Source organism: uncultured Methanobrevibacter sp., from assembly GCF_934746965.1.
Classification (GTDB): Archaea; Methanobacteriota; Methanobacteria; order Methanobacteriales; family Methanobacteriaceae; genus Methanocatella.
This window is the reverse complement of the sequence record NZ_CAKVFS010000001.1, coordinates 173,014-257,987: the sequence shown is the minus strand read 5'-3', so window position 1 is coordinate 257,987 and position 84,974 is coordinate 173,014. Positions and strand designations below refer to the sequence as shown.

The following is an 84,974-nucleotide window of genomic DNA, read 5'->3' as shown; positions in this document are numbered from 1 at the left end:
TTTTATCAAAACGAAATTTCGTCTGTAAAAAAATTCAAAATCAAATAAGCCTATAAAATTTTACAGACTCAAAAAAAAGAAAAAAGATTAGAATTAACTAATCTATAATAAATTGTTGAATGGGTGAGATTCAACTGGTTCAATACCAAAGTCAGCAGCTGCTTCTGCAATAAACATGTCAGTTTGTGCAACAGCAGGGAATGCTATTTTAGCGTTATCAATAGGTCCAAAGAGAACAAAGTCCCCACCAGTCATAACTTGAACAATGTTTGCACCAATATCACAAACAGTGTAAGCATTTTTATTACCGTCTTTTTTGTAGTCTCTTAACCAGTCCCATGCAGAAGGCACATTGTGAATACCAGAACCAACTGGGTATCCCCATTTAGCTTTTTCCGCAAAAGTGGTTTTTGCAGCAATACCTGCACCTTGTCCTAATGGAGTTACAGCAGTATCCATCATAAATTTATCAATACCACAATCTGCAGCCACTTCAAGTAAACCTTTTTCGTAAGCACCATCATCTCCATTTTCCCACATTGCCATTTTACCATCAACAGTAGCATTCATTGGGTTGAAACCTAAAATGATGGAAGCAGAAATATCAGTAGCAGCAAGAGCTTCTAATTCAGATTTATCTGCAGCCATGTTAATTGAGTTATAAATAGCTCTGTCAGTTAAACCAACTTCATCAGCATAATTTGCACCAGCTACCCTAGCATCTCCAGAAGTAGAGTCTATAAGGAACGGTTGATCACAGATGTCACCAATATATTCTATGTATTTTACAATAGCTTCTTCAGTTTGACCGAAAACTTGTACAATACATGGATTACCTGTAACATCAGATACATTAATCATATCGTTAACTAAAGCTTCTGCTCTACTTTTATCAAAATCACCTGTTAATTCATCATTAATAATATTATGTCCACCGTAGAAAATAGTACCACATAAAACTGTTGGGTATTCTCCAGGTTGACCTCCCATCTTTACACCAGCAAAGTCAAATACTACTTGCTCTTTATCAAATCTAAACATTTTATTAAACCCCCTATAACAATATAGAAACTAAATCATACTTCATGACAATTACTAAAATCATTAAACCAATTATCATACCGTATAAAATACCAACGTCCCTACCAGTTTGTTGACCTAAACGTTGATAATATTCACCTAAAGTAAAATCTACTTTTTCCTCAGCATCATCTAATTTTGCAACGATGCCTTTAAGATCATCAGATGAAACCATTACTTGAGGTATTGAATTATTTTCTTCTTCACTCATAAATAAACACCTCTACATTCCACATAATTTAGCAATAGCTGGAATAACAACTAATAATGCTACAGCTACTACAACACCAATAGCAAAACCTTGGAACCTAGTTGTTGTTAATCCTGCAAAAAGTTTGCCTTCCCTTGCAATAAGTTTTGAACTGTAATCAGCATCTTCTGCAACATCTTTAATACCATTAATAGTAGGTTTATTAGAAATTTGTACCATAAATTATTCCTCCTATAATACTAAGAATAAAGCTCCGATTACTAAAGAGAATACTAAACCTAACATGATACCTTGAACTTTACCAGCATAATTACCTGCAAAGTTTCTATTAATTGCCCCAACCATATCTATTTTAGTATTAATGTCTCTCATCCTTGCTTCAATGAGAGCAGTTTCTGCAGAAACTACTTTCATTTCTTCACCATCATCTTCTTCTCCGTCGTCACCTTCAACGGAAATAACCATAGCTTCTTCTTCAAAAGCACCAGGGTCTTTTTCAACACATTCATTGATTTTAGATTGAATAGCACCAACATCTTCAGTGTCAATTAAATCAATAATTTCTAATTGTTGTTGGAATCTTTCAACCCCTTCTAATGGTACATTTTCAACGAAAGGAATAGCACCAGTTGCTCCAATAATTTTCTTTTTATCTGGATCCGCACCGTTTTCATGTAATGCTTTGAAACATTGACCAGTAATATGTCCTTGTACTTCAGCACCAGCTAAAATTAAGAAACGGATGTTTGGATTAGAAATAATGTTTGCAACAACTTTTTCTACACCTAAATTTTCTGTTTTACATGGGCCTGCAATTGCAGCACCAGAAAGTTCAGCTTCAATGTGAGAAGCTAAAGTAGTTACAGCAACAGGACTTTCTGGATCCCCTACAATATAATCTCCACTAATAACCGGCCAGGTATCTGCTGGAGCTTTTTTATCTGCCATCTATAAAACCCCCACTGATTGTAAGAATGGTAATGCTGCAAATATAATAAATGATGCTAATAAAAATCCATAAACTACATTTGTTAACATTCCTGCAGTAATATAAGAACCATCCCTTCCAGGATAAGCACCTGCAGGACTAGTATAAGGATCTAAAGAGCTTACTAACTCATCAGCAGCACTTTGAAGTTTTGCTACTTCTTCATTTACCTCATCCATAGATAAAAGGATAACTCCCCCACCTAAAGATGCACCAATAACTCCTGTGACAGGATCTAAAGCTAGATTCATGTCAGGTACAATTTGAACCATAGGTAACATTTGAGCCATAATTAAACCTCCTTATTTACTCCTCTACTTTTGGCCATAAACCAGCCCATCTAACTGAAGCTGCAGCATCATATGAAGCTTTAACAAATGATCTAAATGAAATAATCCAACCAATTAAACCAACAAGGAATACTGCTAACCATCCAAAGGTATCTCCAGCAACACAAGATAATAAACCAGTAACTGCCATAGATAAGAATGCAGTAGATGCTGCACATTTAAGAGTCCTTATTTGATCTTCATTTGGTCCTAAACATGCATTGAATGGATGTTGAATTGCCATAGTACATAATATAAAGAATAATGCAATAAATCCAGGAGCAACAACATGTTCAAATATGTCAGTTGCTGCAAAACTACCAGTAATAGCTGAAGATAAAGCTAATACAGTTAAAGCACCTGCACCTGCAATTTCAACAGTACATCTTACCATAATTGGGATTTTCATTCCAACAATTTTTGTAGCGATTAAAGCAACAACTAAACCAATAATCATAGAAAAGATTAATCCTAAAATTGGTCCAAATATACTTAAATCAGGGAAAATAAGTCCCATAGCAAGACCTGCTAAAACACCAATAATACTGATAGATAAACACATATAACCAATAGATGGTACACCAGTACCTAAACCATAACTAGCTACACTACGTATAGCATCAGATCCCCATACACTAGCACATACAGCACCAAGACCTGCTAAAACAGGACCTATAATACCATTAATATTACATAAGTATATACCTAATAAACCACCGATAACACCCATAGCTAATAAATAATTAGAATTTAATGCACTATGTGCACCATCAGCACTTCCACCAGCAGACATCTTAGATTCCTCCTGTTAATAATACACAAAATATTCCAACTACAACAGATGCAATAGCACAAGATAATGCTCCAGTACCAATCCTTTTAAACTTAGGATCATGCATACCTTCAATAGTACCTCCAATATTATAAGATGCAATAACGGAGTTAATGAAGAAAACACCAGTACCTAATATAGCAGCTAAACCTATACTAATTGCTGGATCAGTGAAGTAAGTAGAAGCTTGAACAGCATTATAAATAGCATAGTATATTAAACCTCCACCAAAACCACCGAAAGCAGCACCTATAAGACCACTAATGAAACAAACACATGGTACACCATGTCCTTCAGTACCAGGAGTTTTATATTTTTCTTGGTTACGTTTAGTAATAGGGTCAACTGGAGTTTTAGATGCAGCAGGTACAATACCTACACCATACACATATATGTAATTAGCAATGAGCATAGTGATAGCTAACATTATCATAGCACCTACAGCACCACCAATACCTACAATAATCCATGATTGACCAGTCATAGTTGCAGCACCAATAAGTCCTGTTAAACCTGCACCAGCAGCTAACATTGCAGTACCAGTACCTACACCAGTAGCTGTTGCCATAGCTGCAGGAGCTCCACCTACAGGAATAAAATGCACACCAGCACCAATTAATACTCCACCAATAGCAACAAATAAAATAACAAAAATTGGATCCATAATCGAAACCTCCTTATTCTTCCTCATATGGTCCATATTGTTTTCTTGCGAATCTTTCTAATTTATCATTCATAAAGATTAAAATTAGAACAATAATGAAACCAACAATTAATCCACCATATAATCCAAATACAACTGAGTTCCAGAAACTGAAAAATACAACAAGACCAAAACAGAAACCAGTTAAAGGTCCACCGAATTTTACACAGAAGTTTCCTACATCAATTGAATTTTTAGCACCTAAAGGAGCTTTAGTAACAATATCTCCTTGAATAGCTACAGGAGTTCCTCCTCCAAACTCGAACTTTTGGTACTCACTTTCAGCACCGTAATGAACATCCCCAGTTGAAGAACCGATAGCTCCAAGAGTAATACCCCAAAGTACAGCTAAAAGTGGTAATGGGAACTCATGTAATGGAGTACCATTTAATGGAATAGTCATTAAATATGAAACTCCAACAAGACAAAATGTAGTTATAAATCCATGACCAACAATTGGTCCTAAAGATTGAGTTAATACATCCATAAATAATGGTTGTTCAAATTGAGATTGACCAACAATCCTACCCATATGAGCAGTAATAGTATAAATAGCGTGAACAAAAGCAGCGACACAAGAACCTATTGCAAGAGATATAATTGGATAAAAGTTAAAATGTGACATTAATACAAATGCAATAGATCCAGCAACACCACACCAAACACCATAAGCGACTGGTTCACCAGAAGCCGCTTTGTTTATCATACGGTGTAAATGTCCCATTTGTGGAGCAAGTTGAACTTGAGAGTTAGGGTTACTTTGAGAACCGAGGTCAGATTCGATATCTTCTGCAGCTCCCCCAATAGTTGCAACTGCACCCATTAATGCAACAACACCTAATGTTACAGGGTCCATAATTTTTTTCCTCCATATTTTTTATTAAATTGATCATTTAATAAACATGATATATATTCACTAATGAATATACGTAATAAATTGCGATTTTTATTCCATATAAAAATCAATTAAATGATACCAATAGAATTTTTCTATTGATACTTATCTTTCTCTCAATATTAATATAAATGTTTTACTAAAAAATTTTAAGGCATACTTAAATTTAAGGAAATAAATAGGTGAAAAATCACCTATTCAACCTATATATTTTTAAATTTATTTTGCTGGGGTGATGACAGTTCTTTCACCAGATGGTTCGAACTCTCTTAATGCACCTTTAGCAAATTCTTCACGAGGTTTACTGAAGTCAAATACTAAGTTTTTATCAGCAAATGCGATTTTGATTAATGGGTTGAAAGCCCATGCGTCTCCACGAGCTGCGTGAGGAGCTTGGGAAATACCAGCATATTCACCTTGGTGACCTACGTTCATAGCGTAGTTAGGGTAGTTTGGTCCTCTCATTTCGAGTGGTAAACCTTCATCATTTCTGATGGAGAATACGTTAGCTGCACCACATTGATCTTGTAAATCGTATCCGTAGAAACCTAATCTGGAATGTTGTTCTTTGTGTAAGTACATACCTAAGTACCATGCACTTAAACCAGTTTGAGCATTACCAGTAGCGAATGCAGTAGAACAACCAGCTGCTGCTGAAATTACAGAAGCCCTTTGAGATCCACCGAAGTGAGTTTCAAGTAAAGCTGGGTATTCTTCATATTGTTCTAATGCGTAGAAAGATACTTCAGAACCTACATCAAGAACAGTGTCCATGTTGTTAGGTGCTTCAGTTAATCCACCGTATTTGTCTTCTACGTAATCTTTACCATAGTAAGTGAAGTCATCTAATACATCATCAGTATATGCTGCAGTAGCATATTGAGTGAATCCTACACCACCAGACATGTAAGAACCTAACCAAATTTGGTCGTATAATGCAGCACCTAAAGCTACTACATCTAAGGTTGAACGTACTGGGTCATCAGTGTTAACTCTGGAAGATTGACAGATATCTGCCATGAAACCAAATGGAACTCCACCTAATTCGTTTTCTGCTCTTGCTCTTCTTACAGGTAAGTAAGTACCCATGTGAATAACTTCTGCATGTTTTGATGCGTATGCGAAGTCACCAGTAGCTCCTTCACCAGCACATTGGTTGTATGCAGAAATCATGGACATACCAATTTGCATAGCAGACCATCTTGAGGTAGTACCTCCATCACAAACTCTTCCTACGATAGCAGGAATTCTTACAGCTTGCCATACACTATTACCAACTTCTTCTTTTAAAGCTGCAGCTTGTTCTTCATTGAATTCTTTGTTGATGTCTAAAACAAATGCTGAATCAATTTCATCAGCTAATTCATCGTCACCAGTGAAAACTTTTACGTAACTGTCTTGAACTACTAATGGGTCAGTTTCTACCATGTGTTCTTGAACTACTGCTGCACCAGGCATTGCGTGGTTTACAGTTTCTAAGTATTCAGTAATAGTTTCAGGAGTTACTTCAATACCTAACCTTTTTTCAAGAACATTGTGAGCAGTGTTTAAACCTACAATAACAGTTCTTCTAATATCATCCCAAGCTTGTTGGATAGCTGCGTTGTTAATAAAGTGTAAATCATCACCTTCTACATAAGTATCAGTAGTAGATAATTGGTAAGACATTAAAGCCCTTTGACCTAAAGGAGTACCAATGTCTGGGTTGTACATTGGAATTCCTCTTTTTTCAGCGATTTCTTTACCTTCTTTTACAAATGCGCTTTTTCTTTCAGATTGTTTCCAACCGCCCATGTTATAGAAAGTGGTTCTTTTATCAGTTGGATCTTCACTGAATTTGTTTTTCATTGCATCTAAGAATTTTTTATCTGCCATACTTAATCCCATCCTTTAATTGGATTGTATGCACCAAATGATCTGGATACGTGAATGTTTTTTAACACTTCAACAGCATCTTTATCGTCTTTGTATGCGTCACCATCAATTCTGTAAATTGTGGTTTTTGATTTTAAGGTTTCTTCATCTAATGGTTCACCTAATACAACTGGTTCATCTAAGTCTACACCGATTTGGTCTCTTACCATTTCAACATTACCAGTTTCTTTGTTGAATACTTGTCTTCTAAGCATATCAAACATTAAACCATTTTCATCTAACCTTAAAGAGTGACCGTGTACACCTGCACCTCTAATACCAGTTCTTGCAGTATCGAAGTATTCTGTTTCTAAGAGGTATTTGGAAATACGTTCAATATCTCTTTCCCTAGCTTCGATAACTTGTCTTCCGGATAAAGTACCAGTATCGATTCCTCTGAATCTGTTTAAATAAGACCTTGCTCTTAAGTAAGGTTGAGCTGGTGCGAAATACATTGAGTCTACAAATTGGATGTATCTAATCCTATCCCCTGCTTTTGCACCTGCAATAGGGGTAACTAATTCTCTTACAATGTCATCAGGCTCATCCATTTCATCTAATGGTGGGTGAACACTTTTATATTCTTCACCTGGAGCTCTGTGACCTAATATTTTTACTACGTCTTCATCAGAGATTTCTCTTAACTTTTCTAATTCGTAATCTGGATCACAAAAGTTTCTTCTATTTTGAGCAACCTGAGAAGTACCTGGATAAATTTGTGCCATAATTATGCATCTCCTAATGCTAATTTAACTTTTCTAATAATTTCATCTAATTTTTCTTGTGAGATTGTTTCTCCACGAATAACTTCATTAACAATATCAACAATGCATCCTTCTGTTTTAATATTTTCTTCAGATGGCATGACTTTAGAAGTTTTTACACCAATTTTAGCAAAATCTTCACAGTCAACTGGAGATTCACAAATGATAATACAAGGTTTATTAACATTCCTTAAAATCAATCTAGCTTTATAAATTAAATGATTTTTAACTCCACCTAAATGAATAACAAGCAATTTAAAATTACTCATTTGTTCTACTTCTTTATCAGTAAGACCAAATAAAGTTCCACCAGAAGCAGGAGCATCATGAGGAACACCAGCACCTGCATTTAAAACCATTGTGCTAGTTAAAACATTGGATTCACGTAATCCAAAAGTGATTTCACAGACAGGTTTAGTAATATGTCTACGTCCTGGAGACATAGCAACAGCTAAAACTTCAGCCCCACATTCAGCAAATGTGCCTCTTTGTGCAAGACCTCCACCTTTACCCATACCACCTGTTGCTCTACAATCAACTACGTGAGTACATCTTCCAATCATTTAAAAGTCATCCTTTCTAACAATATTTACGTGATCTTCAAAACTTGAATATTGGTCAGTCATTCCAACTAATTCATCAGGCAAATCTGCTTCACCATATTTAATCCTATCAGAAACTGTTCTTTCCTTTCTAATATAATTTGATTTATCTTGATTAATATCAAAACCAAAAGGAATATGTTTTTTGCAGATTTCCTCGATTTCATTAACTGTAGATTCCATTGTTAACTCAACAAAAATTCTACCAGTTTTAACTTTAAGAACAACATCTTCGCCATTAATATTAATTACTCTACGTTCCCTATATTGTGGAGGTAAAGATTCTTCAGTTTTTGGAAATCTTGGACCATGAATTACAGTTCTTTTAACATCTTCAAGTGATTCAATGTCATTCAACAACTTTTCTGTTGTATCGCTTCCAAGCACCCTATATGGGAATATTTCAATATCCATTTTTTAACATCCATGAAAAATTAGATTTAATATTAAATTAATTAGATGTCACCTTTAATTTCATCAGCTGCTAAAGCAACATATTTGAGAGGTTCTCTAAATTCATCAACTTGACTGTATACTTCTTTAATTAAACCAGAAGTTGCTTCTGGTGAAAAGAGTTGTGTTCCTGCGTCTAAGGACATAGCAGCAGCTACACAAGGGATACAGAATCCTTTACTGTGTCTAGTTACAACGTGGTTACCGTTGAAGAGACCTGGGCCTCCTCCACCATAGATAGAGTGACTGAAGAAAGAGAATCCTACAGCTACACCTTCTGCTCTACCGTAGTCAATACTTGGTAAACCAGTAGCAAATTCAATGTTATCATTGAAGTATAATAAAGTAGATGGAATACCTTGAGCAGCACGAGCAGCACCAACGTTTACCATAACAGCAGCAGTAGCACCAGCAGCAGCATATGCATTCCATAAAGCTGCATCATCAGTGTTATAAATTGAGAAATCAGTTAAATCTTTTTGAGGAGCAATAACTCCGTCAGCTTCAGCTCTAGCGATAGTTCCGTTTACAACACTACCAACAGTGCCTTCTTTTGCATTATCTTTAACTAAATCTAAAACCATATTGTTAGCATTCATACCTTGGTAAGCTAAACCTAATAAGTGTAATCTTTCGTATGCACCTACAGCATCACCCATTTCAAACATAGCAGTTTGTTCGAAAATAGATGCTAAAGCAGTTGCTTGGAAAGTGTTTTTTAAGGTAGCAGCAGCGAAATCGTTTGCTTTAACTCCTCTTAAAGCATAACCTGCACCTTCGAGTTTTTGTGGAATGTCTAACATAGTAGCAATGTTTGATCCTTTGTAATCTACAGATTGTGGGTATCTACCTAATACTGCAGCTTTTACGAAGTTTGCATCGTAAATACTTACGTCACATACATCAATAATAGCTTGTACTAAGGAAGTTGCGGTAGATAATGGAGCAACAGAGTATTCTGCAGCTACATCAATTCTTTTAGATGGAACTTGTACTAATAATCTTTTACCTCCGGAAATAGGTTCAACTTTAGTATCATCATCTTCAGAAATTTGTATCATTTCTTTCATTTTTTCTGCAATTGCACCAGCATTTGCTACAATATCAAGATCTAATTCCCTTCCTAATATTTTAGATTTGTCTCCACCGACTGAACCAGTTTTGACAGATTTTTCAAGTCCTTCTAAGTTTACTGCAACAGTTCTTTTAACACCTTTAACGATGTTTTGAATAGCACTGTTTCTGAGTGGACTTAAAGCTTCGATTGGGACATCAGATACGACTAATGATCCTCTATCGTCGTATAAATCGACTTTATCATCATACTTTGCCATTTTTTCCCTCCTAATTAAATAGAGTATTTAATATACCACTTATATTTGAGTAAGTTTTTATCTCAAAATAAGGTAAAGCCATACACAATAATTTTTGCATTATAGCTAGCCATATGGTATACAAGTCTTATTTTAATTAAGATATAATATAAACATTACCCCTTAGATAATTTAGAAAAGTTTATAAAGCATAAGAAATCCCAAAAAAATAGGAAAAAGAAGATTAAAAGTAATACTTTTAAAATAAATTTATCCATTCTTAATTACTATAAAACATTATTAAAACTATTATTTAATTAAAACAACAGTTACTAACTACTATAAACATAATATATAAATAAATAAAAAATTAATAAACTAAATTCAGTTTTAAATTAAATATTGAACCAATTTTTAAAAGAAAATTTAAAATAATAACAAAAATAATGTGATTTAATATAATAAAAAAATTATTCTTTAAACAAAGTATAAATTATTATATATAATACTATTAAAATAATCATTATTTAGGAAAATCAAAATTAATATGAAAAATAGCTAAAGTAATACTAAATTAATTTATATAATACTAAAAACATAATTAAAAATATTATGCAAGTTGTAGCAGATGTAGGAGGCATTCCTGGAAAAGATTGTAATGGTTTTTGTAAATACTGTTACTTTAGAAAAGTAAAAGATGTTAAATCATTTGGTTGTGCACACTGTTTACCTAACAAAATTGGCTGTGAAAGATGTAGTAAAGGAATAGCTGATGCACAAAGTGAGTTTAAATCTCCTTTTGAAGTAATTACAGAAGTCCAAAATGCTTTGATGATGCAACCTAATCTTAGAGGAAATAATATTAAAGCAAATATTAGTGGAGGAGGTGATGTTAGCTGTTATCCCCATCTTGAAAATTTAACAGCAAACTTAAACCAGTTTTCACTTAATTCTCATTTAGGATATACATGTGGAAAAGGTATTACTGATAGTGAAATAGCTTCAAGATTAATTAACAATGGTGTTGATGAAGTTACTTTTACTGTTTTTTCAACAGATCCCAAACTTAGAAAACAATGGGTAAAAGATCAAAAACCTGAAGAAGCATTAGAAGCCTGTAAAATTTTTTGTGAAAATATTAATTTAACTGGTGCTGGAGTAATAATTCCTGGAGTTAATGATGGTGATGTACTTAGACAAACTTGTAATACTTTAGAAGAATGGGGTGCTAAAGGATTTATATTAATGAGATTTGCAAACACATTTAATGAAGGATTAATTTTAGGTAATGAACCTATCATTAAAGGAATTGAATCTCAACCTGTTGAAGAATTTGAACAACTAGTTAAAGATATTAATAAAGAATATAATTTTAGAGTAACTGGTACTCCACTATGTGATCCAGAAACTGGAGGGCCATTTGCAATAGCTAAAGATGAAAATGAAATATTTTTACAATTTATCAAGAAAGTAACTGGAGAAGCTACATTAATTACATCTAAAATAGCTGCACCATACATAAGCAAAATATTTGATAAAATAGGTGCTGAAAATGTAAATATAATTGGTGTTCCAAAAGAAATAGCTTGCCTAATTACAAAAGAAGATTTAGAACAAATTGATTTAAGTGAAGTAAAACAAGCAGTTATTATTCCAGGCCGTGCTTTTGTTCATCAGTTAGATGCTGAAAGAATTTTAAGTTCAGATGGTTTAGAACGTATTGTAGGTAGAGGACCTGATACTTTAACAATAGATGGAGAACTTAGTTTTGATAAAACTGATGAAAATGTTATTGAAGAAGAATTAACTCAATTTAACGATTTAGTTGATGCTATTAACTTCTTTGGTATGAAAATATAAAAAAGAGAGATTAATTAAGAATCATCTATAATAAAGCTTTCAGTGTGGATTTTTACCAAAATATAATCATACATAAAAGATTTTTTAATTTCAGCTAATTCACTTAATTCTTTACCATCAATTATCACATTCTCAATTAATTCATGATATTTATCATAATTTAATTTTACTCTAACTCCATCAAGTTGTGCAGTAATAGGTGCTGGAGATATAATGTCTTTAATAACATCTACTTGATTTTCAATAGCATTTTTAACTACAATAGATGGCACTAATGGTGAATCCAATGCCATTTCCTTTTTTTTATTATTTAAAATTGTTTCAATTGTTTCAACTAACTTATCTAGCGCCCTAATATCATGACCTCTTTTAAGTCTTCTTGGAATTCTACCAAGTCCTCCAACATAAGCATCAGCACCTGGAAGTTCTTCAATAGGAATCTCTGGAGCTCCTGTTACAATAACTGGAATATTAATATCATCATATAAAAAGGATTTTTCCTGAATACAATTCTTAAAACTACCTAATGCAAAAACAGCAACATCATGCTCTTCAATTAAGCTTTTTTCTTCTTCAGTAATACCAGAAGTTCCTTTTCCATCACCCCGAGCTAAACCAATCATATTATCTTTAGCACCAAATTCACGTAAATATTCTGAAATATCACATGCTGCATGAGGGAGATGATGTCTTGCAAGTGTTGGAGATACAATAGCTATTTCAGAACCTGCCATTGGAGCGATTGTTACTTTAGCAAGTAGTTCTTTAGCCTTATTTTTAATAATATCCACATCTTCCATAGGAACAGCTAAATTTAAAACAAGTTCCATTTGTTGAATATTTTCTTGAAGAATAAAGCCACCTAAATCTTCAATAAGTTCTTTAATTTCTTCACTTTTATGAACCCCACCAGTAAATGTTAATGTTTCATACATTTCTCAAAACCCTCACCATATTATTTATTACATAATTTTTTTACACATCAATTATATTAATTTTTCCAAAATTTCATATCTTTTTTCAATCCTTTCAAAAGGATTTTTAGACACTTTACCATGAGATGGAATTTTAATTAATGTTTTTGATTCTTTTTGAACATTTTCTTTTAAATAATCTGGATAAATCACATAATCATAATTTTTATCATCAATGACAAAACCCATACTTTCAACAGTATCTTTTAAAAAATTAGAATAAACTTTAACTCGAATATTCTTATTATTAATATTATTAAGGTATTTTTTAGAAAGTGGATAATTATCAAAAAAGGAAATTATTTCATCATCATTTAAGCTATTATTAAAATCTAATTTTTTAATACTTTCAAAAATTTGAGTTGAAGAATTAAGTTTGATTGGAATAGCATCTATTTCAACCTTACTCTCAGATAGTAAAATAGCTAAATCTCCATCTTTTTTAGATGGATGTTTATTAACATTATAATTTTTTATCCCTGCTAATTTTACAATTTCCTCACACATTGGTGTTGTGACAATTTTCATAATAATAATTATTATAAAAAGTAAAATTTAAAATTAATTAATTTTTATAAATATGGATTATGAAAGTCACATTAAGTTTTGAGAAAACACAAACAAAAGATACATCAATAATGGTCGATGCACTTAGGGCAAGTACTACAATTACATTAGCTTTGAATAATTTTAATAAAATCATCCCTTGTTTCACTCCAGAAGAAGCTTTTGAGTTAAAAAACAAGACTGGCGGAATATTAGCTGGAGAACGTAATGGAAAACGTGTTGATGGTTTTGATATTGGAAATTCTCCAAAAGATGTTGAAAATTACAAAACTGATGTTGAAACATTAATATTAACTACAAGCAATGGAACTAGAATTCTTGAAAAAATGGATTCTACAGTCCTTGTTGGATCTATGGTAAATGCAAAAGCTGTAGGGTACAAAAGTGTTGAAATAGCTAAAAATGAAATTGATGTTGTAATGGCTGGTTATAAAGGAAATTTTGCTCTTGAAGATTTTTTAGCTTCCGGTGAGATTCTTTATTGGATTTATAAAAAATTAAAAGATAAATGTGAATTAAGTGATTATGCAAAAGCTGCAATACTAGCTAGTAGAGACTACGATTCCTTAAAAAAGGGATTTTATAACTGTAATTCTGGAAAAAAGTTAACTAGACTTAATTCCAAGAAAGATATTGATTGTTGTGTACTTAAAAACATAAGCTCAAATGTAGCTATTTACGAAGATACTATTTTAAAATTAATTAAAGATTAGATTTATATACAAATTGTTAAAATATATACTATAACATAATATAACAGATGTGTTTTTTTTGAAAAGAGAATGTTTAACTATAATAGGAACTGCTCATGTATCTGCAAATAGTGTAGAAGAAGTTAAAAATACAATTTATGAGCAACATCCAGAAGTAGTGGCTATTGAATTAGATAGAGGTCGATATACTCGATTGAAAAATGAAATGATGGGTATTGAAGAAGATGACACTATTTCTGTTTCAAAAATTATTAAAGAAGAGAAAGTAGGATTATTTTTAGCTACTACAATTCTTTCATATTTCCAATCTAAAATTGGAGAAGATGTTGATGTAAAACCCGGATCAGAAATGATAGGTGCAATTGAAGCTGCTGAAGATTTAGAAATCCCTATTGCATTAATTGACAGAGATATAAACACAACATTACAAAGAGCACTTAATAAAATGGGATTTGTAGAAAAACTTAAATTTGCATTTAGTTTACTTACATCTATTTTTTCAAGTAATGAAGAAGCGGAAATTGATATCGAAGAATTAAAAAATCCTGAAAATCTTGATGAAGTAATGGAATTCTTTAAAGAGGAATCTCCAAAAGTATATGAAGTTCTTGTAAAAGAAAGAGATGCATATCTTGCAGGAAATATTTTAAGAATACCTCAAGACCATGTAATAGCTGTTGTAGGTGCAGGACATAAACCAGGAATTAACAGATACCTCGATAATCCTGAAACAATTCCACCTTTAAGAAAATTAGAAGTAGTTAAAGAGAAAAATGGAATTCCATGGTTTAAAGTTATTCTTGCTTTAATTCCAATATTATTTGTTGTGATATTTTTTCTGGCCTACATTAGTGGGATTAATATAACCTGGAACATCTACGAATTCATTGTTATAAGTATGATAATGGGATTTATTGGTTCAATTCTTTCTGGATCAAAAATTCAATCAGCTATTGTTGGAGGAGTAGTAGCTCCATTAACTATAATCCACCCATTACTTGCTGCAGGATGGTTTTCAGGACTAGTTGAAGCAAAATATAGAAAAGTTAGAAAAAGAGACATAGCTAATCTTAGCAAAGTCAAAAGTTTAAAAGAATTATGGCACAACAATATAGTTAGAATTTTACTTGTAGTAGTTGGAACTAATTTAGGTGTTAGTATAGCTACACTCGTTATATTGCCATCACAAGTATTTATTCCATTATTTATGAAAATATTTGGTGGATAAAAAAATAATAATTTTTATTAAAGTATACTTACATAATTATTAAATAAAAAAAATGGAATTAATTACTATGTATTTCATATTTCGATGTGACTGTGGAAGAGTATTATATACCAAAGAAGGAGTAGCTACTCGTAAATGTGTTTGTGGAAAAACTCTCAAAGTAAAACAACGCAGAATATTTAAGAAAGTAGAAACTCGTGAAGAAGCATCATTAGCAGTTCAAGAAATGCAAGACGAAATATATGGAAACACTGGTTTTCAACGAGCTAGTGAATTATAATTTCAACAAAAGGTCTGTTCAAAAATGGCTAACGTAATATTTGAAATAGTATTAATAATCATATTAATTATCCTTACAGGGATTTTATCAATGGCTGAATTAGCCGTTGTTTCGACAAAGAAAGCAAAATTAGAAAAATTATTAAATGAAGGGCATAAAAGTGCTCAAATAATCATAGACTTCGCAGAAGATCCAAATCAATTTTTATCCACTGTACAAATTGGTATTACACTCATAGGTATTTTAACTGGTGCATATGGAGGAGCTACATTAGCTGAACCATTATCCCAATTAATTGGACCTTATGTACCATACAGTTCCACAATAAGTATTTTGGTTGTTGTTATTATTACAACATATTTAACTTTAGTAATTGGGGAAATTGTACCAAAAGTTATTGCATTAAATAACCCTGAAAAAGTTTCTTTAAAATTAGCTAAAAGCATGGTTATTTTATCAAAAGTTTGTAAACCTATTAGTATAATTCTTGCTAAATCAACTGATTTCGTTTTATGGACTATAGGTATGAAAAGTTCATCTGAATCAATAGTAACTGAGGAAGAAATTGAATTATTAATTGAAGAAGGAAGAGAAGACGGGACTATTGAAAAAGAAGAAGAAGACATTATTAAAAGAGTATTCAAGCTTGATGATAAAAAAGTCGAAAGTATAATGACCCCTAGAAATGAAATTATTTGGGTGGATTTAGAAGATGATAGAAGAGTTAATGAAATTAAAATCATGGAAAGTAAAAGATCCATTTTCCCAATATCTAACGGAGAATTAGATGATTTTATTGGAGTAGTTCAAGCAAAAGATATTCTTTCACTTTTATTTAGTGAAGATGAATTTGATATAAACACAATTATTAAAAAACCTTTAGTCGTTTCTGAAAATCTTGAAACATTAGAATTATTGAAAGAATTTAAAGAAAATCAAGAGTATGTTCACATGGCACTTGCTGTTGATGAATTTGGTAGTGTTGAAGGTTTAATAACTTTAAATGATTTACTTGAAGGAATTGTTGGAGATATTCCAGGTATAGACGAAACAGATGACCCATTAGCTACACAAAGAATAGACGGTAGTTGGTTAATTGATGGAAGATTCCAAATTGATAAATTTAAAGAACTCTTTGATTATGAAAAAGAGTTTCCAGATGAAAAAGAAGATCAATACACAACATTAGCTGGATTTATCTTAAGTTTAAGTGGTAAAATCCCTGAAGAAAATGAAGAGTTTGAATGGGATAGATTTAACTTTGAAATATTAGACATTGATGGACATCAAATTGATAAAGTTCTTGTAACTGATTTAGGTCCTCAAGAAGAAACATCCGAAGAGGTGGAAGAATGATTGAGTTATTAATTCAAATTATTTTACTTGTAGTTGGATTTGGAATTTTAATAAAAGGATCAGATGTCTTTGTAAGTGGATCCAGTAATATAGCAACTATTTTAAAAATTCCAACATTAGTTGTTGGATTAACTATTGTAGCTTTTGGTACAAGTGCACCAGAAGCTGCAGTATCCATATCTGCATCTCTACAAGGAAGTAATGCATTAGCAGTCAGTAATGTAGTTGGAAGTAATATTTTTAATATTTTAGGAATTATAGGTATATGTGCACTACTTAAAGAATTAAAACTTGGAGAAAATGTACTTAAAAAAGATATTCCATTCTTATTAATTATCACTTTATTATTAGTAGGATTCATATTATTAAACTGGGATTTAACAAGAATTGAAGGAATCATATTATTAATCCTTATAATAATCTATACAGCACATTTAGTATATACCTCTAAAAAATCAAAAGGAGCAGACTTTGTTGAAAAACCTAAATTTGGTATTGGAAAAAGTATTCTCTATGTCATCATAGGACTTATTGCAATTATTCTTGGTGCTCAATTAGTTGTTAATTCATCATCATATTTAGCAATAGCTTGTGGAATGAGTGAAACATTAGTAGGATTAACAATTGTAGCTATTGGAACATCATTACCTGAACTTGTAACTTCATTAACCGCTTTAAAAAGAAATGAAAATCAGTTAGTTATTGGAAATGTAATCGGATCAAATATTTTTAATATTTTATTTGTGCTAGGTTTAAGCAGTGCTATAAATCCAATTACCGTAAGTTCAAATATGATTATCGACTTAGCTTTAATGATATTCATTACAATTTTATGTTTCATATTTGGTAAAAGTCAAAATAAATTTGATAGAAAAGAAGGAATAATCTTAATTGGATTATTCATATTATATATGGCTTTTGTGATTATTAGAAATTAATTTTTTTAATTCACAGGCTTTACATATATCTGAAGATGTAGGTTCACCACATAACTTACATTCATTTAAATTACTTGGAATATCACTTTCAAAAGTTAAAATCTTTTGAAATGATTCCATAATATTATTTTTTATTCCAGGATAAATATCCTCATTATTATTTAAAAATTCTTTTATTTTAGCTCTTAAAGACAAATGAGAATAAGGACATTCATCTAAATGAATATTAATATCATTTAAAACTGCCCAAGTTCCAACTTCTTTTTCTGGAGTATTCCATAACGGTTTGATACGTGGAATTAACTTAGGATGAATAACATCAAGTTGAGGTCCAAATTTTGAAAATTTAATTAAATCACCACGGGCAAAACTCATTAAAAAAGATTGAATTTCATCATCAAGATTATGTCCAGTAGCTATCTTCTTTGCTCCACATTCAAAAGCAGTTTTATTTAAAATATTCCTTCTAAAAACTCCACATGGAATACATGCACTTTTAAAACCACTATAAACATCATCTAAAGTAAAACCTTCTTCATCTTTAAATGATTTTTGAATTAATTTAATATCCAATTTTTCCGCATTATCAATAGCTGCATCAATACCATGTTGACGATAACCTTCAATACCCTCATCAACACTAATAGCTATTAAATCAAAATCTAAATAATCCTGATAATTTTTTAAAGCATGTAATGTTAAAACACTATCTTTACCACCAGATAATGCAACAGCTATTAATTCATGTTCTTCTATTAAATTATAATCCTTAATTAAATTATTAATTCTTGTAAATATTTTTTCATTAAATTCTTTTTTGTTTAATTGAACCATTACTAAATAAATTTATAATAAGATAAATAAATAATTTTACTAGGTGAATTAAAAATGATAACAGCAGATTTCGCAATATTACCTGTTGGAACTAAAGATACAGAATGTAAAGAGTATGTTACTGCAGCAGTTCAAGCTATTAAAGATTCCGGACTTAATTATCAATTAACTGGAATGGGAACTCAAATAGAAGCTCAAAATCTTAAAGAATTATATGAAGCAATAGCTAATGCTCAAGAAGCAGTATTTAAAACTGGAATTGGTAGAGTTTATACTGTGATTAAAGTTGATGATAGACGTGATTTAGAAAATAGAACTTTAGATGCTAAAGTTGATACTGTAAATAAAATGTTAAAATAAAAAAAAGATTAATTAAAGCTATCACTAGCTTTTTTAACAGCTTCGATAACTAAATCTAAATCTTTTTGTGTTAATGAAGGATGTACTGGCAATGAAATTACATGATTTGCTGCAAGCTCTGCATTTGGAGCGCTTCCTTCAAATCCTAATTTTTCATAAATTGGTTGATCATATAATGGAATAGGATAATGAACACCAGTTCCAATTCCTTTTTCATTTAAAAATTTAACCCAATCATCTCTTTTTCCTTTTTCAATAAGAATAGTGTATTGATGATAGACATGTTTCAAATCATCAGTAGAATATGGAGTAATTACACCATCAACATCTTTTAAACCTTCATTTAAATATTTTGCATTTGCTATTCTTTTATCATTAAATCCATCAATGACATTTAATTGTGCAAGACCTATAGCTGCAGAAATATCAGTCATTCTAAAGTTATAACCAATTTCATCATGAGTGTATTTTATACTGGATCCATGAGCTCTAAACATCCGTGCTCTTTTAGCTAATTCCTCATCATCAGTAGTTATAATTCCTCCTTCACTAGTAGTCATGTTTTTAGTAGGATAAAAACTAAAACATCCTGCATCTCCTAATGAACCTACATTTTTACCTTTATACATTGCTCCATGAGCTTGTGCTGCATCTTCAATGACTTTTAAGTCGTGTTTTTTGGCAATTTCATTAATTTTGTCCATGTCTGCAGATTGACCATACAATTGAACTGGTAAAATAGCTTTTGTTTTATCAGTAATTAATGCTTCAATACTATCTGGATCAATAGTATATGTTTTTAAATCAATATCTGCAAAAACAGGAGTCGCTCCTGTGTAAACAATTGAATTTCCAGTAGCAATAAATGTAAATGGAGTAGTAATTACTTCATCACCCTTACCAATTCCTGCTGCAAGTAAAGCTACATGTAATGCAGAAGTTCCAGAATTAGTTGCAATTGCATATTTAGTTCCAATCCAAGCAGCAAATTTTTCTTCAAATTCAGCTACTTTTGGACCTTGAGCAATCATACCAGATTTTAAAACTTCTACAACATTTTTAATTTCTTCATCTCCAATTATTGGTTTTGCAATTGGAACTTTAATATCCGCCATTTTATCACCAAATTCTATAAAAATAGATTAATTTAAACTTACAATAATATTTAAATCTAATAATATTTAAAATATTACTTGATTATTTTAAAAAGTGATAAATTATGGATGAATATAATATTAAAACAGTTAAAGAGGGATTAACAAAAATTCAATTTCCTGAATTTGATAAAATTTCATCTGAAGCACCTGTTTTTTATAACCCTCATATGGAATTAAATAGAGATATTTCTATTTTAGCACTACAGACCTTTCAAAAACAAGAAAATAGAGATATAAATATTTGTGATTTATTTGGAGGTAGTGGAATACGCGGTGTTCGTTATAAAAATGAAATTAACGGCGTGGATCAAGTATTTATAAATGACATTAGTGAAACTGCAAATGAATATGAAAGACATAATGTTAAATTAAATAATTTAAATGATATTGAAATATTTCAACATGATGCAAGTATGTTCTTAAGAATGCATCGGGGAGAATTTGATGTTATAGATATTGATCCATTTGGAACTCCTTCACCATTTTTAGATTCTGCAGGGTACTGTTTACGTAGAAATTCATTGTTATGTGTCACTGCTACTGATACCTCTGCATTATGTGGAACATACAAAGAACCATGCATCCGAAAATATAATTCAAAACCTTACAAAAGTGAATACTGTCATGAAACAGGTATTCGGATATTAGCAGGATTTGTTGCACTTACATTAGCTAAATATAGTAAATCTATAGAAGTTAAATTATCCCACAGTACTGAACATTATATGCGTTTATATATAGAAATTAAAAAAGGTTCTAAAAAAAGTGATGAATGTTTAAAAAATATCGGATATATCAGCCATTGTAAACATTGTTTATACAGAGAACAAAACAAAGGATTAGCTACATCTACACCAAATATTTGTCCAGAATGTGGTGAAAAATTGATTCAAGCAGGCCCATTATGGCTGGGTCCAATTCAAAACGAAGAATTTATATCTAAAATGATTGAAGAATCAGAAAATAAAACATTAAACACAAAAAATGAATTATTAAAACTATTAACTGCATGTCGTGATGAATCAAACAGCCCTGCTACATTTTATGATGTTCATAAAATTTGTAAATCATTGAAAATTAGTGCACCGAAACTTGATTTAGTATTTGATAATCTTGAAAAAGAAGGTATTGGAGCTACAAAAACCCATTTTAATCCATTAGGGATAAAAACCGATGCATCAATAAACAAGCTCAAAGAAGTAATAACCAAATTATCTTCTTCAAATTAAACAAATATTCAAATTACCCAAATAGTGAAAAAATTAAATATCATCCAAAATTTATAAAAAATATTAAATGAATATAAATTCATTAATATTTATTTTTTCAAACAAAATATAATATAATTATAATATTAATTAGGAAAACTATTTTTAATACCAATATTATTCAGATAATAAAATAAATTAATATATATTATTTAGTGCAACACCAATAGGTTACTAACTTAATAACCATGATTGAAACATATATGTATCCGAATAATATTCAAAGATTCATGAAAAATAATATATAAAATAAAATCAATTTTTTAGAACTACATTTAAAATAATATTAAAAATTCTAAAAAATGTACGAATAATTTATATAATATAAACACATAACAATTAAACATAAACATATTCTTGTTTATTATTTAACAAGTATTATGATTACAGAGAGGTTATGAATATGGCTAATACAAATAATTTTATCCAACTGGATGACACTGATGTCAACATTTTAAAAATAATCAATGAAGATGTTAGAACATCCTACAGACAAATATCACGTAGTTTGGATGTTTCTGTTGGAACTGTCCACAATCGTATTGATAAAATGGTTAAAACTGGTGTGATTAAAAAATTTTCACCGATAATTGACCATGAAATATTAGGATATGTACTTACAACTATTATTGGTGTACGAGTTAGAGGTGGAAAACTCAAAAGCTGGGAAGAAAAAATTTACCACAATAAAAATATAGTAGGAATTTATGATGTAACTGGAGAATATGATGCATTTTTAGTAGCTAAATTCAGAGATACAAATGAATTAAATATTTTTATTAAAGACCTAGTTAAAGACCCAAATATAGAAAGAACATACACCCAAACAGTATTAGATGTTATAAAAGAAGATATGGGATCTTCAAATATTTTATAAAACATGTAATTAACTTATAAAACCAAACCATCACATATATTCTTTTAACATTAATCTATCATACATACAAACCAAATAACCTATTTTTACTTAAAAAATTGCCAAAAAATAAGCTTAAAATATATAAGTTTCAAAAAACATAATATTACAAAATAATTATTAGAGGTTATTAAATGGCAGTTTGTTTACCTGACACCCAAGATGATACTCCTAGTATACCTATTAAATTAACAAGAGTAGGAGTAACTGGAGTTAAAAAATTATTGCAACTCGAAAGAAATAACAAAAGACCTATAATTTTAGTACCTACATTTGATGCATTTGTAGACTTACCAAATGATCAAAAAGGAGTGCACATGTCTAGAAATCCTGAAGCTATCAGTGAAGTACTAGAAGAAGTAGCTAAAGACAGCTCAGTAGAAGTAGAAACATTATGTGCTAAAATAGTAAGTAAAATGATGTCTAAACACGAATATGCTAAACGTGTTGAAATATCAATGACTACTGATTACATGTTTATGAGAGAATCACCAGTAACTAAAAATAAAACACAAGAAATGGCTAAACTTAAAGCTAAAGCTATTGGTTATAGAGAAAATGGTGAAATCAAAATTAGGAAAAGTATCGGTGCAGAAGTTATTGGAATGACTGTCTGTCCATGTGCACAAGAATCTGTAAAAGAATCCAACAAAAATAAATTATTAGAATTCTTAGATGAAGAAACTACTCAAAAAGTATTAGATACTGTAACTTTCGCATCACACAACCAAAGAGGTGTTGGAACATTATTAATTGAAGTTCCAGAAGGTAGAGAAGTTAAAGGAGAAGATATAATTCAAATAATTGAAGAATCTATGAGTTCTCCAGTTTGTGAATTATTAAAAAGACCTGATGAAAATGCTACAGTTTTAAATGCACATGAAAAACCTGTTTTTGTTGAAGACTGTGTAAGAAACATGATGAAAAAAATAGCTAAAAAGTATTCTGACTTCCCAGAAGACACTTTAATTACTTCACGTCAAGAAAATCATGAAAGTATCCATAGACACAATGCTTTTGCAGAAAAAGTAACAACAATGGGCGAATTAAAAGAAGAATTAAGGATATGATTTAATGCAAAAATTCTATGAAATCGCAGGAGAAGTAATGGGATTTTTTGATGCTTTTAAAGGATCAAGACCTGCTATTGACAATAAAAGAATATTAATCGTAAGAGGCAGATCAAGAAAAACACTACCTATTGATGAATTAAGTTCCAAACTTGATGAAATTGGAGTTAAAATAAATGGTCAGGAAATTGAACCTCATTCAAAAAAGATTTCTGAAATTCTACAAATTGGAGATAAAAACATACAAAAGAGTGAAGGTCAAACAAACAATATAGATAAACATGGCTTAGAAAGAATGCGTGAAGAACTTGAAGCTATGGGACTTGTAATTGAATATAAAGCCTTTGAAATACCTTGTTGTTATGTTGTAATCGCAATTTGGGAAGATAAACATGGATTCCCACCATTATACGTTGAAGTAACTGTCTCAGAAAAAGAAGAATAAACCATGCAAACAAAAGAAAAAATTCTCAAGATATTAAATTCAACAGATAGTGAAATAATTGAATTTATGAAAGAAACTTCAAAATATCGGGAGAATAATATTATTACATATTCTAAAAATGTTTTCATACCATTAACTGAAATTTGTAAAAATGACTGCGGATATTGTAATTTTAAAAAAAGTCCAAATGATTCTAGTGCAATTATCTTAAAAACAAAAAAAGAAATATTAGCTAGTTTAAAGGAAGCTGAAAAATATGGGTGTAGTGAAGCTTTATTTACATTTGGAGAAGATGCTGATGAAGAGGAATCAGTAAAAGAAAAATTATCCCAGTATGGTTATGAAAACATGATTGATTATGTTTTTGATATTTGTAAAATGACTTTGGATGAAACAAAACTACTTCCCCACACTAATGGTGGTAATTTTAGTTATGATAATCTAAAAAAGTTAAAAGAAGTAAATGCTTCAATGGGAATGATGCTCGAAAGTAGTTCTGAACGATTAATGACTACAATAGCACATAATAAAAGTCCAGGTAAAAATCCTAAAATCAGATTAGAAACAATAGCTAATGCAGGGAAACTTAAAATACCATACACAACAGGGATTTTAATTGGAATCGGTGAAACAAAAGAAGAAATAGCTGATTCTTTAATAGCAATTAAAAAACTGTATGATACATATGGTCACATCCAGGAAGTAATTATTCAAAATTTTACAAGTAGTCCTGGAATTGAAATGGAAAATTGGATAGAACCAACATTTTTAGATATGGTTAGAACTGTAATAGCTGGAAAATTATTATTTAAAAATACAGATGTTAGTATTCAAGTTCCACCTAATCTAAATCGTGACACTGCACAGATATTCTTATTATGTGGTGCAGATGACTGGGGTGGTGTTTCTCCAGTGAGTCCAGATTATGTAAATCCAACATCTCCTTGGCCAACATTAGATGAACTAAAAAGATTAACTAATGATGCGGGATTCAGATTAACTGAAAGATTATGTGTTTATGAAAAATATATTAATGAAACATGGTTAAATGAACTTCTACTTGAAAGAATATCTAATTTATCCTAGCATCACACACTACATGAAATACTCCAGGAGAGTATTTCTTAACCGTATTTAATTTTAAAAATTCTACATCACGATTTTCAGATGCTTCACGAATTCTATTTATCGGACGAACATCCATTAATTTTTCAGGGACTGTTTCATGATAATGAATAATTCCTCCTTTATTTAAACTATCTACAGCTATTTTTAAATAATGATGTGTTGTTTTCACATAGCCCATGATAATTCTATCTGCTTTATAATTAGGAGTTAAACCTTTACAATCTCCAAGTAAAGGAGTTATATTTTTTATTTTATTTAATTTAATATTTTCATTTAAATAATAAAATGAATTAGGGTTTATTTCCATGGAATAAATCTGTTTTGCATTACTATGAACTCCAATAGGAATTGAAAAATAACCAATTCCGGCAAACATATCAATTATTGTTTCGTTATCTTCAACAAGTCGAGCAATTCTTATTCTTTCATTATTATTTCCTTTAGACCACATGACTTTTTTTAAATCTAATTTAAAAAGACAATTATTCTCTTTATTAATTGTTTCAGTTTCTGTACCATATAATAATTTAATGACAGGTTCTCTTTTTGTACCATAAATATGATCAACTTTCATAATAGTTTTAACATTGTGTTTATTTGCAATTTCATCTAGATTCATATTAGATTGTACATCAAATTTGTTATCCAATATTAAAATGTCCCCTATCTTTTTCCATTTCATTAACAAAACTCCATTAAAGTATCTTAAAAAGAAAACTTTATATATGTAAATACATAATGTAATATTAGTTAGTTTATACTAATTAATTGATTCTGATTTTATAAATATTAATATAGAAAATTACATGTTTATATAATAAATTTTATGTATAACCTACAATATAGTTGAAAAATACAAATATTTTAAATACTTACATGAGGTGTTTAACATGGATGATAAAATATTAGAAGGTACAACAACTGTAGGAATAACCTGTAAAGATGGTGTTGTATTCGCTAGCGAAAGGAGAGCTAGTATGGGAAACCTTGTAGCTCACAAAGTCGCTGAAAAAATATTTAAAATAAATGATCATATCGTAACAACCATTGCTGGTAGTGTTGGAGATGCTCAAAATTTAATGAAAATAATTGAAGCAGAAGTTTCACTTTATCAAATGAGAAATAATGATAATATGAGTGTTAAAGCTGCTGCATCAGTAACTGCAAACATTTTACGTTCAGGTCCAATGTATGTTCAAACATTACTTGGAGGAATGGATGGAGATAAACCTTCATTATATTCTCTTGACCCAGCAGGAGGTATGATTAAAGATACATACATATCCACAGGATCAGGTTCTATTGTAGCATATGGTGTTCTCGAAGACAGATACCATGAAGAAATTACAACTGACGAAGGATTAGAAATAGCTATAAGAGCTATCAAAGCTGCTAGCGAACGTGATACATTTTCAGGAAATGGATACTTAGTAGCTAAAGTAACAGAAGACGGCTTTGAAATGTTAGATAATGAAAAGGTTAATGATATTGTAGCAAAGATATAGAAACTATTTTTCATAACTAACTACTTTTTATATAAATGTGTAAATAGTTTATGAAGTTTAAACTAATTATAGCATCAAGCTTTTTCATAAACTATATTTACACAATACTTTTTTTTGAAGGGATTATATGACTTCAGAGATTTTAGAAGATATCAAAAAAGAAATAATGCAAAAGTTACCAAAAAATGCACAGGTTGCTAAAGTAGAGTTTGAAGGACCTGAAGTGGTACTTTACACTAAAAACCCAGAAATCATAACTGACAATGGGGATCTTATACGATCATTAGCTAAAGAACTTAGAAAAAGAATTATTATTAGATCAGATAAAAGTGCATTATTAGCTCCAGAAGAAACTATTAAAAAAGTTCATGAAATAGTTCCAGAAGGAGCAGAAATTACTGACATCTACTTTGACACAGTAACTTGTGAAGTAGTTATAACTGCAAAAAAACCTGGGCTTGTTATTGGAAAATATGGTGTAACATCTAGAGAAATTGTTAAAAATACTGGATGGGCACCTAAAATTTTAAGAACACCACCAATAAGTTCAGATGTGATTGGAAAAATTAGAACAACCTTAAAAAGCAGCAGTAAAGACAGGAAAAAAATGTTACAACGTCTTGGTAAACAAATCCACCAAGGAACCAAACATCCAAATGATTGGGCTAGAGTAACATCTATGGGTGGTTTTAAAGAAGTTGGACGTTCATCTATGCTTTTACAAACACCAAACAGTAGAGTATTATTAGATTGTGGTGTTAACGTGGCTGCATCAGATAATAAAAATGCATTTCCTTATTTGAATGTGCCAGAATTTTCAATTGAAGAATTAGATGCAGTTATTATTTCTCATGCTCACTTAGACCATTGTGGATTCGTACCTTACCTTTACCATTATGGATATGAAGGGCCTATTTATTGTACTACTCCAACAAGAGATTTAACAACACTTTTACAGTTAGATCATCTTGACATAGCTCACAGAGAAGGAAATCCACTACCATTTAATGTAAAACATGTGCAAAAAGCTATTAAACATACTATAACTTTAGATTATGGTGAAGTAACTGATATTTCTCCAGACATTAGATTAACATTACATAATGCAGGACATATCTTAGGTTCAGCTATTTCACATATGCATATTGGTGACGGAGCTCATAATTTAGTTTATACTGGAGATTTCAAATATGAAAGAAGCAGATTACTTGAACCTGCAACATTCAGATTCCCACGTGCTGAAACAGTAATTATGGAAAGTACTTATGGAGGTCGTGAAGACATACAACCTTCAAGAAATTCTGCAGAAAAAGAAATGATGAAAACCATCTACAAAACTTTAAAACGTGGTGGAAAAGTTTTAGTACCTGTATTTGCTGTAGGAAGAGCGCAGGAACTTATGGTAGTACTTGAAGAATATATGAGACATGGAATGATTGAAGAAGTCCCAATTTACATTGATGGAATGATTTGGGAAGCTACAGCTATTCATACTGCAAGACCAGAATATTTAAGTAAAGATTTAAGAGACCAAATATTCCACATGGGCAGGAATCCATTTATCTCAGATATGTTTAATAAAGTTCAAAATCTGGATCAAAGAAAAGATATTGTTGAAAGTAATAGTCCTGCGATTATTTTATCAACCTCAGGTATGTTAACTGGAGGTAATTCAGTAGAATACTTCAAATGGTTATGTGAAGATGATAGAAACACATTAATCTTTGTAGGATATCAATCAGAAGGATCATTAGGTAGAAGAATCCAAAAAGGATGGAAAGAAGTACCTCTTGAAGAAGATAATAAAACAAAAGTATTTAATGTCAAGATGGAAATTAAAACCATTAATGGATTCAGTGGACACTCTAATAGACGCCAATTAATGGATTATGTAAAAAGACTTAATCCAAGACCTGATAAAGTTATTACTTGTCATGGAGATCCTTATAAAACAACAGACTTGGCTTCATCAATACATAGAAGTTATAAAATTGAAACTAAAAGTCCTATAAATTTAGATAGTGTAAGAATACACTAAAAATAAATACTAATTGAAATAAATATAATAATATAATTTAATATTTTTATTGATTTAAAAAAATAAAAATACCACTAGGTGTTAAAAAAATGGTTACTTATTCAGAATCTGGTGTTGATATTGATCTTGAAGCAGTTACTGTTTCAAAACTCGCATCAAAACTTAAATCAACATTAGAATATAGAGATATAATAACTGATAGCGGTCATTATGCTGCATTAGTTAAATTAGGTGACAAAGCTATTGCAATGAGTACTGATGGAGTAGGTAGTAAAATATTAATTGCTGAAATGATGAATAAATACGATACTGTCGGTATAGACTGCATAGCTATGGTTGTAAATGATATTCTTTGTGTTGGTGCAGAACCAATAGCATTAGTAGATTATCTTGCAGTAGAACATCCAGACCCCGAAAGAGCTGAAAAAATAGCTGAAGGTCTTGTAACAGGAGCAAAAGAATCTAAAATTTCAATAATTGGTGGAGAAACTGCATCACTTCCAGGAATAATAAAAGATTTTGATTTAGCAGGAACTGGAATTGGTTTTGTAGATATTGATAAAATCATTACTGGCGAAAATATCGAAGCAGGAGATGTTTTAATAGGTATTGAAAGTAATGGTATTCATTCAAATGGATATAGTTTAGCTAGAAAAGCATTATTTGATGATGCTGGATTTTCAATTGATGACAAAATGCCTAACTGCAATACTACAATTGGAGAAGAATTATTAAGACCAACTGAATTATATGTTAAACCTATTGTTGCATTATTTAATAAAGAATATGAAATCCATGGATTAGCACATATAACTGGTGGAGGCTTTACTAATCTTAGACGTTTGAAAAAAGGTGTTGGATACAATATAAATAATCTTCCAGAGACTCCTGAAATATTCAAACTTATATATCAACAAAATGTTCCTCTTGAAGAAATGTATAAAGTTTTCAATATGGGAATTGGTTTTGTTGTAATTACTAATAAAGATGAAGCTGAAAAAATAATAAACACCTTAAAAGAATACTGTAACTGCCAAATCATCGGAGAAGTCACAGATGATGAAAAAATTACAGTTAAAACTTTTGAAGGTAGCGAAGTTACATACTGATTCAATAACTAGAAAGGAGAGTGAAAAGAAATGAAAATAATGAAAGATAATGAAATAGCTCTTGTAAAAGAGATATTGAAAAAATTAGGGGCAAGTGAAGAAGATAGTCAATTAGTAGCAGAAGCTACAATTGATGCAGATTTAAAAGGATTTACCTCACATGGACTTGGTAGATTCCCACAATACATAATTAGTATTGAATCAGGAACTATAAACTTAAAAGATAATATAACTATTGAAAAAGAAACTCCAGCTATTGCATTAATAAATGGTAATAGTGGATTTGGACAAGCTGTTGCATATAAAGCTATGAATTTAGCAGTGCAAAAAGCTAAAGAAGTAGGTATTGGTTGTGTTGGTGTCCATAATTCAAATCATTTTGGAGTAACTGGATTTTATTCAGATATTGCTATTAAAAATGGAGTTATAGGAACTGTAATTGCAAACACTGACCCTGCTATTGCTCCATTTGGTGCAAGTGAAGCTCTTATTGGAACTAACCCAATAGCTATTGGTATTCCAAGTGATTCATACATCTCTGTAGATATGGCTACTTCAGTAACTGCTCGTGGAAAAATATTAGAATCTAAAAGAAAAGGATTAGAATTACCTGAAGGTTGGGCATTAGATAAAGATGGAAACCCAACAACTGACCCTGATGAAGCACTTGAAGGATCCATTTTAGCATTTGGTGGATTTAAAGGATATGCTTTAGCATTTATGATTGAAATATTAACTGGACCTTTAGTAAATGCAGGATATGGAAAAGGAGTTACAGGTACTGCTTCACCAACAAAAGACTGTACCAAAGGTGATTTATACATAGCTATTGACCCAAGCAAATTTGGTTCAATGGAAGACTTCAAAGCAAAAACTGAAGATTTCTGTTCTCAAGCTAGAGCTGCAGGAGAAAATGTTTCCCTTCCAGGAGATTTAGAAGTTAAAAAAATAGCTAACGCTGAAGCTAATGGAATGGAAATTGATGAAAAATTATACGAACAATTAAAAGAAATCTGTGACAATCTAGACATTGATTTCAATTCATATTTAGAAGAATAAATTTATTCTTCCTTCTTTTTATATTTAGCATAAAAACCATCAGTATCCGCATATATAGCATAAAAACCATAATCTTCTGCTTTTTTCATGGCTTTTTTAATATATTGCCTACCCCAAGATGTAATAGCTTTTGCACATTCATAAGAATACCATCTAAATCTTGGAAAACCATAAATACCATACATAGTATTAGCTAATCGTTTTATAGCCTGTTGTTGTACATCTAAAGTCTTTTTTTCAGTTGGATCCACAGATGCTTTCATAGCTCTTTTAATCTTAAATCTTTCAGCAAGAATTTTAGATATAACTGATGGGATAAATCCTTTTGGTGATTTTTTAAATTTCAAATCATGTTCAGGAGAAATATTATACTCTTCCCTATTTTCAACCTCACCAATAACCAATACATCTGGAGAAATATTTTTTGAAATAATTATACTAGGATATAGACTTCTAAAATCAAATTGGACTAAATTTTCATGAAGACCTATTTCAGGTTCTTTAACATAACCCCCCTCATTATCTTCTTCAGCTGCTCTAATTGCAAAGTTTGATCCTCCAGGCTTATTTGGTACAACTTCATTATCAAAATATGCTTCTTTAACTAAAAACCATTCAGCTTGTTGACCTGTAGCCATACGACTTAAGTCAAAAAGAGGTTGTCCTACAATACGAGTAAGTTCTAAGTTAAGTGGAAGTGTTTGTTGAGCAATTTTTAATGTGGCAATCACATCATCTAATGAATAATCAAACAAATCATCTAATTGTGTTGAATCACTATCCCAATATTCCCAAATATGCTCTCCAGGAACATCAATCTTTTCTTCACCAAACAATTCATAATAAACTCGTTCTAAGGTGTATCTCTCTAAAGTCATGTATCTTCTCATAACAAGATATAAATCAACATGAATTAAACCTTTAAATGAAGCAGAATTAGCATAACCCCTTCTAATAAACTTAATATTAGAATCATCCATTCCCAAATCCAAATCCAATCCATAAACTTTAGCTCTATCTTTAAGATAAGGGAAATCAAAGTTATCTGAATTATATCCTACAATAATATCCACATTGTTTTTCTTAACAACATCAATAAATGTTTCAATCATCTCCTTTTCAGAACTTACCTGATTAACAAAATCATCCCTATCCTTAGAATTTGTTTTAGTTGAAATAACTTGATTTATTCCAAAATTACTAGCCACACCAATCATGATTATTTCATCAACTTCTGAGTTAGGCATACCATGAGGGTTTCTAACTTCCAAATCAAAACTTAAAATCCTAAAATCCTGTAAATCATCCCTTATACATTCAAGAGGTTTATTAAGTTTAATAATTTCCAAATCATGTTTTTTAGAATCCAAATTTAAAAAAGAATCAATTTTTTCACCGCAAGCTTTAACTTCAGTCATTGGAACAACATTACGATCAATTAAATATCTTCTATAAAATGGAATATCATATTCCCTTATATGTGCCACCTGATCTAAATCACTCAAATTATCCCTATTTTTAGCTAAATCCTGAGGATTTAAAAAAGTTAATTTCAAGAAAGTTTTTTCTATTTGGAAATCTTTTTTAATAACTTTTTGGATTTTAACATCCTCTAAATTATCCAAGATTTGTTTTTGACATTCTTCAAAGTCATTTTCAGGAATAACATATAAATATGGTTCAAAAGTGTCATCTAACAAAACAATGTTTTTATCTCCTTCCTTTGAAAATAAACGAATTATAGATTTATCTTCATACATAACATAATCAATATCCAAAATAACAACATTTTTTTCCATATTTAATCCTCTTTATTCTTATTAAGTTCTATTCTAAAATTATCTAAAACAGCATAAGTTATTCCCAATATTAACGGACCTAAAATAAATCCTACAATCCCATAAACTAAAGGACCTGCTAAAAATCCTATAAGTAAAATTAAAGGATGGATATCTGCATAATGACTTGATAATGCCGGTCTGATATACATATCACTTAAACTAAGGAAAAATCCAAATAAAAGAACAATTACAACCCTAACATAATTTCCAGAAATTAAATCCACAATAGCTAATGTCCAATAAATCGGCCAAGGTCCAAATACAGGAATTAATTGAAAAATACCTGTAAGTACTCCTAAAAACACTCCCTGAGGATATCCTAATAATGAATATCCAATAGCCCCAATAATACCAATTATCAAAGATGTTAAAAAATGTCCATAAAATATGCTTTTTAAAACATCTTTAACAGACTCCACAGTTCGTGTGAAGAAATCTTTACTGCTTTCAGGAATAAATGACTCAACAAATTTATAACAATTACCTCCATCTCTAATAAAGTAATATATTGATGCAAACAATATAAACAAATCTACTGAAATTGAAAAAAGTTTACCTGCTAAACTTACAAAATAATTCAATACAACACTACCAATGCCTTTTATAGCATTTAATATAGATGATTTAAGTGTTACAACATCAATATTTGAACTTATATTAGGTGGCAAACTATTAACTAACTGATTAATAAGAGTATCTAAATTTAAATTAAAACCATTTGGATTAACTATTAATACATTAGACAAAACTCCTGAAATTACTGAAATAATATATACAATCAGAAGAACCAATGGAATCATAACTAAAATTATTGCTACAAAAATAGAAATTGATTTGAATTTAATTTTTAGATTTATTTTTCTAGCTAATGGACGGATTGCATAAGCTAATATAGCTCCTAATATAACCATATTTAAAACTGGAGACACAATCATTACTGAAATCACCAATAAAAATAGGATTAACATTACTGGAGGAGATATATATTCTTTCAAATTTTTTTCCATTAGAATCACATTAATTTTATTGTTTTATCCCTGATGCAGTTCTACGATACTTTCCAAACTCTGAAATTTTATTTATTTTATCATTTTTGAAAACAGGACCTTCTACGCAAATTCTCCATCCAGTATTATCAACACAACACTGACCACATATTCCTAGAGCACATTTCATATATCTTTCCAAAGAATATTCTGCATTTATTTTAGACTCTTCCAGAATATTATAAATTCCTGCCATCATTATCTCAGGACCGCAAACAAATGCAAAATCATAAGACCTATCTTCAAGTAAACCTATAGTACAATCTGTTGCAAATCCTTCAAATCCAAAACTTCCATCATCAGTACATGGGAAAACATTTGCTCCAGATTTCTTTAATGAATCTGCAAAAAGCAATTCCTCTTTTGTAACTGCTGCTGGAACTACATCAACAGTATTGCCTTTTTTAAGCAAATTAGTAGATATTGCATTAATAGGAGCCATTCCAACTCCACCACCAATAGCTAATATCTTTTTATCACGGATATCATTTGAAAATCCATTTCCATAGCTACCTCTAATTCCTATTTTTTCTCCAACATTCAAATTATGAAGTTGAGATGAAAATTCACCAACATTTTTAACACTAATAGCTAATCTAGAATTTTCTTCATCAATTAAAGAAATAGACATTGGTTTTTCATTATGGAAATTCCAAACCATCACAAATTCTCCAGGAGATGGAACACCAAATTTATCCATATCCCAATCAAAAATAAAAGTTTTAATTGATGGAGTTTCTTTAATAATTTCATTAATTTCAACTATCTGTGGAACATTATTCATAAATTACAACTCCTCATGAGCAAGGCCAACCATTTCATCAATAGAACCATAATCTTTTTTATTCATAAATTCTTCTAAATCATTGTTAATTTTACTAAATACATCTACACCTTCATCCATAATAGCAGTACCAATTTGAACTGCTTTTGCTCCAGCAAATAAGAATTCCACAACATCTTCAAAGTTAGAAATACCTCCAACACCAATAATCGGAATTTCAACATTTTCATAAACCGTATAGACATTACGAAGAGCAATAGGTTTTATAGCTTTACCACTCATTCCCCCAAACTTATTTGACAATACCGGTTTTGCAACATCAATATTAATTTTCATCCCAGGACCTAATGAATTAATTAAAGTTAAAGCATCAGCCCCAGCATTTTCTGCAGATTTAGCTATTTCAACAATGTCTGTGACATTAGGAGTTAATTTAGCAATTATTGGCTTATTAGCCACTTCTTTAGCAGCACTAACTATTTTATAAGTTAAATCAGCATCCTGACCAATAGATGCACCATAACCTTCCATAGCATGAGGGCAGGATATATTTAATTCAATCATATCAACATAATCTTCAATTTCCAAAACTAATTTACTAAATTCTTCAGGAGTTGCACCATAAATAGAAGCTATTGAAACAGCCTCATCCCTATCAATTCTTTTAAGTTCTTCTTTAAAATTATCTACTCCCGGATTTGAAAGACCAATAGCATTAATAATACCACAATCAACACCTACTGTTGTAGGATTTACATATCCAGGATTAGGTTCTAATGAAAAAGATTTAGAAACAACCCCTGCAGCTCCAGACCTTATAATCCAATTCATAGAAGAAGCATTACTTCCCATGACTCCTGCAGCCAACATTAAAGGGTTTTTAAATTCAACTCCACAAACATTTGTCCTCAACATGATTACACCAAATTTTATTATATAAATTAAATATGTAATATAAAACATTTATACATTTTTAATCAAACTTTTCTTCATATTTCTTAATTAAATCCCTATACTTATCATTTTGTAATTTTAAACTTATTACATTAGTCTTATTTGATTTAACAATTTCTTCATTGGATTTTAATAAAGATTTGATGTTTTCATCCTGTTTTTCAATTATCAAATCTTTTTGAGCTAACAATCCCTCATAAGTTTTTGAAATTTTTCTTAATTGAATTTCTAAATTTTGTGTATTGTCATGAACCTGCTGTTTATAATCATCAATTAAAGTTCTTAAGTATTTTATTTGATCTTGTTTATCATCAATTATTTCCTGTTTTTCTTTAACTTTTTGTTGAAGATCATCCAATTCTTTAAATTTTGCCTTTTCATTATTAATTTCACTGTCAATTTTAAGTTCTAATGTTTTAATTTCATATCTTTGTTTAGAAATGTAATTTTTAAATTTGTTAATTTCTTTATCCTTATTAGCTAATTCCATATTAAGTTCATCAAGTTCTGCATTTTTTAGCTCAATTGTTTCTTTAAGGTCTTGAAATTTCTTTTTATTATAGTTTGGTTTAGTCATACTCCCAATTCCACAAAATATTCAATTAAACTATATTTTTTAAATCAATTAAATGTTTGTAATTCTGTATATTAATATATCAGTTACAATAAATTTAGTATTAAATTAATAAATGCCTTTGAGTGAAAATATGGAATGTTATATAACCTATTGCATTAAGGGATTTTTAGCGTTTAATGAAGATTTAGAATTAATAACTCAAAAATCATTTCCAAAAGAAAGTATTGCAACTACATTAATGGAAATTGAAAATAAAAAAATAGTTTCACAAGAAAAAGAAATTATTGAAGAAGTTTCACAAGATTATGATACAATTATAATTGAATCAAATAAAAGAATCTCAGATTATTCCAGCTTAAATTCCTTTGAAAAAATAGAAATTAAAACACCAAATCCCGGTGGAGAATATTTAAGAAGTAATTTAAGCGAATTTGTTGAAAATGATTATTTGGAAGTTTATCAACAATTAGCTATTGCTAAAATGAAAGAATTATCTAAATCAGAAGACAAACATCTTATTCAAGCAATAAACTCAATTGATGAAATTGATGAAACAATTAGCAAATTAATTGAAAGAATTAGAGAATGGTACGCATTATACTTCCCAGAAATGGACGTTATAAAAAATAATGAAACATACATTCGTTTAATTGCTGAAAATAAAACTAAAGAGAAAATTATTGAAGCCAAACCAGAAGTATTTTTAATAGATTTAGATTATGATGAAGATATAAACCAATCAGATTTAGATATAATGAATAATTATGCCAATTCAATTTATGAACTACAAAAAAGTAGAAAATCTATTGAAACATACATCGAAGACAAAATGGAATCAATAGCTCCAAATTTAAAGTTATTAGTTGGAGCATCTCTTGGTGCAAAATTAATATCTCATGCTGGAGGACTTAAAAGATTAGCAACATATCCTTCAAGTACTGTTCAAATAATGGGTGCTGAAAAAGCATTGTTTAGACATTTAAAAAGTGGAGACAGGCCTCCAAAATACGGTTTAATCTACCAGCACCCACAAATCAGAAGTGCAAACTGGTGGAATCGTGGGAAAATAGCTAGAATGCTTGCGTCCAAAATATCACTCGCATGTAGAAAAGATATTTTTACTAAAGACTTTGATCCAAATATTTACGAAGAATTCCTTAAAAAAGCTGAAGAAATAGAAAAAGAAAATCCATTCCCAACAAAAACCCGTAAAAAACGTGAAGAAGAACATTCTAAATCCAAAAATAAACATAAGAAATCTAAAAAAAGAAGAAAAAATAAAAGGAGGAAATAATCCATGAAAGTTTATTTAAAGGATGGTCAAATTGCTACTAAAAATCTAACCCCTGGAATTTCAGTTTATGGTGAAGAGCTAATTCAAGAAAAAGAAGAATACAGAATATGGAATCCTAGAAGGTCTAAATTAGCTGCTGCATTATTAAATGGATTAGAAAATCTAGACATTCCCCATGACGCAAAAGTTTTATACTTAGGTGCATCAACTGGAACAACCGTTTCACACATTTCTGATTTAGTAACCCAAGGAAAAATATATGCTGTTGAATTTTCACCAACTACAGCAAAAAAATTAGTGAGATTAGCCAGACAAAGGACTAATATTGCTCCGATTTTAGGAGATGCAACCAAACCCAAAAATTATCTTAATATAGTTGAAAAGGCAGACATTATATACTGTGATGTAGCTCAACCAACCCAAAGTCAATTATTTATGAAAAATATGAACTTAATTGGAAAAGATACTGCAACAGGAGTATTAATGATAAAAGCTAGAAGTATTGACGTTGTACAAAAACCAAAAAAGATTTTTAAGGAAGAAGAAAGAAAATTAAGAGAAAAAGGTTTTAAAATTATTGAAAAAGTAAAATTAGAACCTTACGAAAAAGACCATATTGCATTTGTAATAGAGAAAAATTTTTAATAAAAAATATCTCATTTACACAAGCAAAAGCTTAAAAAAAAGACATAGATAAAATTAAAAAATTAAGTCAAAATACCCCAAAAAGTATTACTTCGATAGCTATTTATAACATAAAAGTATATATAAGATATGCTAATGCAAATAAAAAAAGTTCATTTTATAAGCCTTTAGGGAAAAAATCACTCTATTAATCACTCAAAATTGGTAATTCCTAAAGGAATGAACTTATTTTTTAAAAAGACTTATTTTCCACAGATATCAAATAAATATTAAAAAAAGACCATTTTAACTAAAAAAGTATTACTTTTAAGATGTGTCTAACTTAAAATTTTTTCAAAATAACATCAAAAATTATTCTAGCTACCTCTTTTTTTGAAGTTAAAGGAACATTTATAATATTCTCATTATCTACAATCCAAACTTTATTATTATCTGAGCCAAAATGACAATTTTCATCACTAACATCATTAGCTATTACCAAATCAGTTCCAGCATCCTTAATTTGTTGTTTTGCACTAGCTATTATATCTTGTTTAGAAAGATTAAATTCAGCTTTAAATCCCACTAAAAAAATATTAGGATTTAATTTTTTAATTTGGCGAATAATTTTAATTGTAGGTTTCAAATTTATAGATAATGCTTTTGAAGAATCAATTTTATGACTTTCTTTGTCTTCAAATTTAAAATCAGAAACAGCTGCTGTTGAAATAAAAATATCCTGAGTAGCAATTAATTCACTAATTGCATCATTCATCTCACCAGCTGTTTCAACCTCAATAACATTAAAAACAGAAGGTATTTTTACACTAACATTCGCCACAATTAATGTAACATCAAATCCACGAATATAAGCTTGTTTAGCTAACTCCAAACCCATTTTACCAGAAGATTTATTCGTTATGCCCCTAATTGGATCAATAGGTTCAAAAGTTCCACCAATACTTATTAAAACTTTTTCGTGAATAATATCCCCTCATTTATTTAAATTAATTGTTCTTAATGCTTCTAAAACTATATCTTCTTTATCAGGGAATTTTGCTTTACCTTCATCCATTTTAGGTTTAATAAATGAAGCAGATCCTTCTTTTTTAATTTTATCAATATTTTCCTTAATAGCATCAAACATTGAATCATGCATTGATGGAACGAATAAAATTGGAGTATTATGTCCATATGCAGTAATCAAAAGTGTTGAAATTGGATCATCTGCTAATTTATATGCAAACTTGCTTATAGTATTTGCAGTAGCTGGAGCAACTAATATCAAATCCTCTTGAGAATATTTAACATGCTCAATTTTACCAGTCAATTTAGTTACTACTTCATTACCAGTTGCAAATTCCATTGCATTTGGAGATATCAAATCACAAGCTGCATCACTCATAAAACATTTAACTTCAATATCATTACGTCTGAGTTCCCTAGCTAATTTAATAGATTCACTAGCAGCTATACTGCCAGTAACACATAATACAATCATAAAAAATACTCCTAAAAAAATAAAAAGAATTATGCACCAATTTGCATATTCTCTAAAATATAATCAAATGACTTAAGATTTTTATCAAACTCATTAATCGGCGCACTATACAATACAACATAAGCTTGATCTCCTTTATCAAACCATAATGCTTTATGCTCTTTAACTACCCCATTTACATTAGAAGTATATACATACTCGGTAGCATTCTTGTCACCAATTAAAACTTGACCAGAAGAGCTTAAGTTAAAAGAGGAATCATGTTGCATCGCAGTGTAAGTTTTATTAACAAAAGTATCAAAACTTCCCTCAATCGGCTGTTTTTCAACATTAACAGTAACTGCACCAACATTTGATGCTCCAATAGAATCTGATTTTGCAAGAGCAATTACCGAAGAATTTGAAGTTGATTCAGAAAGCACCCAATCAGAAGGATATTGAACCATAACCCCACCTTTAGAAGAACTCAACATTGTAGTCGTATTATCATTTCCAGTAATTTGAGATGTAGATATATTATTCATGATTAAATATCCAAATGCACAAATAATTATTATAATTAATATAATTCCACATATAACATTCTTTTTCATAAATCCACCTTAATATGATGATTGTCCTGTTTCAACACTTCCAGATTCCTCTGGTTGTCCAGTATCCACACTTCCAGAATCAGTTGGTTCAGACCATCCAGAATCATAACTGCTTTGACTAGAATAAGAATCACTACTGCTTTGTGAACTATCTGAAGTATATGTATCTCCAACCTGAACAGAATCATTAGTTGTATTATTTACTGGAACTTCTTTAACTTCAGGAAATGCTGTATCCTCCACAATAGCCTGTGCATCAGATACTGAAATATTTCCAAAGTCAAAAGTTAAAACTCCATAAGCAATACCTGCAGTAAACCCAATTACTAAAACCAAAACAGCAACCAATTTAAAAGTACTATTATCCATCTGAGAGTTTTTTTCTTCATCTAAAGATTTATCTCCTTTTTTTGGATTAATAATATATTTTTGAACTAAATCCTGCTCTTCATTCTTTTTCTTATTACGTTTAGAATATTTAGGATTATTTTTTCTTTTACCAGATGGTTTACCCTGCATAGACCTAATCCTATTAGTAGCATCACGAGCATCCAATGTATTAAGTTTATCTTCATATTTAGAGCGGAAATATCTGTATTTTTCTTCAGAAATTTTGCCATGTTGGTAGTCCATGTCTAAACTACGCATAACTCTTAGAAGTTTTTCCTTATCATTTGGCATGTATACCATCCCTGAATTTTATCATAATATTAATTTATTTAAACACTAATTTAAAGTTTTTCTAAAACTCAGGATATGAACCTAAAACCTTCAAAAAGTATGTGAGATTATCAAGTTCATTTAAGATATTTTGAACAATCTTATCCTTCCTATGACCATAAAAATCAACAAAAAATAAATATTTCCCCAAACCTTTTTTAGAAGGCCTAGACTCAATTTTAGTTAAGTTAACATGAGCTTTTTCAAAAACTCCCAAAATTTTATAAAGCATACCAGGTTTATCTTCATAAATTGAGAAAATTATTGAAGTTTTATCGTTATTTGTAGGTTCATGATCATTATTTGACAAAACAACAAAACGTGTTTCATTATTATCTACATCCTGAATATTATATTTAAGAATATCCAGATTATAAATTTCAGCAGCTTTAGAATTCCCAATAGCTGCTTTTGTTTTATCCCCCAATATACTTTTAGCAGCACTAGCTGTACTGATAGCATAATGAGGTTGTATTTCATTATCACTAATAAATCCCTGACACTGAGCTATTGCTTGAGAATGTGAATAAACATCAGATATATCTCCCATAGATGTTCCAGGATTAACTATTAAATTTTGATTAATTGGGATTATTATCTCACTAAATATTTTTAAATCGAATTTATGAGCTAAGGAATCTAAAGTAATTCCAACTGGCCCTTCAATAGAATTTTCAATTGGTACAACTCCAAATTGACAAGAACCATTAGAAACACTTTCCATTACTGCAGGTATATTACAGTAGGAAACTAAATTTTCACCAACCATGTGTGCTGCTTCATGAGTAAAAGTTCCTTTCGGGCCTAAAAATGAAATATTATTACACATAATTCATTCATATATTCATTAATAGTTAAAAAGTTTATTGAAAAAAAATAAAAAAAAGAAAAATAGCTAAATAATTAGCTATAAAATTTGATTAAGACTCCAATTTAGCTATAAGTCTTAAAATATCTGTTTGAGTTATAATACCAATCACCACATCATCTTCAACAACAGGCAATCCATTATAACCAGTATCCATCATTATATTTGATACTTCTGAAATAGATGTATCTTTTGAAATAGACAATGGATTATCAGACATGACCTCTTCAACTAAGATTTCTTTAATTTGAGTTTTTTGGTATTTATCTGGAACATTTTTTCTAAAGTCAATAAAAGCATTCATAACATCTTTTGAGGTCATCATACCAACAAGCTCATCTCCATCAATAACTGGTAATCTTCCAACACGAGAATCAATCATGACTCTTCTTGCATGAACTAACCTTTCTTGTGAAGATACAGATTTAATAGTTTCTGACATGACTTCTTTAGCAGTTATTTTATCAAATGCTTTACCAACTGCAAGAGTTACAAAATCTGCTTTTGAAACTATTCCTACCATCATATTATCATCAGAAACAACAGGAACAGAGCCAATACCATTTTCTAACATTATATTTGCAACATCTGCCAAATCCATTGTTTCAATAACAGAAATTACATCTTTAACCATAACAGATGAAATATGAAGTCTTGATGCAGGCATACTTTCATATTTTGAAGAACCTAATTTATCTGCCACATCTCTTTCAGAGATAATTCCAACCAATTCTTTTTGTTTATCTTTATTAGTATTAATTACTGGCAATCTTGATATATCATTTTTAGCCAACAATTTTAAACCATCAGAAAGTTTTTGATCTTTATCAACAGTGATTAAATCTTCAGACATCAAGTTTTTTATTTGCATATTATCATCTCCTTTTAATTAGCAATTACTTAAACAACATTGTTTAATAAAAAATAGAAATAAAAAGATATTTCTATTTAAACTTAAGCTTTTTTAATTACATGCAATATGTCTTTTTCAGTGATAATACCTATGATTTCACCATCTTTAGTTACTGGAACCCCACCAATATTTTTATCAGCAAATAATGCACAAATATCTCCAATTCTTTCTGTTTGAGATATAGTAACTGGATTTTCAGTCATGATATTAGAAACTACATTTTTTAAGACTTCTGAAGCAGCATTAGAATTTAAATTATCAAATAATTCTTTTGCATTAAGATGTCTGATAATATCAGTAGAAGTTACTACACCTAATAATTTTTTATTTGCTTTAGATATATCTGCTTCACCACCAACAACAGGTATTCTTCTTAAACCATTTCTAACCATTATTTTACAAGCACTTTCTATTGGAGTTCCAGGAGTGGTTGTAAATACTTTAGTAGACATATAATCCTGTGCAACTTCATCAGTTACCACCCCAGCTAATGATAATGCAATATCTCTTTCAGTTACAATACCTACAAGTTTATCATCAGCATCAACAAGAGGAATTGCACCAATTTGATTAGATAACATTGTTTCAATTGTATCATTAATTGAAGACTTATTAGAAAGGCAAATTACATCACGAGTCATAATTTCCCTAATTGGTTCATTAATAGCTGCTAAGAAGTTATCCTCATATTTATTTTCAATAATGTTGAATTTTTTTCCTCCACCAAAGAAATCCAAAATATCCATTACTGTAACAATACCTAAAACTTTACCAGAACCTGGATCAGTTATTGGTAACCTCCTAAACGCATGTTCCATCATTACTTTAGCAGTATCCTTGATACTTTTAGTTGGAGGAATAGAAATCACTTCATTAGTAGCAATAGCCATGATTTCTCCTTCTTTATCAGGAACTTTTGTTTCATGTTCAACTGAACCCCTTTTCATAGATTTTCTTAAATTAATGGATGATTTATCTTTCATTTTATCACACCTCAGCAGTGAATGTAATGCCTAAAAAAATAATTTAATAAAAAATCAAAACAAAATTATTCCACATTTACTCAATATTTAATATTTTATGCACCTGTGGAATGGTGGATACCTCAAAATATCGCCCAACAATTTCTGAAAATTCAAATAATTTAGAATTAGAATTATTCCAGTCCTTTAAAGGACTAGACGGTTGGATAATTATTTGAAGTTTATTTTTGTTTGAAATATTATTAGATAATTTTTCCATTACCTCTTGAATTAAATTTATTTTTGTTGAAGGCAATACAACTACTTTACAATATAACATTATAGACCTTGCCATTAATAAATTTACTGATTTGATTTCGTTAAAAAAAACCTCTTCATCAAAATCATTATTAAAATGTTCAGGTAATTTAATATCTAATGACACAATGTCCAATTTTTTAATATCGCTGATTTTTTCAGGTAAAGTACCATTTGTTTCTAAAAGAATTTTTAAATCAGTTTTACTAGCAACTTCATTAATAAATTCAGGATATAAACTTGGTTCACCACCAGTAAAAGAAATCACATGACAATCAGGAGTCCTAATATTTTCAATAGCTGTTACAACTTCTTCAACAGTCATTAATTTGCCAGAATTTTCAGATTTACTATTTTGAGTATCGCAATAGTTGCAATTTAAATTACAACCTGCAAATCTAACAAATATCTGCCTTTGTCCAATGAAAAGACCTTCACCTTGGAAGCTTGAAAAAATTTCAATTATCGGAGCCCTCATAATTAATCATCAAATACCTTTTTATAAATTGCTCCTTGACCAATTCCTTCATTAACTCCAACTGCAACATAATCTAAATTATCATATTTTTCACCTAATTTTTTAGCTAATGTTTCAGCAAAGAATTTGGATAATTCTTCAGCAGAAGAATAAGGAAGAGGTAAAAATACACAATCTTCACTAGGAATAGAATATCCTTTTCCATTAATTTTAAAGTAAATTGTTTTTTCTTCTTTTAAATCAAAAATAGAATCTGATTTTTTATTAAAGTTCTTTATATCTATTAACTCATTATAAACCGGAATTAATAATCTGTGATCCAATTCATTACAAATTGCTTTAGTATATGATTTAACATCTTTAAAATCAACTACAAATTTAAATTCCCCTGCACGTTCCCCCTCAATTTCCACATCAACAAAATAAGAATGTCCATGAATATGGCCACAAGATTCATGACCTGGAATAACATGAGCTGAAGAAAACCTTAAATTAGATTGTATACCATTAATCATAATTTTCATAAAATCACCACATTATAATAAATTTGTTTTACTAATATCATTTTCTATTGTTTCCAATTCGTTAATAAACCTATTAACAACATCATTAACTAAATCAACTAAATTATCATTATTAAATATTTGATTACCATCAGTATCTTTAATATCAAAAAGACCAATAGTTTCTACATCATCAGGAGTTCCTTTATCTTCCAAATTAAGAGCAAAATGGATTTTCATAGAACTTAAAGATGCGCTAGCTATTGAAATACTTAATTTTCTATTTTCCACAAAAATATCATCTCCCTCCCTTTTAGAGACAATTCCTTTTTCAAATAAAACTTCTCTAAAAATCATAACTAATAATCTTTGACGAAGATAAGCTATTCTCATATTTGCAGGTTGACAATCAAAAAACTCACAAATAAAATTAATCATATAATTAGATTTAATTTCAAGTCCAACATCTGCAAAATCCTTTAAATTATCAGGAGTAATATATACCGGACCCACCCATGTAATAATAGATGATCCATATATTCCAAATTCATTAAAAGCCCAGGAAGGATTAATTTGACTTCCATCATACTCAAAAATATCATCAATATGCTTGTGAATAATAGTCATAGTTAAATGTTAGATATTATTTTTATATAAAAATATTGTGAAAGAAATAAAAAAATTAATTTTGACCAACAATATCCTGAATTCAAAATTAAATAGAAAAACAAGTTTAATATTAATTTCATAATATTAAAACAAGGAAGTTATTTTTATGAAACAAGTAAGAACAAGAGATTTTATTTATTCAACTGATGGACTATATTTTGCATCTACAAACTACATCCATCCTAGTGACAGATTTATCTCATTTTTAAGATATATTCCAGATCCTAATGGAGATAGACAAAAAAATGGTAAAAAATACAGAAAAGTTACTTCAAAAGAAGCATATGATTATTTAAGAGAAAATCATCCAGATTATCTGTACTTTTGTGATGTTACAAATGTCGAAATGATGGGTGTTCCTAAAGAAAAAGTAGCTAAAATTATTAAACCTGAAGAAAGATTAGCTGAACTTAGAACTGCTTTTAATAATGGAGAAAAATTAAAAAATCCTGAAATAATGGCTAAATTAATGGATGTTGCAGATTTTTTCCATTATATTGCAGATATTCCTTATGAAAATTTAGGAATTTCCGGATCAATTTTACCTGGGCTTCACAAAGAAGATGTCTCAGATATTGATTTTGTAGTTTTCGGATTAGAAAATCATAGAAAAGCTATGAAAGCATTTAGAGAAAATAAAGGTAAAAATGTCCATATTGATGAAGTAAATAAAGATATAACTGTAAAAGGAATTGTAGATGAATTCTGGGAAAAAGTTTACAACAAACGTATGAAAGACTCTAGTTTAACCATGGACGAATTCAAATGGTATGAAAATAGAAAAGGAAATAGAGGAACAATAAATGGAACTTTATTTGACATTTTATGTACTAAAAATTATGATGAGATTAGTGGTGAATGGGGAGATACTGTTTATGAACCATTAGGAATAGCTCAAATTGAATGTGATATTGTAAGTGCACTTGGTGCGTTTGATAATCCTTCATTATACACTATTGAAAATTTAGAAATAGTTGATGGTGTTGAAGCTCCAATATCTGAAGTTGTTTCATTTACACACACCTATGCTGGAGAAGTTATTGATAAAGAACATGTTATAGCTAAAGGAAAAGTTGAAAAAGTCATTACTGATGGAAAAGAAGACACTTATAGGCTTGTTGTTGGAACTACCAGAGAATCCATGGACGAATATATCAAGCTCAAAGAAAGTCCAGCATGATAAAATTGTAATAATAGCTAAATATTATTAGCTATTCTCTTTTTTTATTTGATTTTAAAAGATTTAATTAATTTAAAACCTCTCATTATTTATATTAACTAATTCTAATCAATAATATCGATTTTGAAGAGGTTAAAAAATGATAAATATATCATCTATAAAAATGTATATGTATTGTCCGATGAAATTATACCTACAAACACATGTAGACATTTCTAAAAATGAAGATTATCAAGTATATACTGAACTTAAAAACATTAAAATAGATATTCAAGATTTATTACAAAAAAATATGCGCAAATTAAAGAAAGATATGGAATTAAAGGAAATAGAAACGGCATTATCTCAAAATATATCTAGTTACAGTGAAAATAATTTAGAAACTATAGAAAAATTAGGTTATGAAATTACACAAGAACAAAAATACGAAATAACCAATGAAAGTTATTTTAATATAAAAATATTAGCTCTCAAAGCTAAAAAAGCAATGAAAATATTAAATAAAGATGGTTTTGAAATCACAGAAATGTTTTTCCCAAATTGTATATATTCTTACTTGATAAAAGACAATCAAATTGATTTAATTGGGATTTGTGACAAAATAGAAATTATTGATGGGAAATATTATCCCATACTTTTTAAAAGTTCCAATCCCCCAATTAAAGGTGTTTGGGATGGAGATGCAATTGAAGTTGCAGCTACTGCTCTTCTAATTGAAGAAGAATTTGACAGTGAAGTTTTTGTAGGATTTGTAGAATATTCAAAAATAAAGGATAAAAGACCAGTAGTTATAGATATGAACCTTAGAAAAAGTTTATTTGGCATTTTAAATGAAACAAAAGAAATCATAATAAATAAAAAGATACCAAAAGTGAAAATAAGTGAAAAAAAGTGTAAAAATTGCGAATATTATGCAATTTGTACAAAAGATTAATATTCAATATCTCCATGAAGTTTTTCAATATCAAAAACTGCAGTATCAGCTATTGCCATTACTGCAAGAACTCCTGCTTGTACCGGATCAGTTATAATTAAATCAGCATAATCTTTAACACTTCCAGGCATATTTAAAGAAATAATAATTACTCCTTTTTCTTTTTTTATTTTTTTAACTGCTTCAGTTATTTTTCCACCCATCAAAGAACCAGCCAATACTAAAACATGCGCTCTTGGAAGTCTAGATACTGCATCAGTAGCTTCAGCTATGTTTTCTTCCCCAACAATCGGAAGAGTATCTACACTTATACGTTCACCACGAATATTATGCCTATCAGCTTCAGTGATTGCACCTAATGCAACTTGAGATACCTGTGCACCACCACCGACAATAATAATGCGCTTTCCATAAACATTTGATTGAGATGAATGTATTTCCACAGATTTAACTTCATCAAGAGCTTCTAAATCAACAATCAAATCTTTAATATTATTTACATTTTCAAGTTCCAAATCAATTGTGCCTACATTATTTTTTTCAATGAAAAGATGAGTATAACTAATATTAACCTCATGTTGAACTATAATTGAAGTAATATCATCCAATACTCCTTTTTTTTCATCAGATTTAATAGTTAAACTATAATTTCCCATATTAATTCCTTATTTTATCTAATTGTGCATGTGCTCTTTTCCACATTTTTAAAAAATTATCCTCTTTTGATACAGGAATCACTTCCAGTCCTAAATCCCTATGTTCATCAATCCAACTTTCATCAAAAACTGGAATTTCAATCTTAATAGGTTCAGAAGTTTTATTTACAACTATAAGATTCCTATAAGGAAACTGTGTTTCTACAATATATCCTCCAAGACTTATTATATGTTTTGGTTGCATAACAAATTTCAAATAATCACCTCATAATACACCAATTACAATAGATAACACTCCAAGTAAAGATATTCCAACAATAGTAGGTAATAATTGTCTATTTGTAAACACTGGAGTAAATGCTGAGAAAATACCCATCATAACTACAAATACCAATGCTACAATTATATTAACTAAAATTCCCCATGAAAATATACTTGGTGGAATACCAATAAACAATACTGAAAACAATGCACCAAGAACAAACATAAAAAATCCTCTTGTAATAAATACAACTGCCCGATATTTAGCAGCATATTCCATATAAGGACCTTCAATTACATCAGATTTTGCTTTGATGATTGAAAACGGATATTCATTTAATAAAATCATATAACCAATGAAAAATACAATAGCTGCAATAGCTCCAGATACTGTAAATAAAAATGGTCCATTAGCTTGTTGATATTGAATTATATCTTGAAGATAAATGCTTCCAGCATAAGTTATAGGTGCAAATACTGATAAATATAATGGGAATGAACCATAAGTAATCATTCTTAAAGATCTTCTTGCACTTATATCTTCCATGAAAGACCTAGTAGCATTTTTATGAACTGCTCCTTTTACTAAATCTGGAAAGGGCATTCCAACAGACATGATTGATTTAGATAATGCTCCCATTAACACATAACATATTTCTTCAACTTTTAACAAACCAACAACAGCTATTAAACTAGCTAATGCCGGAATATGAAATGCTTGAGGAGTTAAAGCTATTAATATACACAACACTACTATGAAACATATAATAGGTAATGCTTTATATAAATTTGGAAGCGGAGAAGATACTCTAACATTTTCCTTAAATACAAATTTAATTGGAGCCATAATTCCTGGAGAAGTTACTGGTGGACCAATTCTTTGTTGAATTCTAGCATGAACATATTTTCTTTCAATACCAGGTAAAAATGTACTTACAACAAAACATACCACTACTGTAACAATTACTGCTAAAATAGAGAAAATAATAGTATTTTGCATCATAATTTTATCTCCTAATTATCTCAATTACTCTATCAGTACAAGTAAAACATGGATCACACTGAACAATACACAATTGCGCATCAGTTATTTGATCACCAATACAGGCATATTGCATTGCACCAATATTTGCCATAGATGGAGTTCTAATAATAGAATGCCTAACTCTTCCACTTTCTAAAGCATAAGAATGATACAATGTTCCCCTTGGAACTTCAATACGACTTTCAATAATATCAGTATCTTTCATTTCCCAATTTCTAGTTACAACTGGCCCTTCAGGCAAATTAGCAATAGCTTGACGAATTATTTTAATTGATTCAAAGGATTCTAATGCCCTCATCATCAAATTAGCTTTAACATCACCATCTTCCTGAGTTATAATATTAAAATCAAAATCATCATATTCTTTCATCGTTGTTCTCAAATCCTGCACAACACCAGTAGCTCTTAAAGTTGGGCCAGTAACATCTAATTTAATAGCTTGTTTTTGAGGAAGTACACCAACACCAGTAACCCTAGACATCAATATTGAGTCTGCAGTGAACCTATTTACAAAATCTGTTAAACCTTCTTCTAACTTATCAATATCAACAATTAATCTTTCAATTCTTTTAGAATCTAAGTCACATCTTGGACGGATTCCACCAATAACAGAACAACCATATTGAACACGATTTCCACCAATCATGTTTAAAAGTTCCATTACGATTTCTCTAAGGTAAAATACCCTCATTGAAAATGTTTCATGAGCTAAAACTTCACATCCATGAGCCAAATAAAGAAAATGACTATGCAATCTTTCTAATTCACCAACAATAATTCTAATATAACTAGCTCTTTTTGGAATTTCAATATCCAAACCTAATTCTGCAGTTCTTACAGAATTCCAAACATGAGCATTAGAACAAATTCCACATATTTTTTCAGTTAATGCATTAGCTTTTTCAACAGGAAGTCCTTCCATGATTCTTTCTATTCCCCTATGGTTAACCCCAATAGTTATTTCAGCTTCCTGAACAATTTCATCTTCTACAAAAAGTCTGACCCTATACGGTTCTAATGCAGCTGGGTGAACTGTACCCATAGGAATTTCAGTTTCTATAATTTTACTATTTGGTATTTTTTCATCCATTTTTAAACTCCTTTTATTAATCTGCATCTAATAATTTTGGTAAAATTGATACAACTCCTGATAAAATATCCTGAGGCCTTACAGCACAACCCGGAACCTTTGCATCAACAGGTATTATATTTTCAACAGGTCCTTCAATTTCTTCAGATGGAATATCTCCATGAATATTTTTATAAACTCCACCCATCAAAGCACAACTTCCTGCAGCCACCACCAATTTAGGTTCAGGTATAGCATTATAAATTTCTTCTAATGGTTTTCTATTTAGTTTAGTTACAGGACCTGTGACAACCAAAACATCAGCTTCACGAGGATTCCATGTTAAAAACACTTTATATTGTTCAGCATCAAATTTAGGTGATAATACAGAGTTAACAATCTCAATATCGCACCCATTACATCCACCAGTATAAACTAACATTAGATGTATTGCTCTTGCTCTTGAAAATGATTTAATTCCCATATAATCCCCCTTAATCTTCCTTATTTTTTAATATTGTTTTATCTGAAAGATACTGTGAAATAACTTTTAATTTATCATCAGATATTTTAACTGGTTGGTTAATAAGTTTTGAAACATCCACTTCTTGATTTCCAACAGTATTTGGATGAACTGTTCCTTTTTCACCATACAATAAAAATACTGGACAAAAATCATGACAATAATAACATACAACACATTTAAGTGGGTTTAACTCTGGAACTTCTGTTTTTGTCCAATTATCAGTTAACTTTACTGGAGATGCTAATTTTTTCATTTCAATAGCATTTGTTGGGCAAACATTAGCACAACCTCCACAACCAATACAAGCATCTTCATCAACTTTTTTAGTTGGTTCCACTGTAAGTGTAGATACCTGTTTTCTTATTTCCATGTCAGTAACCCTATCTGCTGCAAAGAATATTCTTTTAAAGTTAGTGAATGCTCCTTCCAAAGCTATTTTAAGCATGTTTATCATTTAGATCCCCTCTATAGAATCTCTAAAAGTTCTTTCAAACATAAATGCATTTGCCGGACAAGCATTTTTACATGCCCCACAATATTTACATTTTTCTTCATTTACTTCAAATTTATCCTCTTTTTTGTTAATTGCATCATATGGACAAATATCATAACATAATCCACAATGCATGCATAATTTTTGTTCAATGAAACAAAAACCATCAATAATCTCTTTTTTATGCATTGTAGTTTTTGGAATTGCATTAACTGGACAATGCACACCACAGTTTTCACATAATATACATTTATCCAAATCAACAGAAATACTTCCTCTATGTAAAGTAATGGCATTTTCCTGACAAACTTCACAGCATATTCCACAAGAAATACAATCATCAGTTATTGAACCGTCCCATGTAGCTATTTTAAATAATCTTGCATTATTATCACAGACTTTAACACAATTTCCACAGGATACACAAAATCCAGAAAGTGTTTTTTGTTCTTCCCCATTTATTTCATTAACAAGAAGCATTTCTTCATCTTCTCTAAGAGTACCTGTTGGACAAGAATCAATAGCTATTTTATGTGATTTTGAAATATTTTCTCCAATATCTTCTGTTGGATCATACCTTAATTTTGAATCATCATAACGTAATGATTCATTTTCAGACAATGTTGCGCATAATCCACAATTAATACAAGATATAATAGAACCTTCTGGTTTTTGATTAATATGATTTACATTTATCTTAAAATTCTCAATAGATACTGCATTATGAGGACATGCTTTTAAACAATTCAAACAAAGTGTACAGATGTTTTTATTAACTATATGATTTTTATTCATTGCACCATTTGGACAAACATCAACACAAAGTCCACAATCACTACAAATACCTTCATCCCTATCTAAAGTTACATGAATAGTAGATGTTGGACAATATTCCTCACACCTTCCACAGAATATACAGTTATCATAATCCGTTGCAAAATACCTTCTAGATACTTGAGTTACTTCATTAGTCTTATGTGGAACTCCTTTATATGTTGGTAATGCAGTACTTAACGATTTTATAAATTCCAACTGTTTTTCTTCAGTTAACTTAAAACTATCTATTCTTGAATGTGATGGACAGGCATCTTCACAAACCCCACAACGTGAGCAAATACCATAAACTACCCCATCTTCAATTTTAATATTGTTTATAGGACAGTTATACATACACATTCCACAGCCACTACATTTAGCTCTGTCTACAACATAACCTCCATAATTATTAACAAATATTGCATTACTTGGACAATTTTTATAACATAAACCACAAGTAAGACAGCTTAAAGCCTTTCCATTAATTAAACGAATAGCTTTAGTAGGGCATTGTTTAATACAGTCCCCTATTCCTTCACATGTATTAGTCGATACAAACATTATAAAAACTCCTTACTCTCCTCTACCAAATAATAGTTTACCTACAAAAATACCGAGCAATCCAAAGAAAAATCCGGAAGCTATTGGCATATCTGTGTAAAATGGAAACGGCCCTAATTGCCATGCAGATACCAATCCAACTATGAAAATTATTACAAATGATGCTAAGGTGAACTGTGTATCCATACGTTTACTTTTAATTTGAGATCCTACAAGAACACCTAATAAAAATCCAAATATTATTGCACCTAAATTTAACATATGTTCACCTCAGTTCTCCTCTTCAAACTTTTTAAAACCCATAAAAGCTATGACAATTGCGCTTAATCCAACAAATACTTTTAAACCTACTACAATATTCAAATATGGAAGTATACCTGCATTTGTTACATCAGGATAATGGAAAATTGTCCTTACAAAATCTGGAACAACACCAGAAATATCAGTTCCTACATTGTACAAGAAAGATCCTGCAAAGAACAAACCTACAAGACCAAGCCCAATATAAACTAAAATTCCAAATCCTTCAACTGCACTAACAAAATCATGAGATAAATTTATTGGAGATTTATCCAAACCATAAACTAAAAGACATATAATCACTCCTGCAGTAATCATAGCTCCCCCTTGGAAACCTCCACCAGGAGTTATATGACCTCCTAAAATAGTCATTATCCCCATACATGATACAAAAATAGCAATTGGTAAAGCTATTAACTTTAAAATTACACTATTTTGACTCATTCTTCTTTACCTCCTAATCTTCCTCTACCAAATACAAGTAAAACAACTAAACCTGCAGTTAATAATATAATAGATTCTCCCAAAGTATCATAACCTCTGAAATCAAAAATTACAACAGTAATTAAATTTGGAGATATTTGAGTACCTAACTCATTATAAATATTACTTACACCAGGAACAATAACCTTATTTAAATTAAATAATGCATCAAATAAAGATACAGAAAATAATACTGTAACTATTGATGCAATTATAGTTTTAATACTATTAGACAAAGTTACCACCCCAATAAACAAACACAACAATTATTCCTAAAACCATAACCGTGTAAAATATCATTTTATCTAATGAATCATCCTGTTCTATTTTAAATTTAGGAATTAATGGCATGTTTTTTACTAAAACAACAAGAATAATTAAAGTAACAATACCTGCAAGTAATAAATGAACATGTCTTAATAATAAACATACCATTACTAATGAAACAATTAACAATATTTCAGATGTAATACTTCCAGAAACATCAGCATTAGTTACAGGACCTGGAGAAAAGAATTTTCTAAAATCTTTTACAACATTGAATATCTGGTCATAAAGTTTCATAAAATACCTCCTACAAATTCAGAAATTCCATTTGTAACAATACCGGGACAAATACCTAATACAATAATTAATATTAATAAAACACCCATTGCAAATACTGCAGATTTAGGTACATCATTATCAGGTACTTCCAATGTAGCTGGTTTTGGTCTTAAAAACATTCCATAGAATGTTTTAACAAATACAACAAATGTAGCTATACTTACAATAACTGCAAGAATAGATAATTCTGGATATCCGCAACTTAATGAAGCTTGAACAAGCATTAATTTACTTTGGAATCCACTAAATGGAGGAACACCTGCCATAGCCAAACCACCAAACAGAAGCATTAAACCAACTTTTGGATGGTAAGCTAATAGTCCACCTAATTTACGAGTATCCTCTTCTTTAGTTACATAAGCTATAAGTCCAAATCCTATAAATAATAATGCAGTAGTTATTATTTCATTAAGTGCTTGGAAAAGACCTGCAGTAATAGAAAACTGAGTTCCAAGACCAATACCCAATCCAATAAAACCAAGTTCCCCTACTGCTAAATAACCTATCATTCTTCTGAAATCTGTTTGAGTTAAAGCTAGAGAAACACCTAGAATCATTGCTAAAATTGAAAACAATATTAATAACAGTTCAAAGATTGGTAATTCATGGAATATTCTAAACATTATTAAAACAATGGAAATCATTGAAATAACTGTAAATGCCTGGAGTAATGCTGCACCATGAGGTTCTGCTTTACTATATATTCCAGATTTTATAACATGGAATGGAGGTAATCCTGAAGCATATAACCATCCGAAGAATATTAAAGCAAATGCCATTAATAAAACAGGAGAAGTCATACTTAAAGTTCCATTATGAAGTGCTACAACAATATCAGAAATATTAATATTACCTGTACTTGCAAGTAAAAATCCAATTCCTAAAAGCATTATTGGACTTCCAATAGATCCTAAAACCATGTATTTTAAAGCCATTTCATAACTATAATCCATAGGTGATGCAATCACAATACCTACTTGAACTAATGCAAGTATTTCAAAAAATACAAACATGTTAAATATATCATCAGTAAGTAATAATGCTGTTACAGATGCAGTACCCATAAATAACAAGAATAAATAATGTCCAGAAGCTTTTTTATATTTTGATAAATAAATAAACGCAACTAAGAAAGTTATTAATCCTATTACTGCAATAAATATCTGTTGCAACATATCAAATGAATATGTAATAGCAGGGTGATAAACAACTCCAGTTACATTATCAACCATTGGAGTATAACCTCCAAAGAAATGCAATCCATAATTAGAAAGTAACGGAATTATTGGTAAGCAGATAGCTACTACAAATGATAATATTTTAACAGACTTATTAAATTTAGAAAATACATTTACAAGTATTGCACAAAGCATAGGAACTATTACCATAAGTGGAATTAAATAATTACTCATTATATTCCTCCTGTTTAGATGTATCTGCCAACAATACTTTTGTACTTAAAGTTCCATATTTCTTATAGATAACCATTACAATAGCTAACATTACTGCTAAAGTACTTGCTCCAATTACAATACTAGTTAATACTAACCCAAATGGTAAAGGATATGCTGAATTTGCAGCATACCAAGATGAATTCATTCCAGGCATCAAAATTGGAACCACTCCACCAGGTTTATACCCAATAGCAATAATAAATAAATTTGCACCTTCTTCAATAAAACTAATACCAATTATCTTTTTTATGATATTATCAATGAAAATAGCTGCAAAAAGACCTACAACAACCAAAGCTCCTGCAGTAATTAACGCTGCTAATTGCATATATGCCATTATGAATCATCCCTTTGTGTTTTTTTAATAGCTAATGCCAAAAATACAGGAACAATAGCTGCACCAACAATAGCCTGTGTTAAAGCAACATCAGGAGCTAGTAAAATTTGGAAAAGTACTGCAAGAGCCCCTCCAGAAAATCCTGTTAACATTGCTGCTTTCAACAAATCTTTTTGAATAAGAGCAAGAATCGCACTTACAACTGTAATAATCATTAATATAATACTTAACATCTTACTCATCCTCACTAATTTCTAATGTAGAAATAGAAAATTTAATATTATCCTTTCTACCATCATTTGATTCATTTTCCATTTTTTTAACATCATTTATATTATGAACAAATGGATTTTCATCTTTTGAACTTTCAACTTCCACATTTTTATTCTGTAGATTATTTACTTTATCTTCAGAATTATAAAAAGCATTAGCTATTGCATGTGCTGTAAATGGTGCTATAACTAAATAAATACCTGCTAAAAGATATTGTTGCAATCCAAGCATTGCTAAAATAAATGCTATATCAAAAACACCTGCAACATGAATTCTAGCATAAATTAGATTATCCATATTTTTATCTAAAGTTACAAATCCAATAGCAGATATTATTATTAAAATAGCTGAAATAATAAGGAAAATAGACTGAATTAATTCAATTATAAACATTAGTCATCTCCTCCCTGAGTAACAGCAAAAGCAACAGTCCCTATAAATCCAAATAACACTAAAGCCATAGATATGTCTTTAAAGAAAGTTATACCATACATATCCCCAACAACAAGTAAAGATAATGCAAAGGCTACAACCACAACAGAACTACTTAAAAGTCCCATTGATGTGGATTTATAAGCACCTGCCCTTAAAGCAGCAAACATCATTATCATTGATGCAATAACCACAAAATATTTTGAAATAAATAATATGTCCATTACTATCCCACTCAACAATTAATAAATATAAAGAAAATTACTCCAACATCTTCTTTATATATGATTCAAAAGGAATAATATCTTCCTTACTTCTTGGAGAAATAGCAGCTACTTTAATAATGTTATTTTCAGAATCCAAATCAACAGACAAAGTTCCTGGAGTTAAAGAAATACTATTTGCTAAAATTGTTTGAGAAACAGGCCTCTCTAAAACTGTTTCAATTTCTACAACAACAGGATTAATATTTTGTCTCATAATTCCATTAACAGCAACATCATATGTTGCTTTAATTATTTCATAAATAAGGTCTAAGAAATATAATATTCCATAACCTAGTCTAGTTAAAAACATTAAATAAGCTCCATTTCGTAGATTAAAAAGTCAACATAATTAAAATTAAAAAATTGACCATATAAACATTATTATTTATCATGATTATTTATTATAAATGTATGCATTTAATCTGAGATGAAAAAATCACCTAAAATTAGAATCAAGACAACTACTTAAAAAAATTATTTATATTAATACTAATAAAATTTAGATGTACCTAAAAAAGTGATTTAAATGGAAATTCTAGAAAAAACAGAACCTATAATAATATTCATTGCAATAATAACCGGCCTTGAATTAAGTGATATTTCAATTTTAAACAACAACAGTGAATCATTAATAACTTTATTCCTCTGTTTAATGTTATATGGGCTGTTTTTAGAAGTTCCAATTAAAGATTTAAAAAACAGTTTTAAAAATGTTAAATTTACCTCAACAAGCTTAATAATAAATTTTATCTGGACACCACTTTTAGGATACTTCCTGGGATCATTATTTTTAAAAGGAAATATAGATATATTCATTGGATTTTTCATGCTCATTTTAACCCCTTGTACCGACTGGTACCTCGTATTTACAAAAATGGCAAAAGGAAATGTAAATTTAAGCCTTTCAATACTCCCAATAAATTTAATACTTCAAATTATATTATTACCAATATATCTAATTTTATTCTTTGCAAGTAACAATTCTATGAATTACTATGAATTAGGATACTCCATATTAATTGTTGTTATAATCCCCTTTGTTTTAGCGCAACTAACCAAATTTATACTAAAAAATAAAGAAAAACTTAATGAAAAAATAACCAATTTCTTTTCAAACTGCCAAATAATATTTTTAGCTATTGCAATATTCGGAATATTTAACAGTAAAGGAGAAATTGTATTTGATAATTTAAATTCAATTTTATTAATATTCATCCCTTTAATCTTATTTTTCATTATAAATCTTATTTTAGACTTTACAATATCTAAAAAAATAGAATTTACATATGAAGATTATGTAAGCTTAACTATGACTACATTAGCACGTAATTCACCTTTAGCACTAGCTATTGCTGTAAACTCATTTCCAGGAAGAGAATTAATATTAATCGGACTAGTAATTGGACCACTAATAGAATTACCAGTATTATATTGCATATCAAAGATTCTAACAAGTATTAAAAAAAGATATTAAGGAGTAGTTAATTTTAATCCAATGATTCCTGCTATAACTACCCCTATAAAAAAGATTCTTAAAAGGTTTGCAGATTCCCCTAAAAAGAAAATTCCAAAAATTATAACTCCAATTGCACCAATAGCTGTCCAACAAGCATATGCAGTTCCCATAGGAATTGTTTTAAATGAAAAAGATAAGAAAATTAAACTTAAAATCATGAATATAACTGTTAAAATAGAAAATAACAATCTTGTGAAATTTTCAGAAAATTTTAAAGCCAATACCCATCCCATTTCAAAAATACCTGCAATAATTAAATAAATCCATGAATTCATACATCATAGTTTTAAAAAATAGTATTAATAAATATTTGGAAAAAAGCATTGCATTAACTCAATTATTTCAAATCTCCTTAAATAAATAGCCAATACAAATAATATTACAATAACAACAATTCCAAATTTTTTATGATATTTTTTAGAAGATAATGGTGCAAATAATTTTATTCCTGCAGGACTAAATGAATCCAATACAATATGGCTCAATAATCCTAAAAATAATCCGATAGCCACTTCCACATAATTTATAGTTAATGTTCCAAAGAAAAATAAACTGATAAAAAATAACGGTAAGAATATTAATATTAATTTTTTATTTAAAAATAAAAAACTTAAAAGAGCTATTAAAATAGCCATGAATAAGTAAGATGTGGAAATCACAGTTATATTCATGAGTATTTCATATGCCCAAATAAGTATTAATGAAACTGCCGCAGTTAATGTGAGTACACCGAAAATAGAGTGAGTAAAACTTCTGTGTTGGGAAAAATAAAAGACAGTTCCTAGAAATACTATTATTAAACCTAAATAATAAGGTAATTTTAAGATATAAAGAGATATAAATACAATCAATCCTAAAATAATCATTCTATAAACATTGTCTTTTTTAAATTTATGATCAAAATCAGGAATATTAGCACCAATTATACTTAAAGCTATAATTAAAGGATTGTTAAAAAACATGATCCCTAAAATCAATGCAAATAATGTATGTCCCTTATATGAAGACAAAAAATCACCTTAATTTTATAATTATAATTTATATTAAAAATTAATAGTGATAGCATTTGAAAAGTATTTCAGCAATATTATAATTAAAAAAAGACAGTCCACTATAAACTAATACTCAATTAGAATTTTAAAAATAGGAAATAATTGATTTTTTTAAAAATAATCTAAAAAACTTTTCATTTGACGAAAAGACTTTTCAACACTTCCTTTTCCAACAGTTGCAAATGGAGATAAAACTTCACCAGTAATTGCAGGAATTCCTTTTAAATTACAAACATCTTCAACAGCTCCTTTATAAATTTTACCGGCAGTTTCAAAAGTAATTACTTTACTTCCCATTTGTGTTGAAATATGATTAGCTATTAAACAACTTTCAGGAGATGGATTTCTACTTGAAAAAACTGATTCAAAACCAGGATTGCTATTTTTAGCTGTTGAATGAAAATCTCCAACAAAACTTATGTTTAACTCATCAATAGCTTGAATGATTAAATTACTTAATGAATTTTTAATATGAGCTGATCTATTTAAATCTCTTGAATTGAATGTTCTTTCATTATTCATAGTAGCATTTGGAGCAGCAAAAGGAATAATATAAATTGTGTTTTCTAATGTAGAATTAAGTAATTCATTTAATAATTTCAAACTAGCTATCTGAGATGGCAACTCATTACCATGAATTCCAGAAATCATTAAAATATTAAATCCACCAGTTCCTAATTTAAACATAGGTGTTCCATACACCGATTGTTCTAGAATAAACTGATTTAAAGGATTTAACTCTATTTTATCAAAAATATACTTATTTTTTGAAATATATCCTCCAGAGCTTTTTGAAATAAAAGTCATCTTTAAATCATTGAAATCATCAATTTTCTTAAAAGTTATCATTATTTAATATTAATTTAAAACTTTTATTTATAGTATAACATAATTATAATCTAGGGATAAAATTGAAAAAATATATTAAACAACTAATAAAGCTTATAAATTATGAGAGAGATGCTGAAATTGAATTAATGACTAATGAAATAAAAAATTTATCTCCCAAGAAAAGAGAAGACTTAGGAAGAGCTATTAATAAAGTAAAAGGAAAATATTTAGGAAAACAGTTAGGTTCTCAGATTGTACAATTTGGAAGATCTCAAAAAATAGAAACTGAAATCAGTATTGGAGATATGGTTCTAATTAGTACTGGATATCCCCTTAGAAGTGATTTAACTGGAACTGTAGTTGAAAAAGGTGCTAGATTCCTTAAAGTAGCTTTTGAAAAATCAATCCCAAAATGGGCTCTTAAAAAGAAAGTTAGGATAGATTTATATGCAAATGACATTACTTTTAAAAGAATGGAAGATAATTTATTGCATTTAAGCACAAAAGGTAAAAACGCACTTGAATATTCTTTAAAAAAAAGAGACCCTAAGGAAAGTAAAAAAGAAAAATATGTTGATTTTATAGACACTTCTCTTAATCAGTCACAGAAAAATGCGGTTAAAAATGCTATAAATACTGAAAACTTTTTTTTAATACATGGTCCATTTGGAACTGGAAAAACAAGAACATTAGTTGAGTTAATTCAACAAGAAGTAAGACAAAAAAATAAAGTATTAGTTACTAGCGAAAGTAACAGTGCTGTTGATAATATACTAGACAGATTATCTAAAAACAAAAAACTAAATGTTACCCGATTAGGTCATCCTCAAAGAGTTTCAAAAGAAAATATCCAATATTCATTAGCATATAAAGCTGAAAATCATCAATTAACACATAAAATTAACAAAAATTATAAAAAAATAGAACAGATAAGTGAAATTAGAGATAGATTTACTAAACCGACCCCACAATACAGAAGAGGATTTAGTGATTCAGATATATTATACAATGCATCAAAAGGTAAAGGTGGACGTGGAATAAGTCCTTCAAAAATGGAATCCATGGCTAATTGGCTTTTAGAAAATGAAAAAATCGATGATATTCACGATAAAATTAAAAAACTTGAAAATAAAATCATTAAAGATATTGTAGGCAATAGTAATGTCATTTTATCAACTAATTCAACATCAGCTATTGAAGAAATATCTAGAACTAATTTTGATGTTGTTATAGTAGATGAAGCATCACAAGCTACAATTCCAAGTGTTTTAATTCCATTAGCTAAAGCTAGAAGATTTATTCTTGCAGGAGATCATAAACAATTGCCTCCTACAATAATTAGTAAAAAAGCACATCCTCTTGAAAAAACATTGTTTGAAGAGCTAATTAAGAAATATCCGAACAAATCCTGTTTATTAAATGTTCAATATAGAATGAATAGCTTTTTAATGAAATTTCCAAATTCAGAATTTTACAAGGGCAATTTAAAAAGTGACTCCCAAGTAGATAATATAAATATAAATGAAATTATAGATTTAGAAAAAATATCTAATTTAAAAGAAAATAGATTCAAAGAAGAATTACACAACAATTCCAAACCATTATTATTTATTGATACATCTAATTTGAAAGATAATGAAGAAAAACACTTGAAAGATTCCAAATCCATAATCAACCAAAAAGAAGCAGAAATTGCAACTAAAATCACCAAATATTATTTGGAAAATGGTGTGAAACTGGAAAATATTGGAATTATAAGTCCTTACAGCGACCAAGTACATCTTATTCAAGATAAAACAAGTGTTGAAGTAAAAAGTGTAGATGGATTTCAAGGACGTGAAAAAGAAATCATAATCATTTCAACTGTAAGAAGTAATGAAAATGGAAATATTGGATTTTTAAAAGATTTAAGAAGATTAAATGTAGCACTTACACGAGCAAAAAGGAAATTAATAATAATCGGCAATGTAAAAACTTTAAAAGAAAATCCAACTTATTCCAGACTAATTAAATTTTGCAATAAAAATGATTTATTAATTAATTTTAGGTATACCTAAACTTTTATATAGTAGAAAATACTAAGTAAGTAATAGAGAGAAAAAGTGCAAATACATAACTTTTGAATCTCTAACTCTTAATTGGGGAATTTTTTCTCAAATATAAAACCCATATAACTTTTCAACCTCAATTATAACTCCCCAATTAAGAGTTCTCTTCTGTCAAACTATTTTTTAATAAGATAAACATTATCCTGATTAATTTCACCAATTTTTTCAAAATTAGAATTATCCAAATCATGACGTTTATCAAATACAACAATTTCATTACTTGAACAATTAACTAATGAAGAATTTATATCCCCCACAACAATTTTATCGTTACCTAAATAAGGAGAATATCTTAAAAAACTAAGACCATCATTAAAAATAACAACAGTTCCATTATTAATAGAACTTAATAAATTTTGATTATCATTTGAAGCATCAAATTCCATATTAGTTTCATTAATAAAACCAACAACTCCAGCAATAGCTATTCCAACAATCATAATTAATAAAACTGCAAATATTTTTTTATTTGATTTAAATTTATCCACAAGAATAGCAAATCCTAACCACAACCCTCCAAAAAGAGGTAAAACATATCTTGAAACAAAAATCGGTCGGATTAACAAGGACAAACATATTCCAATAGCTATAACAATAAACATTGTAGCAATTAACATTAATGAATAATTTATTTTGAAATTGTTAAATTCTTTATTTTTTACAATTAAACCTACTACAGTTATAAGCATCAATATTAAAATAAACCCCAACAAATCATTAGATGGTGAAAATATAAATTGGAAGTATTCTAAAACTGTGTTAAATGTTATTGGTTTAATCCAATAATCTGACCTAACTGCAGAAAATTGAGATAATAATATATTAATCCAAGGCAAATAAGTTATAACACACAATACAACAGACATCAACCAGGATTTTATTTGTGATTTATTATTAAATATAAAAAATAATAAAACCCCCAAATAAATTACTATAGATGATATGGCCGTAAAATAATGAGTGTATGCACAACATATTCCTGCAAATGTAAAAATAATCCAAGATTTTTTAGTATTTTTAGTTAAAACATCATATGCAAAAACAAATTGGACAGTCAAAAATAATAAAGCCCAAGAGTACATTCTAATTACAGTACTAAAAAACAATACTTTCATTGAAGAACATATTAATAATGAAAATACTCCTGAAACTAAATATCCGAATTCATTTTTAATTTTAGTCCAAATTAAAACAAATAATAAAACTAATGGAACTATCGAAACTATTTTACCCAATAATAATAAACTTAAATTTGAAGTAGGATTAAATAGTTTCGTGAAAACCTTTAAAATAATATAATACAAAGGAGGATGAACATTTTCAGCAGTAGCTCTAATCATGTCTATAAAAGATAATCTAACAATACTCAAAGTATAATAATCATCATACATCACAAAAGGTTTAGTTAAAGCGAAAAAAATTGTTATTCCTATGAAAACTAAACTTAAAAATAAAAATAATAAACTTATTGTCTTATTAAAATCATTTTTATTAAACACTTAAAAACCCCATTACTTTAAATTAACTTCATAAAATGACATGTTTTGAGAATTTTCCAAAGAAATTTTATTAAATTCTAAATTATCTGTAGATTTTAAAGGTACATTTGTTCCATCATCTTTAAATACATAATACAAATGTCCACCATTATTTAATCTAGATTGTACATCAGTTTCATGAGCTATATTATTAAATTCATAATTTAAATTATCTAAATTATCATCCAAACCTGCAGTAACCCAAATATATTTATTATTATCAAAATTATAATATGGATTTACACCATATGCTGAAAGATTTTTATAAATAATAACATTATTATCTCCCAATTGACCAATAACATCCATAACTTCTAAACTATTCTGATATTCATTAGATTCATTTTCCCAAAAGTTTAAAGTACTAACTGTCCCAACAATTAAAATTACAATAACTGCAAGAACAAATATCTTTTTATTATCATAATTATTTGATATTAAAATTGATACACCTAACCAAAAACATCCTAATGCTGGAATCAGATATCTCGGATGCAACATTGGTTTAATTAAAATAGAACATATTATTCCAATAATACAAACAAATACTACTAAAAATAATCCTGCCATAGCATATCTATTATTCCCATCATTGTTTTTTATATTCAAATAAATAGACACCATAATTATTCCAAGGAATATTATAGATACAATGAAATATAACGAAAAATCAATTGAAGGTTCAAAATTTCCAGGGACAATCGTGTTTTCAGGAGATAAAATAAACTCTAAAAACCCAATAATGTTTGTGGATGTTGTTAAAGTAATCCAATAATAACCACTCACTTGTTTTATTTGATTAAGTAAAATTAAAATCCATGGAACATATGAAATCACCACACAAATAACTGAAAAAAACCATTTTTTTAATTCAGATTTATTTTCACAATATAATTTGAAGAATAAAAACAAAAACAAACCTATTGATGCAATTCCTGCAAAATAATGTGTATAAAATGATGCAATTGTTGCAATCGTTAATATAATCCAATTTTTCAAATCAGATTGTTTATTTAAAATTTCATAAATAACAACAAAACTTACAGTTACAAAAAATAAAGCCCAACTATACATTCTTATTTCAACATAGAAATTCATTAATTGAGGCATAGATGATAAACAAAAAGCAAATAAACCTGCAGTTAACCAACCAAAATTTTTTTTAACTTTAGTAATAGACAAAATAAGAATCCCAAATAAAGGAATAACAGACACTAATCTCCCAAGCATAACAACATTGAAATTTGTAAATAAAATACTTGCAATCTTAAAAAAGAATTTTAAAATAAAATAATAACCTAATGGATGAACATTAGTAGATCCTTCAGTAAAAATATAATCAACTGATGAAAACATCATAGTTAAACTATATTGCTCATCATACCATATTCCAAAACGTGACACTCCAATATAAGTCACAAATAATGTAAATAATAAACTAAGAACAAATAAAAACATTCCTAATTTTTCTTTTGAAGACCTATCGATTAATACATTCATACAGTATATTTTTTAAAATTCAAATATAAAAAATTAACTTAAATAATTAATATATTTTTAAAACCACCAATTTATTTTAAAAAATATTCAGAAAAACTAAAAAAAATTAATTAAATTCCAAAATAAATACAAAGATAATAACATTATAAAATATAAAAGAGTAAAACTTAATAATACTTGAATAACATAACTTATATTGGAGATTTTATGAAAAAGAAATACAATAATATTTATTACATTAATGTTTTTCATGCTCCCATTTGTTTCTGCAGAAGATAATTCTACAAATCAAATAGAAACAAATCAACATGAATTACATGTAAATGACGAAAATGAAAAAATAGATTATACAAACATGAATAATGAAACTAAAAATTTAAAATCAGACCACATTTCTGAAGTAAATGAAAATAATATAGAAAATACAAATTCAAATATTACTATACACGAAAATACCAAAATAACAGAACAAGACTTCACCAACATTACCATAATACTTCCAGAAATTAACTTAAATCAATACCAGTTTGATACAACAAGCGATATTATAACTGCTGATTCAACAAAGAAAACAACTTATTTTTCAAATAGCTTAACCCACATATCACAAGGAACTGCATTTAAAATAATATTAAAAACACCTAATTTAAATCAAAATGGATTAACTGATTTAAATGGTGTTCCAATAGCAAATAAAAATGTTATTTTCACTATTAACAATCAAAAATATTCCAAAATCACAGATTCCAGTGGAATTGCAAAACTAACAATAAACTTAAATCCAGGAACATATAAATTAGAATATTATTTTGGAGGAGATACTGACTATTATTCCACATACAACTCCATAAGCTTATTTGTTTTTAAAGGAAATACATATATACAACCAATATCCACCAATGTTTATCGTGCAGAACAGTTTAAGTAGCTCTATTTGATTTAAATGAAAAACGATTATCTAACCAGAATATAATATTTAAAATCAACAATATCAATTACATAAAAACAACTGACTCAAATGGAATTGCAAAACTAACAATAAACTTAAATCCAGGAACATATACTATTTATTACTCTTTTGCAGGACAAAATAATTACCAAACTTGTTCTAGAGAATCTTCTTTAACCGTTTTAGTTGAAGATACATTATTATGTCCTATAAATCCAAAATTAAACCAAGGAACAGCATTAAATATTAAATTTACAAACAAATAAAGGAGTTCCAATATCTGGAGAATATCTTTCTTTTACAATAAATGGTGTAAATTACAATAGGATAACTGATAGCAATGGAATTGGGAAAATAAATATTAATTTAAACCCTGGAACATACAATATAAAAATAGGATATACATCCCATATTTAAGCAAATATAAATCAATGACTCCAATTAATTGTAACATAAATGTTTTTTCAAAAAATCAAAATCAATATTCTTTAATTTCACTCTCAAATTATGTTATTAAAGGAGACACCTACAAAGTCAAATTAACTGATTTAAATGGAAATACATTAGCAAACAAAAAAATTAATTTTTGGATTAATCAAAACGAATACAGTAGAACTACCTATTCAAATGGAATTGCAAAAATGAATATCAATTTAAACCCAAAAATTTATGGAATAAGTGCTAATTATGGAGAATCTAGCATAACTGCCAAACTATATGAAACAATACTTGTTACAACAGGAGAAATGAATCAAGGTTATTCTTCAACAACCGATGGCCCACTATCACAATATAAACAATCAACTAATTATCAATGTTTAAATAATCAATATATTACTAGTTTAGCTAATAATTTAACAAAAACTTGTAGTAATGATTTAGAAAAATATATTTATAGTTGCAATTATAGAGACTACGGTAATGGATTAAACAATGCATACAATACAGCACTATTATTTACTGGAAATTGTTATGATCAAACAAATTTATTTTATGTCCTTAGCAAAATCATCTGGATTAACAGTGAGAGGAATACTAGGTGTTTCTTCAAACTTAAATAGTGGACATGCATGGGCACAAGTATACCTTAATAACAGATGGGTCGTATCAGATCCAACTTCAACAGAAATGTTTGGATCATGGAGTGCAGCATATAATGGAGATCATTTTTCAGATTCAAGACAAAGAGCTTATGCATTTGAAAAAGAAATATATGTTCTTCCTATACCTAACAGCTTCAGTTAGATTCAAATATACTAAGAAATAAAATAAAAACACAATTATCCTCCCGATAATGGTGTTTTACTTTAAATAAAAATTAGATAGTTTATTATTCAATAAAAATTCTTATAAAACAAAAAAAATAGTTTTATGAAAAAATCTAGAAAATTCTAGTTTTTTCATTACGACGATGAAATACTTTCAAAACCTTTTGTAACCATTAAATTTACAAAAGATTCTTCAGGATCCATTAAAATATTTCCTTTAGAATATTCTTCAATAGCTACTTTAATCATAGTATCCTTTTTAACAGGATCTTTAGAAGCCTCAGAAAGTGCTTTAACCAATACCATTACTGCATCTCCCCTAGACATATTTCCAGTTATTCCAGAATCCCTATGAGGATATCCTGCATAATTATCATTTTGTCGTACAATATCTATTGCACTAAGATTAGTTTCAACACCATCCACTTTAAGTGGCCTAATTGAATCTATAATTGCATCTAATCCAGTATCATAAACAATTACTACTGCATCAGCATGCATCCCAGTATTATATTCTACAATTTCTTTTGCATATTTCATACCAGGTTCTGGTCCATCCCATAGACAATCATGAAGAAGCATTGGTCCTCCCAGATTTCCAAGAGCATGTTCTGTAGGATGAGTCATTCCTCCAGGATATACTGGAGTATAATTCGCTATTGTCCCATTTTCTAGTTTAACCATAAATGCCATGTCAACACCACCACCAGATTGCTCATCTTTATCAGCAGCTAACACTAAAATATTTTTATTTCCTAAATCCAAAGGAGGACTATTTAAAAATGAATTTCCTATAACAATTATTGCTCCAATCACAATTAAAACAATGATTATTATAATAATTTTACTTCTCCTCTTCATATATTGCCCCACATTTTAAGTACTTAATATACTATTTTGATTTTTATCATATTAATATTTTAGACCAATATCAAAGTTCTATTTTTATATTTATTACTAAATTCCACAAATAAGAACCTTAATGAAAATTAATATTAAATACTATTAAAAATAGAAATTAATTTATAATATTTTATTATGGTGATTAAATGGACAAAGTAGTTCTTGCATTCAGTGGTGGATTAGATACCTCTGTATGTGTTAAATTATTAGAAGAAAAATATGATGTTGAAGTTATCACAGCATGTGTAGATGTAGGTCAAGGCGATGAAGAAATAGCTAAAGCTGAAAAAATGGCAGAACAAATAGGTGGCTACAAACATTACACTATTGATGCTAAAGAAGAATTTGCAAATGAATATATAGCTAGAGGTATAAAAGCAAATGCTGAATACGAAGGATATCCATTAAGTACCGCACTTGCAAGACCTTTAATTGCACAAAAAATCATAGATATTGCTAAAAAAGAAGGTGCAACAGCTATTGCTCATGGATGTACTGGAAAAGGAAACGATCAATTCAGATTTGAAGCAGTTATCTTAGCTATGTCTGATTTAGACATTATTGCACCAATCAGAGAATTAAACTTAACTAGAACTGAAGAACAAGATTATGCTGCTAAAAATAATATTAAATTAAACTCTGATAAGATTTACAGTATTGATGAAAATATCTGGGGAAGATCCATTGAAGGAGACATCTTAGAAGATCCTGCAAATGAACCTCCTGAAGAAATTTATGCATGGACTGCTTCTGCTGAAGATGCACTTGACACTCCTCAAAAAGTATCTATCGAATTTGAAGAAGGAATTCCAGTAGCAATAAATGGAAAAATGATGCCTTTAATAGATATTATTAAAGAAGCAAACAAAATTGCTGGTGAAAATGGAATTGGTAGAGTAGATACTATTGAAAACAGAATGATTGGACTTAAAAGTAGGGAAACCTATGAAGTTCCAGGTGCTAAATTATTAATTGCAGCTCACCAAGCTTTAGAAGAATTAGTACTTACTACCGATGAATTAAGATTTGCAGAATACATGAGTACACTTTATGCTGACTTAGTATACAGAGCATTATGGCAAGAACCATTAAGAGAAGATATTGATCAAGCTATTGACCATATGCAAAGAAGAGTAAGTGGTGAAGTTACAATGAAACTCTTTAAAGGTTCAATTGCACCATTAACTAGAAAATCACCTTTCAGCTTACACAGTATCGAACAAATCACCTTTGAAGATAAAGAAACTGATCAAAGAGAAGTTGAAGGTATGATTAAATACCATGGTATTCAAGCTGCAAACTATCAAAAACTTAACAGATAGCTTTAATTAGCTATCTAACATTACTATTTTTTATGAATAAAATTAAACAACTGCAAGAAATTATAAATTCCTCAAACAATATTGTCTTTTTTGGAGGAGCAGGAGTGTCAACAGAAAGTGGAATTCCAGACTTTAGAAGTGAATCTGGAATTTTTAAAAGCTTAGAAAAATATGGAGATACTCCAGAAAGATTAGTTTCACATAGCTATTATTTAGAACATACTGAAGAATTTTTTAAATATTATAAAGACTGTTTAATATTTCCAGATGCTAAACCTAATCCAGCACATTATGCACTAGCTAGATTAGAAAAAGAAAGCAAACTGAAAGCAATTATTACACAAAATATTGATGGCTTACACCAAAAAGCAGGAAGTAAACATGTATTAGAACTTCACGGAAGTGTTTATAGAAACTACTGCGAAATTTGTAAAAAATATTATGATTTAAATTCTGTTTTAGAAAGTAATAGCATCCCACATTGTTCTTGTGGAGGAATAATAAAACCAGCTGTTGTTTTATATGAAGAATCTTTAGATATGAATATTTTAAATAAATCCATCGAATATATTCAAAAAGCAGACACATTAATCATTGGTGGAACTTCATTAGTAGTATATCCTGCTGCAGGTTTAATAAACTATTTTAATGGAAAAAATTTAGTTTTAATCAATAAAAGCAAAACTGATTATGACCAACTAGCCACTTTAGTAATTAATGAAGCTATTGGAGAAACATTAGATAAAATAAAATTTTAATAAAGTTTTTAGTAAGATTTTAAAAAAATAACTATATTCATAATTTTACTTTCCATTAATATTAGTTAAATCATAATCTAAAGATTTAGGAATTAATTCAATACTTTCTAAAGTATTATTGCATTTATAGACAAGTATTTCAACACCTTCATTTTCAGCTTCAACCAAAGTTTTGGAAAACTCTGGATCATTTTCCCAGTTTGGTCTAAAGTTATTTCCTGCAGGATGTTGGATTAAGAAGAATACTACTGCTCTATTACCCTTATTTTTGAGTTTAATTAATTCTTTTAGGTGTTTTGCTCCTCTTTGAGTTGGTGCATCTGGAAATCTTGCTTCACCATCAACTATCAGAGTTACTCCTTTAACTTCAATATAACAACTGTCTATTAAGAAGTTCATTCCACAACAATCATATTCTTGATTAGCTAAGTATATATCAATTCTTGAATCATCTACTTGTTTTTCTCTTTGATGATAAGAATATCCTTGAAGTTCTTTTATTTTACCATTTAATATTGCATCATATACAATACTATTAGCTTCTTGTGAATAAAGTGACACCAAAACTCCTTTGTTTACAACAAAATGCAGAGTAAATCTTGTTTTTCTTTTTGGATTATCAGAAGGTTTAAGGTAAACTGTAGCTCCATCAACCAGTAATTCTTTACATCTTCCAGTATTAGGTACATGAGCCATTTCAATTTTTCCATTAACTTCCACTTCAGCTATGAATCTATTAGGCCTACTTTTAAAAATACCTTTAACATAATCCATATTATCCCTTAATTACTTTTCCAATATAAGAAACTAAATCAGTAGCTCCAAATCCATAACCTTTTTCCAGGTATGCTTCATCTCCTGCAAGACCATTGATAAAAATAGCTAATGTAGCTGCATCAAATGCATTTAATCCTTTAGATAATAATGAAGTAGCTATTCCTGCTAATGCATCTCCTGTTCCACCAACAGTCATTCCAGGGTTTCCAGATTTATTAAGTTTAAATTTGGTTTTCTGAACTACCAAATCAATTGCTCCTTTAATTATAACTACTCCATTAATTTGTCTTACAATTTGTTGGAATTCAGATATGTTTTCATCAACCTCGCTAAAGTCACAGCTATCTAAATTTAACTTAACATCCTTACCAAAAAATGATTTAAATTCAAAAATATGTGGAGTTAAAATTATATCCTCTCTGTTTTTGATAATTTGAGGTTTAATCTGTTTTAGAGCATCTGCATCTAAAACCAGTGGTTTTTTAATTTTACTTGCTAAAATATTTAACAGTTTTCCAGTTTCATCATTAATACTAGCTCCAGGACCTAATAATACTGCATCAACCTTTTCAGCCAATTCTAAAATTTTTTCTGCATGATTGGTTGTTAAATAATCACCTTCCAATGGACGTACAATTAAATCTGGATGTGTTGAAATAGCTAAACTTGATGATTGGGGAGTTGCAACATATACTAAATCTGCACCTGCACCAATAGCTGCAAGTCCTGCAATAGCTGGAGCACCACAGTATTCTTTACTTCCACCAACAATTAAAATTTTACCATTATTTCCTTTATGTGAGTTTTCAGACCTATTATTAAGTTTAATCATGTCCCCATAATTTATAAAGTATTCTGCTTCAATAGGGATTCCAATATCACAAGTTACAATACCTCCGACTTTTTCTTCACCTGCTTTATGAATTCCTGTTTTTACTTTATGGAAACTTACTGTATATTGTGGTTTAACAGCTGCATCTTGTATTTGACCAGTTAGTGGATCTAGTCCAGATGGAACATCTACACTAATTGTCAATCCATTAGAATTGTTTATAATTTCAATAGCTCTTTTTATATTATCTCTTAATTTACCATTAATTCCAGTTCCTAAAATTCCATCTATAATAATAAATTCTGAGAAACTATCTGTACTGGCTACTTCACAGTTATTTATATCCTCAATTGTTTTTAGATTATGAAGTGTTAAATGAGAAAATCTTGGTTTCATATTTTCAAGAATTTCAAGATTTGTTCTAGCTTCATTGGAGTAAATTCCATTTTTATCTTTTAACATGTAAATATCAACATCATACCCCCTATTTAGAAGATATCTTGCAGCTACAAATCCATCCCCCCCATTTCCACCAGACCCTGTGAAAATTATTATTTTAACTGGTTTAGAAAAAGTATAAACAGCTATTTTACCTACTTCTTCTGCAAGAGATTTACCTGCAGATTCCATTAAACAAAGTCTTGATAAACCTAAATATTCACAATTTAAATCTGTAACATTCATATCTATAGGATCCATAAAAATCACCAATTAGATATAATTTTTAAAAATAATATTTAATAACATTTTTTAATTTTGAAATTAAAATAATAAAAGTGTCCAGTATCCAATCTGAACACTTATTTTAAAAAAAGGTAATTAAAACCATATATCAAGTTAGAGTTTGATATATGCAAAAAATATGTCCAGTTTATAGAAATTAAAACTGGACTACTTTTTGCATCACAAAAAACTAACCAAAACGAATTTGCATTCATACCATATGCAAACACAGAGCATGTAATAATATTACTACATGCTCCAAAATACTGTATATTTCAAATAACATATATAATTTCAGTTAGATTTGAAAACAATATTTTAAAACAAAAGCAATTTTCAAAAAAGAAGTAAATATTCAATAAAAGAAAAAAAATAAAAGAAAAAAGGGAAAATACCCTTAGAATAAATCTTGTAAGTTAATTTTGTAAGCTCCTAAGTTTCCACCAAAGTTACCTGCATCGATTTCTAAAACACCAGGAACATTACATGCAGCTTCAATACCTGCTTTCATTGCAGCACGTACTGAATCTTCATCCACACCATCAATAACAATCTCAAATACACCATCAGCATCTTCTCTAATGTCAGAGTCAACTTTATCTTTTAAAGTTACACACATTTTTTCGTTAGTAGATGCATTTAAGAAATCATAATTATTACATCCTACTTTAGAACCAGAAGCAACCATACCACCAGGGAAAGGAGTGATTACACCTTCAACAGCAGAAATAGCATCAACAGCAGCTTCAGCAGCCATTACTCCAGCCATTTGATTTTCAGCTAAGATAAAGAAGTTTCCACCAGCTACACCTGCTTTGTAACCAAAAGTAGATTCTACTAAGAAATCACCAGACATGATTGGGATAGAATGCATTTTTCTACCATCAATTTCTAATTCATCTTCAAATCCGTCACCAAAGAATTTTAATTTAAAACCAGTTTTAAGTTCTTCGTCAGCGTCATCAAGAACATTGAATGCTGCAGCAGTTGGTGCAGTTAAAATACACATACCAATTCTTTCTAAAAGTTCATGATCTAATTGTTTTTTAGAACCTTGACAGAGCATAATTACATAACCAGGCCTTCCATCAGGAGTTTCAGTTGGTGGTACGTAACAGTCAATACCTGCTTCTGCAGGACATCCAATAACAGAAGTTCCGTATCCAGTAGCTTCAGTAGCTGCAATTTTAGCTAATCTTTCAGTAGCTGCTGTGACTAAAATTCTAGTCACTTTAATTCCGAAACCTTCTGCATAATTATCTTTAATTTCTACGCCATTAATTTCCATATTTTCACCAAATATTTTACAAAAAATTAATTTTTGTTATACTAAAAAATATGGAAAGTAAATAAAATAAAGTTTTCTATTTATTTACTCAATTAAATCATCATCAGATTTTGAATTAAATGAAATTTTATCAAGAACAGAAGAACCATAATGAGGTAAAATCAACATACCAATTATAGTAGCTAACCAGAATGAAATTAATCTTTCAATTACAGTAGCTGCTGCACTTAATGAAGGAGTTATACCTGCAGTTGAATAAAATAAAATCATTATACCATCAACAGCACCAAGTCCACCAGGTAAAAGTGGAATCATACCTACTAAAGATGCCATAATAAATACTTCACCAATAATAACTGGACTTACTTGAGCACCAAATGCTAAAAATACTACATAAACCCTTAAAATTTCCAATATCCATATTAAGAAAGATAATGGTAATGCATGATGTAAAATTCTTTTATCAGAAATTACCAATTTCATAGTGTCTTGAAATCCATCAATTACATTATGTACTTTTTGCTCCAATTCATCAGAATTTTTCTTATAAAATCTTCTAATCAATCCAATAATCCAACCATCAACTTTTTTACCAAATTTCGGATTTACAGACATGTAAATAAGTAAAATTAAACATGCTACAATAGCTATTACTGCAACAATCATCAATATTAAAATCCATAAATCCAATTTAAAGTAAAATGTGATTCCAATAATTGTTAAAATAGCTAAAAATACAAATGGAAAAGTATCTAATGCTTTATCAGCTACAACAGTTGCAAATGTTTCTTCCATTGGATAACCTTTATCTCTAGACAAGATATATGCCCTTACAGGTTCTCCACCCCCTCTCCCAGCAGGAGTGATATTATTTGCAGCCAAACCAACCATGACAATCGGCAATAATTCTTTAATACTTATTTCGATCCCATCCATTTTATTAATAATTTGCCAACGCAAAGTGTATAAATAATAAGTAAAAACCTGAATTAAAATAGCTAATGCAATAAACCATAAATTAGCAATTTCTAAAGCGCCTAATATATCTCCTATTCCTACAAAATAAAGCATGATTCCTAAAATAAGAAAACTGATTAGTAGAAATATTAATGATTTATGTTTCATGATTTCACACAACTAAAATTTAGAATATACTTATTTTAAATTTACTAGTTAATATTTATATAGCTATTTATTCAAAAATTAGAACTAATGAAATATATAAATAAAACAGACCTTTGTATAGTTACACGATATTCAGGAGTAGTAATGATTGGAGTGGGATTAATGTGTTTATTCCCATTACTCGTTGATTTAATTTATTTTGAGTTTAACTATGACTGTTTTATCATACCAGGGATATTTTCCATCATTTTAGGATATATCTGTCTAAAAACATTTGACAAATATTCCAAAAGTAAAATGAAATTAAAACATGGAATGATGATTTCATCAATCGCATGGATGTGGGCAAGTATTATTGGAGGATTAACTCTATCCCTTGCAACAGGAATTAGCTTTTTAGATGGTATTTTTGAAAGTACTTCAGCATTAACTGGGACTGGAGTAACAATGTTTAATGATGTTGAAATATTACCACATAGTGTTTTATATTTCAGAGCATTTGAACAATGGGTGGGAGGATTAGGAGTAGTAGTTATGGTTATTGGTGTTTTAACACGACCTGGAACTGCATCTGCTAAATTATACCAATCTGAAGCTCGTGAAGAACGTTTAAAACCTAGTGTAAAAACCACCCTTGAAAAAACTATAGAAATTTATTTAATTTATACTGCTGTAGGAATAATATTATACCTTCTTGCAGGAATGCCTGCATTTGATGCTGTTTGTACTACATTTTCCACTATTGCAACTGGTGGAATGAGTATTAAAAATGCAAACTTAGGCTATTACCATGATGACTTAATTTATTTTATTTCAATTGTATTAATGATATTAGGAGCTACAAGTTTTCTTGCACACTACAAAATCATTAAAACAAAAGGAAAATCATTAATCAGAGATTTACAATTTAAAACTTTAATTTCAATAATCGCCATTGTTACAATAATTCTTTATTTAACCTCTTACATAGTGCCAATGGACATTTTATTTACAGTTACATCAGCAATTACAACAACTGGTGCTAATGTTGAACTACCATTAACTATGGCTGGATGGCCATCATTTGTATTACTTATTTTAATGATTTTAATGTTAATCGGTGGTTCCAGTGGATCCACAGTAGGAGCTATTAAACTTTTCAGAATAATTACTTATTTTAAAGCTATTTATAGACATATAAAAGAAATCCTATCACCAGACGGTAGAGTAATACCTATTAAAATTTCAGGCAGAAAAATATCTGAAAAAGAAATAGGAAAAACTGGAAATTTTATAACATTATACTTAATAACAATTGCATTAACCTGGCTCATATTCTGTTTCTATGGATATGAACCATTTGACAGTTTATTTAGTGTAATTTCCCTTCAAGGAAACAATGGATTGGATCTTGGAATCCTAAATAACAATCTTCACCCTGTTTTAAAAATAGTGTCTGTTTTAGATATGTGGGTAGGAAGATTAGAAATTTACCCAATGTTAGTATTATTTAGAGGTATCCTTGAAATATTTAAAAAATGAAAATATTTATAATATCCAAAAATAAACATAGTATATTATTACTAAAGGGGAAAATTGATATGTATATTATAATTATGGGTGGAGGTCGTGTAGGACTTAATCTTGCAAACCTATTAATTGAAGACGGCCATGACATTACATTAATCGAAAGTGACGAATCATTATGTTCAGAAGTAGCAGCTGAACTTGATGCACTTGTAATATGTGGAAATGGAACTAGTTCAAAATTATTAGAAGAAACAAACATTGAAGATGCAGATTTCTTCATAGCAACAACTGGAAATGATGAAGCAAACTTATTATCATGTATCCTAGTTAAAAAATACAATGTCCCAACAATCATCGCAAGAGTAAGTAATCCTGACCATGAAGAAGCATTTATGGAAGTTGGAATAGACAATGTAATTAGTCCAGAAGTTACTGCAGCAGGACTTTTAGAAAAACTTGTTACAAGACCAAATGTTGCAGATTTAATTACACTTGGTGAAGGAGATGCTGAAATCTTTGATATGACCATAACCAACGATAAAGTTATTGGAAAAAAAATAGGTGAAATATCTCCAACAAAAGATTATATTATAATAGCTACCTATCAAAAAGGTAAATTAGTGATTCCCCAAATAGATAGTGTTATAAGCCGTGGAGAAAAAGTTACAGTTCTTGTAAAAAGAGGAGCATTTAAAAAAGTAGCTAAAAAATTAGAAAAATAGTTTAAAAATGAGAATAAGACATTTCAATACTCATTTTCCCATTATTTTCAACCATTCCATGACCCGGATAAATTGTTTTAACATCTAATTTTTTTAATTTTTCCACAGAATTTTTTAAATCAGAAAAACTACCTCCAATATCTGTTCGACCAATACCTCCTTGACCAAACACAGTATCTCCACTGATTAAATTTTCACCATCCCATAAACATATTGCACCTTTAGAATGTCCTGGAGTGTGAATAACTTCAAAATCTTTTATTTTATCCCCATCTTTCAGTTCAATATCCACTTTATGGCATTTAATTTTATGTCCAAAATGACTAGCTACTGTATCCGGATTATCCTCATCTCTTAAAGCTTTTGCATCAATTTCATGAATAGCTATTTTAGCATTAGGAAAAAAACAATTACCATTAACATGATCAAAATGGCAATGAGTATTAACAATTAACTTAATATCTTCAGGATCAACACCATTTTCTTTAAGTTTAGAAAAAAGGTATTCTTTATTATCTCCAGCTCCAGTATCAACCAACATATCATCTATTAAATAACAGTTAGAATCTAAATTAAAACCTGGAATCCATATAATATCTTTAGAATTCATAAAAATAGTATTGTAATTATAATATTTAAAAATAGTTTTTTATAAAAATGGGGTCACAGGGATTTGAACCCCGATCCTGGGATGTCTCTTGCCTCAGTACTCCAATTGATCATCACAACGGATACTGTTCAGTTACGCGTATATTTTCTTCAAAGACAACTGGAGTCCCAGATGATGCCAGGTTACACTATAACCCCAACAGATATGTTATAATAACATACTATTATTAATATGATTTAATTAGTATATAAATGTTATCATTAAATGAAGGAATACTTCATAAGTCTTGTTATTATATTTTAAAATCCATGACTCTTAACTCCACAAAAGTTCAGGAAATATTCTAAAATTTCATTTGCCTGTCAATACCAGTGATTTCATCGATTTCTAAAGCATGTTCTAAAGCAAAATCTTTTTCAATTTTATAATTATTACTTTTAGTACGTTCAGTATTTTCAGGTTCTAAAAATAACCATTTAGTATATTTAAATTTAATTCCAATATACGGTTTAGCTCCAAACTTCTCAGAAAATTCACATAAAGCATCAATTTGAGGATAATCAATGTAAATTTTATCTTTGGTTGTTGTTTTAACCTCAATAGCTAAATATAATTTACCATTTCCAGCTACAACATCAGGCAAAGGCTTTTTAGTTGCTCCTCCAGAAGCAGGAGCCCTCATAGCTGCAAAATCTCTTTCCCAAAGTTTATGTACTAAATCTCTTTCTTCAGCAGATCCTTTTTTAGCCATAAAAATAATCTCATAAAAATAGTTTTAATCATGGGGCCGGGGCCGAGATTTGAACCCGAGTCACAGGATCCACAGTCCCGTAGGATGACCGCCTACCCTACCCCGGCATAATATAAATAAATAAAAAAATTGTTAAAATGCGGGAGCAGGGATTCGAACCCTGGTAGACCTGCGTCAACAGGTCCTAAGCCTGTCCCCTTTGGCCTCTCGGGCACCCCCGCTTATATAAAAGAAAGGATACATAGAAACCATTAAAAATCTTAACAAATTTTTTAAAATGCTCCGGCCGGGATTCGAACCCGAGTCTTCGGCTCGAAAGGCCGAAATGATTGGCCGGACTACACCACCGGAGCATACAGATATAATTTAATTGAAATGGGCCCAATGGGGTTCGAACCCATGGCCTTCCGGTTATGAGCCGGACGCTCTACCTGGCTAAGCTATGGGCCCAAAAGCGCCATCGACAGGGCTCGAACCTGTGACCAATCGGTTAACAGCCGAACGCTCTACCTACTGAGCTACGATGGCATATGATACCCATCATCTTAACCAAATACATACCCATTCAAATCAAAAGACTTCAAACAGTATTAATTAGTTTGAATTTAATACTATATAAATGTTTTGATTAAATTACATCTAAACAAAATTAGAAGTAAACTATACTATAGTTTAGATGAACTAGTATATAACTTTAACTATTAATACTAAAACAAACAAAAAACAATAATGATTAAAATGGATTTAGAGATGTTTGATTTAATTAAAAAAGCAAATGAAACAACATTAAAGAAACACGGAAATAAAATAAGTTTAGAAAGAGCTATATTCTTATCATGGTGGTGTGATAAAGGAGACTGTGCCTTTTGTTACATGTCTACCCAAAAAGATAAAATTAAAAACCCTTCTAAAGCTAGACGTAACATACATAACATATATGCTGAAGCAGAGATGTGTAAACGTTTAGATTGGAATATTGAATTCCTTTCAGGAGGTTATGAGTCATTTACAACCCTAGAAATCAAAGAAATAGCAACAACCATAAAAAACATTACTGGAGACAGTGTTTGGCTAAATACAGGAATTACAGATGAGCTTGAGGAATATGGTGATGAAGTAAAAGGAATTACTGGAGCTGTTGAAGTAGCCAATCCAAAATTACATCAGAAAATATGTCCAAGTAAATCATTAGATAAAATAAGTAATATGTTAGATGTAGCTGGAGATTTAGGTTTTCAAAAAGCAATTACTGTAATCTTAGGTCTTGGTGAAACATTAGACGATATAGATTATTTAATAGATTATATTAAAGATCATAAAATTGACCGTGTAATATTTTATTCATTAAACCCTCATAAAGAAACTGTATATGCCAATAGCTCACAGCCTGCCTCTCTTTACTATGCTCAGGTAGTATCTAAAATAAGATTAACATTTCCAGATATTACTATAATATGTGGAACATGGATTGACAATCTAGCCAATATTGGAATTCTCATATTAAGTGGAACTAATGGAATAACCAAATTCCCACTATTTAAAATGTTTGGAACAAAATATGGAAAAAGAGTAGAAGAAGAAGTTAAATGGTCTGGACGCCAACTTAAAGGAACTTTTACAGATAAAAATAAACTAGGAAATCCAAAAAGTGAAATTAATCCAGAGCTAGATAAATTTATTAAAAGATATATAAAAGAATCTTTAAAAAACAAATATTAAATTTCAATTGAGTTGGATTTTGTTTTAAATGATTTACCCTCAATTAAATAAGTTAAATTAACCCCATTGAAAACGAATTTATCTGGAAGAATTGCATCTTCACCAAAATCCATTTTTAAACTTTCTTCACTAGGAAGTTCAACATCAAAAATAATTGATTTAACCTCACCATCTTCAATACTCCCAAAATCATGAGTATTAATTTGAGATAAAGCCAATACATTTTCTATTAAATTTCCACTATTATTTTCAACTTTCCACTCAATATTTACCTTATTATCATCATCTTTAGATACTAATTTTTGAGTAAATAAAACACTGGTTGTCATAAAAATCACAAATATTTATTAATCTATTACTATAAATACTTACATAATATAAATCTATTTTGATTTTCCAAAAAAATTGGAGGAATTATTATTAGTGTCAATATGATGTGTGGACTTGAAATCCACGTACAATTAGAAACTGAATCAAAATTATTTTGTGATTGTCCAACAAACTATAAAGAAGCACCAGCAAACTCCAACATTTGTCCAGTTTGTTTAAACCAACCAGGTGCTAAACCACATCCAACAAATGAAAAAGCAATTGAAAATGCATTAATGATTTCTTTAATGCTTAATTGTAAAATCGATAAAGGTTTTACTTATTTCATGAGAAAACATTATGATTATCCGGATTTACCTTCCGGATATCAAAGAACTTCAGTACCAATAGGTTATGAAGGAGAATTAAATGGAGTTAGAATTAGAGAAATCCACATGGAAGAAGATCCAGGACAATATAAACCAGACAGAGGTACTGTTGACTTCAACCGTTCTGGAATTCCATTAATCGAGATTGTTACAGAACCAGATATAAAATCTCCAGAAGAAGCAAGGACTTTCTTAAAAGAACTTATTCGTGTATTACAATACAGCGGAGGAGCTCGTGGAGAAGGTACTATGAGAGCTGATGTAAACATTTCTATTGAAGGTGGAAACAGAGTAGAAATGAAAAACATCAATTCCATTAAAGGAGCTTACAAAGCATTGAAATTTGAACTTGTTAGACAAAAAAACCTTATGAAAAGAGGTGTTGAAATCAAACAAGAAACTCGTGCATACTTAGAATCTCAAATGATTACAGTAGGTATGAGATTAAAAGAAGATGCTGATGATTACAGATTCATTCCAGATCCAGATTTACCACCAATGGAAATTTCAGATTCACAAATTGACAGTGTTTTAGAAACAATGCCTGAAGCACCTCACAACAAAGTAAAAAGATTTACTGAAGAATATGGAATTGATTCAGAATCTGCAAAAGTATTGACTTCAGAACTTGATTTAGCAATAGCTTATGAAGAAGTAGCTAAACAAGTAGATTCCAAATTTGCTGCAATGTGGATGAGAGATGAACTTAAAAGAGTATTATCTTATAATAAACTTGATTTTGCAGATAGTGGCATATTAGTTGATGATATTGTAGAACTCTTAACTATGTTGCAAAATAAAGAAATAACAACCAAAGCAGGTCAAAGAATCATAGAACATATGCCAAATAATAAACAAACTCCAAAAGCAATAGCTGAAGAGTTAGGTTTACTTGGTGTTGTAAAAGATGATGAAGTAATAGCTGCTGTAAAACAAGCTATTGAAGAAAATCCTAAAGCTGTAAATGATTATTTAGAAGGACAAAAATCTTCACTTAACTTCCTTGTTGGTCAAGTTATGAGATTAACCAGAGGAAAAGCAGATCCGGGAGAAACTGTTAAAATCTTAAAAGAAAACATAGAATAAAATGGAGGCAAACTATGACTAAAAGCAAGTCATTAGTTAAAGATTATATGACTAAAAATGTTGTTACAGTTTCACCAGAAACTACAACAGAAGAAGTTATAAAATTAATGAAAAAAAGTGATCATAATAGCTACCCAGTAGTTGAAAACAACAAATTAGTAGGTATGGTAACTGCTTTTGATATTGTAGTTAAAGACTGGGCAGACAAAGTCTCAGAGATTATGAGTACTAAATTAGTAGTAGCTAATGAAAACTTAAGTATAAATGATGCTTCCAGAGTTATGTTTAGAAGAGGCATATCCCGAATGCCAGTTATTAATGAACAAGGAGAAATAGTTGGAATAATTACAAACACAGATATGGTGCGTTCACATATTGAACGTTCCACCCCAAACAAAGTAGATTACTTTAAAAATACCATGGATCAATTATATGGTATTAAAAGTACATTGAAACATATGGAAGTTGATACTGATAAAATAAGACCAACTCAAGATAGAGTTTATGCAGATGAACTTGAAGGCAGAAGCTATGAACTCAAAATGGGGTTAGCTGAACCTGCAATTGTTGTTAAAACTGGAGATAGATGGATTTTAGTAGATGGACATCACAGAACAGTAGCTGCAAAACAATTAGGATGTAAAACAATTGATGCATACGTCATTGATTTAGGAAAAGATATTCATTTAGGATTAGAAAAAACTGCAGATAAAGCAGGAATCAAAACATTTGACGATATTGAAATTATTGATGATGATAAACATCCATTAATAGCTATTACAGAAAGTATACAAGAAAATGAAAAAAGTGATTAGATGGCATCAGATGAAATTATTAGAGAAGTTTATAAAGTTTTAGAAGAAAGAAGAGACAATCCAATTGATTCATATACTTCCAAAATAATGCAAGATAGTGATAAAAAAGCAGAGGACAAAATACTTGAAAAAGTAGCTGAAGAATGTGGTGAAGTATTACTTGCTGCTAAAAATGATGAAAACTTAGTTTATGAATCTGTTGACTTAATCTTCCACACATTACTCATTCTTGTTTACAAAGGAATAGAAATAGATGAAGTATTTGAAGAATTTGCACGTAGAAGACATTAAACTTATAATTTAAGTTCCATATTGTGCATTCCTCTTTCAAAACTTCCTATTTTAACTCTTTTTTTATTAAATTCTTTAAATCCAATTCGTTCATATAAAGATTTAGCACCATTATTTCTAAAATCTGCATCAAGAGTTACTCTTTTTAAATTATTTTTTTTAGCATAACTAATAACATCATCTAAAACTTTACTTCCAAGCCCTTTTCCTCTTTGAGACTCATCAATAGCTAATTCTGCAACATGAAAATCTCCTTTTTCAACATCACACAATACAAAATAATCTAAAATATCTACAATAAGTAGTTTTAAACTAACTGTTTTTAAACTATGGTAAAATGCAGGTTTTTTAGAAATCCAAAATATCAATAATCCAATAATATTATTATCTTCATCTAAAATAACTTTCGTATCATCAAAAGAATCTTCTTTTCTTAACTGTTTTTCAATAGTTGAAATAGCTTTATCACTATTTTTAAAGAGCATGTCAAATGTTCGAAAATCAACATCATAAATTAACTTAGCTACTTTTCTCACATCATGTTTAACTGGATTAAATGTTTCATAAATCAAATTATCTACCTTTTAATTATTGTCAGTGCAAATACTCCTGCACCGAACCCATTATCAATATTTACAACAGCTATCCCCGGAGCACATGACTGAAGCATTGCATTTAAAGCAACTTTTCCTCCTTCACCTACACCATAACCAATTGATGTTGGCACCCCAATAACTGGAATATCAACTAAACCAGCTACAACTGAAGGTAGAGCACCTTCCATTCCTGCACAAACAATTAATACTTCTACACCTTCTTTAATCATGTGTGCTATCTGAGGGAATAATCTATGAATTCCAGCTACTCCAATATCATATGAAGTAATAGCTTCACAACCACCTTCTTCAACAATTATTCTTGCTTCTTCTGCAATATTAATATCTGATGTTCCAGCAGTTATAATACCAACTTTACCTAATGTTTTAGGAATTTCCTTGTTTTTAATAACTAAAATCTGAGCTCTTTTATTATAATCAAATTTAAATCCAGTTAAATC

General features: G+C 29.5%; 98 protein-coding genes and 6 tRNA genes (1 of these 104 running past the window's edge). 33 read left to right on the top strand and 71 right to left on the bottom strand.

Features of this window, described 5'->3' with window-relative positions:
* Nucleotides 1-102 precede the first annotated feature (102 nt).
* From mtrH to mcrB, 13 genes are all read right to left on the bottom strand, one after another.
* Nucleotides 103-1,041, bottom strand: coding sequence for a tetrahydromethanopterin S-methyltransferase subunit H (mtrH, locus tag Q0984_RS01190; protein ID WP_299522323.1), 939 nt, complete (start codon nucleotides 1,039-1,041; stop codon nucleotides 103-105).
* 13 nt (nucleotides 1,042-1,054) lie between these two features.
* Nucleotides 1,055-1,291: a tetrahydromethanopterin S-methyltransferase subunit MtrG gene (mtrG, locus tag Q0984_RS01185; RefSeq protein ID WP_299522320.1), complete on the bottom strand. Its 237-nt coding sequence runs from the start codon at nucleotides 1,289-1,291 to the stop codon at nucleotides 1,055-1,057.
* Between the two features lie 12 nt (nucleotides 1,292-1,303).
* Complete coding sequence (locus Q0984_RS01180) at nucleotides 1,304-1,510, bottom strand: tetrahydromethanopterin S-methyltransferase subunit F (protein WP_299522317.1); 207 nt, start codon at nucleotides 1,508-1,510, stop codon at nucleotides 1,304-1,306.
* Between the two features lie 12 nt (nucleotides 1,511-1,522).
* Entirely contained in the window at nucleotides 1,523-2,239 is a 717-nt protein-coding gene (mtrA, locus tag Q0984_RS01175; protein WP_299522314.1) for a tetrahydromethanopterin S-methyltransferase subunit A, read from the bottom strand.
* Nucleotides 2,240-2,569 carry a tetrahydromethanopterin S-methyltransferase subunit B gene (locus Q0984_RS01170; RefSeq protein ID WP_299522311.1) on the bottom strand — a complete coding sequence of 110 codons (330 nt, stop codon included), beginning with the start codon at nucleotides 2,567-2,569 and terminating at the stop codon, nucleotides 2,240-2,242.
* A 16-nt stretch (nucleotides 2,570-2,585) separates the two neighbouring features.
* The gene (mtrC, locus tag Q0984_RS01165; RefSeq protein ID WP_299522308.1) at nucleotides 2,586-3,401 is read right to left on the bottom strand and encodes a tetrahydromethanopterin S-methyltransferase subunit MtrC; all 816 of its coding nucleotides are present in this window, start codon (nucleotides 3,399-3,401) and stop codon (nucleotides 2,586-2,588) included.
* A gap of 1 nt (nucleotide 3,402) precedes the next feature.
* Nucleotides 3,403-4,104, bottom strand: a complete 702-nt coding sequence (gene mtrD / locus Q0984_RS01160; RefSeq protein WP_299522305.1) for a tetrahydromethanopterin S-methyltransferase subunit D — start codon at nucleotides 4,102-4,104, stop codon at nucleotides 3,403-3,405.
* A 13-nt stretch (nucleotides 4,105-4,117) separates the two neighbouring features.
* On the bottom strand, nucleotides 4,118-4,999 hold the full coding sequence (gene mtrE, locus Q0984_RS01155) for a tetrahydromethanopterin S-methyltransferase subunit E (protein WP_299522303.1): 882 nt from the start codon (nucleotides 4,997-4,999) through the stop codon (nucleotides 4,118-4,120).
* A gap of 258 nt (nucleotides 5,000-5,257) precedes the next feature.
* Nucleotides 5,258-6,913: a coenzyme-B sulfoethylthiotransferase subunit alpha gene (mcrA, locus tag Q0984_RS01150; protein WP_299522300.1), complete on the bottom strand. Its 1,656-nt coding sequence runs from the start codon at nucleotides 6,911-6,913 to the stop codon at nucleotides 5,258-5,260.
* 2 nt (nucleotides 6,914-6,915) lie between these two features.
* On the bottom strand, nucleotides 6,916-7,677 hold the full coding sequence (gene mcrG / locus Q0984_RS01145; RefSeq protein ID WP_299522297.1) for a coenzyme-B sulfoethylthiotransferase subunit gamma: 762 nt from the start codon (nucleotides 7,675-7,677) through the stop codon (nucleotides 6,916-6,918).
* A gap of 2 nt (nucleotides 7,678-7,679) precedes the next feature.
* Complete coding sequence (gene mcrC, locus Q0984_RS01140; RefSeq protein ID WP_299522294.1) at nucleotides 7,680-8,279, bottom strand: methyl-coenzyme M reductase I operon protein C; 600 nt, start codon at nucleotides 8,277-8,279, stop codon at nucleotides 7,680-7,682.
* Nucleotides 8,280-8,732: a methyl-coenzyme M reductase operon protein D gene (mcrD, locus tag Q0984_RS01135; RefSeq protein ID WP_299522290.1), complete on the bottom strand. Its 453-nt coding sequence runs from the start codon at nucleotides 8,730-8,732 to the stop codon at nucleotides 8,280-8,282. It abuts the gene before it with no gap.
* Between the two features lie 41 nt (nucleotides 8,733-8,773).
* Nucleotides 8,774-10,105 carry a coenzyme-B sulfoethylthiotransferase subunit beta gene (gene mcrB / locus Q0984_RS01130; protein WP_299522287.1) on the bottom strand — a complete coding sequence of 444 codons (1,332 nt, stop codon included), beginning with the start codon at nucleotides 10,103-10,105 and terminating at the stop codon, nucleotides 8,774-8,776.
* A gap of 591 nt (nucleotides 10,106-10,696) precedes the next feature.
* Between mcrB and mmp10 the strand changes: the two genes are divergently transcribed.
* Nucleotides 10,697-11,944 (top strand): methyl coenzyme M reductase-arginine methyltransferase Mmp10, encoded by a 1,248-nt coding sequence (gene mmp10 / locus Q0984_RS01125; protein ID WP_299522284.1) that lies wholly within the window; start codon nucleotides 10,697-10,699, stop codon nucleotides 11,942-11,944.
* 14 nt (nucleotides 11,945-11,958) lie between these two features.
* Here the strand turns inward: mmp10 and Q0984_RS01120 are convergent, their stop codons facing one another.
* Together Q0984_RS01120 and Q0984_RS01115 are read right to left on the bottom strand one after the other, a co-directional pair.
* Complete coding sequence (locus tag Q0984_RS01120; protein ID WP_299522281.1) at nucleotides 11,959-12,879, bottom strand: methanogenesis marker 7 protein; 921 nt, start codon at nucleotides 12,877-12,879, stop codon at nucleotides 11,959-11,961.
* A gap of 51 nt (nucleotides 12,880-12,930) precedes the next feature.
* Nucleotides 12,931-13,446 (bottom strand): hypothetical protein, encoded by a 516-nt coding sequence (locus tag Q0984_RS01115; RefSeq protein WP_299522278.1) that lies wholly within the window; start codon nucleotides 13,444-13,446, stop codon nucleotides 12,931-12,933.
* 59 nt (nucleotides 13,447-13,505) lie between these two features.
* Between Q0984_RS01115 and comB the strand changes: the two genes are divergently transcribed.
* From comB to Q0984_RS01090, 5 genes are all read left to right on the top strand, one after another.
* On the top strand, nucleotides 13,506-14,198 hold the full coding sequence (gene comB, locus Q0984_RS01110) for a 2-phosphosulfolactate phosphatase (RefSeq protein ID WP_299522275.1): 693 nt from the start codon (nucleotides 13,506-13,508) through the stop codon (nucleotides 14,196-14,198).
* Nucleotides 14,199-14,247: 49 nt separating this feature from the next.
* Nucleotides 14,248-15,426: a TraB/GumN family protein gene (locus tag Q0984_RS01105; protein ID WP_299522272.1), complete on the top strand. Its 1,179-nt coding sequence runs from the start codon at nucleotides 14,248-14,250 to the stop codon at nucleotides 15,424-15,426.
* A gap of 67 nt (nucleotides 15,427-15,493) precedes the next feature.
* On the top strand, nucleotides 15,494-15,706 hold the full coding sequence (locus tag Q0984_RS01100; RefSeq protein WP_299522349.1) for a DUF1922 domain-containing protein: 213 nt from the start codon (nucleotides 15,494-15,496) through the stop codon (nucleotides 15,704-15,706).
* Between the two features lie 24 nt (nucleotides 15,707-15,730).
* A complete protein-coding gene (locus Q0984_RS01095; RefSeq protein WP_299522269.1) occupies nucleotides 15,731-17,062 on the top strand; it encodes a hemolysin family protein in 1,332 nt (443 codons plus the stop codon).
* Nucleotides 17,059-18,000, top strand: a complete 942-nt coding sequence (locus Q0984_RS01090) for a calcium/sodium antiporter (protein WP_299522267.1) — start codon at nucleotides 17,059-17,061, stop codon at nucleotides 17,998-18,000. The genes Q0984_RS01095 and Q0984_RS01090 overlap by 4 nt, the downstream gene beginning before the upstream one ends.
* On the opposite strand, the gene Q0984_RS01085 is transcribed toward Q0984_RS01090, so the two are convergent.
* Nucleotides 17,968-18,834, bottom strand: coding sequence for a TIGR00269 family protein (locus tag Q0984_RS01085; RefSeq protein WP_299522264.1), 867 nt, complete (start codon nucleotides 18,832-18,834; stop codon nucleotides 17,968-17,970). The two genes, Q0984_RS01090 and Q0984_RS01085, sit on opposite strands and share 33 nt — an antisense overlap.
* Nucleotides 18,835-18,888: 54 nt before the next feature.
* Between Q0984_RS01085 and Q0984_RS01080 the strand changes: the two genes are divergently transcribed.
* Entirely contained in the window at nucleotides 18,889-19,194 is a 306-nt protein-coding gene (locus tag Q0984_RS01080; protein WP_299522261.1) for an MTH1187 family thiamine-binding protein, read from the top strand.
* Between the two features lie 8 nt (nucleotides 19,195-19,202).
* On the opposite strand, the gene Q0984_RS01075 is transcribed toward Q0984_RS01080, so the two are convergent.
* On the bottom strand, nucleotides 19,203-20,309 hold the full coding sequence (locus tag Q0984_RS01075) for a DegT/DnrJ/EryC1/StrS aminotransferase family protein (RefSeq protein WP_299522258.1): 1,107 nt from the start codon (nucleotides 20,307-20,309) through the stop codon (nucleotides 19,203-19,205).
* A gap of 104 nt (nucleotides 20,310-20,413) precedes the next feature.
* Here Q0984_RS01075 and Q0984_RS01070 point away from each other — a divergent pair, with 104 nt between their 5' ends.
* The 5 genes from Q0984_RS01070 (at nucleotide 20,414) to cofG (ending at nucleotide 25,136) form a co-directional block, all read left to right on the top strand.
* A complete protein-coding gene (locus Q0984_RS01070; protein ID WP_299522255.1) occupies nucleotides 20,414-21,580 on the top strand; it encodes a tRNA (guanine(10)-N(2))-dimethyltransferase in 1,167 nt (388 codons plus the stop codon).
* A gap of 442 nt (nucleotides 21,581-22,022) precedes the next feature.
* A complete protein-coding gene (locus tag Q0984_RS01065) occupies nucleotides 22,023-22,496 on the top strand; it encodes an Lrp/AsnC family transcriptional regulator (RefSeq protein ID WP_299522252.1) in 474 nt (157 codons plus the stop codon).
* A 173-nt stretch (nucleotides 22,497-22,669) separates the two neighbouring features.
* Nucleotides 22,670-23,605, top strand: a complete 936-nt coding sequence (gene mptA / locus Q0984_RS01060) for a GTP cyclohydrolase MptA (protein WP_299522249.1) — start codon at nucleotides 22,670-22,672, stop codon at nucleotides 23,603-23,605.
* A gap of 4 nt (nucleotides 23,606-23,609) precedes the next feature.
* Nucleotides 23,610-24,050 (top strand): DUF2120 family protein, encoded by a 441-nt coding sequence (locus Q0984_RS01055; RefSeq protein WP_299522246.1) that lies wholly within the window; start codon nucleotides 23,610-23,612, stop codon nucleotides 24,048-24,050.
* 3 nt (nucleotides 24,051-24,053) lie between these two features.
* A complete protein-coding gene (gene cofG, locus Q0984_RS01050) occupies nucleotides 24,054-25,136 on the top strand; it encodes a 7,8-didemethyl-8-hydroxy-5-deazariboflavin synthase subunit CofG (protein ID WP_299522243.1) in 1,083 nt (360 codons plus the stop codon).
* Here the strand turns inward: cofG and Q0984_RS01045 are convergent.
* The gene (locus Q0984_RS01045) at nucleotides 25,123-25,860 is read right to left on the bottom strand and encodes a class I SAM-dependent methyltransferase family protein (protein WP_299522240.1); all 738 of its coding nucleotides are present in this window, start codon (nucleotides 25,858-25,860) and stop codon (nucleotides 25,123-25,125) included. The genes cofG and Q0984_RS01045 overlap by 14 nt on opposite strands.
* Before the next feature lie 208 nt (nucleotides 25,861-26,068).
* On the opposite strand from Q0984_RS01045, the gene psmB reads away from it, so the two are divergent.
* The 4 genes from psmB (at nucleotide 26,069) to comC (ending at nucleotide 30,889) form a co-directional block, all read left to right on the top strand.
* A complete protein-coding gene (gene psmB / locus Q0984_RS01040) occupies nucleotides 26,069-26,683 on the top strand; it encodes an archaeal proteasome endopeptidase complex subunit beta (protein ID WP_299522237.1) in 615 nt (204 codons plus the stop codon).
* A gap of 127 nt (nucleotides 26,684-26,810) precedes the next feature.
* Nucleotides 26,811-28,721 carry a beta-CASP ribonuclease aCPSF1 gene (locus tag Q0984_RS01035; protein ID WP_299522234.1) on the top strand — a complete coding sequence of 637 codons (1,911 nt, stop codon included), beginning with the start codon at nucleotides 26,811-26,813 and terminating at the stop codon, nucleotides 28,719-28,721.
* 89 nt (nucleotides 28,722-28,810) lie between these two features.
* Entirely contained in the window at nucleotides 28,811-29,830 is a 1,020-nt protein-coding gene (purM, locus tag Q0984_RS01030) for a phosphoribosylformylglycinamidine cyclo-ligase (protein ID WP_299522231.1), read from the top strand.
* A 30-nt stretch (nucleotides 29,831-29,860) separates the two neighbouring features.
* Nucleotides 29,861-30,889: an L-sulfolactate dehydrogenase gene (comC, locus tag Q0984_RS01025; protein WP_299522228.1), complete on the top strand. Its 1,029-nt coding sequence runs from the start codon at nucleotides 29,861-29,863 to the stop codon at nucleotides 30,887-30,889.
* Between the two features lie 2 nt (nucleotides 30,890-30,891).
* On the opposite strand, the gene Q0984_RS01020 is transcribed toward comC, so the two are convergent.
* Genes Q0984_RS01020 through Q0984_RS01000 form a run of 5 tightly spaced genes read right to left on the bottom strand, consistent with a single transcriptional unit; the run spans nucleotide 30,892 to nucleotide 36,091 of the window.
* The gene (locus Q0984_RS01020) at nucleotides 30,892-32,688 is read right to left on the bottom strand and encodes a DNA-directed DNA polymerase (protein WP_299522225.1); all 1,797 of its coding nucleotides are present in this window, start codon (nucleotides 32,686-32,688) and stop codon (nucleotides 30,892-30,894) included.
* A 2-nt stretch (nucleotides 32,689-32,690) separates the two neighbouring features.
* Complete coding sequence (locus Q0984_RS01015) at nucleotides 32,691-33,737, bottom strand: AI-2E family transporter (RefSeq protein ID WP_299522223.1); 1,047 nt, start codon at nucleotides 33,735-33,737, stop codon at nucleotides 32,691-32,693.
* Nucleotides 33,738-33,753: 16 nt separating this feature from the next.
* On the bottom strand, nucleotides 33,754-34,560 hold the full coding sequence (locus Q0984_RS01010; protein WP_299522220.1) for a dihydroorotate dehydrogenase electron transfer subunit: 807 nt from the start codon (nucleotides 34,558-34,560) through the stop codon (nucleotides 33,754-33,756).
* A gap of 3 nt (nucleotides 34,561-34,563) precedes the next feature.
* The gene (locus Q0984_RS01005) at nucleotides 34,564-35,475 is read right to left on the bottom strand and encodes a dihydroorotate dehydrogenase (protein WP_299522217.1); all 912 of its coding nucleotides are present in this window, start codon (nucleotides 35,473-35,475) and stop codon (nucleotides 34,564-34,566) included.
* A 58-nt stretch (nucleotides 35,476-35,533) separates the two neighbouring features.
* Entirely contained in the window at nucleotides 35,534-36,091 is a 558-nt protein-coding gene (locus Q0984_RS01000) for a glycosyl transferase (RefSeq protein WP_299522214.1), read from the bottom strand.
* A gap of 130 nt (nucleotides 36,092-36,221) precedes the next feature.
* On the opposite strand from Q0984_RS01000, the gene Q0984_RS00995 reads away from it, so the two are divergent.
* The gene (locus Q0984_RS00995) at nucleotides 36,222-37,385 is read left to right on the top strand and encodes an NOP5/NOP56 family protein (RefSeq protein ID WP_299522211.1); all 1,164 of its coding nucleotides are present in this window, start codon (nucleotides 36,222-36,224) and stop codon (nucleotides 37,383-37,385) included.
* Between the two features lie 3 nt (nucleotides 37,386-37,388).
* Nucleotides 37,389-38,030: a fibrillarin-like rRNA/tRNA 2'-O-methyltransferase gene (locus Q0984_RS00990; protein WP_299522208.1), complete on the top strand. Its 642-nt coding sequence runs from the start codon at nucleotides 37,389-37,391 to the stop codon at nucleotides 38,028-38,030.
* 322 nt (nucleotides 38,031-38,352) lie between these two features.
* Here the strand turns inward: Q0984_RS00990 and Q0984_RS00985 are convergent, their stop codons facing one another.
* The 10 genes from Q0984_RS00985 to Q0984_RS00940 all read right to left on the bottom strand — a co-directional run bounded on the left by Q0984_RS00985 (nucleotide 38,353) and on the right by Q0984_RS00940 (nucleotide 45,492).
* Complete coding sequence (locus tag Q0984_RS00985) at nucleotides 38,353-38,976, bottom strand: phosphopantothenoylcysteine decarboxylase (protein WP_299522347.1); 624 nt, start codon at nucleotides 38,974-38,976, stop codon at nucleotides 38,353-38,355.
* A 27-nt stretch (nucleotides 38,977-39,003) separates the two neighbouring features.
* Nucleotides 39,004-39,510 (bottom strand): flavoprotein, encoded by a 507-nt coding sequence (locus Q0984_RS00980; protein WP_299522205.1) that lies wholly within the window; start codon nucleotides 39,508-39,510, stop codon nucleotides 39,004-39,006.
* A gap of 29 nt (nucleotides 39,511-39,539) precedes the next feature.
* Nucleotides 39,540-40,103 (bottom strand): PsbP-related protein, encoded by a 564-nt coding sequence (locus tag Q0984_RS00975; protein WP_299522202.1) that lies wholly within the window; start codon nucleotides 40,101-40,103, stop codon nucleotides 39,540-39,542.
* A gap of 9 nt (nucleotides 40,104-40,112) precedes the next feature.
* Complete coding sequence (locus Q0984_RS00970) at nucleotides 40,113-40,784, bottom strand: endoglucanase (protein ID WP_299522199.1); 672 nt, start codon at nucleotides 40,782-40,784, stop codon at nucleotides 40,113-40,115.
* A 61-nt stretch (nucleotides 40,785-40,845) separates the two neighbouring features.
* Entirely contained in the window at nucleotides 40,846-41,652 is an 807-nt protein-coding gene (gene pheA, locus Q0984_RS00965; RefSeq protein WP_299522196.1) for a prephenate dehydratase, read from the bottom strand.
* Nucleotides 41,653-41,743: 91 nt separating this feature from the next.
* Nucleotides 41,744-42,562, bottom strand: a complete 819-nt coding sequence (locus Q0984_RS00960; RefSeq protein ID WP_299522193.1) for an HPP family protein — start codon at nucleotides 42,560-42,562, stop codon at nucleotides 41,744-41,746.
* Between the two features lie 83 nt (nucleotides 42,563-42,645).
* On the bottom strand, nucleotides 42,646-43,587 hold the full coding sequence (locus Q0984_RS00955) for a CBS domain-containing protein (protein WP_299522191.1): 942 nt from the start codon (nucleotides 43,585-43,587) through the stop codon (nucleotides 42,646-42,648).
* Nucleotides 43,588-43,663: 76 nt separating this feature from the next.
* Nucleotides 43,664-44,362: a 7-carboxy-7-deazaguanine synthase QueE gene (locus Q0984_RS00950; protein WP_299522189.1), complete on the bottom strand. Its 699-nt coding sequence runs from the start codon at nucleotides 44,360-44,362 to the stop codon at nucleotides 43,664-43,666.
* Nucleotides 44,363-44,364: 2 nt separating this feature from the next.
* Entirely contained in the window at nucleotides 44,365-44,886 is a 522-nt protein-coding gene (locus Q0984_RS00945; RefSeq protein WP_299522186.1) for a 6-carboxytetrahydropterin synthase, read from the bottom strand.
* 12 nt (nucleotides 44,887-44,898) lie between these two features.
* Nucleotides 44,899-45,492 carry a DUF366 family protein gene (locus Q0984_RS00940; RefSeq protein ID WP_299522183.1) on the bottom strand — a complete coding sequence of 198 codons (594 nt, stop codon included), beginning with the start codon at nucleotides 45,490-45,492 and terminating at the stop codon, nucleotides 44,899-44,901.
* Between the two features lie 148 nt (nucleotides 45,493-45,640).
* Here Q0984_RS00940 and Q0984_RS00935 point away from each other — a divergent pair, with 148 nt between their 5' ends.
* Together Q0984_RS00935 and Q0984_RS00930 are read left to right on the top strand one after the other, a co-directional pair.
* Nucleotides 45,641-46,714, top strand: coding sequence for a DNA polymerase subunit beta (locus tag Q0984_RS00935; RefSeq protein WP_299522180.1), 1,074 nt, complete (start codon nucleotides 45,641-45,643; stop codon nucleotides 46,712-46,714).
* A 139-nt stretch (nucleotides 46,715-46,853) separates the two neighbouring features.
* Nucleotides 46,854-47,648 (top strand): Dna2/Cas4 domain-containing protein, encoded by a 795-nt coding sequence (locus Q0984_RS00930; protein ID WP_299522177.1) that lies wholly within the window; start codon nucleotides 46,854-46,856, stop codon nucleotides 47,646-47,648.
* On the opposite strand, the gene Q0984_RS00925 is transcribed toward Q0984_RS00930, so the two are convergent.
* The 17 genes from Q0984_RS00925 to Q0984_RS00845 are packed head-to-tail and all read right to left on the bottom strand — an operon-like array spanning nucleotide 47,645 to nucleotide 57,536.
* Nucleotides 47,645-48,304, bottom strand: coding sequence for a DUF5612 domain-containing protein (locus Q0984_RS00925; RefSeq protein ID WP_299522174.1), 660 nt, complete (start codon nucleotides 48,302-48,304; stop codon nucleotides 47,645-47,647). The two genes, Q0984_RS00930 and Q0984_RS00925, sit on opposite strands and share 4 nt — an antisense overlap.
* Nucleotide 48,305: 1 nt before the next feature.
* Nucleotides 48,306-48,560: an energy-converting hydrogenase B subunit P gene (locus tag Q0984_RS00920; RefSeq protein ID WP_299522171.1), complete on the bottom strand. Its 255-nt coding sequence runs from the start codon at nucleotides 48,558-48,560 to the stop codon at nucleotides 48,306-48,308.
* Nucleotides 48,561-48,569: 9 nt separating this feature from the next.
* Nucleotides 48,570-49,568: a respiratory chain complex I subunit 1 family protein gene (locus tag Q0984_RS00915; protein ID WP_299522168.1), complete on the bottom strand. Its 999-nt coding sequence runs from the start codon at nucleotides 49,566-49,568 to the stop codon at nucleotides 48,570-48,572.
* A gap of 4 nt (nucleotides 49,569-49,572) precedes the next feature.
* The gene (locus Q0984_RS00910) at nucleotides 49,573-50,700 is read right to left on the bottom strand and encodes a nickel-dependent hydrogenase large subunit (RefSeq protein ID WP_299522165.1); all 1,128 of its coding nucleotides are present in this window, start codon (nucleotides 50,698-50,700) and stop codon (nucleotides 49,573-49,575) included.
* 16 nt (nucleotides 50,701-50,716) lie between these two features.
* Complete coding sequence (locus Q0984_RS00905) at nucleotides 50,717-51,163, bottom strand: NADH-quinone oxidoreductase subunit B family protein (protein ID WP_299522162.1); 447 nt, start codon at nucleotides 51,161-51,163, stop codon at nucleotides 50,717-50,719.
* A gap of 10 nt (nucleotides 51,164-51,173) precedes the next feature.
* On the bottom strand, nucleotides 51,174-51,659 hold the full coding sequence (locus tag Q0984_RS00900) for a 4Fe-4S binding protein (protein WP_299522160.1): 486 nt from the start codon (nucleotides 51,657-51,659) through the stop codon (nucleotides 51,174-51,176).
* On the bottom strand, nucleotides 51,660-53,075 hold the full coding sequence (locus tag Q0984_RS00895) for a 4Fe-4S binding protein (RefSeq protein WP_299522157.1): 1,416 nt from the start codon (nucleotides 53,073-53,075) through the stop codon (nucleotides 51,660-51,662). It abuts the gene before it with no gap.
* Between the two features lie 12 nt (nucleotides 53,076-53,087).
* Complete coding sequence (locus tag Q0984_RS00890) at nucleotides 53,088-53,336, bottom strand: energy-converting hydrogenase B subunit J (protein ID WP_299522154.1); 249 nt, start codon at nucleotides 53,334-53,336, stop codon at nucleotides 53,088-53,090.
* Between the two features lie 9 nt (nucleotides 53,337-53,345).
* Entirely contained in the window at nucleotides 53,346-53,819 is a 474-nt protein-coding gene (locus tag Q0984_RS00885) for an MnhB domain-containing protein (RefSeq protein WP_299522151.1), read from the bottom strand.
* Nucleotides 53,816-54,094: an EhbH gene (locus tag Q0984_RS00880; RefSeq protein ID WP_299522148.1), complete on the bottom strand. Its 279-nt coding sequence runs from the start codon at nucleotides 54,092-54,094 to the stop codon at nucleotides 53,816-53,818. The genes Q0984_RS00885 and Q0984_RS00880 overlap by 4 nt, the downstream gene beginning before the upstream one ends.
* On the bottom strand, nucleotides 54,087-54,422 hold the full coding sequence (locus Q0984_RS00875; protein ID WP_299522146.1) for a hydrogenase: 336 nt from the start codon (nucleotides 54,420-54,422) through the stop codon (nucleotides 54,087-54,089). The genes Q0984_RS00880 and Q0984_RS00875 overlap by 8 nt, the downstream gene beginning before the upstream one ends.
* On the bottom strand, nucleotides 54,419-55,876 hold the full coding sequence (ehbF, locus tag Q0984_RS00870) for an energy conserving hydrogenase EhbF (protein WP_299522143.1): 1,458 nt from the start codon (nucleotides 55,874-55,876) through the stop codon (nucleotides 54,419-54,421). Before ehbF ends, Q0984_RS00875 begins: the two co-directional genes overlap by 4 nt.
* Complete coding sequence (locus tag Q0984_RS00865) at nucleotides 55,869-56,255, bottom strand: cation:proton antiporter subunit C (protein WP_299522139.1); 387 nt, start codon at nucleotides 56,253-56,255, stop codon at nucleotides 55,869-55,871. The genes ehbF and Q0984_RS00865 overlap by 8 nt, the downstream gene beginning before the upstream one ends.
* Nucleotides 56,255-56,497, bottom strand: a complete 243-nt coding sequence (locus Q0984_RS00860) for a DUF4040 domain-containing protein (protein WP_299522136.1) — start codon at nucleotides 56,495-56,497, stop codon at nucleotides 56,255-56,257. The genes Q0984_RS00865 and Q0984_RS00860 overlap by 1 nt, the downstream gene beginning before the upstream one ends.
* On the bottom strand, nucleotides 56,490-56,921 hold the full coding sequence (locus Q0984_RS00855) for a cation:proton antiporter (RefSeq protein ID WP_299522133.1): 432 nt from the start codon (nucleotides 56,919-56,921) through the stop codon (nucleotides 56,490-56,492). The genes Q0984_RS00860 and Q0984_RS00855 overlap by 8 nt, the downstream gene beginning before the upstream one ends.
* On the bottom strand, nucleotides 56,921-57,184 hold the full coding sequence (locus tag Q0984_RS00850; protein ID WP_299522130.1) for a monovalent cation/H+ antiporter complex subunit F: 264 nt from the start codon (nucleotides 57,182-57,184) through the stop codon (nucleotides 56,921-56,923). Before Q0984_RS00850 ends, Q0984_RS00855 begins: the two co-directional genes overlap by 1 nt.
* A 37-nt stretch (nucleotides 57,185-57,221) precedes the next feature.
* A complete protein-coding gene (locus tag Q0984_RS00845) occupies nucleotides 57,222-57,536 on the bottom strand; it encodes a monovalent cation/H+ antiporter subunit E (protein ID WP_299522127.1) in 315 nt (104 codons plus the stop codon).
* A gap of 216 nt (nucleotides 57,537-57,752) precedes the next feature.
* On the opposite strand from Q0984_RS00845, the gene Q0984_RS00840 reads away from it, so the two are divergent.
* On the top strand, nucleotides 57,753-58,700 hold the full coding sequence (locus Q0984_RS00840) for an arsenic resistance protein (RefSeq protein WP_299522124.1): 948 nt from the start codon (nucleotides 57,753-57,755) through the stop codon (nucleotides 58,698-58,700).
* Here the strand turns inward: Q0984_RS00840 and Q0984_RS00835 are convergent.
* From Q0984_RS00835 to Q0984_RS00825, 3 genes are all read right to left on the bottom strand, one after another.
* Nucleotides 58,697-59,017, bottom strand: coding sequence for a multidrug efflux SMR transporter (locus Q0984_RS00835; RefSeq protein ID WP_299522120.1), 321 nt, complete (start codon nucleotides 59,015-59,017; stop codon nucleotides 58,697-58,699). The genes Q0984_RS00840 and Q0984_RS00835 overlap by 4 nt on opposite strands.
* 24 nt (nucleotides 59,018-59,041) lie before the next feature.
* Nucleotides 59,042-59,752 carry a metal-dependent hydrolase gene (locus Q0984_RS00830; RefSeq protein ID WP_299522117.1) on the bottom strand — a complete coding sequence of 237 codons (711 nt, stop codon included), beginning with the start codon at nucleotides 59,750-59,752 and terminating at the stop codon, nucleotides 59,042-59,044.
* A gap of 153 nt (nucleotides 59,753-59,905) precedes the next feature.
* Entirely contained in the window at nucleotides 59,906-60,640 is a 735-nt protein-coding gene (locus Q0984_RS00825) for a succinylglutamate desuccinylase/aspartoacylase family protein (RefSeq protein WP_299522344.1), read from the bottom strand.
* Between the two features lie 65 nt (nucleotides 60,641-60,705).
* On the opposite strand from Q0984_RS00825, the gene Q0984_RS00820 reads away from it, so the two are divergent.
* Entirely contained in the window at nucleotides 60,706-62,682 is a 1,977-nt protein-coding gene (locus Q0984_RS00820) for an IGHMBP2 family helicase (RefSeq protein WP_299522114.1), read from the top strand.
* Between the two features lie 167 nt (nucleotides 62,683-62,849).
* Here the strand turns inward: Q0984_RS00820 and Q0984_RS00815 are convergent, their stop codons facing one another.
* Nucleotides 62,850-64,232, bottom strand: a complete 1,383-nt coding sequence (locus tag Q0984_RS00815) for a glycosyltransferase family 39 protein (protein ID WP_299522111.1) — start codon at nucleotides 64,230-64,232, stop codon at nucleotides 62,850-62,852.
* A gap of 12 nt (nucleotides 64,233-64,244) precedes the next feature.
* Nucleotides 64,245-65,771, bottom strand: coding sequence for a glycosyltransferase family 39 protein (locus Q0984_RS00810; protein ID WP_299522108.1), 1,527 nt, complete (start codon nucleotides 65,769-65,771; stop codon nucleotides 64,245-64,247).
* Between the two features lie 250 nt (nucleotides 65,772-66,021).
* On the opposite strand from Q0984_RS00810, the gene Q0984_RS00805 reads away from it, so the two are divergent.
* From Q0984_RS00805 to Q0984_RS00795, 3 genes are all read left to right on the top strand, one after another.
* Nucleotides 66,022-66,699 carry an Ig-like domain-containing protein gene (locus tag Q0984_RS00805; protein WP_299522105.1) on the top strand — a complete coding sequence of 226 codons (678 nt, stop codon included), beginning with the start codon at nucleotides 66,022-66,024 and terminating at the stop codon, nucleotides 66,697-66,699.
* Nucleotides 66,700-67,151: 452 nt separating this feature from the next.
* Nucleotides 67,152-67,781, top strand: a complete 630-nt coding sequence (locus tag Q0984_RS00800) for a hypothetical protein (RefSeq protein WP_299522103.1) — start codon at nucleotides 67,152-67,154, stop codon at nucleotides 67,779-67,781.
* Nucleotides 67,744-67,965: a hypothetical protein gene (locus Q0984_RS00795; RefSeq protein ID WP_299522100.1), complete on the top strand. Its 222-nt coding sequence runs from the start codon at nucleotides 67,744-67,746 to the stop codon at nucleotides 67,963-67,965. Before Q0984_RS00800 ends, Q0984_RS00795 begins: the two co-directional genes overlap by 38 nt.
* A gap of 158 nt (nucleotides 67,966-68,123) precedes the next feature.
* Here Q0984_RS00795 and Q0984_RS00790 read toward each other — a convergent pair whose 3' ends face one another.
* Nucleotides 68,124-68,849, bottom strand: coding sequence for a DUF4012 domain-containing protein (locus tag Q0984_RS00790; protein ID WP_299522097.1), 726 nt, complete (start codon nucleotides 68,847-68,849; stop codon nucleotides 68,124-68,126).
* 188 nt (nucleotides 68,850-69,037) lie between these two features.
* On the opposite strand from Q0984_RS00790, the gene Q0984_RS00785 reads away from it, so the two are divergent.
* Both Q0984_RS00785 and Q0984_RS00780 read left to right on the top strand, forming a co-directional pair.
* Entirely contained in the window at nucleotides 69,038-70,213 is a 1,176-nt protein-coding gene (locus tag Q0984_RS00785) for an argininosuccinate synthase (RefSeq protein WP_299522094.1), read from the top strand.
* 32 nt (nucleotides 70,214-70,245) lie between these two features.
* A complete protein-coding gene (locus Q0984_RS00780) occupies nucleotides 70,246-70,971 on the top strand; it encodes an NAD-dependent protein deacylase (RefSeq protein WP_299522091.1) in 726 nt (241 codons plus the stop codon).
* 45 nt (nucleotides 70,972-71,016) lie between these two features.
* Here the strand turns inward: Q0984_RS00780 and sfsA are convergent, their stop codons facing one another.
* From sfsA to Q0984_RS00760, 4 genes are all read right to left on the bottom strand, one after another.
* Nucleotides 71,017-71,745 carry a DNA/RNA nuclease SfsA gene (gene sfsA / locus Q0984_RS00775; RefSeq protein WP_299522088.1) on the bottom strand — a complete coding sequence of 243 codons (729 nt, stop codon included), beginning with the start codon at nucleotides 71,743-71,745 and terminating at the stop codon, nucleotides 71,017-71,019.
* 1 nt (nucleotide 71,746) lies between these two features.
* Nucleotides 71,747-73,279, bottom strand: a complete 1,533-nt coding sequence (locus Q0984_RS00770; protein ID WP_299522085.1) for an NAD(P)H-hydrate dehydratase — start codon at nucleotides 73,277-73,279, stop codon at nucleotides 71,747-71,749.
* Nucleotides 73,280-73,700: 421 nt separating this feature from the next.
* Nucleotides 73,701-74,591, bottom strand: a complete 891-nt coding sequence (gene fhcD / locus Q0984_RS00765) for a formylmethanofuran--tetrahydromethanopterin N-formyltransferase (RefSeq protein ID WP_299522082.1) — start codon at nucleotides 74,589-74,591, stop codon at nucleotides 73,701-73,703.
* Nucleotides 74,592-74,675: 84 nt separating this feature from the next.
* Complete coding sequence (locus Q0984_RS00760; RefSeq protein WP_299522079.1) at nucleotides 74,676-75,716, bottom strand: UPF0104 family protein; 1,041 nt, start codon at nucleotides 75,714-75,716, stop codon at nucleotides 74,676-74,678.
* 87 nt (nucleotides 75,717-75,803) lie between these two features.
* Here Q0984_RS00760 and Q0984_RS00755 point away from each other — a divergent pair, with 87 nt between their 5' ends.
* Complete coding sequence (locus Q0984_RS00755) at nucleotides 75,804-77,237, top strand: TrkH family potassium uptake protein (RefSeq protein ID WP_299522076.1); 1,434 nt, start codon at nucleotides 75,804-75,806, stop codon at nucleotides 77,235-77,237.
* Between the two features lie 59 nt (nucleotides 77,238-77,296).
* Complete coding sequence (locus Q0984_RS00750; RefSeq protein WP_299522073.1) at nucleotides 77,297-77,947, top strand: TrkA family potassium uptake protein; 651 nt, start codon at nucleotides 77,297-77,299, stop codon at nucleotides 77,945-77,947.
* A gap of 1 nt (nucleotide 77,948) precedes the next feature.
* Here Q0984_RS00750 and Q0984_RS00745 read toward each other — a convergent pair whose 3' ends face one another.
* The 8 genes from Q0984_RS00745 to Q0984_RS00710 form a co-directional block, all read right to left on the bottom strand.
* Nucleotides 77,949-78,557 carry an MBL fold metallo-hydrolase gene (locus tag Q0984_RS00745; RefSeq protein WP_299522070.1) on the bottom strand — a complete coding sequence of 203 codons (609 nt, stop codon included), beginning with the start codon at nucleotides 78,555-78,557 and terminating at the stop codon, nucleotides 77,949-77,951.
* A 48-nt stretch (nucleotides 78,558-78,605) separates the two neighbouring features.
* Nucleotides 78,606-78,754 (bottom strand) — tRNA-Trp (locus Q0984_RS00740).
* A gap of 146 nt (nucleotides 78,755-78,900) precedes the next feature.
* Nucleotides 78,901-79,308 carry a Holliday junction resolvase Hjc gene (gene hjc, locus Q0984_RS00735; RefSeq protein ID WP_299522067.1) on the bottom strand — a complete coding sequence of 136 codons (408 nt, stop codon included), beginning with the start codon at nucleotides 79,306-79,308 and terminating at the stop codon, nucleotides 78,901-78,903.
* A gap of 31 nt (nucleotides 79,309-79,339) precedes the next feature.
* A tRNA-His gene (locus Q0984_RS00730) sits at nucleotides 79,340-79,415 on the bottom strand.
* Nucleotides 79,416-79,446: 31 nt separating this feature from the next.
* Nucleotides 79,447-79,529, bottom strand: a tRNA-Leu gene (locus tag Q0984_RS00725).
* 57 nt (nucleotides 79,530-79,586) lie between these two features.
* Nucleotides 79,587-79,661, bottom strand: a tRNA-Glu gene (locus Q0984_RS00720).
* A gap of 23 nt (nucleotides 79,662-79,684) precedes the next feature.
* Nucleotides 79,685-79,758: transfer RNA gene (locus tag Q0984_RS00715), tRNA-Ile, on the bottom strand.
* Nucleotides 79,759-79,763: 5 nt separating this feature from the next.
* A tRNA-Asn gene (locus tag Q0984_RS00710) sits at nucleotides 79,764-79,836 on the bottom strand.
* 201 nt (nucleotides 79,837-80,037) lie between these two features.
* Between Q0984_RS00710 and Q0984_RS00705 the strand changes: the two genes are divergently transcribed.
* Entirely contained in the window at nucleotides 80,038-81,027 is a 990-nt protein-coding gene (locus Q0984_RS00705) for a radical SAM protein (RefSeq protein ID WP_299522064.1), read from the top strand.
* On the opposite strand, the gene Q0984_RS00700 is transcribed toward Q0984_RS00705, so the two are convergent.
* A complete protein-coding gene (locus tag Q0984_RS00700; protein ID WP_299522061.1) occupies nucleotides 81,024-81,356 on the bottom strand; it encodes a hypothetical protein in 333 nt (110 codons plus the stop codon). The two genes, Q0984_RS00705 and Q0984_RS00700, sit on opposite strands and share 4 nt — an antisense overlap.
* Nucleotides 81,357-81,458: 102 nt before the next feature.
* Between Q0984_RS00700 and gatB the strand changes: the two genes are divergently transcribed.
* From gatB to hisE, 3 genes are read left to right on the top strand one after another with little or no spacing between them, the layout of a single operon-like run.
* Complete coding sequence (gene gatB, locus Q0984_RS00695) at nucleotides 81,459-82,811, top strand: Asp-tRNA(Asn)/Glu-tRNA(Gln) amidotransferase subunit GatB (RefSeq protein ID WP_299522058.1); 1,353 nt, start codon at nucleotides 81,459-81,461, stop codon at nucleotides 82,809-82,811.
* Nucleotides 82,812-82,825: 14 nt separating this feature from the next.
* Nucleotides 82,826-83,626, top strand: coding sequence for a CBS domain-containing protein (locus Q0984_RS00690; RefSeq protein WP_299522055.1), 801 nt, complete (start codon nucleotides 82,826-82,828; stop codon nucleotides 83,624-83,626).
* Nucleotides 83,627-83,917, top strand: a complete 291-nt coding sequence (gene hisE, locus Q0984_RS00685) for a phosphoribosyl-ATP diphosphatase (protein ID WP_299522052.1) — start codon at nucleotides 83,627-83,629, stop codon at nucleotides 83,915-83,917.
* Nucleotides 83,918-83,919: 2 nt separating this feature from the next.
* Here hisE and Q0984_RS00680 read toward each other — a convergent pair whose 3' ends face one another.
* Nucleotides 83,920-84,489 carry a GNAT family N-acetyltransferase gene (locus Q0984_RS00680; protein ID WP_299522048.1) on the bottom strand — a complete coding sequence of 190 codons (570 nt, stop codon included), beginning with the start codon at nucleotides 84,487-84,489 and terminating at the stop codon, nucleotides 83,920-83,922.
* Nucleotides 84,490-84,494: 5 nt separating this feature from the next.
* A protein-coding gene (gene larB, locus Q0984_RS00675; RefSeq protein WP_299522045.1) for a nickel pincer cofactor biosynthesis protein LarB crosses the window boundary here: on the bottom strand, nucleotides 84,495-84,974 show its 3' portion. Its footprint extends 279 nt past the window's final position; the window shows 480 of its 759 coding nt (coding positions 280-759); its start codon lies beyond the right edge, outside the window; it ends in the stop codon at nucleotides 84,495-84,497.

Coding starts and splice junctions, on each gene's coding strand:
- mtrH (WP_299522323.1), bottom strand. CDS start 1,041: ATGTTTAGATTTGATAAAGAGCAAGTAGTATTTGACTTTGCTGGTGTA.
- mtrG (WP_299522320.1), bottom strand. CDS start 1,291: ATGAGTGAAGAAGAAAATAATTCAATACCTCAAGTAATGGTTTCATCT.
- Q0984_RS01180 (WP_299522317.1), bottom strand. CDS start 1,510: ATGGTACAAATTTCTAATAAACCTACTATTAATGGTATTAAAGATGTT.
- mtrA (WP_299522314.1), bottom strand. CDS start 2,239: ATGGCAGATAAAAAAGCTCCAGCAGATACCTGGCCGGTTATTAGTGGA.
- Q0984_RS01170 (WP_299522311.1), bottom strand. CDS start 2,569: ATGGCTCAAATGTTACCTATGGTTCAAATTGTACCTGACATGAATCTA.
- mtrC (WP_299522308.1), bottom strand. CDS start 3,401: ATGTCTGCTGGTGGAAGTGCTGATGGTGCACATAGTGCATTAAATTCT.
- mtrD (WP_299522305.1), bottom strand. CDS start 4,104: ATGGATCCAATTTTTGTTATTTTATTTGTTGCTATTGGTGGAGTATTA.
- mtrE (WP_299522303.1), bottom strand. CDS start 4,999: ATGGACCCTGTAACATTAGGTGTTGTTGCATTAATGGGTGCAGTTGCA.
- mcrA (WP_299522300.1), bottom strand. CDS start 6,913: ATGGCAGATAAAAAATTCTTAGATGCAATGAAAAACAAATTCAGTGAA.
- mcrG (WP_299522297.1), bottom strand. CDS start 7,677: ATGGCACAAATTTATCCAGGTACTTCTCAGGTTGCTCAAAATAGAAGA.
- mcrC (WP_299522294.1), bottom strand. CDS start 8,279: ATGATTGGAAGATGTACTCACGTAGTTGATTGTAGAGCAACAGGTGGT.
- mcrD (WP_299522290.1), bottom strand. CDS start 8,732: ATGGATATTGAAATATTCCCATATAGGGTGCTTGGAAGCGATACAACA.
- mcrB (WP_299522287.1), bottom strand. CDS start 10,105: ATGGCAAAGTATGATGATAAAGTCGATTTATACGACGATAGAGGATCA.
- mmp10 (WP_299522284.1), top strand. CDS start 10,697: ATGCAAGTTGTAGCAGATGTAGGAGGCATTCCTGGAAAAGATTGTAAT.
- Q0984_RS01120 (WP_299522281.1), bottom strand. CDS start 12,879: ATGTATGAAACATTAACATTTACTGGTGGGGTTCATAAAAGTGAAGAA.
- Q0984_RS01115 (WP_299522278.1), bottom strand. CDS start 13,446: ATGAAAATTGTCACAACACCAATGTGTGAGGAAATTGTAAAATTAGCA.
- comB (WP_299522275.1), top strand. CDS start 13,506: ATGAAAGTCACATTAAGTTTTGAGAAAACACAAACAAAAGATACATCA.
- Q0984_RS01100 (WP_299522349.1), top strand. CDS start 15,494: ATGTATTTCATATTTCGATGTGACTGTGGAAGAGTATTATATACCAAA.
- Q0984_RS01095 (WP_299522269.1), top strand. CDS start 15,731: ATGGCTAACGTAATATTTGAAATAGTATTAATAATCATATTAATTATC.
- Q0984_RS01090 (WP_299522267.1), top strand. CDS start 17,059: ATGATTGAGTTATTAATTCAAATTATTTTACTTGTAGTTGGATTTGGA.
- Q0984_RS01085 (WP_299522264.1), bottom strand. CDS start 18,834: ATGGTTCAATTAAACAAAAAAGAATTTAATGAAAAAATATTTACAAGA.
- Q0984_RS01080 (WP_299522261.1), top strand. CDS start 18,889: ATGATAACAGCAGATTTCGCAATATTACCTGTTGGAACTAAAGATACA.
- Q0984_RS01075 (WP_299522258.1), bottom strand. CDS start 20,309: ATGGCGGATATTAAAGTTCCAATTGCAAAACCAATAATTGGAGATGAA.
- Q0984_RS01070 (WP_299522255.1), top strand. CDS start 20,414: ATGGATGAATATAATATTAAAACAGTTAAAGAGGGATTAACAAAAATT.
- Q0984_RS01065 (WP_299522252.1), top strand. CDS start 22,023: ATGGCTAATACAAATAATTTTATCCAACTGGATGACACTGATGTCAAC.
- mptA (WP_299522249.1), top strand. CDS start 22,670: ATGGCAGTTTGTTTACCTGACACCCAAGATGATACTCCTAGTATACCT.
- Q0984_RS01055 (WP_299522246.1), top strand. CDS start 23,610: ATGCAAAAATTCTATGAAATCGCAGGAGAAGTAATGGGATTTTTTGAT.
- cofG (WP_299522243.1), top strand. CDS start 24,054: ATGCAAACAAAAGAAAAAATTCTCAAGATATTAAATTCAACAGATAGT.
- Q0984_RS01045 (WP_299522240.1), bottom strand. CDS start 25,860: ATGAAATGGAAAAAGATAGGGGACATTTTAATATTGGATAACAAATTT.
- psmB (WP_299522237.1), top strand. CDS start 26,069: ATGGATGATAAAATATTAGAAGGTACAACAACTGTAGGAATAACCTGT.
- Q0984_RS01035 (WP_299522234.1), top strand. CDS start 26,811: ATGACTTCAGAGATTTTAGAAGATATCAAAAAAGAAATAATGCAAAAG.
- purM (WP_299522231.1), top strand. CDS start 28,811: ATGGTTACTTATTCAGAATCTGGTGTTGATATTGATCTTGAAGCAGTT.
- comC (WP_299522228.1), top strand. CDS start 29,861: ATGAAAATAATGAAAGATAATGAAATAGCTCTTGTAAAAGAGATATTG.
- Q0984_RS01020 (WP_299522225.1), bottom strand. CDS start 32,688: ATGGAAAAAAATGTTGTTATTTTGGATATTGATTATGTTATGTATGAA.
- Q0984_RS01015 (WP_299522223.1), bottom strand. CDS start 33,737: ATGGAAAAAAATTTGAAAGAATATATATCTCCTCCAGTAATGTTAATC.
- Q0984_RS01010 (WP_299522220.1), bottom strand. CDS start 34,560: ATGAATAATGTTCCACAGATAGTTGAAATTAATGAAATTATTAAAGAA.
- Q0984_RS01005 (WP_299522217.1), bottom strand. CDS start 35,475: ATGTTGAGGACAAATGTTTGTGGAGTTGAATTTAAAAACCCTTTAATG.
- Q0984_RS01000 (WP_299522214.1), bottom strand. CDS start 36,091: ATGACTAAACCAAACTATAATAAAAAGAAATTTCAAGACCTTAAAGAA.
- Q0984_RS00995 (WP_299522211.1), top strand. CDS start 36,222: ATGGAATGTTATATAACCTATTGCATTAAGGGATTTTTAGCGTTTAAT.
- Q0984_RS00990 (WP_299522208.1), top strand. CDS start 37,389: ATGAAAGTTTATTTAAAGGATGGTCAAATTGCTACTAAAAATCTAACC.
- Q0984_RS00980 (WP_299522205.1), bottom strand. CDS start 39,510: ATGATTGTATTATGTGTTACTGGCAGTATAGCTGCTAGTGAATCTATT.
- Q0984_RS00975 (WP_299522202.1), bottom strand. CDS start 40,103: ATGAAAAAGAATGTTATATGTGGAATTATATTAATTATAATAATTATT.
- Q0984_RS00970 (WP_299522199.1), bottom strand. CDS start 40,784: ATGCCAAATGATAAGGAAAAACTTCTAAGAGTTATGCGTAGTTTAGAC.
- pheA (WP_299522196.1), bottom strand. CDS start 41,652: ATGTGTAATAATATTTCATTTTTAGGCCCGAAAGGAACTTTTACTCAT.
- Q0984_RS00960 (WP_299522193.1), bottom strand. CDS start 42,562: ATGCAAATAAAAAACTTGATGTCTGAAGATTTAATCACTGTTGATAAA.
- Q0984_RS00955 (WP_299522191.1), bottom strand. CDS start 43,587: ATGAAAGATAAATCATCCATTAATTTAAGAAAATCTATGAAAAGGGGT.
- Q0984_RS00950 (WP_299522189.1), bottom strand. CDS start 44,362: ATGAGGGCTCCGATAATTGAAATTTTTTCAAGCTTCCAAGGTGAAGGT.
- Q0984_RS00945 (WP_299522186.1), bottom strand. CDS start 44,886: ATGAAAATTATGATTAATGGTATACAATCTAATTTAAGGTTTTCTTCA.
- Q0984_RS00940 (WP_299522183.1), bottom strand. CDS start 45,492: ATGACTATTATTCACAAGCATATTGATGATATTTTTGAGTATGATGGA.
- Q0984_RS00935 (WP_299522180.1), top strand. CDS start 45,641: ATGAAACAAGTAAGAACAAGAGATTTTATTTATTCAACTGATGGACTA.
- Q0984_RS00930 (WP_299522177.1), top strand. CDS start 46,854: ATGATAAATATATCATCTATAAAAATGTATATGTATTGTCCGATGAAA.
- Q0984_RS00925 (WP_299522174.1), bottom strand. CDS start 48,304: ATGGGAAATTATAGTTTAACTATTAAATCTGATGAAAAAAAAGGAGTA.
- Q0984_RS00915 (WP_299522168.1), bottom strand. CDS start 49,568: ATGATGCAAAATACTATTATTTTCTCTATTTTAGCAGTAATTGTTACA.
- Q0984_RS00910 (WP_299522165.1), bottom strand. CDS start 50,700: ATGGATGAAAAAATACCAAATAGTAAAATTATAGAAACTGAAATTCCT.
- Q0984_RS00905 (WP_299522162.1), bottom strand. CDS start 51,163: ATGGGAATTAAATCATTTTCAAGAGCAAGAGCAATACATCTAATGTTA.
- Q0984_RS00900 (WP_299522160.1), bottom strand. CDS start 51,659: ATGATAAACATGCTTAAAATAGCTTTGGAAGGAGCATTCACTAACTTT.
- Q0984_RS00895 (WP_299522157.1), bottom strand. CDS start 53,075: ATGTTTGTATCGACTAATACATGTGAAGGAATAGGGGACTGTATTAAA.
- Q0984_RS00890 (WP_299522154.1), bottom strand. CDS start 53,336: ATGTTAAATTTAGGTGCAATAATATTTGGATTTTTATTAGGTGTTCTT.
- Q0984_RS00885 (WP_299522151.1), bottom strand. CDS start 53,819: ATGAGTCAAAATAGTGTAATTTTAAAGTTAATAGCTTTACCAATTGCT.
- Q0984_RS00875 (WP_299522146.1), bottom strand. CDS start 54,422: ATGAAACTTTATGACCAGATATTCAATGTTGTAAAAGATTTTAGAAAA.
- ehbF (WP_299522143.1), bottom strand. CDS start 55,876: ATGAGTAATTATTTAATTCCACTTATGGTAATAGTTCCTATGCTTTGT.
- Q0984_RS00865 (WP_299522139.1), bottom strand. CDS start 56,255: ATGGCATATATGCAATTAGCAGCGTTAATTACTGCAGGAGCTTTGGTT.
- Q0984_RS00860 (WP_299522136.1), bottom strand. CDS start 56,497: ATGAGTAAGATGTTAAGTATTATATTAATGATTATTACAGTTGTAAGT.
- Q0984_RS00855 (WP_299522133.1), bottom strand. CDS start 56,921: ATGTTTATAATTGAATTAATTCAGTCTATTTTCCTTATTATTTCAGCT.
- Q0984_RS00850 (WP_299522130.1), bottom strand. CDS start 57,184: ATGGACATATTATTTATTTCAAAATATTTTGTGGTTATTGCATCAATG.
- Q0984_RS00845 (WP_299522127.1), bottom strand. CDS start 57,536: ATGTTTTTAACTAGACTAGGTTATGGAATATTATATTTCTTAGACCTT.
- Q0984_RS00840 (WP_299522124.1), top strand. CDS start 57,753: ATGGAAATTCTAGAAAAAACAGAACCTATAATAATATTCATTGCAATA.
- Q0984_RS00835 (WP_299522120.1), bottom strand. CDS start 59,017: ATGAATTCATGGATTTATTTAATTATTGCAGGTATTTTTGAAATGGGA.
- Q0984_RS00810 (WP_299522108.1), bottom strand. CDS start 65,771: ATGAATGTATTAATCGATAGGTCTTCAAAAGAAAAATTAGGAATGTTT.
- Q0984_RS00805 (WP_299522105.1), top strand. CDS start 66,022: ATGCTCCCATTTGTTTCTGCAGAAGATAATTCTACAAATCAAATAGAA.
- Q0984_RS00800 (WP_299522103.1), top strand. CDS start 67,152: ATGACTCCAATTAATTGTAACATAAATGTTTTTTCAAAAAATCAAAAT.
- Q0984_RS00790 (WP_299522097.1), bottom strand. CDS start 68,849: ATGAAGAGGAGAAGTAAAATTATTATAATAATCATTGTTTTAATTGTG.
- Q0984_RS00785 (WP_299522094.1), top strand. CDS start 69,038: ATGGACAAAGTAGTTCTTGCATTCAGTGGTGGATTAGATACCTCTGTA.
- Q0984_RS00780 (WP_299522091.1), top strand. CDS start 70,246: ATGAATAAAATTAAACAACTGCAAGAAATTATAAATTCCTCAAACAAT.
- sfsA (WP_299522088.1), bottom strand. CDS start 71,745: ATGGATTATGTTAAAGGTATTTTTAAAAGTAGGCCTAATAGATTCATA.
- Q0984_RS00770 (WP_299522085.1), bottom strand. CDS start 73,279: ATGGATCCTATAGATATGAATGTTACAGATTTAAATTGTGAATATTTA.
- fhcD (WP_299522082.1), bottom strand. CDS start 74,591: ATGGAAATTAATGGCGTAGAAATTAAAGATAATTATGCAGAAGGTTTC.
- Q0984_RS00760 (WP_299522079.1), bottom strand. CDS start 75,716: ATGAAACATAAATCATTAATATTTCTACTAATCAGTTTTCTTATTTTA.
- Q0984_RS00755 (WP_299522076.1), top strand. CDS start 75,804: ATGAAATATATAAATAAAACAGACCTTTGTATAGTTACACGATATTCA.
- Q0984_RS00750 (WP_299522073.1), top strand. CDS start 77,297: ATGTATATTATAATTATGGGTGGAGGTCGTGTAGGACTTAATCTTGCA.
- Q0984_RS00745 (WP_299522070.1), bottom strand. CDS start 78,557: ATGAATTCTAAAGATATTATATGGATTCCAGGTTTTAATTTAGATTCT.
- hjc (WP_299522067.1), bottom strand. CDS start 79,308: ATGGCTAAAAAAGGATCTGCTGAAGAAAGAGATTTAGTACATAAACTT.
- Q0984_RS00705 (WP_299522064.1), top strand. CDS start 80,038: ATGATTAAAATGGATTTAGAGATGTTTGATTTAATTAAAAAAGCAAAT.
- Q0984_RS00700 (WP_299522061.1), bottom strand. CDS start 81,356: ATGACAACCAGTGTTTTATTTACTCAAAAATTAGTATCTAAAGATGAT.
- gatB (WP_299522058.1), top strand. CDS start 81,459: ATGATGTGTGGACTTGAAATCCACGTACAATTAGAAACTGAATCAAAA.
- Q0984_RS00690 (WP_299522055.1), top strand. CDS start 82,826: ATGACTAAAAGCAAGTCATTAGTTAAAGATTATATGACTAAAAATGTT.
- hisE (WP_299522052.1), top strand. CDS start 83,627: ATGGCATCAGATGAAATTATTAGAGAAGTTTATAAAGTTTTAGAAGAA.